This window comes from Bdellovibrio sp. GT3, assembly GCF_037996765.1.
In the GTDB taxonomy this organism is placed as follows: Bacteria; Bdellovibrionota; Bdellovibrionia; order Bdellovibrionales; family Bdellovibrionaceae; genus Bdellovibrio.
Genome location: NZ_JBBNAD010000004.1, coordinates 625,847 through 740,285 on the forward strand (window position 1 = coordinate 625,847; position 114,439 = coordinate 740,285).

A 114,439-nucleotide genomic window follows, 5' to 3' on the forward strand; every position below is an offset into this window, starting at 1 on the left:
GATAATATTCATGAAGCCATTGATCTTGGAAGAAAAGTTCTTTTGCTCCTCTGCCATAGAGCCGGAGTTGTCGACAACAAATAAGATGTCGATATCTGCATTGGATTTAACTTCCACGCTTTGGGAGAATGCCTGGTATTTGGGCCCTGTTACAGTGCCACCGCCACCACCGCTAATGGATGACAGATCCTGAGCCGTCATGAACTCCACATCCGGAGCACAAGCACTAAGAAGTAAGCCTGATGAAATAACTGAGATGACTCCAAAGAACTGATTTTTCATAACTTTTCCCCCACACCAGATTCTATATGCAAGGTGAGGGCCAGTCGGGAAGGGCCTAAATTCGTTCCCGGTGTAGAACAAGGAAACATTGTCTAGAATACTGATAGTGTTTTCACGTGGAATCTTGATAAGAGACGGTGAAGTCATCTAGAATTTCAAGTATGTGTGCAAGCTACGGAGCCGCGAGCGAGTTTAATCTGTTACATAAGACCTACAGGGTTGAGCTTCCTCCTGTGCTGTTTGTTCCAAAACAAGTCATTTACCCTCACACACCAGCCCCGGTCATAGTAAAAGGCGCTCAAAGCCGTGAAGTTCATGCGATGAACTACTCCCTGGTGCCTGAGTGGTCGCGTACAAAAAAACCTAAGTTCGCGACTTATAACGCCAGAATTGAAGAAGTTTTAAACAAGCCTTCTTGGAAGAAACCCTTCGAATCCAGGCATTGTCTCGTTCCGATACGAGAGTTTTATGAGGCAGCTTACACCGGGGATTTTGCCGGTCATTGGATTTCCATCAAGGGCGGCCATGACGAAGTACTGACGGCCGCGGGTATTTGGGATGTATGGCAGGATTCGGCGACTGGAGAGGTTGTGGATTCGTTTGCCATTATCACCACAGAGCCAACAGCTGAAATCATAAAAGCCGGACACGATCGTTCACCGTTGTTTTTAAATGCGGATGCTTTTGACGAGTGGCTTGAAGCCAAAAAATCAGGAAAAGAGTGGGTCCGATTTTTAAATGAGCATCGCGATTTTTCTGATTTGGATTTCGCTGCGGGCGAAAAATTAAAAGGTTATACAGGTCAAATGAGTCTTTTTGATGACGAGTAGTCGGCATTAAACATCTGAAATATTTTTTATATAATTTGTGTCTTTTTAAATAGTTCTTAAAACTGGGGCCGTAAGGAGAATCTATGGCCACAACGACAACAAATTCTCAGATGTCTGAAAAAAGCAAAATTTGGAAAGTCATCGGTGCATCCAGTGCCGGAACTTTGATCGAATGGTACGACTTCTATATTTTCGGAAGTTTGGCCACGATTATCTCCTCTCACTTCTTCCCCCACGGAAATGAAACTGTCGCTTTGCTAAGTACGCTGGCTACATTTGCCACGGGCTTCATTGTGCGCCCTTTCGGTGCCCTGGTGTTTGGGCGGATCGGTGACGTTGTAGGACGTAAATACGCCTTTATGGTGACCTTGCTGATCATGGGTTTATCAACCACCTTGATTGGTTTATTACCAACCTATGATCAAGTCGGAATGCTTGCGCCTATTTTGCTTTTGTTGATGCGCTTGTTGCAGGGTTTGGCCTTAGGGGGCGAGTACGGTGGAGCCGCCACCTATGTGGCAGAGCACAGTCCTGATGGTAAGCGGGGATATTATACGAGCTTTATCCAGACGACTGCAACCTTGGGACTATTTGTGTCGTTAGGGGTGATTCTGGCAACACGTTTGGGTTTGGGAGAAGATCAATTCAAAAGCTTCGGATGGCGTATTCCATTTCTTCTGTCTGTGGTGCTGGTGATCTTCTCGTACTTCATTCGTATGCGTATGCAGGAGTCGCCGGTCTTTATGCAAATGAAGGCAGAAGGTAAAGCATCAAAGAGTCCACTGCGTGACAGCTTTATGCATCCCGAGAACCGTCGCCTGGTAATTTTGTCATTGCTGGGTGCCACGATGGGGCAGGGGGTTGTCTGGTATACCGGACAATTCTATGCACTTTATTATTTGCAGACGGTTTTGAAGGTCGATTTCGTAATGGCCAATAAAATTATCGCGATTGCCTTGCTGCTGGGGACACCGTTCTTCATTGTCTTCGGTGGACTGTCAGATAAAATCGGTCGCAAAAAAATCATTATGGCCGGTTGTTTAATCGCAGCGGTTTCGTACATTCCGATTTATAAGGCGATGGAGTTTTATTCCGGATGGGATGCTGCAAATCCAACGGCCACGCCGTTGAATCCCAATGTGAATATGCTGATCTTGATGGTATGGATCCAAGTGATCTTCGTGACCATGGTTTACGGTCCGATCGCAGCCTTCCTGGTCGAATTGTTCCCGACGAACATTCGCTACACCTCCATGTCGCTTCCATATCATATCGGAAACGGGGTGTTCGGGGGATTGGTACCATTTATCGGGACCGCATTGGTGGCCAGCACTGGCAATCACTTTGCGGGGCTTATGTATCCGATCACGATAGCAGTCATTACCTTCATCATCGGTACGCTGTTTATTAAAGAGCGGACTAATGTAAAGTGGCATAGCTAAAAATAAAAAACCCAGGATTTTGTCCTGGGTTTTTTGTTTCTGATCCGGATTTTTTTACGGAGTGATCAAGATGTCCGGAGAGCTGGTCACTGCAGCGCCGCTTTGGTCCACAGAAACAGCGTTGATCACATAGTAGATTCCAGCTACCAGACCGTCGAGTTCAACAACGTGGTTTGTTACCAGATCGCTGCTGACTGCGGTATATATAACCTCGCCCGTGAAGAAGTTGGTGATTTTCACCTGACTGCTTGCTGGAATATTTGTTTTCCAAGTAATTGTGGCTTTCGGAGCCGTCGCGTAAGGAACAATCAAATCTGAAATTGCAAGTGGCTCCTGACTACATGGATTAACCTTTTTCTCAGGCATCTTGAAGTTGGCATTTGCAATTGTTTTCCAGCCTGATGCTGTCAACCAATTGGTGACATAAGTTGGCTTGCCAGTTCTGGAGCTATAGAATAGTTCGTTGCCTTTTTGACCACAAACCCAGTTGTCCAGAATGGACTTCTTATATGCTTTCACGTCTTTGTGGTGCTTCCACATTAAAACGTTGGCGATGTGATTGCGGGCCCCTTGGTAATATAAAACCTTGATAGGCACTTCTGTCCCAGGCTGCATATTGATGGTTCTATAAGCGCACCCGAAACGTGATGGATGATTACCATCATTATTGATCAGTTCTTTCCATTGGTCCGCTTCTTTAAAGAAGATACGAGCACCGTCATCAGAGATAACGCCCAGTTCGTATTCGCCAGACTTGTCTGAGTCAGACAATTTCAAAATGGAGTTGTATTCCAATGCGAAGTTTTCAATCAGAGTATTGCCATCGCCGTCAACCAATACGGAGCCACTTTCAGTGGTAAAGCCCTTGGTGAATTGACGGGTAGGTACGTTGATGGATGGGAAGTAGAGTTCTTGTTCAAGGCGAATACCCTGGTTGTAGTAGTCCATCACTCCAGTGACAGTACTCATCTCAGGACTTCGAACGATAAGTTTTGCCGCAAGACCATTTGAGCGTGATTCAGAAGGCGTCCCCGTAAGAGGGTCGCATACAGTCTGATCCGGATTTTCAGGAAATTCAAAAACGGCATTAGGGTCCACACCATAGTTGTTACCGCGATAAGAATAAGTAATTCGTTTCAGCAGTCCCAAAGTTTTACGAAGCTCTTCCAGCTTTTGTTTTTCAGTCTTTGCAGCGGAAGAACTGGATGACTTTGAACTGGCTGGAGCCCGAGATTCCTGCTTGGGAGGACTAAAGATAGATTTAAGAAAATCCCCCAGCGAGAAAGCGTGAGCCGGAGAACATGCCATAGACGCTACAACCAAAACGGCGATTTTTTTCATCTTAACGTACCTCTTACGTGAATAACGTCAGAATAACAACTTATGTCGTGGAACAAAAGATTTGGTTATTGGCTATATTATAGTGAGACAAACAATGTGAAATTTAGAAAGATTTCTGTAACGATAATCTTATAGACCCAGATGAGACTTTATCAAATTGAGATCTTTTTCAAGCTTCTCATTTTTCTTTTTAAGTTCTTCGTTTTCTTTTTTAAGTTTTTCAAGCTCTGCTTGCGTGCTGCTTTGCACATCTTCAACAGAGGCTAAGCGGCGATCCTGAGAACTGACTTTCGCATCCGTCGCCGTGATCTTCGCATAGAGAGATTTCACTGCTTCGATAAGCGGTGCAACCAAGTGATCATAGGCAACCGCTTTTAAACCTGATTTTGGATCCGTATAAACAACTTCCGGGAAGACCTGTTCAACATCCTGAGCGATGACGCCCACTTGCTTTTGCTCAGTGAAACGATTTTTGTCGATATAGGTGTAAGACACACCATCGAGTTTCAGGATGTTATCCAATGAGTTCTGCAGGGGAGTGATATCTTCTTTAAGTCTTCTATCTGAAGAAGACAGACATCCCGCCGAAGTACAAATTGTTGTGCCGGCAATTCGGTAATTGGTGCTGGTGTTGATGTCGCCACCCACATCCAAGCGGTAGGCAGGTAAACCGACCCCAATACCCACGCTACCTGTATTTGTCATGACGAAGTTGATATTTAAAGTTGGAGAGTTGTCGGCCTTGGTCATGAACATGATTTTGCCGCCATAGCCAGCCGCTCCTCCGGACCCGTCAGTAAAGGCTTGAATGGATGCCAGAGTTTTGTTGCCACTGTTGTTGGAGGCAATGAAGTTCATTTTTCCGGCAGTTGTTCCCGCACTTACTGTGGCAAGAGGGTTATTCATTTCCAATATGCCGGAATCAGCTGTAGTGGCGCCGGGACCGTTGAGGGTAAGAACACCGGGACCATTGGCGCCTGCAATATTCGTGATGGGACCGCCGAATGCCGCAGCACCACTCGCATCAATCACGAAGCGTGTTTTCGCCGCGATATCATCATTGATTGCGAAAGCTCCTGAACCGTATGCCGAACCGGTGCCTCCCGTATTCAATGTGAAACTCTTATTGGAATTGAAATTTGTGATATTCAGTGCGGTGCCTGTTGCTGCCGTGCCACCCACGGAAAGAGGGTAGGCCGAGTTACTTACACCAATACCCACGTTGCCCGCGGGGTTGATGTTGATGCGTGTGGCGCCAGCAGTTTTAATATTTAAGTTATATGAATCATTTAAACCAATATTGGCATCAGCACCGAAGGAGTTTCCGCCATTTACAAAGAAATTGGGAACAACCCATTTCAAACCGTTTGCTTCCGCGGAATCAGAGACCAAGAATTGGCCATTTGTGCCCGCTGGCAAACGAGTGTTGGCTGTGCCGCTAGAAACTACCAAATCACCTTTGGTGGTCAAAGGCGAAAGATTGTTGAATGCGACAGCCTTCGTTGAGCCACCAGTTCCACCTTGTGTGATCGGCAGGATAACGGAAAGACCGCCGGCAACCACGTTCGTCAGTTGTGAACCATCAACAGCAGGGAGTCGGGCGGAGGAATCCAGCGCTACTACTTTGTTCGCTGTGGTGCCCGTATCCACTTGCAGAGAACCGGTATTTAAAAACAACCCTGAACTGATGTTCAGTCCGATGCTTGAGCCGGTCACATTCAGTGGAGCAAGTGTTCCAAGGGCTGCATAGGTGCCAGGGCCGGTTCTTTGAACAAGGCCGGTGCCGGTTATCGTGCTTAAATCAGGTGCGGAACTGACACTGATAATACCTGATGCTGCAGACAGACCGGAACCTGCTTGCATCACACCCATAGTGGATGAAGAGGCGCTCGATACACTAATCAGTGGTGTCGTGGATCCGTTTGTCACACTGATTGGAGAAGTTCCCGAAACACTTGTCACACCAGAACCCGCCACACCCAATGTTTGAGTCGTAGATCCATCCCAAAATTTGATTTGGTTGGACGTGGAGTTAAACCAGACTTTTCCTTTATCAGCAGTGGACAAGGACGGGTCAGTTATATTGTTTGAAAGATGCAGGGATTTATTCGCTGACATCGTCACGAAGCCGACGTTGGTAAGATTATTGCCACCCATGTCGATGGCACCAGACATCGAGCCGCCAGCCAAAGGAAGTTTGGTGGCATCCGTGCTGGATGGAGTGATCCATTGCAAGGCGGAGCCAGAGTACGAAAGGACCTGTCCCGCTGTGGCTCCGGTTGGAATTTCTTTTGGTGTGTTGGTCAGGGCAGAGCCATCGACCGCTGGAAGTTTGCCAGTTGCATCGAGTTTGACGATTTGGCCGGCGCTGGTTCCAGTGTTCACTCGCGCGACGCCGGAAGTGACTTGTATCCCTGATGTTGCCAGGTCTGTGTCGAATTGGACAAGGCCCTTCACAGAATAAGATGAATCCCCTGGAGTTGAGCCGGAAAGATCATCTGCCACCGAGAATGCGGTGCCGTTGTATTTAAGAATTTTTCCGGCAGCCAGTCCGGTCATATCAAGATTAACACCTTTGATACGATTAACCACGGTTGCGCCTTGAGTGCCACCGACATCACCGGCCAGGGAGCCCGTGAAATTCGTCGCTGTTTGCGCGGTCAATGTTCCGCCGGTATAAGCTGAAAGCAAAGAATCCAAAGTCGTGTAGCGGGCTAAAACACTTTCCAGATTGGCCTGAGTCGTGCCCAGCGCTGCATTCACCTGCAAGAAGTCCGAAGCCCCTTTGTCAGCAAGTTTTTGCGAGTTGATGGACGTGGGAATATTTCCGACGGTCACATCAGGAGTCAAATCTGTGCCAGCAACATTGATGCGTAGGGCGCGCGTGGTGAAACCCGCCATCGACACGGCCGAAGCACCTTGGCAGTTTACAGAACCCGCAGATGCAAAAATGCGATCCGCAGTGTTGTTGGTGGTATCCGTGCGTGTGCCGGTGCCGACGATGACAGAAAATTCTCCCACCGAACCCGGAGTGATGTTTTGAGTTTCAGAATAAAGAACACAAGAACCGTACAGAACCGAGAAAGTCACAGTTTGCGGCGCAGTGATGGGAGTGCCACCAGAGTCGGTCAACACGCCCTCATAAGTCAGCAAAGAGCCCGGAGACACTGCCAGGGCCGCTTTGGCAAAGAATACGAAGAAGAGTGAAATCATGAAGCGTGTTTTCATTGAGACACCCTTCCCTGAATCACGAAGCTGCCACCGGAGGCTGTTCTTTGTTGATGAGAAACGATGCGGCCTTTAAGAACCATGCCGGAGCCCGTTTGAATTTGGGCTCCCGCCAAGACGCCTTGTTTGATTTGTGCCGGTGGCACAAAGCGGACAGTGGCGTCGCGTTCAACGTATTGGCCGGAAGCGCGGGACCATGCACGGAAGTTCACTGTGAAAGTGTCACCGTTGTTGATCGTCATCGAGTTCATCGGTGCTTTCGTATTGGACAGATCAATTTGAAATTTGCCATCGGTGGAACACATCACAGTGTCTGAATCATAAGTGGTGGAGGAGATCCAGGTGGAGCCTCCATCAAATGATAGATCTACAGAAGTTATAAAACGCGAGCACTCCGCATTCAGCGAGATAGACGATAAAGTGGAAGTGACATGGTCTTTGCTGGGTTTGAACTCGAAGTTATCGATGGGACGCAAAAATGAGACCTTCGGATCTGCATCCGAACATCCCAAAATAAAAAGTACAGAGAATACAGCCACTAAGGACTGAACAAATTCTTTTTGCATCTACAGAAATATCGGAATAATCCAATACTTACTGTAGTACTACTAAGCAATGAATCTCTTACTGAGACGGTGAAAGCGATATGTTAGTAGGATTGAGGCAAAAATGAGTCCTATCAAAAGTCCTATCCATATTCCGACCGGTCCGACCCCCAGGTGAAAGGCCAGCAAGTAACCGCCCGGCAAGCCCATAATCCAGTAAGCAAAAAACGCAATCACACTCGGCCATTGAGTATCACTCATGCCACGAAGTGCACCGATGGCAACAGCCTGAACGCCGTCGAAAACTTCAAACAACGCGACGACCACGAAAAACTGCGCGGCCCATGCAATAACATCTGGATCAGAAACATAAAGAGTCGGGAACCAGTGGCGCAGGATCAGGAATCCCAATCCGCACAAACTCATGTAGGCGCCCCCCAGCATGATGGATGTCAGGCCCGCGTGACGAGCCATTTTGTAATCGCCGCGGCCCAATTCAAAGCCCACGCGAATACTTGAGGCGATGCCGATTCCCAGTGTCACCATGAAACTTGTTGAGGCAAGGCTGATGGCGATTTGATGAGCTGCCAATGGCACCGCTCCAAACCAACCCATCATCACCGCGCAGGATGCAAAGGCGCCCACTTCAAAAAAGAAAGTGAAGCCATTTGGAATCCCTAAGCGAATCATGTTTTTCAAAGTCTGTTGATCAAAGGAATGTATCCACGGATTTTTTAGATAGCGTTTAAATTCCGGATGCAGATGCACGTAGGCGATCATCGCCAGCATCATGATCGTGCGGGCCCAGAAGCTTGCCCATGCGGCTCCGTCCAGACCCATTTTCGGGAAACCCCAGTGGCCATGAATCAAAACCCAGTTGCCGACCACGTTGAAAAGGACGCCAACAATCATCACGTACATGGCGACTTTGGTGCGACCAATCCCGTCAGTGAATTGTTTGTAGGCCTGGTAAATTAAGGCCGGCAGAATCGACATCGCGATGATTTTATAAAAACTGGTTCCGGCTTTTAGTATTTCCGGCGTTTGACCAAAAATGTGCAGATAGGGAAGCAAGCCCATCAGAATTGCGGTGATGACCGCTCCAATCCCGACGGCAATAATCAGACTGTGCCCCAAGAGCACTCCACCGCGTGGGTGGTCATCCTGTCCTTGAGCGTGAGCAAACATCGCCGTCATCGGAGCGAGCATGCCCAAACCAAAAATCAAAAAGACGATATAGACACTTCCCGCAAATGCAGAAGCACCCAAGGCCACCGGCCCCAGAGCGCCCACCATCAAAGTGTCAGCCAGTTGGATCAGGTTCTGACCCAATTGTCCGACAATGATAGGACCGGCAAGTTTTAAAAGTAATTTAGACTCGTGAATGGTCTCAGATCGCAAGAACTTCATGAATTTCCGGGAACAATTCTTTCATACGAACTTCGATACCGTCTTTCAAAGTCGCCTGAGAAGAAGGGCAGCCCGCGCAGGCGCCACGCATATGGATGTAAAGCTTGCCGTCTTCGAATTTATTGAAAACGATATCGCCGCCGTCCAACGCCACCACTGGGCGGATTTCGCGATTCAAAACGGATTTGATGTTTCTCACCATGGGGGAGTCGTTGGGATCATCAACATCAGTGTGCTGAACGATTTTAACAACCACAGGCTCTTTGCTGTCCATGTGTTCCTGAATAAGGCCACTCAATGGCTGAGCCAAGAGTTCCCAGTCGACCCAGTCTTGCTTGGTCACAGTGATGAAATCAGAACCCACGTAAACGGAGCTGGTCCAAGGAAAGCCGAAGATTTTAGTCGCCAGCGGAGAGCGCTCTGCTTCTTGCGCAGAGGGACAATCAAAGCCCTCGTCTGCCACTTTGGTGTGCAAAAGGAACTTCATGGTCGCTGGATTTGGTGTGGCTTCGAAGGAAACTCTGTTTGTGCTCATCGTGGTACCTCTGGGAAAATCGATGCCCACATTATACCACGGCTTCCCTAATGAAAAGGACCAGTACTGCGGGGTGTGTTATTTTCAGTCAGAATGTTGATTATCCCTAGAAAGTTCACTACCTTTGAGCCCGCTAATTGACTGAGCATTCACATTTTTTACCATTTCTGGAGAATACATGACACCAAGAGTTAGAGAGATTTTGAGCTGGTACGGATCCGACAACCCAGGCGTTTTGACGAACCTGGCTCGTATTATGAACCACGGTAAATTGGCGGGAACTGGTAAGATGGTTATTCTTCCGGTGGATCAAGGTTTCGAACACGGTCCGGCTCGTTCATTTGCAAAAAATCCAGATGGTTATGATCCTAACTATCATATCGAGTTGGCGATCGAATCTGGTTGCAACGCTTATGCAGCACCACTTGGTTTCATTGAAGCTGTGTCTCGTGACTACGCTGGCGAAATTCCATTGATCTTGAAAATCAACAACTCTGAAACTCTTTACGGCAACAAAGCGCCAATCTCTGCAGTGACGTCTTACATCGACGATGCTTTGAGACTGGGTTGCGTGGGTATCGGTTTCACAATCTACCCGGGCTCTGCAGAACGCAAAACCATGTACGAAGAGATCGCTGAAGCATCTCGCTTGGCAAAACAAGCGGGTCTGGTTGTGGTTATCTGGTCTTACGCTCGTGGTGAGCAGATCTCTAAAGATGGTGAAACAGCTATCGACGTGATCGCATACTCTGCACACATCGCAGCTCAATTGGGCGCACACATCATCAAAGTAAAACCACCAACAGCACACATTGAGCAAGCAGCGGCTGCAAAAGTCTACGCTGAACAAGGTATCAAAGTTTCCACTCTGACTGATCGTATCCGTCACGTGGTTCAATCCTGCTTCAACGGCAAACGCATCGTGATCTTCTCCGGTGGTGAGGCTAAAGGCACTGAAGAGCTTCTGAAAGAAGTTCAGGAGATGGCACAAGGTGGAGGCTTCGGTTCCATCATGGGCCGTAATGCATTCCAACGTCCTAAGAAGGAAGCAATCGCTCTTCTTCAAGGTGTGATGGAAGCTTTTGCCGGTAAAAAACTTAACTAAGCCTTTTTAGGTATTTGGAAACTATGTCGATTCAAGAAAACGCGCTTCGCGCGGAGAAACGTAAAAAATTACACGCCCTTCGCGAGAAGGGCATTAATCCGTATCCATACACGTTTGAAAATAAAACGGCGATCGCTGAGATCGTGGAAAAACACGCAGCTGGTTTGCAAGCAGGCGAAAAGAAGCCTGAATCTGTATACCGTATTGCGGGTCGTTTGATGACTTTGCGTGCGATGGGTAAGGCTTGCTTCTTTAACGTTCAGGACCAAACAGGGACTGTTCAAGTTTACGTAAAAACTGAAGAGTTGGCAGAGAAAGAAAAAGCCGCATTTGATCTTGTGGACCTTGGCGACATCGTGGGTGTTGAAGGTTACGTTTTCAAATCACAAAAGGGTGAATTCTCCATTTACCTAAAGCACTTCGAAATTTTGACAAAAACGATCGAACCATTGCCAGAGAAATTCCACGGCGTGCAAGACGTAGAGATCAAGTACCGTCACAGACATTTGGATTTGATGACGGATGCGGATTCTCGCAAGGTTTTCGTAACTCGTTCTAAAATCATCTCTGAAATCCGCAGATTCCTGGATTCTCGCGGTTTCATGGAAGTTGAAACTCCAACACTTCAGCCAATCTATGGTGGTGCAGCGGCGACTCCGTTCACAACTCATCACAAAGCATTGGATATGAAATTGTACATGAGAATTTCGCCAGAGCTTTACCTGAAACGTCTTTTGGTGGGCGGCTTCGAGAAAGTTTACGAAATTTCCAAAAACTTCCGTAACGAAGGTATCGACAGAACTCACAATCCGGAGTTCTCGCTGCTTGAGTTCTACGAAGCTTACACAGACTACAATTATCAAATGGATCAATTCGAGGAACTTGTTTCTCAATTGGCTTTGAAAATCACGGGCAGCATGAAGGTTTCTTACCAAGGTAAGGAAATCGATTTCACGCCGCCATGGAGACGTTTGACGGTTCACGACGGTGTTCGTGAATACGCGAAGATTGATCCGGATAAGGCAACTGATCAGGAGCTTTTCGAAGCGGTAAACAAAATGGGCGGCGACCTGGATGCTCCAGGAAAACGCGGCGAAATGATCATGGAGTTGTTCGAGCTGACAGCGGAACAACATTTGTGGCAGCCAACATTTGTTATGGATCATCCGAAAGAAATCTCTCCATTGACGAAAATTCACCGCGGTGATGATCGCCTGGTAGAGCGTTTTGAGCCATTCGCAGCTTGCATGGAAATCGGCAACTCATACTCAGAGTTGAATGATCCGGAAGACCAATTGGCACGTTTGAAAGAACAAGAAGCATCTCGTGGTACGGACGAAGAAGCTCATCCGATGGATGAAGATTTCTTGTTGGCCATCGATGCAGGTATGCCTCCAACAGGGGGTGTAGGCTTGGGTATTGAACGTATCGTAATGATTCTGACAGACAGACCGTCTATCCGAGACATTATTTTCTTCCCTACCATGAGGATAACTAAGTAGGATAGTGGAAGCGGCCCTCAAGGCACCAGCTGACGGCGTTGCTCGTCGTCGGCGTACGAGGAGTACGCCTTCCTCTTCGCGCCTTGCATCTGGTACCTTGATGACCACTTGTTGTGGGCCTTTTGGGGGATATATGCGTATTTTTATTTTGATCCTATCGTTGTTTTTAGCGGTTGTTTCCTGCCAAACAAAACCCACGATTGTCACATCTGAAACGGGTGTGGTTGGGGCTCCGGAAAGACTGATGGAGGGGAGTCCGGTTATTTTGGATGTTCGTCCTCCGTTTGAATTCAACCTTTCTCATGTTCCGGGTGCGATCAATGTTCGTTGGGAGGACTTTTCCTCCCAGGATCCTAACTCCCGTGGCGTCCTTCAGGATGATTTGTTTGCAATTGCCCGTCGTTTGTCTTTGATTGGAATTGATCCGGATTCAAAAGTCGTGATTCTGGGTAAAGGATCATTGGGAGCTGGTGAGGAAGGGCGTATCGCTTGGACTTTGGAAGTCTTGGGTGTAAAGAACGTTCACACGGCACTGTACACGGTGGCGCGATCCATGAATCCAAAAGGCGACGAGCCCTTGGTTAAAAACAAACCAATGTGGAAGCCCGTGGTGGATGAGTCTTTGTTCATTGATTCAAAAAACTTCAAAGCCTATGCGACTCACAAGCTTTCGCCGCTGAAAATGACCGGTAAAAAGAAAAGCAAAAAAGCCATGGATCTGCCGGTAAGTTCTTTGTTTGGAATGAACTTCAACGAAGCCAAGTCCAAAGTTGTGATTCTGGATGTGCGCTCTTCTGCAGAGTACGGCATCAATAACCTGTCCAAATATAAGAATGTAAAGACACCCGTCGTGCAACTTGAGTGGAAAGAGTTCTTTACCGAATCCAACGCAGTTTCCAAAGACCTTGCTAAAAAGCTGGAATCCAAAGGGATCACCCAGGATAAAATCATTATGGTGATCAGCAATCACGGCGTGCGCTCCGGAGCTGTGACCTTTGCATTGCGTGAAATGGGCTACCGTCAAAGTGTGAATTTTGCCGGGGGCTATGAGCAATGGAAATAGACGCTCAGGATTTTATTCAAGTACTGTCTGACAAAATCAAACTTTATGAACACCTGGGAATCACAGTCGCAGAACTGAATTCCCATCGAGTTGTCTTCAATGTGTCGCTGGAAAAAAACTTAAATCACAAAGGCACGGCCTTCGGTGGAAGCCTTTATGCGACTGGAGTTCTTAGCGCCTATGCCCTGGTTTTGGCCGGGCTGAAAGCTTATCATATCGACACGGAAAACATCGTCATCGCCAAAGGCGTGATTGAATACCATCGTCCGATTGATTCTGATTTTACCATCGTCTGTGAATTTCTTGATTTGCAAACAGAGCAGGCTTTTTATCAGGAACTGCAAGATCAGCACAGAGTGCGTGCTGACCTGAATGTTCAGATATTTAAAGAGGGCGGCTCCGGTGGTCGCTCCTTAGGGGCTTCTCTGGTTGGAAGCTTCGTGGTCAGGATGTGAGTCAAAGTATCCAAAACTTCCGCTTTCTTAACCGGTTTCACCATATACATGTCGCAACCAGCGACCAGGGTTCGTTGTAAGTCCTCAAGGACTGCGGTGGCCGTCAGGGCGATGATCGGTGTGTGGCCCAGTCGATTCTCTTTTTCATAGTGACGGATCAACTCTGTGGCTTTGTATCCAGACATAATGGGCATCTGCATATCCATGAAAATGAAATCGAATTTTCCTTCTTTGAATTTATCAACGGCTTCTTTGCCATTCACGGCTTCGGTAAATGTGAACGGTTGATTTTTTAAGTAGTGAGTTAACAGCAGGCGGTTGTCCTGGGAATCATCAACCAGCAGCAAGGAAAACACTCTGCCTTTGAATTGTTCGGCCCAATTGGGTGCCGTGGTGGGTTTGACTTCGGTGGCCGCCACAGTTTCGGGACGATGTGGAAGCAGTATTCTGAAAGTGGTGCCGCGCCCTGAGAGGCTGCGAAGTTCCAGCTTTCCTCCCATAATCTCCACCAGATTTTTGGAGATGACCAGCCCCAGTCCGGTGCCGCCGTAACGTCGTGTGGTGGTGTCTTCCGCCTGGAAGAACGGAGAAAAAAGACTGCTTTGTTTGTCGCGGGGAATACCGATGCCGGTATCACGGATTTCCAATAACAGTTGTGCTTCCGCGGAGTCTGGATTTTCCACGCCCACATAAATTTCAACTTCACCTTCTTCGGTGAATTTCAGGGCATTTCCAATCAGGTTAAATAGAACCTGACGTAAACGGGTGGGATCACCGCGCTGATACAGTGGGACCTGGGGATCTATTTGCAATTGAAAGTTAAGACCTTTTTCCTCGGCTTTGATTTGCAGAATTTCAAAAACAGAGCGCACGGTGCTGTGTAAGTTATAAGTCGTGCTTTCGATGGACAAGGCCTTGGCTTCAATTTTTGAAAAATCCAGCAGGTCATTGATTAAAGCTTTCAGGTTTTCTCCGGCATGACTGAACAAAGTCAGATATCGTTCCTGATCCTTGCTGAGGTTGGTTTCCTTTAATAGCTCCAGCATGCCCAGAACCGAATTCAGTGGTGTGCGAATTTCATGACTCATTCGGGCCAGGAAGTCTGATTTTGCGCGGGAGGCTTCTTCGGCTGTTTCCTTGGCGGTTTTTAGTTCTTGTTCAGTAAAGCGCAATCGGTCGATCTTGTCAGTCAATCCAGAGACTGCTGCACCAGCCATCAAAGCTGAAAAGCACAAAGTCACGAGTGTCGCTGGAGTTTGAATCGCAGAGAAGTCCTGGGGCCAGGGATTTCCCATCGCCACTGGTAAGGCTAAAGCTAAAAATGCCACCCAGGTGTTGACCAGAATCGCGGTCTTTAAGCCGTACCAACTTGCACAAAATAGAACGATGATTCCATAGGCATACCAGGATTGAGTCAGGGGTATTTTCAAGCTCAGCGCCAAACTGATGGCCAGCAAAGAGAACATAACGATTTTTTCGCGTTGGGACAGATGGTGAAACCAGCGCATCTCGATGTCTTCTGCCGGGAACAGGGAGAGTCTTTTTTTCTCTAGCCAAGGGGTCAGCAGAATCAAAATAGGAAGTGAAATTACCACGCCACTCATGAAGTTACCGATGACATTCAAAACGCTGGTCCACAGAAACTGATCACGGGTGATGACACCGGCACCCAATAAAATTCCCTGAACTCCCAGAGTCAGCAGTATGGACGGAATAATGATTCCATACACAGTATAAAGACTGATGCCTTTAGGTGTGGGGCTCCACACATCATGTCGGAATCTTTCTTTGACCAGAATCCAGGCTAAAAAGACGTGCAGTGTTTCGGGGAGAGCATGGACGGGAAAAAACAGAGGGTTGGTGGCTCCCCATAAGGGAGCACTGACGGTGGCATTCAGAAATAATGGCACCAGCACACCGGGGCCCCACCACAAAGTCATGGGAATTGCGAATGCCACGGGAAAGTTAAAAAACGATGTTCCGGTTGTCGCTATATAGAGGATGTTTAGCTGTGTGTTGATATGGAAAATGGCAAAGCACACAATCCATATCCACCAAGGTAAGCGCTTTTTATTCATGACTTCATTTTAGAAGCTATTCCAAAAGCCGCACTTCAACTTTGCATTAACTGTGAAGGAACAATGACCGCGCCAGACTTTACTCTGGCATTCCAGCGTCGATCCAGCGTTTTAGATAATCCGCTTCGGCCGGTGTCAGTTGCATCTTCGTTCGTGCCGGGGGCATGATGCTGTCGGTAAGACCGGGCACTGTGATTTTATATAGCAGACTTTCGGATCCTTTATAAGGAACAGCGATCGGAAGATTCGCATAATCTTTCGCAAGCAGGATGTTCGCGATGGAATCCAGCATCGGATCCTTCGGGCGAGCCGCAGAACTGCTGTGGCAGTTCAAGCATTTGGCATCGTAGAAGGCCATGCGCAGATTTTTATAGCTTAATTCCAATTGTCCCAGATCCGGTTGTGGATTGGGGACGGGTGCTTCTGGCGGAGCCGGTGTTGGCTCACCTGGCGCCGGAGGCGGACCTGGTGGCGTCGGCGGTCCCGGTGGCCCGGGAGGAGCCGGTGGAGCAGGCGGAACAGGAGGCATCGGAGGTGCAGGAGGAATTGGCGATGCCGTTGGAGACGGCGTTGCAGTCGGCGCAGGTGCTGGGATGTCAGCGCAAGCAGACAATTCCTTCACACGCTGAGGGGGGCGCTGGTTGGTTTTGTTATCGAAATAAGAGCGCAGAATCTGCAACTCACACTCCGTCAGTGGCTTATAACCTTTGCGTTGTGGAGGCATGTCGCCAGTCTCAACAGTGGCCATGATGTCTTCGCGATACTCATAGACTTTTGCTTCGCTATCCAGAATTGGTGCTTTGCTGGAGTGGCAGTCAAGGCAGGTTTTAAGTGCGGTGTTGCTAACAACGTAGTAGTCGATCAGAGATTCGGAAAACTCATTCACCTTGGGAGTTTTTAAAATAATCTCTCCGGCCTTGAACAAACCCATCTCTTCCAGAGCATAGCCGCACCCGGAAAGCGCAAATGTCACAACGATGGTTTGTAAAAAAAGACCCCAAGTTTTCATCACCTAGGGTTTTATCAAAGAATTCAATCTCTTGGGAGTAGCTCTCGAGGGAAGGGAAAAACTTCCTCAAGGTGTCACAATTTTTGACACTTTCGGAGGGCTATTTGCCTTTTTTGACTTTAAGGGATTGATAATTTGCGTTTTGCGATGCCGGTTTACGATCGGAACGGGCCGAATCCATGCAGCTGAGACGTTGGGCATCTGTCATTTCGGTTTCTTCGCCACATTTATCCAGGGAGCCTGGGTTGAAGGCCTGATTCTGAATGGAGTCAAAGCACTTCCAGAACTGTTGATCGTCTTTTTGCAGATTGCAAACTGTAACGGCGTACCAGTCGACGTTTTGATTGTTTTGCATTTTTTCCTGGCAGGCTTTGGCTTCGGATTCACCAATGAAGCGATCACAAACCCCTGGAGGATTTGTTGGTTCAATAGCCAAAGCGATCAGTGGAATTGATGCGATCAAAACGAGTGAATACCAAATGTGTTTCATGTGTCCTACGCTGCTTTAATTTTAAAAAGTACTGAATACAGTGCCTTCAGCATGTCGGGATCATAACGACCCGCCAGCTTTTCTTTCATCATGGTCACAGCATCTATCGGCGTAAGTGGGACATTATATGAGCGTTGAGTTGTCATTGCATCGTATGTATCGGTAATAGCCACGATACGGGCGAACGGGTGGATCTCGTCACCTATCAATTGTTGGGGGTAACCATTCCCAGACCAGGACTCATGGTGCTCAAAGCAGGCCGCTTTAATGGCATCTGAGATGTTCGGGTGGTTGTTCAGGATAACTAGACCATATTGGGGATGCATTTTCATCTGCTCCCACTCAGCATCCGTCAAGCCGCCCTTTTTGCAAAGGATGTCCAGGCTGACGTTGCGTTTACCGATGTCGTGGAAAAGAGCGCCTACGCCCAGTTCTTCAAGTTGTTTCGGAGAATAACCCAGGGCTTTTCCCAAACCCAAAGAGTAGATGCTGACATCCAGTGAGTGGTTGTAGGTATAGAAATCATGGCCTGACAAAGAGATCATGAAACCCATCGCCTCTGGAGCGTTTTCCATAAGGTCAATAAAGTCCGTGATGATCGGGCGGGACTCATCCAGTGCTTTGTTTACATCCGGATTTTCAAAAAGATCTTCCATCAATGCGACAGAGGACTCGCGCAGGATTTTTGCTTTCTCAAAAGAATCCAGCTTGTCGGAATTCATTTCTTCTTTCACCCAGTCGCGGTAGTTCTGTTTGTCCTCCATGCGAACAAAGAAGGAATCACCGGTGTCACGGGCATGCAGACGGGAAATCTTTCCATCAGACAGTTTATCGCCAGCACGAAGATACAAAATATACTTGCCATCGACCTGCACAAAAATATCAAAACTTGTAACTTTGTCAGGGCGGATCGTGCTTAAACGTATGCGGAAATACTGAGTGTCTGTCATAGGGAAATTCTGCCAGCAAATTACTGCCTTAGGAATAAAATCCGCTGCGCATTTTAACTATGGCCCTTGGTCCAGCTCAAGGCCCCCGAAGGCTCCTCACAAAGTACCAAACTGAGTCGAATGGTTACAACGATGGTAACAATAAGTTTTATCTATTGAAGCAACGTTAGCATGCCGAACAGTTCACTATGAGAGTCGAATTCACTTCTGTCCTTTGGCTATTTTTGTCGTTTTTGATGCCGTCAATTGTACAGGCGCAAATGTCCTGTGAAACATTCTCCGCTAAAAGTTGTGTGGGACCGCGGGAGCATCTGAAAGCCACCATCCAGTCCTGTGAGCTTGAAATGAAAGCCGCAAAGTGTGACGAATGGTTTAAGGATCGTCCCGATGCGAAGAAATCAAAACGCATTTGCGATCCCGCAGAAGTTTGCCCGGTGCCGGTTAAAATAGCCTCACTTGCAGAATCCTGCGCTGATGGTGCGTGGAATAGTTCTGTCGATTTGGTGAAGGGGGCGATTGATTTCGTCGTGGGAAGTTCCAAAATTTCGCCGGAAGTTAAAGCCCGCGAAGACTTTTTCAAAAAATGTGTCAGTCCCGAATGTAAAATCGAAATGCTGGGGCCTTATGCGGATCTATTTACCCCTGAAGAAATCCTAGGAACCCGGGATCCAAAATTGCGCCCGGATGATGTGCAAAATCAGGTATATCTAAATGGTTACAGTGCCAAAACATTGTATCGCAAGCTTCAGGAGAAACTTCGTAAGCGCGCGAAAAATGGAAACACCACAGATACTTGGATAGAGCCGTGGTCGGGGAATCCAGCTGCTCCCACAAGATCCGTTGATGATTTGGTTGAGGACGTGATTACGGCTGCGGGGATGGGGAATACAGCCTGCTATAGACCGGAAAAAGTGTGGGAAGCCAGATGTTATGCTTTAGCCTCTGTTTTAGATCCTTTGGCGGCGGGGCTTGCGATTTTAAAAATTAAAAAAATAGCCGGATTGTTGCACGCTTCAGACAGTAAACGTATTGCGAAAGCGGCCAAGCGTGATGATCACATTGCTAAGAATGTCATGAGTGGATCCACGATTGATGTGGAGAAATTCAAAAGTAGTACGGCCGGTATTTGGGCTGACAAAAATCTGACGGACCAGCAAAAGGCGCAGGCGGTTTTTGAAAAATACTACGAGATGAGAACAGCCAACCTGGATTCATATCTTAAGAATCATGCAGATAACGTCATGGGTGATGTTCAATATACAAAAGGCTCCAAGGGGCAGTACAATATTCTAACTCAGAAAATATTGATCGGCAGTGACTATGTCGAAGTTCCCGTAAACCACTATCTGACCTTGGCGCATGAGTTTGAGCATGTCGTTCAATATCCGGAACGCACCTCTTTCATAACACGCCATCTGGCAAGTAAATTGGAACAGAAAATAGAAAAACTGGAGCGGCCAAGAGGAGTGAACTCACGACTGCAGGCGGAATTTGAAGCGATGAGCAGTCAATGGGATTTCTTGCAGGCAGTTCCCCAGGAAGTGCGGGATCGATCCATTGCTATGATTCAGGCAAACCCCAAGATTCCCAAAAGGGTCAAGGACGCTTCCATCGCGGACATTCAAAATGCAAACTTAAACAGGTCAGATTATTTAAAAACTGTTGCTGGCAAGCATGGTTACACAAGCTTTCAAATGTCGGAGGCGAAAAAATCGGCCATCGGCTCCGCGATCATGATGCAGTTTGTTGCTGATGGTGCGACGGATTTGAAGCAGAAACTCTATGAACGGGAACAGGAAGCAAATAAAAAGGCTGTCTATGAAATGATGAGGATGGATCAGCCTGTCGTCACTGAGTCGACAAGTCCTTAATCCATTGACTTAAAGTCAAAACCCGCAATACTCAGAAGTGCCATGGCACTTCGTCTCGACACGCAAATCATGTATCTCAAAGGAGTGGGTCCCAAACTGGGGGACTTGTTCGCACGTAAAGGTTTAAAAACCTTGCGGGATCTATTTGAGTTCTATCCTCGAGCTTTCGAGGATCAGCGTGCCGCGCGCAATATCGCAAGTCTTAGACCTAATGACATTGTCAGCATCAAAGCGACGGTAGTTTCTGTTCATGGCGTGAACATGGGGCGCTCTTCCAGAAAGATGTACGATGTGGTGGTGCGCGATGCCTCGGGGCAGATTCACTGCAAATACTTCCGTGTTCCTTACAAAGGTTACTTCGAACGCTTTAAACCGTTTTCCGAAGTGCGTGTGGTGGGGAAAGTCACCGAGTATCGCGGCCGTATCGAATTTCATCATCCCGATATTCGTGACATCGATCCTGAAGAGGAAAATCAGGACGCTTTGATTCCGCTGTACACAGAAATCGAAGGCTTGGCGACAGCGAAAATCATGAAACTGGTTCGCACCGGCATGGCACAAATCGAAGAATGGCCGGAAGAGACTTTACCCAAGTGGATGCGTGAAAAATACGATCTGAAGGCGCGCAAAGATGCGCTGATTGAAATTCATAATCCCAATCCTTCCAAAGCGCAGGAATACACGGAATTCAAAAGTGCGGCCCAACGTCGCTTGATTTTCGAGGAATTCTTTTGGTTGGAGCTATTTCTTGCAGCCAAAAAAACCGGCTTCCAAAAAGAAGCCGCGCCATTGATCCAAAACGAGGGCAAAAAACTTTCGGCCTTGGAAAAATCACTGCCATTTCCTTTAACGGGTGCGCAGAAACGGGTTTTTGCAGAAATCAAAAATGATCTTGAAAAAGGCCATCCGATGCATCGTCTGGTTCAAGGTGACGTGGGCAGTGGTAAAACTCTGGTCAGTTTCATGGCGGCCGTTTACGCCGCTGAAAGCGGTTTTCAATCCTGCCTGATGGCGCCAACCGAAATCCTAGCGGAACAGCACTATAAGAACGCACAAAAAGTTTTGGCACCTTTGGGGATCACCGTGTCTTTGCTGGTTGGTAAAACCAAAACAGCAGAGCGCAAGCAGGTTCTTTTAGATCTGGCCAGCGGCGAGACCGATTTGATTATCGGCACGCATGCATTGATTGAAGAAGAAGTGCGCTTTGAAAACCTGGGCCTGGCGATTATCGACGAACAACATCGCTTTGGTGTTGAACAACGGGGCATCCTGAAAAACAAAGGCAATTCGCCGCATTTCCTGATTATGACGGCAACTCCGATTCCTAGAACATTGGCTATGACCGTGTATGGTGATCTGGATGTTTCAATTATCGATGAAATGCCTCCGGGACGCAGTCCGATTCAAACCCGCGCGATTTTTGAAAACAAAAGGGCGCAGGCCTTGCAGTTTATGCTGGAGCAATTGCAAAAAGGCCGACAGGCCTACTTCGTCTATCCGCTGGTGGAAGAGTCTGAAAAGATCGATCTGAAAAACGCGGTGGAAGAGTACGAAAAGCTTAAAGTTCAATTTCCTAAAGTCACCTTTGGTCTGCTTCATGGAAAAATGAAGCCCGACGAAAAAGATGCGGTGATGAACCAATTCCGTCGTCAGGAGATTCAAGTTCTGGTTTCCACCACAGTGATCGAAGTCGGTGTCGACGTTCCCAATGCCAATATCATGATCATCGAACATGCCGAACGTTTTGGTTTGTCGCAGCTTCATCAATTGCGCGGTCGTGTCGGTCGGGGGGAGCACAAGTCCTTTTGTATTTTGATCATGGGCTATGCGGTTTCTGAAGAAGGCAAACAGCGCACAGAATTCATGGAAAAAACCACCGACGGATTCAAGATTTCCGAATTCGATTTGGAAATGCGCGGCCCGGGTGAATTCATGGGGACCCGCCAATCCGGTCTTGCTGGATTTAAAATGGCCAATCTGGTTCGTGATATGGAGCTTTTGCAGATGGCGCGTGAAGCGGCTTTTGAAGTGCTTAAAAAAGATCCATCTCTGGTGTGGCCGGATAATCGCCCGATGAAGCAGGAGTTATTGCGCGAACACGGTCCGGCGGCTTTGGCCTCCATTGCCTAATCGAAAAGCAAATACGAGTTTTTTATTCCGCGAAGTTTAGAGGCGTGATAGTGAATCACCCCTTATGCATCATGATTTACACAACGTTGACGACGGATTAAGCAATCCGCATGTGCCGCTATTTCCCTCGGTGGCAGATGATCAAAAAATACGCAAAGACTTGTTTTCTGCTTCATCAGAGCTGATCAGGAAAATTCGCAGACTTGAAAAAGATCATGCTGATTTTTTGCTTTGTGATCAAACCATGTATCAGGACTGGCATGCACTGACTTTCCGTGAAGAGCTTCAAGAGTTGGAAATGCTGGAAAAGCGTCATCGTATTTTGACGACTTTTGAAGTTCATTTGAATCATGTGGCTGCAACCTCCAAGGTTTCCCGGCACCAGGCCTATAATATGCTGAAAGAGGAAGAGGGGCAGTACCAAGCCGGCGATGATGTCTGGAAGTTTGTCATCGACAACCTTCGCAAGAGTCGTTTCCATGCGGCAACTCTGGATTCAGGATTGTCCTCTGAAAGTCGGAAACCGCTTGAAAGTGCTGCGGTGGATTTTGCAGAAGTCTTTTTCAAGGACGACTCTTTACTGAGCGGGCTTAAGCGCCGGGCTCGGTCGGTGTATCACTATCTGAATGATATCGATGATGGAAAGATGGTTCAGCATATGGAGGTGCCTCTGGCTGGATACCGTCTTTTCAGGGAGAGTCTGCAGATTGCCATGAAGTGTGGTGATTGGCGTCTTTTGGGGCGCGTCTGGAAAACCGCCAACCCAGCCTATCAACAAAGATATCTCCGTAACATGCCTCTGCATCTGAAAAAGTTCATGCAAAGAATCATCGCAGAAAACGAACGCGAAGAGGCCCTTGAAGACCAGCAGACTCAAGGTTCAGGGGAGCTGCGTGATACGTATCAGAAGTTAATGCGCATCTTGCATCCAGATAAACAGACGGGTGAAACTTTTGAGCGTCAGCAATGGGCTTCAGTTAAATGGCAGCGGGTTCAAGATGTGTTTGCTGAACAAAATCTGGAATCGCTGAAGCGGATCGAGTTGGTCTGTCGGGCGGAGTTGGGGCAGTTGAATGACCTGACCGTGGATGAGATTCATCAAAGTACGGCTTTACTGGAAGAGGAGTTTGAAGATCTTAAGAAAAGCTTCAGCGCCTGTCGTCAGCACCCGGCCTGGAAGTTTTCAAGCCGTCGCGGTTATGAAAATCTGAAAGAGCAGGCGCTGGCTGATTTGGAAAAGCGTCTTGAGCCGTTGCGGGAGGAGGTTTTGAAACTTGAGGAGGCTCTGCAAAGTTTTGCCGCAGCGAAATAGCGCTGTGTTAAAATATAATTTTTGCCGCTTGCCTTGGGAAACATATTTACCCTATCCTTTTGTTAGAGCTGTTTGGATTTCGGCTTCTAGTACACAAGGACGTGTTCAAAATGAATAAGTGTTTCATCAGCATGATGGCTGCTTCTATTCTTATATCTTCGGCGGCATTAGCTGCTGTTCCTCAATATAAAGTTAACATGCGCGTGGGTCTTAAAGGATCTTCTCCTATTTCAATCAACACAGTGACCAAGTCCGGAAAAAAAGCTTACATCAGCGAGTTTTCTGACGACGGACAAAGCGAAACGATCGTCGAAGTGATGGCTCGCAAGTCCAAGCAAAACAGCAAGGCTGGTTTGTATATGGATGTGACTGTGACGAAGCGCGTTCGTGGGCAGAAAAAGATCTCTGAGCGCACACAGGTTTTCGCTCCTGATAATCAAGAAGCTGAGTTCGGAATGAACTCAAAAGGTCGGATGACAGGGAATCTTTCTCTAGCCGTCATGGCGCATCAACTTTAATAAATACAGTTAAGTTCTTTACACCTGAGAGTTCATCATGATGGAATTTTTCCGCAGAGGGGGAATTTATGCAAAGATGGACTCATCTTATGGTTACGTCAGCACTTGTGGCTTCGGTTGCAAGTCCAGTCTACGCAGGGAGCTTGTTGCGTTTTAATTCAGGAACAGTAAATCCTGGAATGGAAGCTCAAGCAGTGGCATTGGTTCAAGACCAATCGGTCAGCGACTATATCGTTCAGTTTTCAAATAAAATTACTGCCAAGGATCGCGCAGCCCTAAAAGCTCGCTTTGAAGTGTTCGGCTATTTCCCGGATGATGCTTTGGTTGTGCGCGGATCGTTTGCGGATTTGAATTCTTTCCGTCAAACTCACCCGGGTGTTTATGCGGTCATCAAGTATCACGCTCAATATAAAATCAGCAGTGATATCATGCCTGTAAGCGTATTTAATAAAGATCAATCTCAAAGTGTTTTGATTCAGCTTTTCAAAGCAGCAGACGCCAAGTCCGTTGTTTCAGCGCTGAAAAAAATGAAAGCAGAACTTCAAGTTGTTAACGGTAAGTCTATCGTTGCCTTGGTTTCTCGCGCACAAATCTACAACATCGCAAATTTGACGGGTGTTGAGCACGTGCAAAGCACGCCAGTGATCACGACAATGGATTTCCCATTGGATCAACAAATGAATATGGCGACAAAAGGTGCTGGTGATTATTCAGACATCACTGGTAACGAAACTGGAACTCAAGTTATGAAATTCGATTCTGCATGGAACTTGGGTTTGACCGGTCGTGGTCAAACTGTCTCCATGGCGGATACGGGTTTGGATTCTGGTGACATCAACCAAATCGCTTCTGACTTTTCCGGTGCGGTAAAATCAGGTTATGCCTTCGGTTTGTGGTCCAGAACTTGGGAAGATCCAATGGGTCACGGAACTCACGTTGCGGGTTCTATCATGTCTCGCGGGACAGCTTCAGGCGGTCGCCTTAAAGGTGGCGCATACGATGCAATGATGGTTGCAGAGGGTATGTGGTCCAAGATGCTTAATGGTTTAGGTGTTCCTTCCAAGCTTGCGGATTTGTTTGATAAAGCAAACAACGATGGTGCTCGTGTTCACTCCAACTCATGGGGTGCAGTGAAGAACTTCGGTGCTTACGACGGTATGGCCGTGCAAGTGGATGAGTGGATGTCCAACAATCCAGACATGCTTGTGATCTTCGCGGCTGGTAACAGCGGTGTGGATATGAACAAAGACGGTCGTATCGACGGTGGTTCTATCGGAACTCCAGGCACAGCGAAAAACGTTTTGACTGTGGGCGCTTCCAAAAACAGAACTAAAACCGGTGGTATCCAGGTTCCAGTCAGCAAGCTTCGTGCAGCGGCTGAAGTTTGGTCTGCAGAGCCGATTTTCTCTTCCATGATGTCGGACCGTGAAGACGGTATCGCGATGTTCTCTTCCCGTGGTCCAACTTTGGATGGCCGTGTGAAGCCTGAAATCGTGGCTCCAGGCACAAACATTCTTTCCAACCGTTCTCACATCAAAGACGCATCTCCTCTATGGGGCGCTTACAATGATGATTACGCTTGGTCTGGTGGTACATCCATGGCGACTCCGCTGACAGCGGGTGCAGTGGCGATCGCTCGTCAAATGTTGGTTGAAAAATGGGGCGTGCAAAATCCATCAGCAGCTGTGATGAAAGCAATGATCATGCACTCTGCGGATGATATGTACCCAGGTCAGTTCGGTGAGGTGGGCGCAGCTCGTGGTCAGGAAATCCTGACTCGCAGACCAAACTCTGATGAGGGTTACGGTCGTGTGAACATGGATAACATGGTTCAAATGATGAAAAACACTTTCGTTGTGGATGACCGTGATGGTTTGGCGACAAATCAATCCGAAGACTACACTTTCAAACTTTCTGGTTCCGGCAAATTATATGCGAACTTGGTTTGGACTGATGCAGCTGGTTCCGCCAATGCTTCCAAAGCATTGGTAAATGACTTGGACTTGGTTTTGACGGGTCCAAATGGAGCAGTTTCCATGAACGATCACATCAACAATGCTGAGATGATTGAAATGACTTTACCGGCCGGCGACTACAAGCTGACGGTTAAGGGTGCGAACGTTCCTGCCGGTAAAAACGGTGGTCGTCAGCCTTACGCTCTTGTTTTTAGCGTGAAGTAGATCTGTTTATAGTTTGAACGATATTTGATTAAGTATTTGAAATCATTTATCAAAAGCCCCGTTTTTGACGGGGCTTTTTTCGTTTAAAAAGCACTGAAATCTTTTCCAATGCGCTGCTCAGATTTGATAACTCGTGTCAAATTTGATAGAACTACCACGGTTATAAGTGGCTATAAGTGGAGGTTTCCTGATGCTCACGTTCAATATCGGCGATAATGCAGTTTATCCTGGCTACGGCGTAGTTAAAGTGGTCGCGATCGAGACGAAAGAGATGCTTGGAACTAAAATCTCGTTCTACAACATGCAGTTGGTAGATACGGGCCTAAAAATCATGATCCCAACTACAAACGTTAAATCAGCGGGTCTTCGTCCCATCATCTCCAAAGATGAAGCTGCTCGTGTTGTAGGCATTTTGAAAGAAAAAGACGTTAAAATCGACAATCAAACATGGAATCGCCGTTACCGCGAATACATGGAAAAGATCAAAACGGGTTCTGTGTTCGAAATCGCTGAAGTTTTGCGCGACTTGTTCCTTTTGAAAGCAGATAAAGAGCTTTCTTTCGGTGAACGCAAGATGCTTGATGCTGCACGTTCTTTGCTTTTGAAAGAGCTTACATTGGCGACATCTGAAGCTGAGCTTTTCAACGAAGAAGAAGTGAAAGCGATCTTCGGTATCACTGGTTAATTCTGGACGATTCTAAAAATTCATATTAGGTTTAAGGCTCGGAATTTCCGGGCCTTTTTTCATTTTTGGAGCCGATTCATGTCCTCACAGATTTCCAATCCTGTTCGCGTTCGTTTTGCACCTTCTCCGACGGGTTACTTGCACGTTGGTGGCGCGAGAACTGCCTTGTACAATTATCTATTCGCCAAGAAAAACGGCGGTGAATTCATTCTGCGTATTGAAGACACGGATGAGGCTCGTTCCACTCAGGAATCTTTGCGTGGCGTGGTCGACGATTTGGTCTGGTTGAATCTTTTGTGGGCAGAGGGCGTAGATCCTGTGACTTTGAAAGATCAAGGTCCCAATGGTCCTTATAAGCAAAGCGAACGCATGCACATTTACAAGCAAATCGCTGAACAACTTCTGGCCGAGGGCAAAGCTTATTACTGCTTCCTGACGGATGCGGAAATTGAAGTGCAACGTGAAGCTCAAATGAAAGCAGGCGGGCAGCCACACATTCAGTCTCCTTACGCTGATTGGACTTTGGATCAAGCTAAAGCCAAAATGGCAGAGGGCGGAACTCCACCGGTGGTGCGTTTTAAAACCAAACATCTTAAAAAAGACTACATCTTTAACGACATCGTTCGCGGTGAAGTGAAGTTCCCATCTGACATGGTGGGTGACTTCGTTCTTCTGCGTGGCGGTGGTATGCCGGTTTATAACTTCTGCTGTGTGGTGGATGATCATTTGATGAAAATGTCCCACGTCTTCCGTGCGGAAGAACATCTGCCAAACACTCTTCGTCAGTTGATGATTTACGAAGCGATGGGATGGAAGGCGCCTCAATTTGGCCATATGGCTTTGATCTTGGATGAAGACCGTCAAAAGCTTTCCAAACGTAAAGGTGCTGTGGCTTGCGGTCAGCTAAAAGACGAAGGCTACCTGGCTTCTGCAGTGTTGAACTTTATCGCACTTCTTGGTTGGTCACATCCTGAAGGTAAGGAGATCATGTCGGTCGACGATATGGTTGCTGCATTTGATATCTCTCGTTTAAATCAATCGGGCGCGATCTTTGACCGCGTGAAATTCAAGTGGATGAATGCGCAGCACTTGCGTGCTTTGCCAAATGCAGAGTTGTGGAAAGCGATTCAGCCGTTCCTGGCTCGCGAAAATATGCAATTGCCTTCGGATCCGGTATGGCAGGACAAGTCTTTGAATTTGTTTAAGCCTTATATGGAAGTATTGGCCGATGCGATCACTTTGTATCGTCCGTTGAACGACAACTCGTACGTGATTCAGCCAGACGCTGAAGAAGTGATGAAGCTTGAAACGACGAAAGCCGTGCTGACTGCATGGAAAGAATTGGTTCAAGCCCACGGCTCTGAATACATGAGCGAAGAAGAGTTCCTGAAAATCCAGGACGAAGTAAAAAATAAAACCGGCGCTAAAGGTAAAAACCTGTTCCAACCCATCCGCGTGGCGGTCATCGGACAACCACACGGTGCTGAACTAAAAATCCTGGTGCCACTGATGAAAAAGCAATCCCTAGTAGCCCGCGCCGAAAAAGCCCTGGCAACTTTGGCGTAAAGGTCGAAAGCAATGTCTTTGAAGATTTACAACTCTCAGTCACGACAATCCGAAGAGTTTGTTCCCTATGATCCGAAGCACGTAAAGATGTATGTGTGCGGACCGACGGTCTACAATTTTCTGCATGTGGGTAACTTCCGTGGGCCGGTTGTGTTTAATATGGTTCGTAATTGGTTGGAGTACTTGGGTTACAAAGTAACCTATGCGCTGAACTTCACAGACGTAGATGATAAAATCATCAATAAAGCCAATGAACTGGGCATGAAACCAGTTGAAGTTTCTGAGAAGTATATCGCTGAATACAAGAAAGACTTCGCAAGCTTGGGGCTGCGTGCGCATGATATGAACCCTAAGGTGACAGAGCACATGGAAGACATCCTTTCCATGGTCGGCACACTGATCGACAAAAAAGTGGCCTACGAAGCGCAAGGCGACGTGCTTTACTCGATCGAAACCTTCAAAGACTATGGCAAACTTTCTGGTCGTCATACAGATGAGCTTCTGGCGGGAGCCCGCGTGGAAGTGGACGAGAAAAAACGTTCACCGATGGACTTCGCTTTATGGAAGTCTGCAAAACCAGGCGAGATTTCCTGGCCGTCTCCGTGGGGGCCGGGACGCCCTGGCTGGCATATTGAGTGCTCAGCGATGATCAAGAACATCTTCGGTGATCAGATCGACATTCATGGCGGCGGTATGGATTTGATTTTCCCGCATCATGAAAATGAGATCGCGCAATCTGAAGGCTGCACTGGCAAACACTTCGTAAAATACTGGATGCACAATAACATGCTGAACTTTGGTGGTCAGAAGATGTCAAAATCTTTGGGCAACATAGTTTCTTTGCGTGATTTCGTGGCGATGTATAATGCTGAGATCTACAAGTGGATGATTCAATCCGTGCACTATCGCACGATGAGTGAGTTCGGTGATGCGGCGGTGGAGCGTGCTATTTCTGGCTTGGCCCGTGTGTATTCGGCAATGGCCATGGCAGAAAGCTATCTGACGCCCGAAGTGACAGCAGTGGATGCGGGCTTTGCTAAAATCACGGACGAAGCTTGGAAAAAAGTAGAGTCGGCGATGAATGATGACTTTGGAACGCCTGAAGTATTTGCGTCGATGTTCGAAGTGGTTCGCCAGTTCAACAGCCAAGTTCGTCGCGGCATGAAGGCCAATCCTGCGATCCAAGGCAAGGCCTTGGTGTTCAGTCAGTTTATCAAAAAAATGGGCTCGATGCTGGCGATGTTCCAAGAGCCGGCTCATGATTTCCTGATTAAGCTGGATGACATGTTATTGGATAAAGCCGGTATCAAACGCGCTGATGTCGATGCGGTTGTTGCTGAGCGCGGGCAAGCTCGAGTGAATAAAGACTTTGCTAAGTCAGATGAACTTCGTAACAAGCTTGTGGCGATGAACATTTCTGTGAGCGATACGCCAGAAGGTTCCTTCTGGGAAGTCACAAAATAGAAAATCGAAAACTGGCCCCCGAGAGTGTGGCGGCCAGTATCCCAAACTTTCATAAACCCAAAGGACTTCAATTATTTACGACACGGCCATCCGGGCCTCACTGCGCGAACTTACCGCTTCGTGCGGGCGCAGAGGTCGTAAATAATTGAAGTCCTTTGGGTTTAAGAAAGAAGTAGAATTAGTTCGCCACACTCTCGGGGCCAGTTTCTAAACATTACATAACTTAATGCAGAACCGATGTCGGTTCCGCACGGCAGCAAGGGTGGTTAAGAGCTTTTGCTTTCGATTGCAGTCGGAGTTTCAAATATTCTTACGACTGCCTTTATACGTTCGATGATGAAGACGATGCCGAGGCTGCTCCACATCAGAATGACTCCGTCAAAAGGAGCGCGGAAACGATTTTCTGATTTAAAAATGTAAACGGTGAAAAAGATCGTCAGCATAAGTAAGGCGCTGACCTCGGCGTAGTTATTGCGACGGCGGGCAAAGGCCAGGGCGCCCAGCAATGCCAATGGCAACAATCCCCATTCAAATACCGGTGCCCAAATGTCGTACATGAATCCAACCTTGGATCCCGAGATGGGCCAAGTGCTGTTGCCATAGAATAAGTAGTTAATAAAACGCAGACTCTCGACCATCACCCAAGGATTTTCACGAACACATTCGGCGCCAGCCTTCCAAAAGTAGGCTTGATCGGTGAAGGGGCGATCCCATTTTTTGAAAGCAGTTTCATTTAAAGTGACGAAGAGAGGTGACATCCACGAAGAGCCCGAGGAGTCGGCGTTGTTCTTCCAAGGGCATTTTCCCTCGACAAAATTCAATGCGCCGGCAGTGGGGCCCCATTGCATTTGGTTGTAGGCGATTTTGGTAAATGCCAGATGGGGAGTCATGACCAAAAGGCAGCCCAATGCCATCATCGAGACTTTCAAAACGGCGTTTTTAAATTGAGCACGTTCACGATACAACAGCCATAAGCTGAATGCCGGAATGAAGAACGCATGGTTGCCCTTGAAATAGAACGACACCATCATCAAAATTCCCACGATGAAGTAGTCGCGCATACGCGAAGACTCCAAGGCCTTCATAATCCACCACAGTGTGGCCATTATTAAAAAGCTATAAGGGGATTCTGCCATATAGCGCGCGGTGAATCCGATTTGCGGGACGTCCAGTGCGACAAACAGCAAGGTCAGAAATGCGGCAGCTTTACCAAAGTTTTTCAGCACCAATAGATAAGCCAGCAGCACTGTGCCCATGGAAACAAAGATGCTGACCCATTTGTGCAATTCCCAATCTCCTGCAAGTCTTAATAGCAGACCGTAGACAGTGTATCCGATAGGTTGAAATGTCTGGCCTGCATCGAAGGATCCACGAAGCATTTGTATCCCGCGATGAAAGTAGGCCGCCATGTCCGAGAATAGAAACATCTCTGGTGGCATGGCGATTTGTGTGGTCCAAAAGCGCAGGAGAAAGGCCAGGATAAAAATGCTGATCACCGGGATCTTCCAGCGATCACTATCAACGGGAAGCTTTGCCCACAACATTCCGGCCAAGGCGAGACAAAGGATGATCATACCGAAAACTAAAGGGGGCGCACTCCAGTCTTTATCCAGATAAAAACCAAAGCTTCCGCCAAAGGAGTCACCGGTCAAATTCCAGGTTGTGGTTTTGCCAAGGACATTCGTGCTTGAATAAAGCGGCAGGCCGCGTTCGTTATTACAGCGGATATCGGGTGAAGTGGGGAGTTTCCAACTAACGCTGTCAGTGGAGAGGCTGTTAATGCAGCTCAAAGTTCTAAGTCGAAGGTGTTTTAAGTTTAAAAAATCCGGCAAGTAAGAGGCACTGGTTTTAAACTTTATCCAGAAAAGTCCCCCCTCGTCGGGATTGTAGTCTTTCATAATCAATGAAGTCGGAGCGTTGTACTCGGTCACCAGATTGGGACGGACAACTTCAATGTTTTCCATTTTCGGTGTCAGCAATTGAAACCAGTTCAGGCACAAAACTCCAATAAATAGACTGAACCAAAACAGACGCGTTCTTGCAATTTCCATGTCCCTGCATTTATTCAATGTCATGAATGGCTGCAAGTTACTAACCAGTCATTTTTGACTGGGTTCAAAATGTTGGGATCAGTCCTCAAACACGGACCATACTGCGAAGGCCTTGCGAACTCTCGGGGGGCAGCATTGGCTTAAGCTGGTAATGGTCCGTTCTTTTAATTGGTCACGGGGTTGGTAGCTAGTTATAGTTGCGTTTCAAACCAAACTTGTAACTGAACGTTAGGTTGAACTGTTTGCCACCGAAAGCCATCGTGGTCGCTTTTGTACCTGACTTATATTTCGGTGTGACCTCGCCATACTCAACACCGACAGTCAGATTTTTTACACCCAACAGATTCCTGCATGCAGAGCCCAGCGTCCAACCTTTTAGGCCTCTCACGTTGCCAGAAGTGAACTCGCCGTCGTTCGACTCTGAATCAAAAACGTGTTGGTTGTAGTAGAAGTCCCAAGTGCATGTGTCAGTTTCCAAACCTCGGTAGGCGATTTCCGCACCCGTCGCATTTGAGTTCACAAGTTTGGTATGAGTACCATCACCGTTACCTTCTGGGTTTCGTACGAATTGTGATCTAAATACGCGAACCTCCGCCTGGCCCTTGCTGGATGTGAACATGTAACCCAGGTAAGTTGTCAGATCATCTTGCACGCGCTTTTGATTAGGATAGCTGCCGGTGTCGCCACGAGCGCCTGTCACACCAATATAAAGGTCATGATTTTTCAAGTAGGGAGAGCTTTTAGCATAAACTTTGCGAAGTGCATTTGTGATTCGCATTTCCATCGTACCAGCTGCTGATGGATATGAGTTTGCACGGGAGTCAAATGGAGTGACATTAGATTCACCTTTGATACCGTCGCCATCAATCACCGAGAAGGACGCAAGGAGTACCCGGTCTAACTCTTCCTTCAGTTCATAATTAACCTGAATACCTTGATCGTAGCGGACCTGAATTCCGTAAGGTGCCGTCATATAATAGCGACTTGGTTTTCCTTCCAAGGGTGATAGTCCACTGGCTGCAAAGCTTCCAGCTAGGATTGTTACATCCTGGGATTTGCTAATATCGATATTTGCACCAATTGCACCCAAGAACCAAGGGCGATCAACATAGCCGTCAGCGCGCATGCGATTGGCATTGTGAAAGTTCCGGCGATCCTTCTCGTTATAGTCAAGTACTTGATTTTTAGGGATTGCACTGACTGTGATAAAGATCTGTTTGATTCGCGAGTTGGCAAAGTTCTTGGAAACCTTTGCATCACCTTGAATGACGGTATCTCCAACTGACGTTTCATTGCCGCCGTGTTTGCGAAGATCATTATTTAGTACTGCTGCAACCTGTCCGGTAACTGTTGCGGCAACGCAAACGCCTTTCGCTAAAACCCCACCTGCAAGATAGCATTCCAAGTCTTCGTTGGTGCTGTGGGGAGCTTGATTATAATATGATGAACTCTGTGCTTGGCCCACCGAGCCTGCAAGCAGCAACGTACCCATCATTATTGTTCTTAAGTGATTACCTTTTGTGTTCGTCATGTTTTCTCCTTGTTTACATGACGAACTTTGGTTTCAAGTTGTGTACCAAATGCACCCAAAGCAAATTATCAACAGCATGAACAGCAAGAAGGGTGTTTTTGAATTCATTGTTGAAAAATGTAGGTTCAATTGATGAATATGAATTCGACAAATTTTGCAAAGAGCGCCTGAATTACGATGGAACGTTTGGGCTTGTTCGGTGAAAAAAGAGTCATCGACTCGGAAAAGAAAAAATCATCCTCCTGGTTTTCCACCATATCGTCCAGTGCTTTCCCATGCTGGGAGATTCTATCCGTTAGCGGAGTGATGTAGTTGCATTGGGTAGAAAATAGAAAAGGGAGCCGCTTGGCTCCCTTTTCTTTCGCGGCACATCCCAAAAAGGGAACCCTGTTACCTAGATCAAGCTAACAACAATCGCCTTGCCCGCGGCACTCGATTTCCTGACCAGTTCGTTCGTCTACCAAGAAGATTCGGTAGTTATCAACCGTATTACGTAAATCCAAATGCAGTTTGCCTGGGACTGAATAGTAGCCAAAACCTTTTGCTTTACCAAGGCCACCCCAGTTGCGTTCAGCTTCCTGAGTTTTAACCATAATGGCAGAACTGTTTCCTTGAACAACAGTCACTTCGCCAAGCTCCATGGAGGCATTAACTATTTGGCCTTGTCTGTAGGAGGAGTGATACTTAAACACCTCATTTTGAGTGTAGATAGCGATGTCTTTGCCGCAAACCAATGATGGTGAAGTTCCAGCCAGGGCATTTGCGGCAATCAGGGAAAAAACAGCCGTTTTAAGAAAGAGAACTTTCATGGAATTTTCCTTTGTTTAATTTGTTCGTTCTTCTATTTTACTATTTGCACGTGTATCTAGCCCAAACGCCCGTAGTATAGGTTTGGTCCAACGCCACAGTTGAATTTGGGTGAATGTCCGCGAAACCTTGATTGGTGGAGAACCACTGAACATTGTTAAATGCTTGGCATCCTTGGTTGGCTTTGCTGTACGTGAAATCTGCACCGTAGTGACCATCACTGCCCATCCACTTCACTGCACCAATACATGTGCCAGTTGCGCCGGCACCCTTGATGGCGATCTGGTTGCCGTTGAATTGAACCAGGATCTCGGAATCCGCTTGTACCGCGTTTCCAGCGTTTTTCAGGCTGCAGACATAATATGGTTTTGCCGCGAAGGCTGTAGAACTAAGACCCAACATTAAAAGTGCACAGAATACTTGTTTCATCGAAGACTCCTATGTGTTTTAGGTTCATTTGCTATTAATAACTTCAAATGCAATATACCCTCGGAAATTGACCAAAAAAAGATAGATGTTCTTAATTAGTATACGGTTTGTTCATAATAGGTGTACGAATGTCTGATTTTTATACGGCAGCCGTAGTCAGCTATAGGCGATTTGCCCGGTCATGACGTAAGCATCAATAGGAGTGAATGGGCGGATGGAGCGAATTCCCAGAATCGCAAGATCGTACGGGATTGGGCGGGTTTTACTAGCTCCCGGTTAGCCCCAGTCGGGGCGGGGAGTGCAACATAATGACTTATTATCGGTGTTCTTTTTAAGGAAAGCCCACTGTTAGCTCTGTTGGTTGCTTAGAAATTTGCGTTTGTATGTCTTGGACCTATTATTCCAAAATCAATTCGTGGGATTTATCCTTTTCGATTTCGGCTGAGTCCATGAGTTGTGGGCGGTGTTTTCCGGTTACGAACATTTCAATTTGATTGGCGTAAAAGGGCGAAAGCATGTGGCCCGAAATTCCGATGGGGTTGATGCCCCAGCTGTGCTTTGCGTTTGCGAAATCAATCACTCGGCGAGTAGAGGCTCCGGCTGTAACCTTGAAGTCACCACCCAGGGCGCGCGCTTTGTTGTTGGTGATTTCGTTATAAGCTCCGCCCATGGGGAAGGGGCCTAAGTTGAAGATAGCACTTAAGGGTTTCTCGCGACCCAAGGGGTGGATGTATTCAATCGTATGGATTTTGCCCCACATCGGTGGCTCTGACCACTTCGCGAATGTATTGCGAAGTCCTTGCGTGAAGACCTGTTCTGGTTTCACCAGCTCCCACCAAGGAGAATTCGGGTTTTGAGTCACACGCTCAAAAAACATCCAGGAGTGGGGCGTGCCAAGATAAGCTTCGCGCTGGTCTTCCAGTGGAGCCAGCATTAGTAGCAAACTCTCATTCACCCACGTATAATAAAGACTGGCTTCCTGCGAGTTGGCGTCTGAATTCAAATTCCAGTTTTTTAGCTTTTCAATCCAAGGAGCAAACTTGTTTTGCTCTTCGGCCGTCAATTTAAGGAAGCCTGTCATTTTTTCGATCAAATTTCTATTGGCCAGATTCAGGTTCTTCACCTGCAATGCGCGCATTTCTTCGCTGTTCCATTTTTCCTTTTTGGCAAGTTCCGTGAGCAGAGTGTTTTGACGGTCCGCACTTTGCCAGTCGCCGCGAATTTCAGAATCAATATTTGCCGGGCGAGTGTTGGCGGTGACGATCACGCCCGATGCTGGATTCACGGAATGAGGTTTTTCCTCCCACGAAAGTACGCGCTTGTATTCATCGTTAAGGCTGGTTCCATCCAAAATCAATTCTGAATTGGGATTTCCCTTCACGGCGACTTCACCGAACATCCACCACGCAATGTTTTCGGCGTCCGCGTACATGACATTTAAACCGGGAGCTGTTCCGGGTTTTAGCGCGTTTTCAAACGTCTTCATGTCCTTGGCTTCGCCCATGATATAAAGAGCCTGCAAAGGGTCGTTGTCCACGTTGTGAAAAGCCCACTTCAAAGAAATATCTGATTCAATCACATGATTCATCAATGGACCGTGAGGGGTCTCGATGATCTCAATCGTCAGGGGATCTTGCTTTTTAATTTTGATGACTTCAGTGCGTGTCGCATATTCCTGCGGCTTATGGTTATAAAGTAAAGTCTTGTTGGTGCGATCAATGCTTTCGCGGTACAGATCCATGTCATCCGTTTGCGACATGGTGAATCCCCAGGCGTGTTGAGGTGTGTGTCCTAAAATCGCGAATGGCACTAGCGGCAGATAGTGTCCGTAGATTTCAAAATCCGGGGTGTGAATGTGGGCTTCGAACCAAACCGATGGATGAGAAAAGGCGATGTGTGGATCGTTGGCAAAAATACTTTTGCCGCTGGCTGAACGTTGCGGGGCCAAGAGCCACGCATTACTGCTGTCAAAAAGAGTGGCGAAGGACGCGTTGTCGGCCACTTCCCAAAGGGGGCTCAAGTCGACATCGCCGGCAAGTCTTAGCGGAGTTTTAAGCTGATCATTGCGAAGTTCCTGAAACTGTTTATGCGGAAGTTTTTTAGCGAGTGCCGTCATCATGGGATCGGTTTTAAGTGCGATACCAAAGCTATAGGCGATTTGACCGGTCATAACGTAAGCATCAATCGGCGTGAAGGGGCGGATCGTGCGAATTCCCAGGATGGCCAGATCATAAGGGATCGGGCGGGTGGAGGCGTACTGGTTCGCGCCGTCACAGAAGGCTTCCATCAGTTTCCACATTTCCGGATCCAGGGTGCCGTCCTTGCGTTTTTTCTCGATCACGCTGGCAGCAGTTTGTTTAAGTCCCAGGCTGCGATATAGCAGGTCGGATTTTAGGGTTTTTTCGCCGACCACTTCGGAAAGTTCACCTTGGGTTTGTCTGCGTCCCATTTCCATTTGAAACAGACGCTCGCTGGCCATCACATATCCCAAAGCTTTAAAGGCATCAGTTTTGTTTTGGGCGTAAATATGAGGGATGCCAAAGGAATCGCGCTGAATTTTTACGGGAGCCGAGAGATTTTCAAGATCGATTTTTCCATCCAATGGTGCCAGTGACTGACGCATGTAAATGTAAGTGCCAGATAGAATTAAAAGCAGAACTAGAACCAGATAACGCAGGGATTTTTTCAGCAGTTTCATAGGTTCCCACTGTCACAAAGACCAGAAGCTGAGGCAAGTCACAAGATGTCACTATGCAATGCGATTTCGTGGAAGCGGACTAGGAAATCGTGCACGGCTTGTGCTACGATCAGAGGGATGGCCAAAACCTATAAAAAGAACTTTCAACTGGTGTCTGAGTTTAAACCTTCTGGGGATCAACCCAAAGCTATTCAACAGATGGTGGAAAACATCGGCGCGGGACTAAAACAGCAAACCTTACTGGGAGTGACCGGCTCGGGCAAAACCTTCAGTATGGCGCACACTATTGCGCAAATGAATCAGCCGGCCTTGGTGCTGGCGCCAAATAAAACCCTGGCGGCGCAATTATACTCTGAATTCAAAGAGTTGTTTCCCAATAATGCAGTAGAGTACTTCGTCAGTTATTACGATTACTATCAACCCGAAGCCTACATCCCTTCGACGGACACGTATATTGAGAAGGACTCGGCAATCAATGAGCAAATTGATCGCATGCGCCACTCGGCGACACGTTCTTTATTTGATCGTCGCGATGTGATCATCGTGAGTTCTGTTTCCTGTATTTATGGTTTGGGTTCGCCGGAAGCCTACGAAGGCATGATGATTCAGATTGTCTCGAACACCGAGATGAAACGCGATCATCTTTTACGTGAACTAATACGTGTACAATATCAACGCAACAACGTGGATTTTTCCCGGGGAACGGTGCGCGTTCGTGGCGACAATGTCGAGATTTTCCCGCCCTACGAGGAAGACCGCGCGATTCGTGTCGAATTTTTCGGGGACTTCGTCGAGCGCTTGTCATGGATTGATCCTTTGACAGGACAGGTTCTGGAAGAGATCGACCAAATCGGTATCTATCCGGGTAGTCACTATGCCACGGGTGATGACAACTTAAAGCGGGCAATCAAAACCATTCAGGATGAACTGCGTGATCAGTTGCAGAATCTGAATCAGAATATGAAATTCCTCGAGGCGCAGCGACTGGAACAAAGAACCTATTACGACATCGAGATGATGGAACAAATGGGTTTTTGTCAGGGCATCGAGAACTACTCCCGCCACTTGACGGGGCGTGGTCCGGGCGAGCCACCTCCGACACTGCTGGAGTACTTTCCAAAGGACTTTATCACTTTCATCGACGAGTCCCACGTCACAGTACCGCAAATTGGTGGTATGTACCGCGGGGACCGCGCGCGTAAATCCACATTGGTGGAGCACGGCTTCCGTATGCCTTCGGCGTTGGATAACCGTCCGCTGAATTTCCAGGAATTTGAAAAGATGATGGACAAAGTCGTCTACGTTTCGGCAACTCCGGGAAATTATGAACTGGAAAAATCAGAAGGAATTATCGTCGAGCAGATCATTCGCCCTACAGGGTTGATTGATCCTGTGGTTGAGGTGCGCCCGGTAAAACACCAGGTTGATGATCTGTTAAAAGAAATTCGCGAGCGTATTAAAGTTAAGGAACGCGTGCTTATCACAACTTTGACCAAGCGTTCAGCCGAGGATTTGACCGAGTACTACGAAAATCTGGGAATCAAAATCAAATACCTGCACAGTGATATCGACACCATTGAACGTTCGGAAATCCTGCGCGATTTGCGTCTGGGTGTGTTCGATGTCCTGGTCGGGATCAATTTGTTAAGAGAAGGTTTGGATATTCCTGAAGTGAGTCTGGTGGGGATCACCGATGCCGACAAAGAGGGGTTCCTGCGTTCCGAGCGTTCGTTGATTCAAACTATCGGCCGTGCTGCTCGTAACCTCAATGGCCGGGTGATCTTGTACGGGGATACTATCACTGAGAGTATGCGCAAAGCCATTGGCGAGACCGACCGTCGTCGTCGCATTCAGCAGGAACACAATGAAGCCAACGGCATCACTCCGCAAAGCATCCGTAAGAAAATCCGCGATGGCCTTGGAGAAGCATTCGATGGTTCTGTGGGTGGATCTCCGCTGAAGGGCGAGGACCGTCAACAGGCGATCATGAACAAGTTTGCTCATGAGCCGAATAAGCTGACAGAGGAAATCGATAAGCTGCGCGAAAAGATGCGGGCTCTTTCCAAAAAGCTGGAGTTTGAAGAGGCGGCCAAGGTTCGCGATGAAATCAAACGTCTGCAGATTTTGGAACTGAACTTGCGCAGTGGGGAAGTGGAATCCGAAAGTGCCGAGGTGAATAAGAATGGCCTCAAGTAAGTTCGAGGAGATCCGCGAACGGGTGCGCGAATTCCCCACGCAAAGTGGCGTGTACCTGATGAAGGGACCCGGCGATAAGATCATTTATATCGGTAAAGCCAAAAGTCTGCGCAATCGTGTGCGCAGTTATTTTACGGATAGTAAGGATCACACGCCGAAAACTCGTCTGCTGGTTTCGAATATTCTGGAAGTAGAATACATTCTAACCAAGACCGAGGTTGAAGCGTTTCTACTGGAAGCTTCGTTAATTAAAAAACATCGTCCCAAATACAATATTCGTCTGCGGGATGATAAGGCCTATCCTTACATTCGCTTCAGTTGGTCCGAGGAATTTCCTAGATTGTATTTGGCTCGCAAAGTTAAAAAAGACGGCTCCCTGTATTTCGGTCCGTACACTTCGGGCCTGGCAGTCCAGGGAACCATTCGCTTTTTGAATCGCACTTTTAAAATTCGTGACTGTAACGATGCGATGTTTGCCACCCGCAAACGTCCTTGCATGACCTATCAGATCGGTCGTTGCACAGCGCCCTGTGTGGATTATATCTCTCAGGAAGAATATAAAAGTGAGGTTGAGGGTGCGAAACTTTTCCTTAAAGGCCAGAATAAGAAAGTCATCAAAACTCTGAAAGAGAAAATGATGGGTGCCGCCGAAGAGGAAAAATTCGAAGTGGCAGCGCGCTTGCGAGATTCCATTGATGCGATCAAAGCCATTTTGGAAAAACAGTCTGTCATTAATGACACTTCTGAAAAAGATCAGGATGCCGTGGGGTATTTTGGTGACGAACGCGGTTGTCTGATTGAAACCGTGCACGTTCGTGCCGGTCGGGTGATTGGCACACGCCCGCACTTCCTGCCGCATTTTGATCCGAACGATGCCGTCGAGGATCCACGTGAATGGATGGTGGATTTCCTGAATCAATATTACGAAGACAACTTTATCCCGGATGATGTTCTGTTGCCGTTGGATATCGGCAGTGATTTGAACAAGCTGATGGAAGATGTTTTGATGGAGCGATCGGGGTCTAAATCCTCAGTCCGTTTTGCGACCGATGAGCGCGGCCGGAATTTGGTCGATATGGCCAACGAAAATGCCAAGGCGCATTTCCTAAAGTACGTTTCCAAATCCGAAGAAAAGCTCCGTGGGCTTCAGGAAATCAAAGAGAAATTCAACCTTCCGGAAATGCCAAGACGTATCGAGTGTTATGATATTTCGACCTTCCAGGGGGCGGAAACAGTGGCCTCGCAGGTGGTGTTCGAAGAGGGCGTTCCGGCCAAGGATCATTATCGCCGATACAAAATCAGAACAGTTCAAGGGATCAATGACTTTGCCTCCATGTACGAGGTTCTAAGCCGTCGCTTTAAGCATACTGAATATGAAGACCCGCAATTGATCGTCATCGATGGCGGTAAAGGACAGCTCTCCCAGGCTATTAAGATTTTAACTGAAATCGGGCGTAATGATATACCTGTGGTGGGGCTTGCGAAGGCCCGCACCGAAAGTGATTTCCAAAAAGCAGAAGTTGAATCCACGGATGAGCGGTTCTTTTTGCCGGGGCGTCAAAACCCGGTGATTTTCAAAACCAATTCAGAGGCGCAGCACATTTTGGTGGGAATTCGTGATGAGGCCCATCGTTTTGCCATCACTTATCACCGTAAGCTCCGTGAAGGCACCTCCCTGGAGAGTGAACTTGATTACGTCGTGGGTCTTGGCGAAAAAAGAAAGAAAACTCTTTTGACTCAGTTTAACTCTATTGATGAAATCAGAATGGCTGACCCGAGTGAGATTGCCAAACTTAAAGGTTTCAACCGCGTACTGGCGGAGCGAATCGTTTTGCAATTGAATGAATCGGAAGAAGAAGAAGTCGAAGCTGAGTAATTTCGTCATCGAATAGAGAGCACATGAAGAATCACGCCATTTTAGTGGGAATTGGTATTTTTTTAAGCCGCATCGCAGGTTTGGTGCGGGAACGTGTTTTTGCCCACTATTTCGGAAATTCCGCAGCCGGGGATGCATTTAAGGCGGCCCTGAAAATTCCTAATTTCCTGCAAAATCTATTCGGTGAAGGCGTGCTGTCAGCAAGCTTTATTCCCGTTTATGCGCAACTCCTGGCAAAAAAGCATGATGAGGAAGCCGCGAAGGTCGCATCTGTCATTGGCAGCTTAATGTTCTTAATGACCTCCGTACTCGTTATCGCAGGGGTCTTTGCAACTCCGATGCTGATTGATCTGATTGCCCCGGGCTTTGAAGGTGAAAAACGGGAGCTGACCATTCAGATTGTGCAGATTCTTTTTCCGGGCACAGGCTTTCTGGTTATGTCTGCTTGGTGTCTGGGGATTTTGAATTCTCATAAAAAGTTTTTTCTTTCCTATGTGGCGCCGGTTATTTGGAATTTGACGATCATTGCGACACTGGTGATGTGGGGCTCGCAGCAGACGCAATTTGATTTGGCAGTCACTGTGGCCTGGGGCTTGGTTGCAGGTAGTTTCTTGCAGTTCTTCGTGCAGCTGCCTTCGGCATTGCGTTTGGGTAAAAAGATTTGGCCGTCGGTGGATATGAAAGTATCCAGTGTCAAAACAGTGCTTAAAAACTTTGTTCCGGTTGTAGTGTCTCGTGGGGTGGTGCAAGTCAGTGCCTATATCGACAGTATGTTGGCCAGCTTGTTGCCGACAGGGGCCGTGTCTTCACTGGCCTATGCGCAAACTCTGTACCTGCTGCCGGTCAGTTTGTTTGGAATGAGTGTTTCAGCGGCGGAACTCCCTTCAATGTCCCAGGCGGTGGGCAGTGACGAGGAAATTCGCAGGTATCTTCAAGGCCGTTTGAATCGGGGCTTGCAGCAAATTGCTTTCTTCGTGATTCCCAGTGTGGTGGCGTTTTTGTTATTGGGCGATCTGATTGTGGGGGCCGTATTCCAAACAGGGCAGTTTGATGCCAAGAATACTCACACGGTGTGGATGGTTTTGATTGGTGCGACCGTGGGTCTTTTGGCTTCAACTTTGGGTCGACTTTATTCTTCGGCGTTTTATTCTCTGAAAGACACACGCACACCACTGAAGTTTGCGATTTTGCGAGTGATTGCAACCACCGGGCTTGGGGTGTTGTTTGCGTTTTATCTGCCTAAATGGGTGGGTTTGACTGAAGAGTGGGGAACACCCGGCTTGACCGCTTCGGCCGGAATCGCTGGCTGGATCGAGTTTTATTTATTGCGCAGATCCTTGAATAAAAAAGTCGGCAGCACCGGCTTACCGGTTTTATTTCAATTCAAAGTCTGGGCGATTGCTCTGGTAAGTGCCGGTTTTGCGGCCGCAGTAGTGCGCTTGGCTGTGATGCCGGAAATTCATGTCATCATTCGTGCGGTGATCGCCGTCGCAATCTACGGCCTGCTGTATTTTGGATTGGGTTTTGCCTTCCAAGTCGAGCAGGCCCGTGGGTTTATTGATAAAGTACTGCGAAGATTGAAGCGCTAGTAGTAAGTGCCCCAGCCATAAAGATCCAGGTAAATGGTGCCAGAGCTTAGATAAAATCTAACCTGGCCGTTGTGATATCCCTCCCACATGGGACGGAATCCCACTTGCGTGAAGCAACTTTGACCAGGTCTAAGTTTGCCATAGCAGTTGGTGTTGTAGGTAAACGACTGACCCCATAACTGGACGTTGTTCACGCGAACATCGCAGTCGGCATTGTTGGTCAGCCGGAAGGTTGAGTACCGTGTGTAGTAGGTCGGCGTATTCGGGAAGGTGTAGCTGTAGTATTGGGACGATCCGCGATCGTTATCAATCACCAGTTCTGCTGTGACTGTGGGTTTTTCGACACTCGCGTAAGTTGAAACGGGAGCCGCGAGGAGTACAAGGGCACTTAAGGTCATAAGACATAATGCTTTCATGGGTCCTCCTTACGAATAGTTTTGTTGAAGAAGAAATTGGTCGCAAAGGATATTCGTAGTATGCTTTTTTCGTCATGAATGATTCATCACTGTGGTCGCCACTAAAAATTTCGGTTTATCGTAACTTTTGGATCTGTGCTTTTTTGTCAAATCTTGGAACTTGGATTCAGGATGTGGCAGCAAGCTGGGTGATGACACATCTATCGACTTCGCCCCTTATCATTTCACTTTTATCTTTCACCAGTAATTTACCAGTCGTGTTCTTAAGTATCGCCGCGGGATATTTTGCGGACCTGGGATTTCGTCGTCGGATTTTATTGATTTCTGAAAGCATGATGTTCGTCGCGGCGGCAGTGCTGGCGTACTTGGTCTGGTCTGAAAACATCACAGAGGGACTGTTGTTATTGTTGTCACTGGTCATGGGGATTGGGTTTGCTCTTTCAAATCCACCGTTTCAAAGTGTTCTGACTGATTTGGTACCCAGTGAAAAACAGGCGCAGGCCGTCTTGGTTTATTATATCGGTATCAACGTCACGCGGGTTCTGGGACCGACAATCGGTGGAGTTATTCTGGGTGGTGCCGGCCCGGCGATTGCGTTCCTGTTGAATAGTTTATCTTTTCTGGGGCTGATTTTATTTTTCTGGAAGTGGCCAGTGAAAGAGGCAGCCGTTCCCAAGGACGAGAAAAAAGAAGTTAAATTCAGCCAGGATGAATTCAATTTTCTGTTCTCGTTTCACAACATGAAGTTGTGGGTGGAAATTTTCATCGTTACATTTTTCGCCTCGAGTTTGTGGGCACTGTATCCGACCCGCGGGCGCGTGGAGTTGGGGTTGAACAGCTGGCAGTACGGTTCATTGCTAGGATTTTTAGGTCTAGGAGCTTGTTTTAGTTCAATTTACTCCAGCAAGATCATGCAGCCAGAGCGAACATCCCTGTCACTGGCGGGAGCTTACTTTGTCTATGCCGTCGGCTTGTTTTTCATTGGTGTGGCCCCTAGTTATATTTTCATGTGCCAAGGGATGTTCTTTGCGGGGATTGGCTGGCTGATTTTGGCGACATTGATGAACATGAGTTCCCGACAGTTGACGGGCAAATCTCATTTGAAAGCCACCATGCTGGGTGTGTTTCTGGCTGTGTTCTATGCGGGTATGGCACTGGGATCTGTCAGTTGGGGTGCGTTTGCGCGCATGGGAACTTCGACAGCTGCAATGACAACATCAGCGGCTGGACTTACGGTCATTGCTTTGTATAAGTTTTTAAGCTCCAAGAAAATCGTCGAGTCATAGCCTGCCAACTTGTAAGGTGTGAGCAGGTTGGTGTCGGGATAATATTTATTCAGTCTTCCTTATCCCGGAGGCACACGATGAAAATATTATTTTTCTTTTTTCTTCTTACTTCCATGGCCCATGCTGAAACAACGGAGCTGGGTCCCCCCGAGAATATTGGTTTGGGGCAGGCATCAAGTTTCGTAAAGAAAGATGATGCCCAAAACATAACCTCCTTGGGAATTGTCTTTTCTGGCAAAGTTTTGGAAGGACTTCCGGCAGATGTGAGCGGGCATGAGTATGAATACATTCTAAAGCTTCCCGCAGGAGTTACGATCCCTCCGTTCAATCACCTCACAATGAATTGGAATCCGCACGGTCACGACCCTGATGTTATTTATGGAGTTCCCCATTTTGATTTTCATTTTTACTTTATAAGCGAACATCAGCGTCACCAGATCAAGTGTGATGGATCAGACGATGCCGTCTGTATGAAGCAACCCATCGCTGAATATAAACCTGCCTACTACATTGCGGGACCCGGTGGCGTGCCGATGATGGGGTGGCATTGGGTGGATCTGCGCTCGCCGGAATTTAATGGTAAGCCTTTTACGGCGACCTATATTTATGGGTTTTATAATGGTGAGATGATTTTCCTGGAGCCGATGATCGCGCTATCGTATTTACAGACGAAACCGCAATTCGCGGCAGACATTCCACTTCCTCAGAAAGTGGCTTTTCCAGGAAAGTATCCGAACCGTTATTCTTTAAGTTATGATTCTGTTCAAGACACCTATTGGTTGTCTCTCGAAAACCTGACAGATATCACGGGGCTGAATTAACTTATAATCCTTTGGTGGTTGCGACTCTTAAGGCCGCTTCGCTGTTGGTGATTGTAGCCGGCACGCGGGTCTCTTTGCTCACAATACCAAAAGGAATATCACCCCACCAGTTTTCGATGATGGTGCCATCTTCATTGGTCGTGCTCAGTTTGCAGGTCTCGTATTTTCCCGGAGTCGTTTGCAAAGTCTCAATGGTGCCGCCGTTTTTTTGGCAGTTGGCCAGGGTCTCTTTATATTTTTCGGGTGTAAATAAATCTGCGGATTCGATGGTTTCTGAAAGTGACTCTGAGCCCAGCTTGGTGTGAACTTTAACTTTCCAAAGCTTGCTGCTGGAGTTGAAGCCAATGACCTCTTTGGTGATCTGAACTTCGGAGGTGTTTCCGGTGGCTGTTTTGATATTTCCTGACCACGTCACTTTGTCGCCGATGTTGGGGTAGGCCTGAACGATGGCGGAATAAAAAATCACAAATGTAAAAAGATATGCGGTACGTGTTGTCATAGGGACCTCCAAAGTGCCTTATTGGCAGGCTTTAATGAGGATGGCATAGGGACTTCGTCTTGGGGGACGAATTTCTTCCATGGGATGTTAGGAATCAAGGTGAACAAAGCAGTGCATTAAATCCGGTTTTAATGGTCTAGGAATTTCCCTCGAGGTAAGCTTCCGGCCATGAAGGACTATCTGAAATATTTAGACGAAGTTTTGGGCCTGCAAAAGGTCATGTTGGGCGACATGCCATCTGCTGCGGTCGTGAATGCCACAGAGACTAGAACACAATTCTTCACGCAAAAAGGTCCTTACTCCACTTCCGAGATGGTTCACCGGGAGTTGGTGTTTTTAAATATTCTGACTCAATCCAAAGAAAGTTTCTTCCTGAAAGAAACCCGCGATCTTTTTGATAAAATGAAAGTCGCGATGAAACTTAAAAATATTCAGGTGCTGGAGCTCGATTGCACGGTCGAGGATCGTTCGTTGTTGCCCTCAGAGCTTGCCAAGTTTTGCGAAAGCAAAGTGGTGGTCGTGTTCAGTTCCTTTCCTAAGGATCTGGGCGAGATGATCTACAAAGGCCCTGGTAAATGGATTGAAACCTACAGTCCGGCGTATTTGCTGGAGGACGCGGCGGCAAAAAAAGTCGTCTGGAATGATCTACAAAAAGTCATGAAGGAGTTAAGTCTGTGAACTCGCTCTTTGTCTCTGTACTTCTGTTAATGATGTTGGGGACAAGCGTGTCCCAGGCTGCGACCTGCACACTGGCTGTGACCGTTAATGATGCTATCACAGCATCAACCACTGATTATCTGGAAAGAGCTGAAAAGCGCGCCGTCGAAAATGGCTGCGAATCCATATTCGTCAGAGTGAATACGCCGGGTGGAAGTCTGCAAAGCACGCGAAGAATCGTGGAGCGCATGCTGGCCTCAAAAATTCCTTACCTGTGCCTGATCACTCCGCAAGGAGGACACGCCGGCAGTGCGGGCGCGATCATTCTGCAAGCCTGTCATGTCAATGGGGGAGTGAAGGCCACCAATGTCGGGGCGGCGACGCCGATTCTGGGTACTGGCGAAAAAATGCCGGACGATCTTCGTAACAAGATGATCAATGATACCGTCAGCTGGCTGGAAGGCGTTACCAAGCTTCGCTGTCGTGATTTAAAGTTTTCCAAAGAAATTGTCACAGATGCCAAGTCATACAGCTCCACTGAAGCGGTTGAAATGAAAGCCCTGGATATTTTGGGTGAGGATGAATCAGACTTTCTGCAAAAGTCCGAAGGACGAAAAGTCCTGATCGCGGGCAATGAAACTATCGCAGTCAAAGTTGGCGATCTGCGCGAGTTCTCTCCGGATACGCGCTATCGTATTTTAAGCTTCATCGCAGATCCGGAGTTTGCCTATTTGCTTTTCATGGGAAGTTTGGGGCTGTTGTATGTGGAACTGACACATCCGGGGCTGGTGGCACCAGGTGTGATCGGTGGCATTGGTCTGGTGTTTTCCCTGATCGCATTTCACAAATTGGAAGTCGTATGGGGCGGTCTTGCCTTGATCCTTCTGGGAATTGCCTTTTTGATCGCAGAAATATTCATTCCAAGCTTTGGGATATTGGGTATCGGTGGTCTAGTATCGCTGTTCGTTGGAAGTGTATTCCTGTTTGATAAAGCCACTGGATATTCATTGCCATACACAGTGATCCTGCCAGTGGTGCTGGCCATTGGGGCTGTGTTCTTTGGTATTGGATATTTGGCTTTAAAAACTTTGCGTCTGAAGTCCAAGGACTCGGATGCAGATTTGAAAGATTCTGTAGGCAAGGTGACCACGGTCGACGAGACAGGACACAAAGGACAGATCAGTATCATGGGGGAAACCTGGAATTTTGTTTCCGAGGATTCCCTGAAAGCTGGTGAGCGGGTCACGGTGACGGCTCGTCAGGGTTTAACTTTAAATGTAAAAAGATATAACAAGGAGCAAGTGTAAATGGAATTTATGATAATTATACTGGTGTTCGCAGGTATCATCCTGAGCGCCATGGTTAAAATTTTGAATGAGTGGGATCGTGGTGTGGTTCTGCGTCTGGGTAAAGCTGTCGGAGTGCGCGGACCTGGTTTGATTATTTTGATTCCCTTCATCGAGAAAATGATCAAAGTCGATACTCGTACAATTGCCATGGACGTAAAACCTCAAGACGTGATCACGAAAGACAACGTCTCCATGCAGGTGAACGCTGTGGTTTATTTCAAAGTGATCTCGCCAATGGAAGCGATCACTAAAATTGAAGACTTCTATTTTGCTACAAGTCAGTTGGCGCAAACCACTTTGCGTTCTGTGATGGGCCAATACCCATTGGATGACGTGCTTGAACACCGTGATAAGATCAACGGCGCACTTCAAGGCATTCTTGATAAGCATACTGAGTCGTGGGGAATCAAAGTAACGATGGTTGAAGTGAAGCAAATCGACCTTCCCAAAGAAATGCAACGTGCGATGGCGCGTGAGGCAGAGGCTGAGCGTGAACGCCGTGCGAAGGTTATTAGCGCCGACGGGGAGGTTCAGCGTTCTGAAAAGCTTGCGGCCGCTTCCCAAATGCTGGCAAGTTCCCCATCTGCTCTGCAGTTGGCGTATTTGCAGACTTTGACAGAGATTGCTGGCGATAAGACCAACACAATCATCTTCCCATTGCCGCTGGATATGGTTAGACCGTTCCTGAACGCCGCAAACGAAAACTAGACTTTCATCCTTCGGGGTTTGTTTGGTTTAATAGAAGAACTGCTGAAAGAGGCCCAAGGATTGGGGCCTCTTTTTTTTAATCTCTAGGACGGAGACAAGTTTTGAGAATTTTCTGGGCAATCACCTGCTTCATAGTTGCACTCACCTTGGCGATTTCCGATGTGCAGGCACAGACTCCCGCTAAAACAGCTCCGCAATTTGACAAAGAACTGGTTCGAGTTCGCATTTTAACAAACTCCAAAAAAGTTCAAGTCGCTGGTCAAAGTCTGCGTTTTCAGATTCTGTCACAACCGTATCGTCCTGTGGCGATCCCACAAAGTGGTGCAGCTGAAGTGCGCGTGATGCGAAAAAATGGCAAACACGTCTGGGCGTTGCGCCTGAACAATCGCGATAATGAGCATCTGTTTAAGGAAAAGTATCTGATGATCCAAGGCGAGAACCTGCGCGTCGGTGGTCAAAGCCTTCCATCCCGTGTGATGCTGGCTAAGGGTGCCGGCGATCAAGTGGATGTGGTAGGTGTGTTGCCATTGGATGAATATATCGCAGGTGTCCTGGCTTCAGAAATGCCGATCAGCTGGCCGTTGGAAACGTTGAAGGCTCAGGCCGTGGCCGCAAGATCATATGCACTGGCAGTGATGGCAGAGCGTGAAGACAAAGCCTATCACTTGGAAAGCTCCGTGTTGGATCAGGTGTTTCGTCATATTGCTGGGGACGATTCCGATCCCAAGCTAAAGAAAGCCCTTCAGGCTGTGCATGAAACTGCGGGAATCAAACTTATCGATCGCAGTCATAAAGTTTTAAAAGCCTACTATCACGCCGACTGCGGGGGACACACGACTCACGCAAAAAATGTGTGGAGTGGGGGCGTTAACAGCGGTGTTGCCGTTGATAATTCCTGCCCGACAAATCCCAAAGCCAACTGGACGGTGAAATTCACCCGTTCAGAGATTGCCGATAAATTGAAACTTCCATCCATTCAGGAAATCACGTTGGATCGCATGACTGGCGACACCCGTATTCGTGGCGTGCAGGTCGCAGTCAATGAAACAGATAGCAAATATATCTCAGCGAATGAATTTCGTCAGGCCCTGGGATTTACAGAGTTGCGAAGCACATTGTTTGACCTGAAAAAGAATCAGGATGAATTTGTGTTTACGGGGCGTGGGTTTGGTCATGGTGTCGGACTTTGTCAGTGGGGCAGCAGAGCCTTGGGACTTAAAGGGAAAAACTTTAATCAGATTTTAAAGCACTACTATCCAGCTGCGCAAATAGCTCAGAACTAATAATAGAAATCAAACGGAGGCAGTGAAGGCACTGCCTCGAATGCTTGTACCTTCGGTGTGAAAGAGAAAATCTGCACACGCTTTTGACCTTTGACGCCAACCCAGTTTTCCAGGATGTCGTTGTAGCCCCCAGAAGCCTTTAGCATGCCCAAACCCAATTCAAACTTTTTAACCAGTTCCTTGGTGTCCTTGTGGGACTTGGAAAAGTGAACATAAATGGGTTCTTCAGACATCTCCATGACGATTTGAAACTGGTTTTTGAATTCGGGAGTCGTCCTTAAATAGTAGTAGTAGACAAACTCATCCACCGCCGCGAACGAGACACGATTGGATTTAAGCATCATCAACGAGGTCTGATCACTGGAAGTGAAGACTTTATTGATATTCATGTTGTCGTCGAACTCTTTACCAAAAGGAAACTCCGCCGGCAGAGCCACGGATTGCCCTTCCAGATCTTTGATCTTTGAGGGTTTCTTTTTGGCGGTGATGGCGTTGGCGATGATCAGGCCTTTGCTTTTAAAGAGAGGCTCTTTGGGAAAAACAACGGAAAGATCCAGCTCCTTGGAGCGGGCGGAATTAAAACAGGCGACATATTTGCCGGTTTGAGTTTGCGCAATACAACGAGTGTAGGGGACTTGGACGAGTTCGACCTCTTCGCCAGCATTTTTAAATGCTTTCAGGACGATATCAACGGACATCCCTACGGGGCGATTGTCTTTTTTAAATGCAAATGGAGGCCAGGAGTCTTCGACAAGGATTTTAATCGGTTTAGATAGGGCCACAGTCGGCAGCACAAGGAGGAACGCGAGAGCGAATATATAGAAACAAACCGATTTCATGGCTGTGGTTTAACAGGCAGAGTATCGGCATACAGCTTACTTATCTGTAATTGAACTAAAAACCCATGAATACTCGGGCAGCAAACATAAATACAGCACCGAGAATTAAAACATTTGTTGCAGAGACAGTCATTTCGCGTCCTTTTTGAATTGTGATACATCCCATTTCGGTAATGTTAGGAAAAATCTTAAATGTTATTTTTGCGTCTAACTAATGTGCATGTCTTATTTTTAGAAAAGGTGCCCTTTTTGCGCTCGCCCCTTGGTGGTTAGTCACTGGAAGGGTGTTTGTTTCAGATTGAGAAACCGCATAAATCCCAAGTTAAATTAGATAATTACAAGGCCTTCAGGATCTTGGCACAGGCATAGCAATACCCAACCTCGAGGGCTCACCTTTGAAAACGAGCCCTTGAAAGAGGATGGTATGAACAACAAATTTAACGCTCCAATGATGATCTTGGTTACTGCAGTGGCACTGATGGGTGTCGGGTGCGGAAACAATAAGATGGTCGTCGCAGGTTCAAATCAGTCTGTGAATACATCCGGCAACGAAACAGGATATATTCCAACTTCACCAGATGGCAGCACGGGTACTGACACAGGTACAGGCTCTACTGCTTATTCAAATGAGGCGACATTCACTCCAGTGAATATGAATGAGTTGAATGCTTATGTTGGAACTCGTCCATTGAATGATCCGCAAAATATCAAAATCAAGATTCAACTATCTCAAGTTGAAAGCACAGGCCGCTTCGCTGGCTCAGTTTCTTTGTCTTATACAGATACTGGCATGGTTTACACTGGAACTTTCTCTGCGGGTTCTGGCAGAAATGCTGAATACAAGGGTTTGAAAGACAACAATTCCCTGGAAGCGACTTATAATACTTGGTTCAAAATCAATGGCAGCTCTGTGTTCACGGGTTTCTTCCAGGATCAATGGGGCGGTGTTGTGTTGGTTATCGATAAATTGACCACTCAAGGTGATATCTCTGGCGGTGGCGGTATGGTTGCTTCCGGTTCTTTGTACTACAAGAACTTTGCTCAATCCTACGCAACTCAGTCTCCGTACAGATTCTGCTGGTTCATCTATGACGGTCCTTACAACTGCCGCGCGGATTCAGTGATCAACAAATCATCTCTGACTCCAGGTAACGGTTATAAGAAGCTTGGTACTTTCACTGGAATCTCTTACACGGCGGCTTTCCAGTAATTGAGTGAATTGAAATAGAATTGAATTTTAGAAGTTAAATAAATCGAGGAGTAACTATGGAAAATTATGAATATAGAAAGCTGAGCTTTCCGGGAATGATCCTGCGTTTGGCAGGTGCATTGGCGGTGACAGCTTTGATGACAGCTTGCCCAGGTAAAAATGATGGTCCAAACGGTAACAGTTGGGTCACAGCAGCCAACTTCGTAAGTCCCACTCAAATGGGATCTGTACAAGGTGTGAACCCGATGAACTCGGTTTCATTGGCCTTGAATGTGATCGTTGAGAGCGGTGCTGCAACTTACAATGGCACTTATCAAAATGGATATTACCCGGCGAACTATAACACTGGTTATTATCCAAACGGCACTGTTCCTGGTTACTCCAATATTGGTACGAATCTGAACCTTTACACAGGCCCCGTGGCTTTCCAAGGGACAATGACGGTTGGTACTAACTGGTATGATCTTTATGGTTCCGGTTGTCAGGTTGCACCGGGCACTTACACGGTAGAGACTGCAACTCGCGGTAACATGGCGAATGCGGGAATGATGTCGACAGTGGTGCTTGTGGCAAATCCAGGTAACATCGTGATGGAAATCAACGGCGGAATGATCAATGGCAACCGTTTGGTGGCCCTTCCTCCAGGTGGTATCCACGTAGCTCAAGTAAACGGCGCTGTTTGCAGCCCGGTGTTTGGCGGATCTTTTAACTAAGACGCTTCTTCAGATGGCTTAAAATTGAAAACCGTCCGGTGCTGACCTCGCAGCAACGGGCGGTTTTTTATTTTGTTTTAGTGACATAATATTTCTTGCGCTCCGTCTAAAGTCTGGTTCTAATATTCTTATGGAACTACCTCTTTGGATCGACTTCTTTGATGAACTGCAAAACGTACGTGGACGTTCCCAAAATACGGTGATGGCGTATCGCCGTGACCTGGAACTCTATATCGAATATCGCAAAACCCATAATAACGTGACTGGCTTCTACGAATTTATGAAGAAGCAAAAGCTTTCCACGCGCTCTCAAGCCCGTGTGATCTCTTCCTTGCGCACGTACTTTAAGTTTTGTGAGACCCGTGGCCACAACAGCCCGGAGCTGCGTGAGCTAAGACCACCAAAGGTGAAGGTCGGCTTACCGAAGGTTTTGACTCCCCAGGAGTTCCAGCAGCTGTTTGATGCGGCTGAGGTGAATGATCCGGTGAAAACCGCGCGCAATCAGCTGACGCTGTTATTCCTTTATGGTTTGGGCTGTCGTGTTTCCGAATTGATTTCTCTTAATGTGACGGATTTTAATCAAACAGATCGTTGGATCAAAGTTCTTGGCAAGGGCAGCAAGGAACGTTTGGTTCCTTTGACTGAAAAACTGGCGGAAACATTGACTCAGTATCTGCGCGAGCACCGCTCAGTTCTGACGAAAGACAACACTCCATCAATCCTGATCAATGACCGCGGTCATCGTCCTTCCCGTGTTGACGTGTGGAGATGGCTTGCCAGCTGGTCGACGCGTGCAGGGTTTGCTGAACCGGTAAATCCACATCGCTTCCGTCATGGCTGTGCCACGGCTTTGTTGGAAAGTGGCGCGGACCTGCGTTCGATCCAAATGTTGTTGGGACATGCAAGTATTCAGACGACCCAGATTTATACGAATGTGACGACGAACACGATGACTCGCACTATTGAGGAACATCATCCACTGTCGCAAATGGCGGAAGTGGAAAAATAGTCCGGACCTCGGTTTGAAATTTTCTAATTTCTAAAAAAGCCCACACTGGTTGTGGGCTTTTTCTTTGCTGGCAGTGTCTGCCATGAAATTAAAATCACTTATTCGCGAAAATGATGTCCTCGTTCCGGTCGAGGTGGAAATCAACTTTACTCCGGGCCTGCCGCAAATCCAGTTTCTGGGTTTGCCTGACCAGGGAATTCGGGAAAGTATTCACCGAATCAAAAGCGCCATTCGTGCGCAAGGTTTTGAATTCCCCAAATCACAACAAGTTTTGGTTAATCTGCGCCCTAATCACTTGAAAAAATCCTCCCGCGGCCTGGAGCTTGCCGTGGCCATGGGGATTTTGTGGGAGTCAGAACAAATCCCGAAGCCTGATGACACTGTGATGGTGTACGGGGAGCTGGGACTTTTAGGAGAAGTTTACGAGCCCGGGGATCTGACCACGGATTTTGAGCCTGACGGAAAAGTCTTAGTATGGACAGGGCAGACACAAAATACTTCGGCGGTTTTTGATCGCTACGAGCTTGGTTGTTTGCAGGATATTCGAGAGCCGGTGGAGATCGCAGCGGTTCCGCGCGAATACGAGGTGCGAAGACCCGAGGCAGATTTGCAGCTTCGCTTTCCGGAACGGCAGGCAAGGCTTTTGGAAGTGATTGCGCTGGGCGAACACTCGGTGCTTTTGGCGGGGCCTGCGGGTTCTGGCAAAAGCACCATCGCACGCACGCTTTCGGCTTTGCTCGCGGCGCCCACCCAGGAAGACATGCACACAATTTCAAAAAATAATCGGGGCGGCAGCGAGGCCCCTCTTCGCTGGCGTCCCGTGGTTCATCCCCATCATTCGACCACCGCTCTTGGGTTGATTGGTGGGGGTGTGCCCCCTTTCAAGGGCGAGATCACCCGGGCCCACAAGGGCATCATGATTCTGGATGAGCTGCTCGAGTTCAACGTGCGCGCGCAGGAGGCTTTGCGCGAGCCCATGGAGGAATCCATGATCCGCATTCGCCGCAGTCGCTACGTTGAGGAGTTCCCGGCAGAGTCATTGATGATTGCGACGACCAACTTATGCCCGTGCGGTGATTGGGTGCCGAAATCGAAAGTCGTCTGCGGCAGATCACTTAAAAAATGTCAGTCCTATATGGAGCGCCTCTCGGGTCCGTTGGTGGATCGGTTTCATATTACGTTTTTCACCAAAAAACGTGAGGACGGGGACTCGGTATCTGGCGAGGAAATCCTGGAAAAGTTGGAGGCCAGTCGCCGCTTTCGCGCGAAGCTTTCGATTCAAGATGCGCGCTTTAAGAAGCTCGCCAGTCGGTGGAGTTTTGAAGAATTGGTTTTGGATCTGCCCAGCTTTTACATGAAAGAACTCTTCCCTAAAGAGATCTCCAGCCGCCGTCGCGAGCTCGCGACGCTGCGAGTCGCCAGAACTCTGGCCGACCTCGAGCAAGTCGAAAAGCTTCAGCCTCAGCATGTTGAGAAGGCCCTCAAGATGACCTTTGAACCCGTCGAAGCGTTAAAACGTCTTGGATGTTGAAATATGCATAAAATATGTATAATATATTCGGAGGTGCTTAATGCCGAGAATTAGGTACCTTCAGTCTATTTTGTTCGGGATGTCCGTGTGGATTTACTATAGTGATCATGGTTTTCCCCATGTCGAAATTTACCAGGGCAAGCCGGAAAATTTTGAAGCCCATTTAAAGCTGAATATTCTGAATTTTGAACCTCTCGAAGTGAATGGCTTTTCCGAGCGCTCGGTTCGACTGATTATTAAAAAGCTCCAGCCGTACCGGGAAGCGTTGTTAAAGGATTGGTATGAAATCGTCAAAGAGTAAGTTAAATTACGGCAACATCGAAGTGGATGAGCGAATCTTTGATCCCGAAAGTACGAAAGTACGCATTTCAACTATGATTGATGCGGACGTCGTTTTCGCATTAAGGGAGCGGGCGAAAAATGAGAAAACAAAGTATCAGACTCTCATAAATAAGATTTTGCGCCAGGCGGTTATGGGGGGAGACCCTCTTCATATTGATGAGATCGAGGCAGCATTGCTAAAGCGAGGCTTCGTTAAGAAAGCTCGTGGATAGGCTTAAGCTCACTTTTAAAGCATTTTAAAGCGTTTTGAAGATCACATAATGTTTAAAGTTGACTTAAAACACTGATTTCAATAGATTGGGTCTTCGCGTTTACTCAGAGGTGGGTTGGCCGAGAAGCTAGGCACGGCTCTGCAAAAGCCGCTAGAGCGGGGCGGTACCGCTATCCACCTCCAATTTTAAAAACCGCCTTTCCAGGCGGTTTTTTTATTTCTGCTTACAGTCTATTGATGTTCTTTGATCGATCCGTCGGAATCCTTCATATCACGGGTTCCTTGCGGTGCTTTGAGTGACTCGTCAATACGAGGATCTGAAGTGGCACGACGGTCTCGATTGATTTCCTGAGAGCTGGATGAGCGGGTGGGTTTCGTGCCGAATTGATCATCGTGCTCGTAAGTTGGATCGCCGGGTTTCACTTCCGTCGAAGTCCGTGGTGCTGCAAAAGTCGTGATTGAGCCCAAAATAAACAAGCTGGCAAGTATAAGTGTTTTCATAAGATCTCCTTCACAAAGACATCGTAGCAATCTTTGAAAGGAGAGGACATTGGACGTTGTTGGAATACATGGATCAGACCGAGGGCAGGCCCTATCGGGTGTGGATCAGGCTGTACTCTTCGTTGACCTTCAGGCAGTTCATGTCCGCAGAGTGAGCTGCTTGAATTCCCAAGACAGCGTCTTCAAAAACCAGACAGTCCGACGGCGTGATTTTCATCTGATGGGCGGCCATTAGGAAACAATCCGGTGCCGGCTTTCCTTGCGTATAGTCTTCGGCACAAACCAAGAGTTCAAAATAAGGCTGAAGCTTCAGTTGATTCATGGTCAGTTCAACGATCTTTCGGCGGCTGCCAGTCACGATCGCCATCGGCAATTTACCGTGATAGTGCTCGATCACATTCATCACTGATTTGATGGTGCTGACTTCGTGCAGACCTTCCAGGTAATGCACTTCTTTTTCTTTCAGGAATTGCTCAGGATTGATGGAAGACTTATGCAATTCATTCATCATCTCCACGATGCGATGAGTGGGGCGGCCCGCCCAGGACATGTGCTGTTCGCGGCTCATGGAAAGGTCGTATTTCGCGAGCGCCTTGTTCCAGGCGCTTAAGTGCGCTGGCATCGTGTCTGCCACCGTGCCGTCAAAATCAAACAACAGAGCCTTAAATTCTTGCGCGGGAAAAAACTGCTTCAACATGACTGCAGTCTAGCACACTATTCGCGAGGGCGCGACTCTAATAGTTCCACCTCGAAGGTCAGATCCGAGTGAGGTGGAATCTTGCCCATGGTCCGCTCGCCATAGGCCAAGACTGCGGGGATGTGAATTTTCCGTTTGCCGCCGACCTTCATTCCCAAGACTCCCAGGCTCATGCCTTGGATGACTTTTTTGGAGCCCACCACAAATTCAAAAGGACGTCCGTGATTTAAGGAAGAGTCAAATACGGAGCCGTCGCTCAGGGTGCCGGTGTAGTGAATGAAGACCAGGGCGCCCTTGCTGGCGATTTCGCCATGGCCAAGGTTGTGATCGGTGATTTGAACTTGCGCATCCATTTAGAACCTCAAATACAAGTGAAAGTTGACGCCGGGATTGCGGGTGAAAGTGTGTTCCTGTGCGAAATCAATATTGGGCTGAACTTGATAATCCAATATGTTTTCGTAGAGCACCTGCACGAAGGCCACCGACAGGTTGTAAGAGTACAGTTGGTAGTTCGGGCGATTTTTTGAAGTAAAGAAGATATTGTACGAGATACTTTCCGATTTGGTGAACCATTGTCCCAGAGCCACACCGTTGGTGACGGTATAAAGATGATCGCGATCGATATAATCTCCTTCATTGATGAAGGTCAGATTGAAATGCCGGCTCAGGTAAAAGTTGAAATTGATTGCCTGAAAAGTCCCTGTGCCTTTTTCTGCATCGGCATAAAACTGCAATTTGGGATTGATGTGATAGTCGCTGGTTCTTTCAGCGATACTTTCAAACGTCAGTGTGTGTGAAAAGCTGGGTGTCGCAGTAAAGTTGATGCGCGGTTGAAACGATGTCCTTACGTTTCCCAATTGTCGAAAAAAACCAAAAGTCGCGCCGGGGTTTCTTTCTCTGGGAGCATTACGCACGTAGTTCTGCGCAACACCCCTTTCGGAGGTTTCGTCATAAGATGTGAATGTCACTTGCCAGTATTCTTCCAGGTTTGGAAGTCGAAAATTGAAATCCAGATTGAGGTCATTTCTTAAACTGTCGTAGGAGTTGATATACGCGCCAACTTCGATGACAGCCGTAGTTTTATTGGCGTCCCCCGAATATTTCTGCCCTGCCAGAAACAAATCCAAACCAGTGGCGAAACTATCCAGCCAGCTTGAGATATTAATATTTCCCTGGATCAGGTCCGCTTCCAAATCGGAATCCGCGGGAGGCTTCGTTGCCGCTGTGCTGATGGATGCAAATAACATTACAAGCAGAGCCAAAAGGCAACGCTGTGTTTTGTTAGTGTATAAAGATAATGATTTTTCAAGCATCAACCATTAGGCTCCAAGTATGGCTTATATTAATCGCACACTTTCCCTTCTGTCTCTGAGTATCTTGCTCGTTTGTGCAGAATTTGCTTTTGCTTACGTGCCTCAGCGCGGGAATGTGATGATGTATTTGGGGCCATATACTTACAAGACAGAGTATAACGGCACGTTGTCTGATTTAAAGCAGGACACCGGTGGCGTATCCTTGATAGCTTCCGGGGATGTCAGCGATCATGGTGCCCTGGAGATGGCCGCGATCTACATGCATAAATATTATTTCCGTGATGAGTCCAACGGGCGAAGTCTTGTGCAACGAACTCAGACGATGCATATCACAGTTGCGTATCGGCGCTACTGGGCGCCTTCATTTGCAACCTCACTGGGAATTTATACGAACTACCCGATGGGTAATATCAACACCGTTCACAACGATTTTGCCGATTCGGAAAACATAAAAACGTCGGCCTCAAAACCGTCGGAAACGGGCATCGATTTGGCATTGCAGGGGGAGTTGTGGCAATCGGGATTGTGGGCTGTGATGGCGGAGGCCCGATATTCCTATGCTTTGACCTATGAGCCGAACGAGTATTCAAATCAATATGGATTGTTTCTGGGAGTGCGCTATTTTATTCAAAGTCGGGTTGAGAAACCAAAGACTCTGATTGAGGCGGAAAATGAAAAGCCGCCAGAAATTAAAACTCCGCAGGAGCGGAATAAGGAAAAGGCTGCTCCCGTAAAATCGAGCAGCCCTTAAACAAAATTACGCTTTTTTAGCGTCCAGGTATTTTCTTTCGAACCAGAATGTTCCAAATGGCAGAACCGCCGCAAAGAAAGCCTGAATGCGCATTTTCCAAGTCCAATTCAACTCACTCGCCAAAAAATTAGCGAACAACACGTAACCGATGAACAGGAAACCATGGATCGGACCCATGGCTTTCACCACTGCGGGATTGCCTGCCATGTATTTAATCGGCATTGCGATGAAAAGAAGAGTCAGGAAAGATAGACCTTCGAGCCAACCTAAAACTTTAAAAGCTTGAACCATAATTCACCTCGTTTCTAAGTAGATGGATAGCGTGAACCAGGGGTTCGCGCACTGAAAATCTTTGCGTTAATTATGCAACAAATTACTGCGCTTCGGGGAACTTTGTGGAAAGCTTTGGAGTATGTATCGCATCTGGCAGTTCTTACGACGTATTTTTTCTGGAAATGTTTTTGAAATCTACACGGACGGCAGCTTTAAGCATGGCAAAGGTGCCTGGGCTTATGTGGTGTCGCGCAAGGGTGTTATCGTTTGTGAAGGCTTTGCCGCACAAAAGAAAACCTCCAGCAACCGAATGGAGTTTCAAGCCGCCATTGAAGCCATAAAATCCCTGCCCGCAAACAGTCGCGGTGTCCTTTACACCGATTCACGAGTGATGCTGGAGGCGGTTGAAAAAAGTGAGCGCTGGGCCAGCAATGGCTGGGTGAAAAATCAAGGGCAGCCTATTCCGGAAGTGGACCTGATTCAGGAGCTTCATACTCTGGGACGGGCGCATCAGATTGAGTGGCGCTGGATTAAGGCGCACTCTGGCATCGAGTTTAACGAAAGATGTGACGAGCTTTGTATTCGTGCTAGAACCAAGTCCGGAGATCTTAAAGATGGATATTGATTACGATCAGCAAAACGAAGAAGTAAAGCCACCCGTGGCAATTCCCGTGGAGCAGCTCAGCGCCGAGATCCTGGATGCCGTGATTGAGTCTTTTATATTGCGTGAAGGTACTGATTACGGAGTCGTGGAAATTTCACTCGAGAAAAAGAAAGAGCAGATCCATCGTCAGCTTAAGAAAAACGAAATTCGTATCGTTTATGATTTCAATACTGAATCGGTGACAATGATGGCCGATCGCGATTGGAAAAAGCTGCCGAAGTCCTAAACTTCGGCAGAGTTTTTTTGCACTATTGGCAGTTTACGTTCATCCAGGCGTTCACGAAAAAGAACGGAGGATTCGCATAAACAAAAGCCGTGCGGTATTGAAACGGTCCCACCCAGTCAGCAAACCAGGAATTAACAATCATACCATTTTGCAACTGACCCACAGCCTGACCTTGGCAGTAAACTGTGAAACCTGTTGGATTGTACATTGTGATTGCAGCTTGATAACCATTCAGCTGGTAGTTGAATGCTGGAACCCAAGCTTGAGCGGAAGCGGAAATAAACAAAGAGGCCATAGCAGCCATCAAGAAACGCATAACGATCCCTTCAATGAAAAGTTATAATTAAGAAGGGGTAAATCGCGAAAAGACTCTTCAATCAATAAAATTGCACGATTCCTTGGCAATTGAACTCTAAACGTGATTTATTTGTAAACGGACCACCAAATGGCGCAGCGCGCACCTGTAAATTAGAAAAGGTCCTTCAGGAGCATCGGCCCGTACGTTAACCAAATGTAAAAACCAAAGCAGTTAAATACGAATGCCATCACCAGTCTCGTTCGCGTTAGTTGCGATAGGGGCATCTCCTTACCCAATACTCGAAATCCCAGAAGCATTGAATAGAGATTGCACACCACTGGAATCAGCACGCATCCCAGGACGGCATTGATGAGGCATCTTTTTGCCATATCCTGGCTCTCTTGCAGGTTCTGGTTTTTCAGCAGCAAGGTCTCGTCTTGCTCTGCGATTTTCTCGGCCTGGGAATCCTCCAGTTGCTCCAAGGATGAGGAGGCCGCCAAAAATTCATTTTCGGGAATTTCAATGATTAATTTTCCTAAAAATGTTTCCAGGTGAGGTGCCACTGAGCGGGTCATCTCATCGCGCAGACGGGGATGGAATCCCTGAGCGACTAAAAAGGATTTAACCACCTGGGCTTCAGAGAAATTGGCCACTTCAGTTAGAAAAACGTGTGTACTCATGGGGATATGCTAACCATAGAAGCGGGAACTGTCTAATTTATTAACAGTTTTGATGAGTAGATTGCTGGCATGATAGGGGCAAAAAGTACCAATTTACGGCACGGCATTTCCAATGTTTGCAGAGTAAAAAAAGTCGTCGCGATACTGAATATAGTCTGTTAGGTTGGGCCTCGGTTTTCTTCTGGAGGGTGCATGCAAACTAAGCGTTTTTTCACATTCACAATCGTTTTGGCGACGATGGCTCTTACAGCCTGTGGCAACGCTGATCAATTTGCAGCTTATAACTCCCTGGATTCTGATAATGGCCATGTGACTCTTCAAGATCAACGTGTGCATGATATCGATTCCGATGAATGGCAGACCACGTTGCCGGTACAGCCTGCAACAGTTGGCAATCCTGAAGATTTCCCTGCACCAGCTTCAGTTCCCGAGTCCGAAGAGGATGGGGCTTTGCCAGTTCAGCCAGCAACTGTTGATCCCAAAGCCGTTCCTTCTCACGGGACCGTGAGTGCTGAACAAATCGAAAAAGATCGTCCCGCAGGCAAAGACATCGTGGGCACTTCGAAACTTAAACCGACAGTTTATTATTTCCCGATTTTTGACACTGAGAAAACAACCTGTCCGGACAGTCAAAAGGTCACGCTTTACGGTCAAGGCGGTAAAACCTTGATTCGTGTTTGTAAAAAGATTTCTGATGCCTGCGGATTGCAGGGGTCTTGTTCTATCAAGAAAAATGGCAAAATCCGTTTGCTGAATATTTTGGCTCGTATCAAAGGTCAGAATCGTTATTTTGAAATCGATCGTGAAGAGTGCAAGTATGGATACGGCGTTCGCACCGTGTGTCTGGATCCTTTCCACACCTTGGCAGCCGACCTGTCCATCTATAAATTGGGCGAGGTGATTTACGTTCCTTCCGTCATCGGTTTGATTTTGCCTGACGGTACTTTGCATGATGGTTACTTCATCATTCGCGACAAGGGAGCCGGTATCATGGGTCGTGGTCGTTTTGATTTTTACTCAGGCTTTATGCCTTGGTATGACAAAACGAACCCATTCAACAAAATTGGTCTGGCTGATAAAAACACCGAAGTTCCATATATTCGTGTGACAGGGTCCAAGGCCAAGGAAATCCAGGTTCGTCGCAACTATCCAAGCATCCCTAAAGACAGCATGCCCGTGCAGTAGGGCTGTCCTATCCCGGAATGCCCACTTGAACTAAAGTGGGCGAAAGAATTCGCAGGACTTCCTTGGGGGACATCCCCACCAAAAATCCACGTTTCCCCCCATTGATATAGATTTTATCCAATTGCAGAATCGTTTCTTCCAGGTAAACGGGCATCTTCTTTTTTGTTCCAAACGGAGAAGTGCCGCCCACCTGGTAACCGGAATGACGATCGGCCACTTCTGGTTTGCAGGGATTGATACTTTTAACTCCCAACGTGCGCGCCAAATTCTTGGTGGAGACTTGCATATCTCCATGCATAAGTACAACCAGTGGTTCTTTGTTTTCGTTTTCCATGATCAAAGTTTTAATGACGGCGTGTTCAGGCACGCCCATCTCTTTGGAAGAATGGGCTGTGCCGCCTTTTTCAAGATAAGTAAACAGGTGGTAAGTCAGTTCGACCCCGTGTTTTTCAAGCTCGCGCAAGGCCAGTGTCATGGGCGGTTTGGTGTCTTGACTCATAATTTGGGTTCCTGGGATTTATCGGTATCGGAAGAATCAATATAGGTTTGTCTTTGATCCTCACGCAGCACCTCTGCCAATTGCTGCATACCCTGGCGGGAAATATCCAAAAACTGTTTTTGATCATTTCGATATTTATATTGATTGGCCAGCATCAGTTCATCATGGGTGTGGAAGCGCTCGATGATGGAGCGCGCACGATCCGCCGGATAACCCAGATCGACCAGCAGTTCGCGACTTAGCAGCAGGCTGGATTCAAAAGTTTCGCGGCGAATGTGTTTCAGATCAACCCCGAGGTCCATCAGGTCAAAGACATGGGCACGGTTGCGGGCACGGGCATAGACTTTCAAGTGAGGGTGATGTTCACGCGCGAGCTCCACAATGTGCTTGGATGTTTCCACGTCGTCGACAGCCACGATCAGATATTTCGCGGCTTTTGCACCGGCAGCATCCAGGATTTCCTGACGGGAAGCATCGCCATAGTAAACTTTATGACTGAACCTTCTTAGCAGATCAATTTGATCGGGATCATGATCGATCGCCGTAAAGCCGATGTCCTGGGCTCTTAAGATACGGCCAAAGATTTGACCGACGCGACCGAAGCCCGCGATGATGATTTCATTTTCAACGCCCTCAAAGCTGTCCCAGGCTTTGGCCGGTTTGCGCGTGGCCAGCCATGACTCGATTTTGGAATTCACAACGATCATAAAAGGACTCAGGATCATTGAAAGGGTGACGATCACCGTTAACAATTCGGAAATTTCACCGCTGATCACCTGCGAAGTTTGTCCCACACCGAAGATCACGAAGGCGAACTCACCCCCTTGAGCCAGATAGGCGGCCATGTTGCGGGAGCTGGCACTGTTAAGTTTAAGGGCTCGGCCCACGCCGTAAAGCAGGCCTGCTTTAACTGCCATATATACGAAGGTGGCAGCGATAATAAAAATCGGATTCTTTAGAATAAGATGAATATTGACGGACATACCCACAGAGATAAAGAACAGACCCATCAACAAACCTTTGAAAGGTTCAAGGTCCGCCTCAAGTTCGTGGCGATACTCAGATTCAGACAACAGAACACCTGCCAGAAAGGCCCCCAGGGCCATGGAAATTCCCATGTGCTCCATGAGGTAAGCGACACCCACGACGATGGTTAAAGTCACGCCTGTGAAAAGTTCACGGCTGCGCAAAGCGGCCACCTGTCGCAGAAATCGTCCCATTAAGGTGTAGTTGAAGATCAAAAGACCTAAAAATATTCCCGTGACACCCAGCCAGTTGACCTCCGTAGGAGTGGCTGCCTGCACCAGGCCCAGCGTTGGAATGATGGCCAATGCCGGAATGGCAGTCACGTCTTGCATCAAAAGTATCGCAAACGAAGAGCGGCCGAATTCGGTGTTAAGAACTTTCTTTTCAGCCATTGCCTGAATAGCAAAGGCCGTGGAGGAAAGACTCAGGGCGAAGCCCGCGACCCAGGCACTGTTCCAGGAAGCCCCTTGTGTTTTTACCAGCACGCCCAGAGCCAGGGTGCAGGTCAGGATTTGCAATCCACCGAAGCTGAGCAAAGTCTTCTTCATCGCCAGGAGTTTCTTGGGTTGCAGTTCCAGGCCGATCAGAAAAAGAAGAAAGACCACGCCGAATTCAGAGAGGTGTTTCACGGATTCAACATCAGTGATCAGCCCCGCTGTTTGGGGCCCAATAAGAATGCCGGCGGCAAGATAACCCAGAATGCTTCCCAGGCCCAATTTTTGGAAAATGGGTACAAGAAGTACTGATGAACAAAGGAAAGCAAGAACTTGAAGCAAATAAGAGTGTTCGACCATTTAAAAATCGTAACAAGGGGTGCTTCAGACGCCAAGGTAAATAATTTACGGTGCCCTTTGTGATTTATTTGCAGGGCGCTGTCCCGATTTAAAGACTGTCCCGATTAGGAAAATTTCATTTTGGCTTTTATCAAGAGCGGTGTAGAACCCACCCCGAGTTCAATATTATTTAAGGGAGTTTTCCAAATGAAATCTGTTAATTTACTTATCAAAGGTCTTCTTGTTGCAGCAGCACTTACTGCCTGCGCACCAGCAAATAAAAACGGGACAGTTGCTGCGGACGGCAGCTCACAAGTCATCGGTGGGGACGTGGTTAAGCCGGGTTCTCGTGTTATCCGTTCGACGGTGGGTCTTTATGATGCAAAGGCCGGTGCATTGTGCTCTGGTACTTTGATCGCTGAAAATATCGTATTGACGGCAGCACATTGCGTGGTTGGTGATCCAAAAGCATTGCAAGTTCACTTCAATAACGAAATGAAAAAATCCACGCCAGAACAAATCCGCAAAGTGGATGCTGGTTTCGTGAATACAGATTACGATCCACAACGTAAAGAAAACACCGCAGACATTGCTCTTCTTCGCTTTAAAGGCGGTTTGCCTTTGGGTTACGGCCCGGCAAAAAGATTGAAAAATTCCGGAGCCTTGGTTGAAGGCATCACTGTGCGTATCGCAGGTTATGGCTTGAACCGTTCATGGGTTATTAAATCCGGCGCAGGCACTTTAAGAACAACAGAGCTTGTGGTTGCTGACCCTCATTTCTCTGCAACAGAAGCCATGTTGAAACAATCCTTAAAGCGTGGTGCTTGCTCGGGTGATTCCGGTGGTCCGGCCTACTTGGATATTGGTGGTGAGTTGCACCTATGGGGTGTCTTGAGTCGTGGGGATGCTTTGCCAACCCGTTTGACTCCTGATTGCTTTATGTTGTCAGTTTACACTCGCGCTGACGTTTATGCGAAATGGATTGATGACGGTATGGCGCTACTAAGAGCTCAATAAGGACTCTTTAGTAAATGAATACTTAAATCTGAAGGGGAGGTCCAATGGATCTCCCTTTTTGTTTGTTAAAACACCGGATGTCCCCTCATCCAAGATTCTATAGAATCGAGGGGAGGTCTGTATGCGCATTTCTGACGTATCCATTCGCAATGCTGTTTTCTCCTGGATGCTGTTTGCGGCATTTATCATTTTTGGTTTTATTTCCTTCATGCGACTGGGGGTCAGTCAATTGCCCGATGTGGACTTTCCGGTCGTGAATGTTTCTTTGACTCTTTTGGGAGCAGCTCCTGAAATCATGGAAACTTCAGTCGTGGATCCGGTCGAAGACGCCCTGTCTTCGGTGGAGGGTGTGACTCGCATCAGTTCAGTCAGTAAAACCGGGATCGCCAATATCACCATTGAATTCGAATTGGACCGAAATATTGATGTGGCCCTGCAGGAAGTGCAAACCAAGGTGGCCCAGGCGCAACGACTCATGCCTGAAAATGTTGATCCTCCGATTATCACCAAAACCAACCCCGATGATCAGCCGATTTTATGGCTGGCTTTAATGTACGACAAAAATGATCCATATTTTTTGATGACCTACGCCAAAGACTATCTGAAGGATCGCTTTACGATGGTTTCCGGTGTGGGGGATATTATTCTGGGTGGTTATACAGATCCCGCCATGCGTGTCTGGGTGAATGCAGATAAGCTTAAGAAAAATGTGATCTCAGTGGGCGACGTGATGGAGTCTATCTATGCCCAGCATACGGAAGTGCCCGGTGGTTTTATCCAAAATCCCAAAAATGCCTTCAATGTCAGAACACTGGGGGAGTTTAAGGACGCCAAGGGTTTTGATGACATGATCATAAACCGCCGCGCAGGCATGGTGATTCAGGATCCGTACAACACAATTCGTTTAAAGGATGTCGGTCATGCCGAGGAGTCCCTGGCAGAAGTGTATCGCATCTCGCGTTTTGATGGGGTGATGGCTTTGGGGCTGGGAATAAAAAAGCAAATCGGCTCCAATGCGGTGGCCGTGGCCAACGCAGTAAAGCAACAGATGGTGGATATTCAAAAAACACTGCCTGAAGGCATGAAGCTCGGAGTGAATTTTGATTCCTCCCGCTATATTGAACAAAGTATCCAGGAGATGATCAAGCATCTGGTGCTGGCAGTGATCCTGACCTCTTTGGTGTGCTGGATTTTTCTGGGAAGCTTTACCGCGACGTTGAACGTATTGTTGGCAATTCCCACCTCCATCATGGGGGCCTTCATTGGTTTGTATTTTTTTGGATTCACTCTGAATACTTTCACTTTGCTGGGATTAACTCTGGCGATCGGGATCGTGGTGGATGATGCCATCATGGTGCTTGAGAATATATTCAGGTACAACGAACGGGGATTGCGCCCCATAGAGTCCGCCATCATCGGCGCTCGGGAAATCACCTTTGCGGCTTTGGCGGCAAGTATTGCGATCATCGCGATCTTTTTGCCGGTGGCCTTTATGAAAGGTGTTATTGGGAAATTCTTTTTACAGTACGGTATTACAATATCTCTGGCTGTGTTGCTGTCGCTGCTGGAATCTTTGACGATTACACCCATGCGCTGTTCGTCATTCGTGCATACCGGTCATCGTTCCACGCGAATTGGAAAAGCATTTGATATCTTTATGGATAAGTGGCGTGAATTTTACGCCAAATCATTGAATTGGGTTTTGTCTTTTCGTTGGACGGTGTTGTTCGCATCCGTGGCTTTTGTTGGGGTCTCATTTGTCACTGTCATGGGACTGAACCGGGAAATGACACCGATCCAGGATCAGAGTTTGTTCATCATGCGCCTGTTCTTGCCCATTGGAACATCTTTGGCGACCTCCGATCAAAAAGCGCGGGAAATCGAGAAATGGATGCGCTCACAAAGTGAAGTCAAACATCTCTATGCCAGTGTGGGTGGATTGGGATCAGGTGGCGGGAGTGATGCCAACACCGGGATGATGTTTGTGACTTTGAAAGACAAGGGTGAGCGGGGTGTGAATAAAGAACTGGGGCGCGAGTTGTCGCAGCAGGAGTTCATGAATTTTGCCCGCAAAGAACTGACTCAGGCTGTGCAAGGTGTTCAGGTGTTCATGATGGACCCATCAAGCCGGGGATTTTCAACCGGCAAAGGATATCCGATTGAATTTATTTTGCAGGGACCTGACTGGGCGAAACTTGAGGAGATCAATAACAAATTCAAAGAAGATATGAAGCAATCAGGAATGATGGTGGATGTCGATTCAGACTATCTTGCCGGGATGCCTGAAATTCAAGTGACCCCGGCGCGGGATAAAGCGGCTCTTCGCGGAGTCAGCGCGGAAGATATTGGTGTGACAGTGCAGGCGATGATTGGTGGCGTTAAAAATGGTCAATACACCAAAGGCGGACACCGTTATGATGTCTACGTTCAATTGGAAAAGGCCAAGGACCCGCGAACTGAATTTAATAAACTTCTGATTGCCAATGATCGCAACAACCTGGTTCCGCTTTCACAAGTTGCACAGATTGAACAAAAAGCCAGTCTGCAACAAGTAACCCGGGTGAATCGTCAGCGCGCTATCACGATTTATGCAAATCTGGCGTCAGGGGCTTCCCAGCAAAAAGCCTTGGATTTTATTTTTAACAAAGCCAAGGATCTCCCCGAGGGATACTTCATCGATCAATCGGGGGCCGCTAAAACCTTTCGCGAATCATTTGATAGTTTAATATTCGCTCTCGCCCTGGGCGTTTTAGTGGCCTACATGGTGCTGGCGAGTCAGTTTAATTCCTTCATGGATCCCGTGACAATTCTGATGGCATTGCCCTTCAGTATCTCCGGGGCTTTCTTTGCACTGTATCTGACGGGACAATCCATCAATATGTATTCCATGATCGGTATTCTGCTGCTGATGGGGATTGTGAAGAAGAACTCAATTTTGTTAATTGATTTTACCAACGCTGTTCGTTCACGAAAAGAAAATACGACGGCGGATTCAGCTCTGAAAGAAGCCTGTCCAATTCGTCTGCGCCCGATCATTATGACCAGTGCCGCGACGATCACCGCGGCCTTGCCGTCAGCATTGGCGACCGGGGCCGGTTCAGAAACGTTTAAACCCATGGCGATCACCCTGATTGGCGGGGTGATGGTTTCAACGCTTTTAACATTGTATGTGGTGCCTGTGGTGTACTCGTTGTTAGATCGCTTTCGCAAACGGGACACAAGGCAAAAAGATGTTCGCCTGGCATTTCAAAATGTCGGAGCCGCGGTTTCAATCAACGAAAACGGCCAGCCAGTGATGAGCGACGGAGAAGGTCTGCAGGATGATGCGGGCATCAAAACTGAAATTACCAATGAAACTGAGGAGCAAGGATTAAGGCACTGGGAGGAGGAGGAAGAGATGGAGAAGGAACATCGGGAAAAAAGAAGTTTTTTTGGATTCTTAAGAAGAAAGTATAAAAAACCGACGGGACCCAAGCCGATTTTTAGCTCGCCGTCGCCGGGCGTTCGCCGTTCCATGGGGGAAGACACAGAGAAGGCTGCGGAGCAGAGAATTGCCGAAGAAACCACCCGGATGGAAAGCCGCCATCTGCGATCCGAGGATATTGAACCTGATTTTGATCGCAATATGCCGCATGTGCAGGATGAACTGGGTGAGCAGGCCGAGAAAAATCTGGTGCGCGACGAACGCGAACGCCATCGCGAAGAAGAACGTGTGCAAAGAATGCGAGAGCATGATCGGCGCATGCGTGGTCTTGATCGCGATCACTGAGGTACGGACTTACCTCTGCCAGCGAGTCTGATAACTGATGGTGATGGTTTTTGAAAGACTCGTGTTTTCAGGTGAGCCAAATAATGTTTGATCTGCATAGGACAATGTCCAGGCACTTTCCATGCTTAGCATGTAATTGGCCATCGTAGTCCATGTGATATTTTTTTGTGAAGATCCCTTGGAGGATTGGGCGCCGGAAATTTCAATGGCGTCCTCATACATGCCCGTAAAACCAGATCCCACTCGCCAGTCACCTTTGTTCCAGCCGCCACCAATGCTCCAGCTGTGCCCGATATTCGGTGTTGCCGTGATGGTGCCGCCATTAGCGGGACTGGAAAATTCCCGGGCAAATGATTTGTGAATCTCAACGCCAGCGTTGGCATCCCAACGACCGAAAACTTTAACTAAAGCGGCGCCACCACCCACGTTGAAGAAACCTCTGCCTCGGGAGTCTGAGGCCAGGGAGTTAGTGGCATCATAAATGGAGGGCGACGTGGGAACCGCAAGTTGCAAAAAGGTCAGGCCTTTTGGTTTCCAGCGGGAATAAGACTTTTCAGGAAATGTTTCGTGGCCCAGGGTTAAAGAAATATCGCCAAGTCCAGTGCTGGTTTCATTTGTGATGGAGCGGGAAATCACGGGCACGGAAAACCCAGTTTGCCAGGTGTCTGAAATCAGAGTGGCTGCTTCGATTTTAAATGTCTGACTGTGGTTTTCGTCCGCGCGTTTGATCCATTTCTGATTGGGCAGAACATCGTCGGTAACCCGACCGTAACTGAGTGAACTGGTCAGTTGTGTTTTCTCATCACCCATGATCAGTGCGGGAAACGCGAATCCACCGCCACAACAGCTCGCGGCCAGGCTCTGTGTGCCGGCTCCCAGAAGCAAGAGTGCAAGAAAGAATGACTTCATAACAGTAAACTCACCGTGGCTTGATCGATCACTGTAGTGCCGTTTTTCAAATAAATGCGAACTTCCCAGTCACCCGGCATAATGAAATAAACTCGGCGAATACGGTAAACACCCGTTTCAATTTTCTCGATAGTGACCGGAGAGGATCCGTGTCCCATGGAGGGCATCCACAGAATAGCACTTAAAGTATTTTCAGGATCCACCAGGGTACCGGCGCTCACAGAATCAGTTTTACTCCAGAACTTCAGGATAAATTCAGACTCAGCAGGTGACTGAGGTCCCAGGGTCCATTCAAGTTTCGCGCAAAGATTTGCATGCGCCAATTGCAAGAGGCACTCATCGCCGGAATTAGTTTGTGTGCTTTCATTGAGCTTTGGATCAATATAATCCGGTCGTGCACAAGCGGAAAAAGCCAGAAATAACAGAATCAGGAATTTCATTTACGCGTCCTCGCGCGAAATGTAGCAACCCACGGCGCGGCCTTCTTTTAAGCGAACCTCTTTGCCGGATTCAATGTCTTCGAGGGCGTCTTTTAGAAAATGTTTTTTTGCTGAAGGTCCCACGTTGCTGTCAGTGACGCCACCTTGATACAAAACTTCGCCGTCAGGGGAGAGCAGGTAGGCGTGCGGAGTTTTCAAAGCACCAAAATCATTGGCAAGACGGGATTTTGAATCCTGGATAACTGGAAACGGCAAAGCCGCTGTAGTGAAGTGGCTTTTTGTCATTTCAGCGTTTTCATCCGTGTTGGAATGAACCCCCACAAAGTTAAAGTCCTTGTACCGTGTGGCTAATTCCTTCAGCAAAGCCTCGTGACTTGCAGAACAAGGGCATTTTGCAGAAAGAAAAACGACGACTGTGCCTTTATTGGCAGATTTTGTTTCCAGATGCAGAAACTTGCTGGACAGCACATCGGTTCCATCAACAGAATTAAACTGCTTTGCGGCCCAGAGATTCAATGAGGTCGTCAATATAAACAGGCTGATTAATAGTTTCATAGGACGCTTCTAACACACGGAGTCTGCCGCGACCAGACGACAAATTGTTGCACCCATATTTTTGACGCACATTGCTTGCAGGAACTCATACTGTCGGGCAAAATTTCGATATGTTTTCGCAGCTTAAGAAGTATTTTCATCGATTTAAATTGTATAGACGCCGTGCCGACGTGCATGCCGACCTGGATGCCTTGCTGGGCTTTGCCTCCGATCAAAAAGAGCTTGAAGATCAGCTTCATTGGCTGGTCAGTCTTTTAAGATGGATTCGCTACGAGGGGCTGCTTTCTGACGGCTTTGAACATGATGCAGGCCATGTCGCTATTGCACGACTGCGCTATGTATTGATGGTTTTGGATCGCAATCCGGAATGGAAGCGGGACGTTGCCGTCATTCTGCGTTCTGTGATTAAAAATGTCAGCGGTTTGGAACTTTATACTGAGACAGGCCTTCCTCATGAAGTAGGTGTGATCGGGGAGTTCATGGATCGCATGATGATGAAGATCCTGCCAAGTCCCCCTTTGGATCACGAGCTGGGTTATCTGTTCTGGGAGCTGTTCCCAAGTGCGAAGGATCCGATTTGGATCGCCTCTATTGATCACGAGCTTTTTGCGAAACTAATTAATTTATTCAATTTCCATGTCTCACCCGTGGAGTCCGATTGGAACCGCCTGGACCGTGATATGGAAGATGCCCTGATTTATCTGGGAATCCAGGTGCGTGCGATTGGTTTGTCGCCAGCCATTCGCCATCGTATGGATCGTCCTAATTTCCGGGATTCAGCGTTCTTTGGAATCGTTTCGGTTCTGGAAGAGTTCATCGAAGCCAATCAGTCAGGACGCCCGGAAGTCTTTTTTGAAAAAGCCTCTCGCCTGCGCTTGATGGTGTGGGAGTGTCGCCGTGAACTGACTCAGGTGGATAAACACCTGGATGAGTTCGGTGTGAGTGTGAATCTGGTTTTCCAGATGACTCGCTTAAGAATTTATTTGCAACGTATCGACAGCCTTGTCGACATTCTGATCACTGACGTGCCGGATGCGCGCAAGGTGACAAGTTTCCTGGCAAGTCTGATTGAGGAAAATCATGACTTGCAAAGTGTCGGTGCGCTGCTGTCACAGAATATTAATTTGCTGGCGCAAAAAGTGGTCGAACGTGCCGCCGAAACGGGTGAGCACTATATCACGCGCACCAAGGAAGAATACCGCAGCATGGTTCAGGCCGCCGCTGGCGGTGGTTTCGTCACTGCGTTCACGGTTTATGTAAAAGCCGGAATTCTGGCGACGGGATTTTCTGAATTCATGATTGGTGTTTTGGCTTCGGCCAACTATGCGATCAGTTTCGTGGTCATTCATCTTGCCGGATTCACTCTTGGTACCAAACAGCCCGCAATGACAGGCCCGGCGTTGGCCGAGCAAATGCGGGATGTGGAAACTGAAGAGGGGATGGAGAGACTGGTTGATGAGATTGCCCATCTGATTCGCTCGCAAGTGGCGGCGGTCGGCGGGAATATTCTATTGGTGGTGCCGACCACGATGTTGATGGACTCGATTGTGTTCCTGGCTTCCGGAAAACATATCATGGCGGAAGCCACTGCTTTGAAAGCGTTTACGTCAGTCGATATTTTTGGACCGGCGATCTTTTACGCAGCCTTCACGGGGATCTTGCTATGGGGTTCCAGCTTGTTTGCAGGGTGGGGAGACAACTGGTTTGCCTTGAACTCTTTGCGCACAACACTGGCGCGCAGCCCGACATTGATGACGATTTTTGGAAAAGTCGGTTCCCGTCGTATTGCGATGTTCTTTGAGAAAAATATTTCCGGCCTTCTGGGGAACATTTCGTTGGGTGTGTTGCTGGGACTGACTCCAGAGATTATGAAGTTCCTGGGGATCCCCTTGGATGTGCGTCACGTGACGTTGTCCTCAGGTGGGATGGGTGCTGCGATTCCAGTTCTGGGCGTGGACTTCCTGAAAACCTGGTTGTTCTGGAGAGCAGTCATTGGCGTCCTTATAATAGGTTTCTTTAACGTTTCAGTGAGTTTTGCCATGGCATTCCTGGTTGCGATTAAAGCACGTGGAGTGACTCCACCGACTCGTCGAGCGATTCGCAAGGCTGTTTTCCGCAGAGTCTTGCATCACCCGTTGAGTTTCCTTTTACCGGTAGGAAAAACGGTCCCGGAATCCTCTTCTGGCGGTCATTCGCACTGATTTTCGTGCTGGTTTTTTGCTCATGAACAAACCAAAAACACCGCGGCGCATCAGTTGCGGTGTTTTAATTTTAAGCAGATATTCATACAAAAAATCATGGAATGTATAAGCAGTTCTAATACTTTCGTGCCGAGATGTTCTATTTTTGAACTGGGGTGCCATTTTGGAACTGTCGCTGTGAGCTTAATATTTGACAGATAATTTCACTTTTTCTTCGGCAAAAAAAATTTTTAGGTGGTTCCAAAAGAGTACTTGATAAAATGTACAGCATGAAATGAACTCCCTCTCCATAAGGACTTAAAAAACTGAGTCCATGGAAAATACGGGGGGGGACCCACACATGAAACTTAATTTGTTTTCATTAATATTGTCTCTGTTGGTAGCGACTTCTGCTCAAGCTGAGCGCGTGATCGTTATCATGAAAGACTCGCAATCTTTTCAAGCTGCTAACATGGCTTATAAAGTAAAAGGTTCTGGCGCTCTTAAAACTGGTCACGCTGTAGCGACGCCGGTAAACGCTGAAATCGAGCAAAGTCTTGAAAATCTGAATACATTGATCGTGAACGCGAAAGATGATTCCGAGATCGTAAAACTTCAGAACGATCCATCTGTAGCTTATGTTGAGAAGGAAGTTTTCCATCCAGCACCAGCTCCAGTTTCCGGTTGGTTGTCCACTCCAGTAAGAAACACTCCGACAGTTCCAGGTGCTAAAACTCCATGGGGTATCATGGCAGTTAAAGCTCCTCAAGCCTGGGCTAAAAACAATCAAGGTCAAGGCGCACGCGTTTTGGTTCTTGATACTGGTATTGATGCAAATCATCCATCTATCAAAGCTAACTTCGAAAGAGGTCAGGACTTCACAGGTGAATCTGATGGTTCTGATTTCACTGATACAATCGGTCACGGCACTCACTGTGCTGGAACTGTTGCCGGTGTATTGGATAACAACGGTTTCACAGGCGTAGCGCCGGGTGCAAAACTTTTGGCAGGCCGTGTTTGCTCTAAAGATGGTTGTTCCAACGCAGCTATCGCCGCTGGTATCAACTGGGGTATCTCTCAAAAAGTTGATGTTATCTCCATGTCTTTGGGTGGCGCATGGTCCACTCCGGGCGAAAGAGACGCTATTGCAAAAGCAGCTAAAGCAGGTCTTACTGTTGTAGCGGCTTCTGGTAATGACGGTAAAGGTCGTGTTTCTTACCCTGCAGCTCTTCCGACTGTTATCGCAGTTGGTGCTGTTGACAGCGATTTGAAGCGTGCTGAGTTCTCTCAATATGGTCCTGAGCTGGCAATCGTGGCTCCGGGCGTAGGTGTGGTTTCTTCTGTTCCTCAAGGTACAGGTCGTGAGTCTTCTGTGAAAATCTCAGTTGATGGTAAAACGGCTCAAGTTAATTCCACAACTTTCCAAGGTGCACGTGAAGTATTGAAAGCTGAAACAAATGTTTTGGTTGAAGCGGGTCTTGGTAAAGCAGCTGATTTCCAAGGTAAAGACTTCAAAGGTAAGTACGCTTTGATCGGCCGTGGCGAAATCAACTTCGCTGAAAAAATCCAAAACGCTATCAAAGCGGGTGCAACTGGCGCAGTTATCTACAATAACGCTCCAGGTTTGATCCAAGGTGCTTTGACTGATGATGAAACTGTCCTTCCAGTGGCTGTGTTCATGATCGAGCAAACTGTTGGTCAAAAAATCGTAGCTTCTTTGAAAGCCGGTACAGAAGTTAAAGCAACTCTACACACTGTTGCGACTGACTACGCTGATTTCCAAGGTACTTCCATGGCGACTCCACACGTTGCAGGTGTTGCGGCTCTAGTAAAAGCTGCAAACAAAAACCTAAACGGTGCACAAGTGAAACAAATCTTGCAAAGCACTGCAACTGCATTGGGTCCTAACTCCAACAACGAATACGGTGCGGGTGTTGTAAATGCTGAAGCCGCTGTAGCAGCTGCTCTTCAAGCAAAGTAATTAAATTTTTAAATTCAGTTACCTCAAAGGGCTCGCTTAATCAGCGGGCCCTTTTTTTTCCGGGTTGCTTACCCAAACGGTACGGCGTACCATTTTAGGGTATGCATAATCTTCCGGCTCTGATCAGTGATTTGGCTCTTATTCTTGGTACTGCGGGTATCGTTACACTTCTCTTTAAAAGATTGAATCAGCCGGTGGTGCTTGGATATCTGGTTGCAGGTTTTCTGATTGGCCCCAAGGTAGGGTTGGTGGGGACTGTGACCAGCACCGAAGGTGTGCAACTGTGGGCCGATATCGGTGTGATTTTTCTGTTGTTCGCTCTGGGGCTTGAGTTCAGCTTTAAAAAGTTATTCCGGGTGGGCGGATCTGCCAGTTTCACCGCACTCTTTGAAATCGGTGTCATGACCTTGATCGGATTCACCACGGGTAAACTGTTGGGCTGGGATCTGATGGACTGCCTTTTCCTGGGCGGCATTCTGGCAATTTCTTCCACTTCCATTTCCATGCGCACCATTGAAGAGATGGGTTTCAAAAATATGAAATTCGTCAGTATCGTCATGGGCGTGCTGGTCATCGAGGATCTGGTTGCAGTATTGCTATTGGTATTCCTGACATCTATTGCTTTAACCCGTGAGTTTGCAGGAACCGACATGCTGTTGTCTTTCCTGAAACTGGCTTTCTATCTTTCACTGTGGTTTGTGGTGGGGATTTTCTGGCTGCCGACGGCCTTGAAGCGTTCGCAGAAGTTTTTGAACGAAGAGACCACGTTGGTGGTGGCAGTCGGGTTGTGTTTTGCGATGGTAGTCTTTGCCGTGAAGGTGGGATTCTCGGCAGCCCTGGGGGCCTTTATCACAGGATCAATCCTTGCTGAAACCATCGAAGGCGAGCGTATTCATCACCTCGTCAACCCCATTAAAAACCTGTTCTCCGCCGTGTTCTTTATTTCCGTGGGGATGCTGATTGATCCGGATGTTATTTCTTCTCACTGGCAGGTGATATTGCTGTTGTCCGTCCTTGTGATCCTGGGAAAAACCCTGGGAGTCACAGTGGGTGCATTGTTATCGGGTCAAACTTTGCGTTCCTCCTTGCAGACGGGGATGAGTCTGTCGCAAATCGGAGAGTTTTCGTTCATCATTGCGACCGTCGGTGTCGGTTTCAAAGTCGTGCGCCCGGAATTATACCCGTTGGCGGTGTCTGTGAGTGTGGTCACGGCTTTCACGACACCTTTCATGATTCGTCTGGCTGACACTGTTTATCAGGTTCTGGAAAAGAAAATGCCCGCTTCCATGATTGCATCACTGGACAGTTATAGCATGTTTTCCTCGGCCGTTGGCGCCCACAAAGAGAGCCGCGATCAGGTGCGTGCTTATATCTTTAAAATTTTTTTGAATGCCGTGATTGTGATCGGGGTGTTCCTGCTGATGGCGCGCGTGACCTTGCCTTATATGTTGAATCATCAGGTCGAGGAAGGTTCTGCGAAGTTCCTGACTTTGACTGCGACGTTGATTTTAAGTTCACCGTTTTTGTGGGCCTTGGCATTCGGTCGCACCAAGCAATTTGATAACCTGTTGGCCGAAGAACACCGTAAGACGTCGGATTATGTGTTCCTGATTTCCAGAATCACGGTGGCGGTGGGATTGGTGCTGGCGATGGTGGCGCAATTCGTACCATTGGGCTGGGCGCTGGGAATTACGGCGTGGATGGCGATTGTTGTCGGCTATGTGCTGTCGACAAAGCTGCGTACAGTTTATATGTGGTTTGAAAATCGTTTTCTATCCAATCTGGCAGAAGACGCACATAAACCTGCCAGCAAAATGCAGCGGCAGGAACTCGCTCCATGGGATGCCCATTTGACCGAATTCAAAGTGCCCGCAGAGGCTACTTATGTGGGTATACCCTTGGCGTCGCTATCCATTCGCGAGCGTTTTGGTGTGACAGTGGCCTTGATTGAGCGGGGACGCTTGAAGATCATGGCTCCAGGGCGTGATGTCCTTTTGATGCCTTTTGATACGCTGTTTGTGATCGGAAATGATGATCAATTGGCGAAGTTCAAGGATTTCATTGAGCAAGTAAGCGACACTACGACAGCGGAGTCTGAACTGGAAGAGTACACCCTGGATAAGTATCTGGTCGACGATCAGTCTGAGTTTCTTAATAAGTCGATCCGTGAAAGCGGATTGCGCGAAAAAACTCACGGACTGGTGGTGGGTATCGAGCGCGAAGGTAAACGCATCCTCAACCCGGACTCTGCTGAAGTGATCAAACCCGGCGACCTTTTGTGGATCGTCGGCGACCGCCGATTAAGGTAGCTTTAGGAGATTCTTTACCAGCTTTAATTTTCCCTCGTTGTAGGGTGGGTAAAGAAGTTTGATCGCTTTACCGCCCCAGCCTTGCTTGAAGATGGCTTTCTTGTGCGAGAAGGCCTCCATCCCGAATTCCCCGTGATAGGAACCCAGGCCGCTGGCACCCACGCCACCAAAGGGCAGGTGGGGATTCATTAATGAAATCAGAGAGTCGTTGATTGAAAGGGAGCCTGAGCTGGTTTCCTTGGTGATCTTTTTGATGTTGAAGCTGGAATTCGAATAAAGGTAAATCATCAACGGCTTCGGGTGATAATTGACGTAGGTGACGACTTCCTGCAGATCTTTAAAAGTCAGGATTGGCAATACCGGTCCGAAAATCTCCTGACTCATGATTTCGCTTCCAGGCTCGACCTTATCCAAAAGTGTGGGTGCCACATAGCGGCTCTCCACATCCACTTCACCGCCACACAGAAGGCTTGAATTGTTGGCCAGAGCATTTTCCAAAAGCCCCTTCAGGCGCACCGTGTGTTTGGTGTTGATGATTCTTGCAAAGCTGTTTGAGGTTTTCTGTGCTTCTTTATCTTTGCCGAAACTGTTTTCGATTTCCTTTTCAAGCAGTCTGACAAAGTGATTGTGGACATCGGCTTGAACGAATAGATAGTCCGGGGCGATGCACGTTTGCCCGGCGTTAAAGAATTTGGCCCAGACGATTTTCTTAGCGGCTTCCTGCAGGTTCGCGCTGTTGTCGACAATCGTCGGTGACTTACCACCCAGCTCCAGTGTCACCCGTGCCAGATGTTCTGAGGCTCCGCGCATAATGATTTTTCCAACGGCGGTGCTGCCCGTGAAAAACACATGGTCGAAGGGGTGTTTTAAAAGTTCCGTGGTGGTTTCCGGACCACCTTCGATCACAGAAACCTGGTTGGTCTTAAAAGTTTTAGCCAGGAGCGAGTGCAGAATGCGACTGCATTTCGGAGCAAACTCCGAGGGTTTGATGGTGATACCATTCCCTGCCGCCAGGGCTGAAACCAAAGGCGAGAGGGTCAGATAAATAGGGTAATTCCAAGGAGAAATAATCAGGCAGGCACCCAGCGGTTCCAGGCGAGTGTAGCTGGATGAAGTCAGCAGAAGTGCGGGAGTTTTAACCCGGCGTTGTTTCATCCATTTTTTGATATTCTTTTTGGCGAAGCGAACTTCTTTCAACAAGGGAAGGATCTCGGACAGCATCGCTTCCACTTCGGGCTTTTTGAAATCCTCATAGAGTGCCTGACAGAGCTCTGATTGATGATCCAAAATCGCCTGTTCAAGTTTTTCAATGTGTTCCAGGCGAGTGAGGGGATTGTCGTTGCGGGAGTGAGTGGCGAAGTCTTTTTGGTGCATCACGAGTTGTTCAATCATGCTTTAAGCTTAGGGAAAGGATCTCAGTTCGTAAAGCAATGGATGTATGAAAACAAAAAAAGGGGGAGCACCTGCTCCCCCTGGATCTTGAAGGGAACCACCAAACCTTCATGATCCTCAAAAAAATTTTAAATTACTTTCTAGACCTCACTCGCTCTGGCCGGCGGGCCATCGTGAGCCACAGGGTGTATAAGACAACTCCTGAGTAAAAGAGGCAGAAAACTGCGACTTCTTTCAATTCCATTTTTCGTACCTCCTTCATGAGATCCTTGTTTTGTGAGGGTATCAGCTGGCCTTCCTTGGCCTTCATCCCCCTCTAGAGCATCCATGCTCTGTTGTAAGTAAGACGATCTGCTCCCTGACAGGGGTTAATCGGAAAATAAAAAATTTTAAAAGTGGTTTGAGAATGCTGGTTAAGCGATTGTTTTGACTGGCAAAACCTGACTAAATATTTTTATTTGGAGGGCGTCGCGTGAATGGCAACTGAGAATTATAAGTCCCCCGAATGCAATACTGCGTGGCGGAATTTCGGCCTATTGGAATAGATTCTATTTGAGACTGGTTATTAGGGAGGTTTAGTTTATTCTCCCGTAAGCATCATCTATTTCGATGGACAGGGTCTTTAATTTTTAATAGCAAACATGACTCTAACAGAGGTGATTGCGTGTTTGTTCAGTTATTGAAGTCGGCGGTTATATGTATTGCACTGGTTTTTTCGGAATCTGTTCTAGCCCAGACTTCTTCAGTCAAAATAAATACTAACACTTCAGTGTTAAAGGTCGACTCCGAGTCTCCAAATCAAAAAAAGGAAAAGTCCGCTGATATTGATAACAAAATCACGGATGCGCGTATGCGTGCGGAATTGGGTTCCAAATCCAAATGGTCACTTAAAAGCCGTTTGAATTATTCCGGCGGCACCGTTGCGGAACCTTTCAGCAAGATGACCACGAACCTGCGTCGCACCGGCCAGTTGGAATCCATGTCCTCCATTTCAGGTGATTTGGGTGTGAACTATCGACTTTCGCCAAGTGACAGTCTGGGGTTTGGCACAGGGCTGACGATGGTGGCACCTTTGCAAGGGCTTTCTGATTCCGTGGAAGATCATCGTCATGGACGTGATGGCAATCAGGCACGCTACCAGTTGACGTCACCCTATGTGGATTGGAAAAAAGGCTATCGTGTTTTGGACACCATGATGATGACTTCGGTTCGCTATGTGCACGCCACGGAAAGAGACTCTGTGGATTTGATGAAAGTGTTTGGTCGCGCGATGGTGCATCAGCAGATTATGCAAAACTTTGGGGCTTCAAAGTGGACCGTCGGCGTTGGTGGTTTTATGGCCAAGATGTTTTACTCTGCAGAGATCGACGATCCCAAGCTGACGCGCGCAAAGCAAATGGGCAAGTTGCAACGCACGGACTATGTTTTGGGGGCAATGCCATTCGTGCAGTACACCTTTAATGATCGCTACTCCACCAGAACTGAATTTGGATATTTCAGCTTTACCAAAGTGGAAGGTTCTGAGGCCTTTGAGCACGAGGATCCGTTTCAGTCCATCGGTGTGGGTATTTCGATTACCCGGGATATTTACCTTTTCCCTAATGTGCAATTTGCAGTTAAAGAATTGCGCGCTGATCGCACCAATGTCGGTATGAACGCAAATATAAATTTGTTCTAAAATTAAAGTTTGACCGTCTTAAGCTCACTGGCCAGAGTCACATCACCAATGGTCAAATCCATCTGACCCTGTTGCACCAGCAGGGACCAGCGATTGTTTTTCTCAATCAAGTCGCCGGCAGCATCCAGGAATTTGGGATCAAAAGAATAGATCTTCAGATCCTGAGCCCGGTGTACGTCGCCATTACGAATTTCCGTAAGCAGCACTTCAGGATTTTTGTAGGTAAAGATCAGGACTTCCTTGGCTGACTTTGTCGCCTTGTGAAGCTTTCGGGCTGAGGGGTTGCCGATTTCAATACAAAGTTCCAACGAATTTTGCAGCCCCATTTTTCTTAGAGCGGGGGCTTCCGGATCTGCAAGTCCTCCCGGAGTGAATTCCAGTCCCTCTTGATAGGCAAGGGAGTAAGCAAGCACCCGGCTTAGCATATACGGGTATGTTTCCGAGGGATGTTGGGCTACGCGAAAATCAAGGGACTCGTAAACACCGCGATCAATGTCAGAAAGTTCGATTTGAAAGCGATATAGCATTTTCCGGGCCCCCGATGAGTTTAATGGTTCGTCGTGATTTTCAAAGTCTGATTGTTATGAACTTCAAAACGCACCACAGTTGCACCGGCCTGAACAGCCTCGGAAACTGTATTAAGAGTTTGTGCGCAGGACTCCATGCTGTCAACTGAGCCTGTCAGCTGCGAGGACAGAAGGTTCCCCTTGAAGAACACCATCAGCGTCGTTTTGCTAAATCCAACGTGGCATTTTAAATGAAGCCCCTGAGCTCCTGTAGGATCAAGTCGAAGATGAATGCCACCCGCAAGTTTAGAATACTCTGTTAATTCGACTTTACCGGCATGAACGGGGATTTCCAGTACGCCTTCGATACCGTCAGTACCAGGGGCCGCCTGGGCTGAAAAAGCGAAGCAGGCTGCCAAAGAAAGAATCAGAAGTTTACTCATTAGTTTCATGGGGTCTCCGGAGTTTAGTAGTTCGACTCCGGACTTGCAGGGGGTATACCAGTTTTAGGGGAATATATTGCATTTGATTGGTGGAGGGACAATTTCCGCTGGCGCAAATAGGGAGGCCGTCAACTCAGTGGTCAGTTCAATTTATTAAGGCTTCCAGAATGGATTTGGCTTTTTCAGGGCTGATTCCCGCAGGCACGAAGGTGTTTTTTGAAATGTCCATGCCCAGGGCATCTCTGGTCAAAATCAGCGCGGAGATATATCCACCTAATAGCGTCGCGTGACTCCAGTCCGCCCGGTAAAGTTCACTCTCACTTACGATCCCATTTTCCTGAAGCTTCAGCCACGCACGGCCCACCAATGCGAGCTTGGCATTGTGATTTTGAGTATGGAAGCGGTAGCTTTCATCGATTTGATTTTGCAGAGTATCTTTGTCGCCGCCGAACCATGTTTGGCCTTCTTTGTCGCTGCCCTCGGGGAAGCGCAAACCGGGATGGTCATCCGTGAGCATTTCATGTTGAAGACCCCAGCCCCAATTCACATACAGGGTCACATCGGAGTTGTTTTGAAAAACGATATCCAAAATCTTGGGCAGATAAGTCGAAAAACTTTTCACTCCTCTGTTGCCAGACCTCTCCCACCAAGGGGTTAACTCCAGGGCTTCAATGCTGTGACCTTGCAGGATCACATGGTCGTAGGATTTCGTGATTAGAACTTTGGTCTGATCATTGTAGTAATGGCGTTCAAAACTGTATCCACCGGGAACGTTGAATTCATAGTTAATATGCAGATCCGGTTCGATGGATTTTGCGATCTCCTGGATCATACGCGGCAACGCAGGGTCCTCCGCGGTGCCGTAGCCCGGAAGATGGGTATAGCTGTTGCCCAGGAATAGAACGGAAAGCTCGCGGCTCCAGGCTGGAGACGTGAATACAGACACTAAAGCCCATGTGAATAGTATTGTGATTCTGTTCATGGGGGGATATTCGCTGAAAGTGATATCTGACACAAATTCTTAGTTTTAAAGTGGCATTTCTACAGGGAAAATACCTATTGGTAAGCCTCTGCTGAATTTTAAACGCAATAATACACTTTGAACCTCTTTCAGGGGCTCTTCACAATGAAATGTAAGGAGACTTAAATGGAAAACCTAGAGACCTCTGATATACCCCCGGATGCACTGAGTTCAGTGCAGAGTTTCTTATCATTTGTAAGCATCGATCAGACGATTCTGGTGATCGGGGCGGGCATTAATGATCTGCCGGAGAAATTCAATAAACGGGGACTCAGGATCGTAGTCGTTGAAAATCATCCGGATAGAATTGAAAAATGGAGAAGCGCTGGATATCAGGTGATTGAGGGGGCTCCTGAGGAACTGGGTGTGTTGAAGCTGCCAAAGGAAATTGGCGGCATTTGGGCCGGATCCGCTTTTGAGCATAAATCTGATGCCGATTTGGAACACACGCTGGAGGTTTTGCATCTGATTCTGCCCAATAAGGGGGCGCTGTTTTTGTCGGTACCGAAAGGGGAGGGAGAGCAGCGCACTGGAAATCAGGTGACTCACTTCTATTCTGAAAAAGAGATTCGTACAGTCCTTGAAGAAAAGGCGTTTAACATTGTTCTACTGAATGCCCAGGCTCCCAGCTACATCACTATCGTGGTGACACGTTAGATTATGGGAAAGTTTTTGGTCATATTCTTATCTCTTCTGTCTTGTGTGGGGTATGCCAAAGTGACTTTCGTTACCTTTCCCATTCCCTTAATGGTGGAAAGTGCAGAAGTGGGATTGTTTATTGATTTGACCAAAGAAATTTCCAAGCGCACCAAAACAGACATTCTGATTCAGGTCATGCCCACGGGAAGGGCAATTCTAAGCTTCAGTAAAGGGCAAGCCAACGCCTTCTTTCCGGCACTGGATGTTTACACTCCAACGAATGCGATCAAAACCGTTCCGTTTTATGAAAAGATCGACTACGTTTTCTATCGGAAAGAGAAACCTTTAAAAACCATCAAGGATCTTGAAGGCAAAAAGGTCGGCTTAACCTTTCGCTATCCCTATGCTGTCAAACTGACTGCAAATAAGAAAATTAAATTCGTCTTTTCCGAGGATGACGTTTCGAACATGAAAAAGCTGTCTGATGGAAATATTGATGCCTTTGTGGTCGAAGAGCGCTCAGGGTTACGGGCTTTGGAACTCAGTCGTGTGAATGGGATCACCTTTGACCGCCAGACACCACTCTCCAAGCAGGATGTTTACTACGCGTTCGAAGATACCGAAGAAGGGCGTCGTTTGGCCAAAGAGTTTAGTGCAGTCATAATGGCGATGAAGGCCAATGGCAGTCTGGATGAGGCTATATTACGCTCTAAAAAATAAGAGCCATCGTTTAATTCACTCAGGTTAAATCCGAATACTCTCACCTTAAAATCTGAAACTTCACTGTTATTAAAGTCCTTTTCAAGTTTGACCCAGAGGATGGTCCGAAATTTTTCATTTCTTCCATGATAATTGCCGCTTTGTAAGAACTCTTCGTTAGGATTTGTCGAAGAACACAAAGTCAAAATCATGGAGGATGAATGACTAAAAGAACCCTACTGAACACTCTTGCTGTAACCGCTTTCCTTACTCTTGCAGCTTGTGGTCAAGGTGGCACATCAGGTGCTGCTTCCGAAACTCTGAATGACGACCAAACAACCCAAACAACGGCAGACGATACGACCGACGAACAAGCGTTCAATGCTGCTGATCAAAGCGAAAACGATGCTCCAGAAAGCATGATCGACGACACTGTTGAACAAGAAGCAGATCTATCTGTATCCAGCCGTGCTTCCATTCTTGCGAAATATAGCTACGTGGATCCAAACCGTGTTGTACCAACAACGGCTCTTGGAAATGCCTTGGTATATTTCGAGAACAATAAATCAAAGATCAAAAACAAAAAGTATGTTTCCGTGATCGACTACTCACAAAGTTCCAGAAAAGCACGTTTCCATATCATCGATATGGCGACGGGTAAAGTTTGGAGCATCCGCGTGGCCCATGGTAAAGGTTCTGACTCGAATCATGATGGTTATGCAGAGAAGTTCAGTAACGTGTCCGGTTCCAAAGCGACTTCGGTTGGCTACTTCCTGACAGGAAGCACTTATAATGGTTCCAACGGTCTTTCCCTAAGACTTGATGGTATGTCATCCACGAATTCAAATGCTCGTGGTCGTGCGATCGTTATTCACGGAGCTTCTTACGTTAAAGAAAGCAGCGTGATCCAAGGTCGCAGCTGGGGTTGCCCGGCGGTAGCGTCTTCTTTGAAAACGAAAGTTATCACAATGCTTAAAGGCGGAAGCTTGATCTATTCCGTAAAATAGATTCTTTCTGCTGTTCAGTATGTTTCAAAACACCAAGCCACCGCTGTTCCTTAGCGGTGGCTTTTTATTTTCCTGCGATTGCGGATGTGCTTGTTCTCTATACATTTTCTGATCTTTTCCGAGGAAAATACGTCGAATTGTTTTGCGATGTTCTGTTAATTAAAAAAATCAGAATCCGTCCGAAAAAATCCTTAAGGATACTTCAAAAAGTGTGCTTGGGTATTTTTTCCCTTCATGTGGCGCGTAGTTATGTGACTGTGTCGTCCTGACAGAGGTGCTTTTTCCAAGTGAAAACTCATTCTGAAACACAAAATACCTGTAATGAGTCCTGATGTTGGTGCCGAATAGTTATATCAAGATGAACACGCCAAAGAAAATCGGACCCTATCAAATTATTAAACGTATCGCCGAAGGCGGTATGGCCGAAGTCTATTTAGGAAAAACGGAGTCCCGATTTGGAGTCAGTAAGCTGGCTGCCGTTAAGACGTCGTTGCAGGACGGGGATCGTGAAAAACTAAAGGAAATGTTTTTTAATGAGATTCGCATCAGTGCGAATTTAAGCCATCAGAATATCGTCAAGATCTACGACTTTGGCGAGTTTGAAAATCGCGGCTACATGGCGATGGAATACATCAATGGTGTGACTTTACGCGAATTGATGTCCTATCTCCAGGAGCGAAATGAAAAGCTAAGTTCCTCTTTTGTGTTGTACATCATTCATCAGGTGTCGTTGGCGCTGGCCTATGCCTATCAATCCGTCGACCCGCAGACGGGGCGTCAGCTAAAATTAATTCATCGGGACATCAGTCCGCACAATATTCTTTTGTCCTTTGAGGGCGAAGTGAAGGTGATTGATTTTGGCATCGCCAAAAAGCAAAAGGACAATGCTCTTGAAACGGCCGGGCAGATCAAAGGTAAAGTTGCCTACATGAGTCCGGAGCAGGTGCAGGGGCAAGAGCTGGACAGTGGCTCTGATATCTTTTCATTGGGCGTGGTGTATTGGGAGCTAATCACGAACGAGCGCTTCTTTCCAGGTACGACCACGAATGATGTTAAGCAGTCGATCCTGGCCTATGCTGTCAGTGGCTTAGAGAAGGCGAAGTTTCAGAACCGCGCCGACGAGTTATGGGATGTTCTGCCCATCATGCTTCATCAGGAACCCGAAAAGCGCGCAAGTGATGCGAATGAGCTGGCAAGACTGCTGGGAACTTTGTTGTCAGCCTTGCACCCGGATTTTTCGGCGTTGGCTTTCGCGGATTATCTAAAAGATATTTTCTCAACGACTTACAATAGCAACCTTGAGCATATCAGACAATTTGTGGATTATGCGGATCGCACCGTTGCGACAGAGGTAGATGCGGAAGGATTCTCCGAAGATGTGGGGGAGCTTGACGAATTCGACACCAAGATTTTGGAAGGGTCCTTCAGTACTGGTGTGATTTTGGAGAAGCTGGCTAGCCAGCTTGTGCCGCCGAAACCTCCGGAGCTTCCTGCGCAAAGCATTTTAACTAAGATGTTGTCAGCCTCACCAGTGCCGCCGCGACCGGTGCTAAAGGTGGATCTCCTGGCGGGATCGGTGCCTACGATCCCTTTTTATCGTCATCCTAAAAGGCCTCCTCCCAAGTCAGGGAACTTTGGCTTTTTCACACTGTGTTCGATTGCGGTGACGGCAATACTCTTTAGTGGCTTGACCGTTGGAAAGAGCGCGATCCCTTTGAAGAACACCGAGCCTGTCACGGCAGTTGTTGCAGCTACCACTCCTACTGCATTTCAAAAAGTTTCTGCGCCGGTGGTGGTTGAGGTGAAGCCTGCAACTCCAGTCGTCATGAAGAAGGCGCCGGTGCTCGGGAAAGGTAAACGATCCACGAAGGCTCGCATGGTTGCAAAAGCCCCCAAGCCTGCTAAGAGAGCGCCCGCTGGAAGGACATCCCAAGTCAAAGCGAAAGCTTTTGATATGGGGAATATTCGCAACGGTATGGCTTATCCGTCGGGAACCAAGTGTGTGAACTGTTGGACCAACGTGGGGGAGTAGATGTATATTTTATATATGCATTGGCTGTCTTGTTAATTAATAATTCATAAAGTATATTCTAACCCATGAAAGCCCTAACAGACTTTACTGACTACCGTGAATTCCTTAATTACTACGTCTCTCATCCCAGCGCCCAGCGTGGTTTGCGTGCTGAAATGGCGAAAGCTATGCAGTGCCAGGCCGCTTACTTGTCGCAAGTCTTAAATGGCAACGCCGAGTTGACAGAAGACCATGCTTTCCGCTTGGTAAATCATCTGCAATTCAATAAAGCCGACAAAGACTACTTCATGCTTCTGGTTAGAATCAGCCGGGCATCAAGTCATGAATTGAAATCTCATTTAAAAGATCAGGCAAAAGCGATCGCCAAAGCAGTCAGCAAAATTGATGATCGAGTGACTGCAAAAAAGCTCAGTGAAGACGATGCCTTCACGAAGTTCTATTTTGGCTCGTGGATTCCCAACGCCATTCACGTGGCGCTGAGCTCACCTCACTACCAAACTCCTGCGTCCTTGGCGAAACGCCTGGGGCTGCCAGAGAAAAAAGTCTTAGAGGTCTTGCAGGCTCTCGAAGAAAATCACCTGGCTGTGCGCAAGGGGAAAGGTGAGTGGAGTTACCAGGGGGCGAACTTCCATCTGCCCAAAGCTTCGCCGCTGGAAATCAATTATCAAATCCACAACCGTCTGCAAGCAATCAAAGCGTTGCAAGCCTCCAACGAACAGGATCTTCATGTATCCGCGGTTTTCACCGTGGGGGAAGAGGACTATAAAGCCTTAAGAAAAATGTTTTTGGATGCCGTCGAAAAGGCCCACAAGAAAATTGCTGCCGGTGAAAGTGAAGAGCTTTACGGGATGAGTTTGGATCTTTTTAGAGTCGTTTAAATAAAAAAAATCCCCGAAGTGAGTTTCGGGGATTTTTTTAAGTCTTATTTAGTTTTACTGCGCTTGTAAAAGAAGCTGGATCAGCAGCTCATTTCCCCGCTCTTGGGTGCCGCCATTAAGCGTGGTCACTGCGATGACGGATGAATCTGAGAATTCGCAAAGCTGAAGGGAATAACCCTGCTCAGACTCTTTAGCCTTGGTGATTGCTCCACCTGAAGACTTACAATCAGACGAGTTTAACAAAGCATCAATGGCTTGCTGAGGAGTTTTATTTTTAAGTGCCCAGAACAAAGTCCACTGTTCAACCAAGGCGCCATCAATTGCGCACAGAGTGGTTTGACTGGATGCCGTTGATACAGAGATCAATGTGCCGCCCAATTTATCACACAGTTTGGCTGCTGGGTTGCCCGTGCCAGCGATGACGATCGGACCGACGCCAAAGGCCTGGCTGTGAAGTGCGAGGGACGTGACGATAAGTAAGAATGCTTTTTTCATAAGTACCTTGTTTAGCATGTTATAAGCAAAGGAGGGTGCCCTGTTGAGGCACCCTGGATTTCTTTTAGGACTGTCTTAGGATTAGGCAGTTATTATTGCTCAACGATTTGAACACGCGCCGTACGCTTTGGTCCTAGTTGAACCCATTTGTCACACGTCGTAACCGTCGCTCCGCCGAAGTTAGTCTTACGGCACGGAATCACTTGGATCTCGTTCACGTCAGTGTCTGAGTTTTGAAAGGCAATTTCAGAAGGGAAGGTTTGAGCTTCAGAGCCAGCAACTGTTCCAGCCAAGGCAACTTCGATACGGAAGTAATCATCACTTCTTGCACCACATTTATCAATAGTCTCAGGGACCACGACAACACTGCTGCCGTTATGTTCTTGGACTTTGGGAGACATGCTAAAAGTCTTAGGTTTTCTCATGCTATCTTCCATCGAGTAGTAGGTGCATGCGAACGAATCGCTCGTCGACACATAAGTTGCCATTGGCACCACGCGAGCGCCTGACGGCAGAAAAACCTGAACAGCAGCAACATAGCCATAAGAGGTGGAAGCAACGAGTGAAAGTAGTACAGATGCGATAAGCGTTTTCATATTGGATTCTCCTTGAGTGAATGTGTTCTTCGAGGAGGGTTATATGCCTCTTTGATGCACTATGATATATGTTTGTTATTTAAAAAATATGCTTAATATATATGTTTTATAAATATCAACCCTAGCACCACTCAAAAACGTCGAAGTTTAACTGATACACATTTTCGGTCTTGGCCTCGATGACCAACGGTTCAATCTCCGATAGAAAGGTCGAAAACCTGCGACGTATCTCTGCAATTGCTTTGGCATCGGCACCGAAAGTCACCATGAAGGACCGTTTAGCGCTCTCATCTATTTTCATCAGTTGAGCTGAGCACAACGTTCGCATTAACTGTTGATGAGCGCGCATCAAGGGGTGATCCACTGAATAGTGAATATGGGGTACCTGTAGATTGGTGACAGTGAAGCTTTCGGCATCAAAATCAATATAGCCTTGAAGTTTAAGTTTATTGATCACTTCCTTCAACTTCACCTGGGAAAACCCCAACAAATTGCAAAGCAGTTTGGGTTTTTGTGCAAACTCCGGCACCGAGAAAGCTGCCAGTGTGACAACGGAAAAAGGATCCAGTAGGTGGTGCATGTCACTACTGATCGAATCGACACGAGAGCCCGTTTGTTTTGCAGTAATTTTATAGTCTTGCCGAATCGTTTCGATCTTCTTTTTTAAGTGATCTTTACGAAGTTTCGATGTCGAAACCTCAAAGGCTCGTAAGAAAATCAAAAACTCGATTTCCTCTTTGCTAAGTTCCAATAGGTGACCCAATTCAAAAAGATGGTCCTCGCTGAAGTGAACGCCGTCATTGTTAAAGACACGAGAAATGTAGGTATGTTGAATTCCCACTTTCTCGGCCATTCCCCGCACTGTCAGTTTACGGCTGGAGCGCGTGGAATTGAGAAAATGCAGTTTTTCCTTCAGTGCTTTCTTATAATCGGTGGCTTCAAAGATATTCATGGTCACTTTTAGTACAATAATACCTTATTATTTGCACCATTATATTGCATCAAAATGCACCATTGCCTCCTATATTTCATTTCAAGCGGATGGCCACAAGGGGCCGTCCCCAATTCAAAAAGGAGTTTTTTATGAATCGCTTCCTATCTATGACACTGTTAGCTTCTCTTATATCTTTTCAAGCTCACGCCGCGTGCACTGACTTCGCCGGAACTTGGAAAGGCACTTGCCAAAATAACAGCGGCGTTGTCAGACACAACACAGTGACGATCATGCAAAATCGATGCGATACGATCGTTATGGAAAACCGCATTTTCCCCATTGGCCAAATCATTGAAACTCGCGTTCCTTCTAATCCAGGCGAAAGCAATGTGGCTTACGAAGTGATGAATTTCGTCAATAATTGCGCTGACCTTAAATATCTTTACACTTCTATTGCCTCTAAGCCGGGTCAACCACCAGTTCGTATTGACCTTGCAACCACTTACAAACGCAACGGCAACTTCATGACTTCGGAGCTTGTGCAATCCCAGAACAATTACCGCGAAACGTGCCAATACTTTTTGCAATAGCTTTAAAATAGCGCTAACAAAGGCTTTCGAAGACATTCGAAGGCCTTTATTACCTTGGATGGAAAGGAATTTGAGATCATGAGTAAAGCTGTTTCTCTCCTCGCTCTTTTTACAAATTTACTGATCTCTGTAGCCGCCTTTGGCGGGCCTTGGATTTCTTCTGGTGGAGACCTGGTCGGTGACACCCGCAACCCGTGGTTTGTTATTAACTCGCCGGTTGTTAAATATTGTATCAAAATCGACGCAACAACTTTTTCAGCTTCATCAGCTTCTGTTAAAGCAGCTTTGGAAAAATCCTTGGGTTTTTGGCGCAATGAATTTCAAGAAAATGAAAACTATGCCAAGGGGAGCCTGAACCATCTGCCTCTTTCTATTCCGCAATTTTTAGAAACTCCCTGCGACGCTCAAGTTGATTTGAAACTCGTTTTGGGTGAAGGCGCACTCAGCCCCCAAGAAGCACTTTATGTGCGATCGCGTGGTACCGAAGTTGTCGCACTGACGGTTCGCACGGACTATAATTTGGTCACTCTTAAAGGTCGCGGGTTTTTATATATCGCCGGTGACTTGAATAAACCAGAGTGGCTGGAGCAAGTTTGGAAAAACGAATCGCGCCTGACGACAGTTATCGCCCACGAAGTGGGACATATTTTGGGTATTCCCCACCTTGGCGGTGACTTTGCGACGATGACAGGAATTCCTGAAAGTCCCGCTGCCCTGAATCTGATGGCAGAGTCCCTTCCGCAGGCCGCCGTTCTTAAAAATAAAATCGGCTATGGTTTTGTCCAGGGTATTGCACCGATCCTCAGCAACCTGAAAAGACATGAATCGTGCGAGATTTCAGCATCGACTCGTCATTGGTTGAAAATCTCTGAAACAGTTCACTGCTTGCGTGTAGAACTAAGCCCGCTCAATACCGAACAGGATATCGTCGCCAGCCTCTATGCAGTTGAAGCAGACGGCAGTACTCACTTGCTGGGGCATTTTACCGTCGACATGCTTTCACGAACACTTTTGAATTATAAGTTTGATGTCATCACTCAGCTTGTTCTGAACAAAGAACAAAAGGTATTCGCTTTCGCTCCATCGAACTCCGTGGACTTTTTGGCGGGTGGAGTTCAACTTTTTGCTAGCATGAACTTGAAACTGACTTCAATCGACCCAGCGGCTCCCGCGCGCTCGGTCATTTTAACGGTCAGCCCTTTGCAAATGGTGATTCTAGGAGGCACGGAATACGGGTTTACCACTTTGTTTTCGTCCAATCGCATCCGCCCTTTGTTCTAGATATTCAGGCGAATGGTGTAATGCCATCTTCCAACATTTGGATGATTTTCAGCTTCAATTTTTCCCGTGTTTCCGCCTTCTTTGCATTATGGAGTCGGAAAGCAATAGAGAAAAGATTCGCCTTTTTCAGGGTTTTATAGAAGGCCTTGGCCTTCTTGTTTTTGTTTAAGGCTTTTAGAAAATCATCCGGGACTTCCATCGACTTTGGCGAGTTATAGGCCTTCTTCCATCGGCCATCAGCTTTCGCATCCGCAACAGCTTTTAAGCCTGCCGGCATCATCAGTCCCGCCTTGGTGAGGCGTTGCACGTGCTGGGTATTGATCTTTGACCAGACACTTTTGGGGCGGCGGGGAGTAAAGCGATTGCAATAAGAAATCTCGTCAACGGACTTTCTGATTCCATCAATCCAACCGAAACATAAGACTTCGTCCAGGGCTTCAGCGGGTGTAATTCCGGATTTCCCAGAAGTTTTCTTATAAAACCCAATCCATAGCTCAGTCACTGAATCGTGATTTTTCGTAAGCCAGCGTCTTAGGTCAGATTGGGTTTTAAAGTAATGAATCTTCATTTTAACAGTGTACAAAGTTTTGAAACAAAAAAGCCACTGGTAATAGTTCTTAAGCCGTCTGACATTTAGACACTCGCCCCGGGCCTGGTAAGTCTGATTTGCTTCTGATCCTGGAATGGAATTCGCAGTATGCCGGAATGACATACAGAGGGCGGCACTCATGAAATATGTGACATTTATTTTTTCAATGATGGTGGGCACACAGGTGTTTGCGGCACAGAAATCCTGCATGGCGGTCTATGCGGCTGGCTTAAGTTACTTCTTGAATGAAAGCAGTGTGCAGTTGGGTGATAAGTCCGAAATCACCTTGGGTCAAAGCACTGAAGATGAGCGCTATAAGGTGACCTTAAGCAATGAAGGCACGCTGGCTCTTATCCATGTTAAAGGAAATTTCGAACTTCCTTTGTATCAGGTCTTTAATGATGGATCGGTGACAATCTATCAAAGCGAAGATCAGTCTTTATACCCCGAGAATGTTCCCGGTGCGAGGATTGGCAATAGTCTTATCTTCATAGGGTGTGCTCAAGACTAATAGGCTTTTTCAAAAAGAGTAAATGTGGGACGGCCTTGAATGCGTGATGGAAATTTATTTCCCGTATTGATGTAACCACATTTTAAATAAAAACCTTCGGCCGGTGGGTCGGGGAAAACTTGAATTTTTGACCAGCCATTTTCGTTGGCAAGTTGATCGATAAACTTGCTGGTGGCAGCGCCAATTCCTTGCTTTAGAGTCGATTTTTTAATCCATAGATTTTCCAGAAAAACTTCATCTTCTCTTTTCTCAAATGAAAGAAAGCCCACCAGTTCGGGATTTCTGATCTCATAGCAAATTTCAGAGTTTAGTGTTTTCTCGTCCATCGTAATTAAATGCAAAGATGCTTTGGCGTATTCTTCCGGGTAATTCCAAACAGAGCGTGATCCCTCGATCAAAGCATTTATATCTGACAAGTTGGTGAGCTGAGCTTTTTTAAATTCGATCATGCTGTTTTTAATGACTTTAAAAGCAGTGCCTTTCAATCAAAACCGTTCGGTTCTGCGGTGCGGCCCAGAAAGGGAACTGTTACCTGTAAGTTCTTGTGATTCGTTCGATCAGCTTTTTATTGGCGTCGCGAACGGATGTGGGCTTCTGGTGCCAGCTGGCCAGAATGTCTTCACGCAACAGATTGTAGACTTTTATCAGATAGTCGCGCTTCTCCTGGGCATCGTATCCCTTGATCCAGTGATGCGTATAAAGCTCGCTGCGAACCGGAGAAAACATGTAATGCGGAGTCGAGTCATTCCAATGGTCATGTGCGTGGTGGGTCGTGAAATCGCGGGCAGCGGCCTTGTAGGCTTCTTTGTCGGAGCTGCAGGGGAACTCTACGGCTTTACGCATAGCTTGTGGATCTTCGGCAAAAAGCACGGCCACCACATCGGCAAAGAGTTCGTGGTAAGGGGCGAGTAAATTCAGGATGCGATTTTGTTCGGCGGAAAACTCGCCCGTTTCAAAATAGGCCTGGGCCAGCTGCCGTTCTATTTCCTGCTTCTTTTCCAAAAGATGCTTTAGGTGGGACGGGGTGGGGGCTGCGATAATGCGCTTTTCAATCAAAGCGCGTTGATTCGCCAGGAAGTAGACCTTTTGGTTTGCGATCATAGGTGAGGCGATGCCCTCACGGATGGATTTGAATTCGGGAATATCACGGGTCAGCCAGTCGGTAAAAATCACGTGACCATATTCGTGGGCAAAGGTCGTTAGATTGCCAGCTTCACTGCGCAGATGTTTTTCCTTACCATCGGAGTCTTCAATATACAGGAATTCTGCAGCCGAAAGCACAGCTACACCATCATAAGAGGCGCCACTGGCGGAATGCTTTAATGACAATACGACTTTCTCAGAGACGGGGGCCCATACGGAAATCGACTCGACAACGGCGGCCAGCTTCTGCGCAAACTTGCAGGAAGAAACAGTCAGGTCATTGCTGTCTTGCCATAAATTCACAGAGGAAAAGGAAGGAACCTCGGGGCATTGATTCGCCATAAAGTCCGATTCAATACTTTGCGTCCAAGCCTGTGCTGACACTAAGAAGGCTAAGAATGGGATAAGGAATTTAAGGGTGGATGAACGCACAAGTGACCTCGATAGGGGACAATGTAGCAGTTGTTAAAATTTGGTTTGTTTTAAACTGTTAATATTGAAAGAAAGTCACGGCTGTCTATGGGGTCGACATAGGTGTCAGGTCCTATTTAAGGGGGAGGATGGATCACATTTTTGATGACCACACATATTGAGTTCGCTACCTGTTTGTCCAAATCCTAGCTTCTTCGTATCAACTTGAGATATGATCCAGATTACAATTGTATAAGGTTCTTGGGATCGATCATTATGGTCAGCTGGGAATCGGTCGTCTAATGCTCTGGCCGTCTCCCGTGGCGTTTGACTGATTAAAACAACCAGGAACCCATGGGACAACAAAAACAAGTGGACGATCAATGCTTCGTTCAGTACTCGCACGAAGCTGGCAAATGAAATCAACACTATAAGAAATGCAAAACCTCTAATTTTCTTAAAAGTCTCCTACGTAAAGCTGGTCGTCCCAGAGAGAACGACCAGCTTTTAAACTCTATTCGCTAATAACTGTAGAGCTATTTAAACGAACCGTACATGAGGCATCGTGAATAACTGCAGGTTCACCATGAGGTGTTAAATATTCTGCGAAACATTTTACATTATCTTTCGCTTTTATTAGTCTTCTGCCATCCACATATTCAATATCGCTATTCAACGCATTGAAAAGATCAATGGCAGATTTTCCTTCAATAACGACCAATTTAGCCTCAACGATATATTTAGAAGTGCCTTCCACTTGTGTGGTAGCGAAACTGACACTTGAAAACATAGTGACTAGAGATAGCGATAAAATAGTTCTGATCATATAAATTACTCCTTTGTTTTTAATATAAAAATTTAAAAAAATCGGACCACGACTACTGGCAAGCGGCGATGTTTTCGACCTTGTAGCCGACGATCACATCGTTGGAAAGCACGTACGTCAAGCCCACGATTGTTTGGCAGCTGTCTGATGTGATTTGAACGTCAAGATTGTCGTCGCCACCAACTTCCACCTTTTTAACAGCCTCTCCATTGATAGCAGAAATGACGCTCGCGTCAGTAAGTGCCGCATGGATCTTTCTTAGAGAGTCATTATAGCTAGAAAGACGAGAACCTGCAAAAGCGGAAGAAGCTGCCAGAGTTGTGAATAAAGAAGCTAAAATCATTTTTTTCATAAAAATTCCTTTGTTTAAATAATTCGTTTTTCTATTCTACTATTTGCACGTGTATCTAGCCCAAACGCCCGGAGCATAGGTTTGGTCCAATGCCACAGTTGAATTTGGGTGAATGTCCGCGAAACCTTGGTTGGTGGAGAACCACTGAACATTGTTATATGCCTGGCATCCTTGGTTGGCTTTGCTGTACGTGAAATCTGCACCGTAGTGACCATCACTGCCCATCCACTTCACTGCACCAATACATGTGCCAGTTGCGCCGGCACCCTTGATGGCGATCTGGTTGCCGTTGAATTGAACCAGGATTTCTGCATCCGCTTGGACCGCATCACCAACATTTTTCAGGTTGCAGATATAATATGGTTTTGCCGCGAAGGCTGTAGAACTAAGACCCAACATTAAAAGTGCACAGAATACTTGTTTCATCGAATACTCCTATTTTTTGGTTACTTTTGTTATTGCTAACTTCAAATGCAATATACCCTCGGAAATTGACCAAAAAAAGATAGATGTTCTTAATTAGTATACGGTTTGTTCATATTTAGTGTACAACTGTCTGATCTTTGTACGGCCGCCGCCGCGATATGAATATACTTGATGGGGCCCGTGTCGGGGCATCCAAAGGTGCAAGGCAAAAAAAAAGGCAGGAAACTATCCTGCCTCATTTTTAAATGCATCAGATTTTTATCTTTTGATTTCGAAAGTTGCTCTGCAACCTTTATCTACCCAAATTACGCTTCCTTTGAATCCGAAGCTTTTGTTTGCAACACATTCAGAGCGAGAGTTTTTACTGTATAGTCTAATAGATCGTACTCCGCGGCCATTAACCCAACACTCATTATATTTGTTATCTTCTGAATCGCAGTCCATGTACTCCACTTCAGGCTCATCGATTTGGTCATCACAGCCGCGACGATCCATACCTGCGGGTCGGTAGTCTTCGTTATAATAACCAGCTTGTGCCTGAGCAATTTGTGTAAACGCCATAACAGATACCAGTGCGATTAAAATTCTATTCATTGTTTTCCCCCGTGGTTTAAAATTGCCACCAATTAAGCGGCAATAGGAGGTATTGCAGACGTCATGCCACGCAACCAGACGACAATTTGGCACCACAGTGCGGCCCGTGCGAGCATAATGACAGGGCATAAAAAAAGCCGACTCGAAAGTCAGCTTTTTAAATTGGTGCGCGGAGAGGGACTTGAACCCTCACGCTTGCGCATACGCCCCTCAAACGTACGTGTCTACCAATTCCACCATCCGCGCGCACCGAGGATCAAGTTAACCTTGGGCTGTTGAGTCCGTCAATGATGCGCGATGCGCAAAAGATAGGTCGATAGCGCAGGTCTTTTTATTTCACCGAATAAACTACATCCACACAGGTGTCGCCGCGCTGATTGATTTGCTTGATCTTAAACGCAGTCTCCGTTCGGCGGGAGAAGAGCTTTTTGCCCTCGTTTAAGAACACTGCCACCGTTTGAATCTGCATCTCATCTACCAGGCCCTGGTCATGGAACAGTCCCACCAGTTCGCCACCGCCAACCAGCCATACGTTTTTACCATTGGCCAGTCGGACTAACTCCTTGTGGAGAGGTCCCACATCACCCTGAACGAAGCGAATGTCTGCTCCTTCAACGGGGTTCAGTTTTCGATGAGTAAAAACCAGGCAGGGGATTTGGTACGGCCAAGGCTCATTATTTTTACTATTATAGTTCAGGAGCCACTCATAGGTTGCAGCCCCCATTGCCAGAGCACCAATGCCGTCCATGAAGCTTTTGATGAAACTTAAATCAGAAGGGCCGTTTTTAAACAGCCACTCCAGGGAATCATTTTTATCGGCAATGTATCCATCCAGGCTCGCGGCAGCAAAATAGATTGTTTTCATTTATCTAGGATGGAATTGAATCGGACTTCAGTCAATTAAGGTCGTTTGCCTTTGCTGGCTGCCGGGACTCTTTCGGCCAGGCCTTCCAGTTTCTTTCGTTGCTCCGGGCTCCAGGTTTTTAAAAAGCCTTCCGGATCTTTTTGCGCTTGTTTAATGACTTGCTCCAGTTGCTCTGAAGTCAGTCCCTTCATATTGCCTAAAACATCCGCTGCAAGATTGTAAAGTTCTTGCTCGTTGGCAGAGTTTCCAGTGATGGATTTAACATGCTCAGAAACCTTGCTGGCTTCTTTGGAGCTGTTGACCATGCTTTGGCGGCTTTGTGCATTTCTTAGATCCTGCTGCGTTTTTTCAATCGCACTGATCGTATCCTCTTCGTCGCTTGCAAAAGCGTAAGCACTGCAAAACAAGGATGCTATAACGATGACCACAGCGATTGATTTACTGATAATCCCCAACATACTGAAACTTTCTCCTGGATTTGCAATAGGATAAAGGGGCGCGGGTTGGGGGAAAAGTTAAATGTAAGACACGTCTCAAGATGAGATCGCGAATTTATTTTGCTTGGCGACCTAGTTTGATGGCTTGCACTTGTTTTAGACGCTCCAGGTATTGCTCGACATTGTAACTAGGCATGCCTGTTTGCGTTTGCAAGGCCTGTTGAAGGGCTTGGGTGAAGGACTCATCCAAGAGTTCAAGGTCTCTCAACGCGGAGCTGTTGGTGTAGTCATGGGTGACCGCTTGAATAGCCTGCTTTTGGATTTTCAGCTGCACCATTTCGGGATGGGAGGAGATTAAACTCTGTGTATCGTAATAATCGGAGTTGATGGAGTATCCCTCGTTACGATAAGCGCAGGATAGCAACTTGGCGAAACGGGTGTCCTGAGGATTTAGGAAAAAGTTTTTGCGCAAAGTCTGCATGTCGTCTTTAGCAAGCTTCAGGGAGCTGTCTGTGCACACCTGCAATGTCAGTGGGCTCATTGCGACTTCCGCAAATCTGTAATTCAGCTTGTTATCGATTTCCTTGCGAACACATTCCGCATCGCTGTGACACGCAAGACGAATGCGCATCGCAACCTGCACGGCCTTGTAGGAATTTAGCAGGCCCGTTTTATTGGTCTTTGAGTAAAGCTGGTGAAACGAGCGCAGCGCCGTTCTTTTAAGGAGCAGTTCTGCTTGTTGGCGATTCAAAGTGGGAAGCAGGGCTTTAAGATTGGCAATTGTGCCCGCAACCATTGGTGTGGCACCACTGGTTGCACCAAATAGTCCTTGCTCACCACGCCCATTGATTGAGGCCTGGTAGTCATCAGCAGGTGCCAGGATATCCAGTTCAATGGATTCCTGAGAGTAAACAGTTTGAAGGCCACGCGGGGAGTAAGAGCCCACGGATATCACCGCAGACGTTCGTTCAAAGTCGTCGATCGCTTCGGGGTGATCGTTGCCAGCGGCAAACACCCAGATGATGCCCTTGGCATCCATCTCTTTCGCCATTTCCGTGATGCGCCCGTCGGGCCAGCCCATGGAGTTTGAGATCACTTGTGGTGGTGTTGGCAGAGTGCTGATTTCATTGATGGCGTTGATGTAGAAGGCACCGGGATAAACTTTGCGAAGCTGAACATAGTCCACCAGCTCCGACATGGAAATCATGCCTGGGCCATTGATGATGTTGGCAACGTTGGTACCATGATTGGCAGTTAGCTTGCGGCCACGATCGGCTTCAATATCGAAAGAGATTTCGCGAGTCAGGTTGATGTGCTGTTTTTCAAAGCCATTATCCAGAATTGAAAACGGCACTGCTTGCAGGCCGGGAATTTTTCGAAGATCTTCCTTCACCAGGTCAGCGCCGACATATTCCTGCGCCCAGAAAGGGGAAAGGATGCCGCCTTCAACTTCCAAAGGTTGGCGTGCCTCCAGCTCCACAAAGGCATGGGCCCAAGTGGTGGTGAATACAGTCAAAGTCAGTAGAAGTTTGCGAAGGTTTCTCATTAGGTTATAGCTATGCGATTCCCGGGCCATGAGAGTGGGCTTTCAGATCTGGTATAAGCGAGTTGGAGCTTTGGATGTATACCAAAAGCTCCAGAACGCCATCGCTGTTCAATTTCTTTACAAGTGTTCCAGGCGGTTATTTTTTGAAAACCAGAAATCCATCGTCGACAGGAACGGTGGTTCCGTTGATGGCCTGGGCGGCGTCGGTAAACAAGAAGGCCACAACGCTGGCTACCTTTTCAGGTTCAATCAGGCGATTGTGCATGTGCTGTTTTGCCAAAGAGTCTTTCACTTCTTTGTTGTCACCCAGTATCGGGGTATTGATAAATCCCGGGGCCACGCCCACCACACGAATGCCATGGCTGGCAAGTTCAAGGGCGGCCGTTTTACTCATCATCACGACGGCGGCTTTCGCAGCATTGTAGTTAAAGCTTCCCTCTGAAGCCATGGTCCCATAAATGGAGGCGGTGTTGACAAAGGTTCCTTTGCTTCCAAGTTGAACCATTTTTTTTGCAGCGTAGTACATGCCGTAGTAGACACTGTGTTGATCGACTTCGATCACTTTCAAATACGAAGCTGGATCCATTTCCAGAAAAGGTTTCACCAGGCCAATGCCCGCATTATTGAAAATTCCATTTAAGGTGCCGAATTTCTCAACGGCAAAATCAACCATGGCCTTCACCTGGTCAGCTTTGGAAACATCCACTTTGAATGAATGAGAGAGGACACCGATTTCACGCAGTTCTTCGGCGGTTTTTTCCGCCCCCTGGTCGTTAAAGTCGGCGCATAAAATCTTTGCGCCCTTCTTGGCAAGCACAACTGCGGCCTCCCGGCCAATGCCACTTGCGGCGCCGGTCACGATGATGACATGATCCTTTAATTCCACGGGGACCTCCCTCGGTAATATCATTGTAAAAGTGAGCGGGGGAAGTCACCGAAGAGTCGTGGAAATATGGCGAATAACAGAGTGGGACTGTGTTGGATTAGAGGAGGGGAATTGTAGAAAATATCTGACAAGTTTTGGACAGTTGTGAATTATTTGTCCCGATTTGAGAACGTGATTTCGGGGGCATTTGAACCTCGCTATACTGAGAGGCATGAAAACACCGAAAGTCATTAGTCTGAGTCTTCTGGTAATTATGGTACTTGGCGGTTATGCGCTCATCTCGGTTTCCGCTGAATACAGAGCTCAACAAGATTCCAAATCAATTGTTGTTCAAGTGAGCTCCAGCTCGTCAACACTGGTATCTGTCGAATAACCGATCAGGCAAATTGCGCCTGATCATTGGCAATCGTCTCTCCATTTACTTGCACAGAATAGAATATCGGCACCGCTTTGGACAGCATTGCGGCCGTCCCACTGTATTGGTGGGTGGATCTTTTTGCCGCTTCAACCACCTGGGCGCCATCCACATTTGGGCCTTTGACGGAATAAGTTAAATCAATGCGCGTAAAGATTTTGGGATGCTTATCGGTGAGTCCCGCACGTGCTTCCAAATCAAAACTTTCATACTGAACCTGAAACTTTGCCATCAAGTCCACAACATCGGTTCCTGTGCAGCCGCACAGTGCTGCCAGAACCAGCTCTTTAGGGCTGGGACCTTCAGACTTTGCATCAGACAGAGCGACGTCCAGATCTCCTTGCATGCCGCGAACCTCAAATTTAAAATGGTGACCGTCTATTCTGTGAACTTTTGCTCTCATAGGTGTCCTTTTTGTATTTCAAAATCCTATCCAAGATTTTCTGTCATTTCAAACATATGATTGTCAGGCTGAGATCATTTGGAGAGGAAATCAAATGGCACAGGTACTACCAGCTTTCCCAGGCATTCCCGAAATCAATGGTCGCATTCTGATCAACGGCGAATTACGAAGTCAGGGATTTGAGACCATTCCCGTCCACTCGACCTGCACCACTGAGCCCGAGCTTAAGAAGATCGGCACGACACCTCACGTGAGTGTAGAAATTCTAAGAGAGGCCGTGCAGGCCGCCTCTGCAGCATGGGGCAAGGGACTGGGGGAGTGGGCCACGGCGAAAATGGAGGAACGAATAAATGCTGTTATGAAGTTTCGCAACGGCATGGTTCAGCAACGCGAACTTATCTGTCGCTTGCTAATGTGGGAGATTGGAAAAACCTGGATTGATTCTCAAGCGGAGTTTGATCGCACCATTCAATACATCGATGACACGGTTGATGAAGTTAAAAACATGGAACGTGAAGCCGGTCGCTTTCATTTTTCCGGTGGTGTCATGGCGCAAATTCGCCGGGCCCCCTTGGGTGTGACACTTTGTATGGGGCCTTTTAATTATCCTTTGAATGAAACTTTCACGACGTTGATTCCGGCTTTGATTATGGGGAATACCGCCATCGTTAAGGTCGCTCGCTATGGGCAATTGCTGTGGGATCCGTTGCTGGAGGTCTTTCGGGACGCTTTTCCAAAGGGTGTGGTGAATGTTATCAATGGATTGGGGCGCGAAATCGTCAATCCCGTCGTCCGTGATGGCAAAATTGATGTCCTGGCTTTCATTGGCACCAGCAAGGTCGCCAGTCAGATCAAGATTGCGCATCCTCAGCCCTTTCGTTTTCGCAGTATTCTAAGTCTGGAAGCAAAGAACCCTGCGATCATCATGGAAGATGCGGACCTGGATAATGCGGTCAGTGAGTGCGCGAAAGGAGCTCTTTCGTTTAATGGACAAAGGTGTACGGCATTGAAAATGATTTTTGTGCATAAAAAAGTGGCCAGTGAGTTTACCAAGCGCCTGGTGCAAAAAATCGATTCCATGAAACCCGGTATGCCTTGGGATGAAGGAGTGGCGATCACTCCGCTTCCGGACCCCAAAAAATCCGAGTACCTGAATAGTCTGATCAATGATGCTGTTGCGAAAGGCGCTGAACTGGCCAATAAAGAAAAAGGTGGAAAAATTCACGACGGTATTTACTTTCCTGCGGTGCTGGCTCGGGTCCCGTTGAATTCAAGAATCGCGATTGAGGAACAATTCGGACCCGTGGTTCCGATTGCAGAGTTTGAAGACTATAAGGAGATTGAAGATTATATTTTAAATTCTCCCTATGGAAATCAAGCCAGTGTGTTTGGTCAGGATGCACAAATGTTAGGAGTTATGATTGATCGACTGAGCAACCAAGTGTGTCGTATCAATATCAACAGTCAGTGCCAGCGCGGACCCGATGTGTATCCGTTCACAGGAAGAAAGAATTCAGCAGAAGGTACATTGAGTGTCTATGATGCACTTCGATCATTCAGTATCCGCTGTATGGTGGCAGCTAAGCAGGATCAGGCTTCTCGTCAGGTGATACAGGGCGTGCTTCATCAGGACAGTTCCAATTTTCTTTCCATGAACGTGGTGTTGTAGTGAAGTAATTCTTGACAGATAGAACTGCTTTCTTGGAAATACAAAAATGAATTTCACGGCAGGAGAACAGTTATGATGAATCGTTCTAATTTACGTTTGCTGACATCATGGACAACTGTTCTTGTGTATTTTCTGGCTTTGTCGACTTGGATGGCCACGGTGACCTCTCCAATTATGTTGGGGGTTCTGTTCGTCGCATTTTTTGCGGTGGTTTTGTGGGCGGCTTTTGGAGTTGTTCATGAGGCCGAAGTATTGGCGGAAGTTTTAGGGGAGCCCTATGGCACACTGATCCTCACGTTGTCGATCGTGATCATCGAGGTGGCTCTGGTGGGTGCTGTGATGCTGGGATCGGGAGCTGCTCCAACCATGGGACGCGATACGATGTTCGCGGTACTCATGATCGTGATGAATGGTGTCGTGGGCTTGGGACTTTTTATCGGAGGTCTAAAGCATCGCGAACAGTCCTACAATCTTCAAGGTGCAGCGTCTTATCTTTCTGTTTTGATTCCCCTGACCTGTATTGCTCTGATACTTCCAAACTTCACGACGTCAACGGCAGAAGGCACTTTGTCGTTTTGGCAGTCCACGTATTTTTCTGTTTTCTCCATTGCATTGTATGGGGTCTTTCTGATCACACAGACGGGACGTCACCGGGCATTTTATGTGCATCAAATTGAGGGCAAGGTTGACGAGGATGTCGATGCTCCTCGTGCACCTATTAACTGGAAGGAGATGCGCAAGCACGTGTTTTTGCTTTTGGCGAATATTCTGCCAATCGTGCTTTTATCCAAGGGTCTCGCAAAAATTCTGGATGCGGAAATCAAAGCTCTGGATTTGCCGCTGGCTCTGGGTGGTGTTGTTGTTGCGGCCGTGGTTTTTGCTCCAGAGGGGATCAGTGCATTGCGTGCGGTTGCGCGCAATGATCTGCAAAGAACAATCAATCTATGTCTGGGGGCCGCAACCTCCACGGTGGGTTTGACCGTTCCGGTAATTTTGGCAATTGGTACGATCACAGGCCAAACAGTTATTTTAGGGCTCGCGCCTCGCGAAGTGACTCTACTGGGAATGACCTTGATCCTAAGCACTTTGACGTTCTCAAATAGACGAACCACAATGCTCGAGGGAACTGTGCATTTGATTTTGTTCCTCGTGTATCTGGTTTTGGTATTCAATCCGTAATACAGTTATTAGTTGCTGGGTCACAGCAATGTCATCAAACCATTGACCCCTAGTTCGGATGGGTGAAACTGGGACGGATGGTTGAATTCATCCGTTTTTTTAAGAAAATATTGAAGGCATTTGCATCATTGCGATTGGCGGTGATGTTGCTTTTGATTCTTTCTATTCTGATCTGTATCGGCACGATTGTGGAAAGTCGTCTTGATGCCCAGGCTGCCAAAGTTTTTGTTTACGGATCAGTTTGGATGCAACTGACCATGGGGCTTCTTGTAATCAGTCTTATTGCGGTGATTGCAGATCGTTGGCCCTGGCAAAGAAAGCACGCCGCATTCATATTGGCTCATATCGGCGTAATTATGATTGTGGTGGGATCCATCATCACTCAGCAAAAAGGTATTGATGGGACAATCCGTCTGGTGCCCGGGGAGAAAAGCGCTGCCGTAACGGTGCCTGAGACAGAGTTGATTTTGTACCGCTCCAAAGACGGAGCCAGTTACGATATAGTTTATTCAGAACCCGTTCAATTTTTAAAGCATCCCATACTTCCAGAAAAACCCTTTCTGATTAAAACCAAAGAATCGGAAATTGAAATTGTAGAGTCTGTTCCTTACGGAGTTCCCAAGCGCAATGTGCAAAACTCATTGATCGCGCAAAGCGGGGCGGGGCTTCGATTCCAGATGATGAATGACCGAATCCAGACATTAGAGTGGCTGGTGCAAAGAAATGTTTTTGAAAAAATCAATTTCGATATGGGACCGGTGCTGGTTTCAATGGGTGGATTGTGGCAAAGAAATCTGGAACGACATGAGATTCGTCTGGTGCCGCAGCCGACAGGAGCCCAATATAGTTTTTATCAGAAAAACCAAGCAGATCCCACTGCCAAGGGGGAGCTTGTTGAGGGCGACAAGGTCCATACTCCGTGGATGGGGCTGGAGTTCCGCATGCTCCGTTACTTTCCAAAGGCCGAACTAAAATGGGATCTGCAAAAATTAGATCATCCGACCCCGCAAAGCACGGCAGCACTTTTAGTTCGTCAGGGCGGACATGAGAACTGGCTGTTTTTGAATGACTATCTTAAGATTTTTACGGAATCCCACGTTTACTTATTGAGCTACCGAAACCGTCAGGTGGATTTGGGGTTTCCGTTGGAACTTAAGGAATTCAGAAAGACCAAGTATCCCGGCAGCAGCAAAGCCATGGCTTATGAAAGCACCGTTGGTTATGCTGATGGAAAAGATGTCGTGATCTCCATGAACGAGCCGTTGCAATACGAAGGCTTCAGTATTTATCAGGCGGGGTTTGATCCGCTACCGAACTCCTCGCAGTTTGCCAGTATCTTGTCAGTCAATCGCGACCCGGGAAGACCTTTGAAATACCTGGGGTCGCTTATTATGACTCTGGGGATTTTGCTTTTGTTTTACTTTAGAAAACAATATCGCCAAAAACCCTAGCCGCGGGTCTGTCCGCTGCCATCAACCAGCCATCGCGCATTGGTCAGTTCGCGCAGGCCCACCGGACCACGCACATGAAGCTTTTGCGTGCTGATGCCCAGCTCGCCCCCCAGACCAAATTCAAAACCGTCGGTGAATCGGGTGGAGGCATTCCAATACACAGCTGCCGCATCGATGTCCTGTTGAAATATGCGTGCTTTTTCCTCGGACTTGGTCACGATGGCTTCGGAATGTTTACTGCCATGTTTTTCAATATGATTAATGGCTTCGTCCAGATCATTCACGATCCGGCAATTCATGATCAAATCCAGATACTCAGTGTCCCAGTCCTGCGGATTCGCTAGGGTCACGCGCTCGTGATTTTTAAGAATGTCCAGCGAACCTGAATCAACATGCCATTGCAGTTTTTTGGTTTCAGTTTCTTTGTAAAGCAAAGGCAGGAACTGATTGGCAACTTTCGCGTTTACCAGAACTGTTTCCAGGGCATTGCAAACCCCGGGGCGCTGGGTTTTGGCATTGGCCACTATTTTTGCGGCCATGACCAGGTCAGCGTCTTCAGCAACATAAGTGTGGCACATGCCGCGATCATTTTTAATGATCGGCATCAGGGCTGTGCGCTGAACGAAGTCAATCAGCTTATCACCGCCTCTTGGGACGACGATGTCGATCACATCTTTTCGTTTTAGAAGTTGTTCGACCAAGGAGCGGTCGTAATTTTCAACTCCCAAAAAAGGCAGCTGAGCAAAGCCGCACTCCTGCAGACTTTCGCGCATCAGACGGTAGATAATGGCGCTGCTGTGTTTGGATTCTGATCCCCCACGCAACAAGATGACGTTGCCGGATTTAAAGGCCAACGAGAAAGCCTCCAGAATCACATTCGGGCGGGATTCGAAAATCATAAAGATCACACCCAAAGGGGCGCGGATTTTTTTTAACAGCAAGCCATTTTTCAAAGTGGATTGCTCGATCACTTCGCCCACAGGGTCCGGAAGACCTGCCACCTGTTTCAGACTTTCGATCATGCCGTCGATGCGTTCTGCATTTAAAGTCAAACGATCACGAAATGCGCTGGCTGTGTCGGCGGGGAGGGCGGCAAGATCTTTTTTATTCTCTTCAATGATTTCGTTGGAAGCGGTCGCAAGTCGGCCGGCAATGGCCAACAACGCCTGATTTTTGTTTCCCGTTGAAAGTTTGCGTTGAATGCGGGCTGCAGCACGCAGATCCTGCAAGGCCTGTTCATTAAGCGAGTTCATGGCGTCCCCCGAACTGTGTTCCGATGCTTTCCCCTTTGGCGATATGCAAAAGGTTATTGGGGATATCGCCGCGAACAAGATGGGTGATGATCTTGTTTTTACCGGCTGTTTCCGCCGCCAGAAGTTTTGAGTACATGCCTCCGGTACCGACTTTGGAGACGGCTTTGCGGTCGGCTAGATTGAATTCCGCTTTTGTGACTTTCGGTCGATAGCGGACTAAAGTGGCGTCGGGATTTTTGTTCGGATCAGAATCAAACAAACCATCCACGTCAGTCATCAGAATAACTCGTTCGGCTTTCATCATGACTGCGACTTTCGCTGCCAGGGAGTCGTTGTCGCCGAACTTGATTTCCTCGGTCGCCACGGCGTCATTTTCGTTTAAGATCGGAAGGACTTTCCACTTCAGAAGTTCAGTCAAAGTGTTCTGCAGGTTCTTGCGACGAGCAGGGTCTTTCATGTCCCCGGCGGTCAGGAGCACCTGGGATCCCAATAGATTTGCAGATTGTAAAGCCAGATTGTATTGATCCATCACCAACGGTTGACCAATGGCGCTTAGGGCTTGCTTTTGTGGAAGAGTTCTTTTGGCAGATTTAAAGTTGGTGCGGGCAACTGCCCAGGCGATGGCTCCGGAGGTCACCCAGATGATTTCGATGCCGTGTTTCTTTTTTAGCTGTGCCACTTGCAGCATCCACGCACGCATTAATAATGGACCGCCGTCGCAAACCATTTTGCTGCCAGCTTTTATCACCCAACGTCTGTTTTTCGCCATGACTCTTCCCTTTGATTTTACAAAAACCCCTTTAAGTCTAGGGGCAGGGAAGAGTCCTCAGCAATCTATTTTTTCAATGAATCCTTGTAGCGATTGACCGCCATGATGCCTTTGCGCGAGTTATCGATGGAATCCCCGAAGATGCGCGCACTCTCCTGAGGGGCATGGAAGCCCGTGGAGTTTTCAGCTTCCACAAAGTCAAACATGAACTGCGCATGGCGCTGGAAGTTTCGGGCCGCTTCCAGGTCCTTGTTCGGATTTTTTACCAGGTCGACATCTTTATACGGTTTCAAGGCATTGATAAGATCAATTAAGGCATCGAAGGCGGTGTCACGCAATTTGTGATGACGATCCTGAATAGTTGTTGCGCGATCGAAGAGTTCTTTTTCAGAAACATTGTGGCACGTCTGGCAGGCGCGGTTGATATTCAAGAGGGGGCTGCGCACCCAGTGGTCGGTGACTTTCATGGCTCCGACTCTTTGGTACGGCATGTGGCAATCGGTACATGCCACACCAGCGCGGGCATGGGTTCCCTGCGAGAACAGTTCAAATTCGGGATGCTGCGCTTTCAGGACATTGGCGCCCGTGTCCTTATGAATCCAGTCCTTGAATTTGATTTCGTCATAATAGGCCAGCATGTTTTCAACTTTGATGCCCTTGGCCCATGGGTAAGTCAGCGTCTTGCCGTCACCTTTGAAGTAGTACTCCACGTGACATTGGGCGCAGACGTAAGTGCGCATTTCCTGGCGCGATGCCATTTTGTTCACATCATACTCGGTGATGCCCTGAGTGGCCTTGAAGGCTTTGATCCCTTCGATAAATGCCGGGCGTGTGACTCGCAGGGACATATCTTTGGCATCATGACAGTCGATGCAGGAGACTGGATGCTTGGCCATTTGGACGACTTCTTTATAGGGGATTTTGTTCATTTCATGGAACCCCTTGGTTAGATCACCGTCGCCCAATTTTTTGTAAAGCAAATAAGTGGAGGCATGGCAATTCAGGCAAGCGCCGGGTTGTTTCACCACTTCCTGGCGTTCAGTCAACTCTTGATCCAGTAACATATATGCGTGCCCGCGCTCTTCGCGGAAGTCTTTTGAAAAGGCATATCCATTCCACATGATGCGAAGTCTTGGATCTTGATCCAACTTTTGTACCGAGGTGACTGTGCGCGGATCTTTGCTGGTTGGTACGTGGGGGAAGGCTTCCGAGCCGCCATACTTGGTGCGGGTCATATCGGAGGATTTTAAATACGACTCGTATTGATAGGGAAAGTTTTTTCCCCAGATCGCGGGATCTTCAATTTCATCCGTGATTTCGACAACACGGTAGAAGGCTTGTTTTCCCTCTTGTTTGCGTTCGAAGATATTGACCAGAAGTGCCGCCGCAGCAACAGTCAGGACAATGGCTCCAGCCAGGATAATAAGATTTCGTTTCATGGGCGTCATGGATGTCTCCTATTGTCCGTGACCCACACCGCGGTGGCAGTGCAGGCAATTCTTAACGTCGTCTTCAGTGCCCTTGTGCGCACCAATGTCCATGGCTTGAACCATGGGTTGGTGGCAGTTCAGGCAACTCTGTAGCGCAACCTTGCGATTAAGATCCTTGATTTGAATCGGCTCGTGAAAGTTCTGAAAAGTAAATGCCCAACCGTGATTAAAACCGTTCAATGCTTTAACCGCGTATTTAGCTGCGATGTTCCCGTGGGGTAAGTGGCAGTCATTACATTTTGCCACGTACTGATGGCCTGATTTGCTCCAGGAATCGTAGTTCGCCTGCATGATATGGCAGTTGATACAGGCCTTGGGATCGTCAGAGAGGTAGGAGTAACCCTTGGCGTAAATAAAGGAATAAGCACCCAGTCCAATCAGTATACCGATTAGAATGATGACAACTATTCCGGGCGCATTTTTCAGGTTCATGGGTAAACTGTAAATGAAAGTCTATTGATATGGCAAACAGTCGATCTACAGCTAAGGTGCGTCCTTTTTCATAAGGTCGAATATAGCAATTTTTAATTCGAATAGGTTCGTTAATAGCAGGGCTATAGGGAAACACGCTCTAAGAAACTCTATTTTAGTCTCAGTTTGAAAGATTGCGTCTCCAGTACTTTACCTACCAAACGACAATTTGTTAAATTGAATGTCAGACACCTAAAGGGGAATCCATTGAAAAAGCACGTTGTTGTACTATTGGCCCTTGTTGCTGTGGGCTGCGCGCAAAAGCCCGTTGTCAAAGAACCTGAAATCGTTGCCAGCTGTTTTGCCGATGGCGAAAAGCAGGAAATGTGCAAAGCCGAGCGCACCAATGACGATGGAAAAATCGTGATCACTCGTTGCATTGGCACGACCAATCGCAATGCCCTGGCAAGTCTGCGTGGAAAATGCGTGGAAAGAATCTGCATCAAAGGTTCCAACAATGATTGTCAGATTCGCGGAGAGATTGGTGTTTTGGATCAGTACTCAGAGTTAGTTCGTCATAAGTTCTTTGCGGAAGACGAAGAAGAGACAGCAGTAGCTCCTAAAAAAATCTCTAAAATAAAAAGGAAAAAAGGCAAAGGGACGGTGAAGGCGGTCGAGCAGGAGTTGGATGTCGATCCAATGGCTGAGCTGCCAAAGATGCCGGAAAAGCCAGAGCCCGTGGTTAAGAAAGCGGCGCCAAAGCCAGTGTCTCAGGAACCGGCAGAGCCTGCAGCTATCAACGTTACTTTAAAGGCCGATTCATCGTCTTATAAAGTTAGCACTTCCAAACCTCGTAAGCCGGCGTCTTCTGTTGCTACAAACGAAGGATTTAAAAAAGTTTGTGTCGCTAAAACAGATGCAAATGCTCCGGAAGTGTTGCGTGGCAAATGCGCCACTCGCAACTGCAATGATGGCAAGTGCACCTATGGTGGCCGCAAAGAGATGTTTGATTATGTCACTCGTTCGGGGACGTAGTCTTCAGGTGGGGCCCTATTGAATCTGACGCAACGCTAAGCGTTAGTTGCGAGCCCCAAATTGTACATTCGCTTCTTAGGGATTAAGCATGTCCCATGACTCAAGAATCACTTCTGACTAAAAAAGAAATCCTAAAAATGATGGTGGGATTCCGCCGGTTTCGTGAGCGCTTTTTTAAGGGCGAGCATTCCGTTTACGAGGATCTTTCCACTGGCCAAAGCCCTAAAACTTTGATGATTGCCTGCAGTGATTCCCGCGTGGATCCGGCAATTTTGTTTTCTTCATCTCCAGGTGAAATCTTTGTGGTTCGAAACGTGGCAAATCTGGTGCCTCCATTTGAATCCAACATGGGTTTTCACGGGGTGTCTGCGGCAATTGAATTTGCCGTGGTGAACTTGGAAGTCGAGAACATTGTGATTCTTGGGCACCGTCAATGTGGCGGTATTCGCTCCTTGTTTCAGCCGGAAGCCATTAAAAAAGGTGGGTTCGTGCAGCAATGGATGAGTATCGCTGAGGAAGCAAAAAACAAAGTTTTGCAGGCGCATCCCCACAGTGATCTGGATCAAAAATGTCGCGAGTGTGAGAAAACTTCTATCGTGACCTCGCTTGAGAATCTTAGAACATTCCCGTTTATTGACTCTGCTGTGAAAGATCGCGGCTTGCAGCTATTGGGCGTTTACTTCGATCTTGAGAATGGCCACCTGTCCTTCTTTGACGATGTGACACAAAACTTTAGAGAGCTGGAAATCTCGAAAGTTCACAACACTTAGTAATGATTTTTGGACGCCTTGGAGAACGTGAGGAACGGTGATTCCAAGGCAGATAAGTACCCATCAAGATATTGACATCAAGCTCCAACCTCTAGATATTCCACCACATTCCATGAGTGCTTATACGAGAACGCTTTTTAATTTGCGACTCCATTGGAGTCAGAGCACCACGGCAAGGGCATTGCGCCGATTACTTTTGTGAAATAGTTTTTCCGCCATGGGGAATACGTCTATGAAAAAAACATCCGAGTTATCGAATTTTTTTAATGAGATTTTTTTGGCGCGCCGTCGGAAAAATCCCAAGTACTCAATGCGTGCGTTCGCACGTGATCTTTCACTGACTCAAGGTCGTTTGTGGGAATTGATTCATGGTCGCTATATTCCAGGATCAAAAGTAACTGAGCGTATTGCGGAGTTACTGAAGTTGGCGCCGGAAGACAAAGAGCGCATGCAGTCTTTGATTGCCATTGCCAAAGCACAACCGGTCTCCACGCTGCGTTCGATTTCCAAAGATGAATTCGCGATTATCTCTGATTGGGAGCACATGGCGATCTTCAATTTGATTTCGACCAAAGGTTTCGATCACACGATCAACAGCATCGTGAGTCGTCTGGAGATCTCCATGTTGCAGGCTGAGGGGGCTTTAAGTCGTCTGGTTGAAGCCGGCCTGGTTGTTGATGATGGCGGCAAATTCCTCCCGGCATTCACCAATGTCAGTGCGCCCACAGAGGTGCCTTCAGAAGTGATGCGTGAGTTTCATCGCCAGATGATTGGTCGCTCGGTAACATCCCTGCATCGCGATCCGGTTGAATCTCGCAGTATTACCAGTATGGTTTTTCCTGCGAACGTTAAGAATCTGGCGAAGGCCAAAAAAATCATTCTCGATTTCAATGTTCGTATGGCAGAGCTTATGGATAAAGGTGACACAACGGAAGTGTACAGCCTGGCAGTTCAATTGGTGCCAGTCACAGTAGCAGGAAGGTAGGAAGAGATGAATAACTTAATGAAGAGTATTTTGCTTGCGGGTTTGTTGGTATTTCCAGCGATGGGTCATGCTTGGACATTTGTGGGTAACGCCGGGAACGTGGTTATTTGCAAAGGTCAGGTGGTTGGTTTCTATGATCGCTTTGAATTGGATTTGCGTTACAACTGGACGTGGGATCTGGCACAAATTGAATTTCCAAACACGACAGGCACTCCGGATGAAGTCATTTTGGCTCAAGCCTATTTGCAAAGAATTGAAAAGCTTCACCCGATGTTGTTTGCAACATTGAAAGGCTACGTGGATTCCTTCTATAGCGAAGTGAATTTCGTAAAAGGCTATCTGCCAAATGTTCTGGACGATGCTGGTGTGGTGGTTTTGCCGGGCAAGCATTGCAATCTGGAGCTTTTGGTTGTGCAGAAGCCGATTCAGTATCCTAAAAAGTCCCTGTACACGGTGAATCAGTTCTATTGGAAGTCATTGAACTCCCAGGACCGTGCCGTGGCAATCCTGCATGAAGTGATCTACCGTGTGGCTTTGACTCGTGGTAAGGCGCCTCGCTCGTCTGAAGGCATTCGTCTTTTGAACGAAGTGATTCTGTCCAACGAAGTGAAGAGCATGTCAGTGGTGGAGTTTGCTAATCTGACCCGATTGGTGTTTACACCCCAATCCAGTGATCAAAAGTAAATAATGAAAAAAGGCCCCGATGGGGCCTTTTTTATTTTCTTCTAAAACCGGTGATCCACTCGGTTAAAAAATAAACCAGTGCGACGGCCGGAAACAAGGCGCCGATTTTTGTCGTCAGATCCCAGCCGCCATGAGAGTAAGCCCACGCTCCCGCATAGGAGCCAATCGAACCACCGACGAAGATAATCGCGACATAAAGACCATTCAAGCGTCCGCGATATTCCGGTTTTAAGGAAAAGATCGCCCTTTGTCCTAAAACCAAAGTGGCGGTGATTCCCGCATCCAGTAGAATCGCTGAAAAAACCAGAACACCCAAGGCTGTCAAAGATCCCGGTTCCAGCAAATGAGTCACACCAAATGAAGCGATCGCTGAGAGCATGGCGATGATCGTCGCAGGTGTCGTCAGTCCTCGATCCGCAAGCTTTCCAGCATAGGGGGCGGAGATCGCTCCGGCCACACCGGCAAAAGCAAACAACGCAATCGCGGATTGGGATAGGTGATAGGTGGGGCTTAGCAGATACAAGGGCACTGCGGTCCAAAACAAACTGAAGGCGCCAAACATACAGGCCTGATAAACACCGCGACGGCGCAGTACCGGGGTGGAAATCAAAAGTTTTCCCATGGATGCCAGAAGTCTGCCGTAGTGCAGGTTTTGTGATTCGGGCTTGCGCGGGGGAAGAAATTTAAAAAGAACGAAGGCCATGACCAGCATCAGGGACGCTGACAGGAAAAACACCGCATGCCATGAAAACATGTCGGTCAGTAAGCTCGAGATCGGGCGGCTTAGCATAATCCCCAACATCAAACCACTCATCAGTCCGCCGACCACGCGGCCCCTGTGTGATTCAGCAGTCATGTGGGCAGCATAGGGGACGACAATTTGTACAGCCGAGGTTCCAACTCCCAAAAGTAGGGCGGCTGCAAAATAAGGGACGACGAGTGTTGCCACTCCCAAACCCAACAGGGCTAGAATCGTGAGGCCCATCAATGCGAGAATTAGTTTTTTGTTTTCCACCAAGTCACCCAGCGGAACCAGGAACAAGACTCCCAGGCCATAACC

At 47.4% G+C, this 114,439-nt stretch carries 108 protein-coding genes and 1 tRNA gene (2 of these 109 cut by a window edge); 54 read left to right on the top strand and 55 right to left on the bottom strand.

Annotated features, from left to right (window positions below):
- Positions 1–282 carry the 5' end (the start) of a hypothetical protein gene (locus AAAA73_RS04610; protein WP_340597004.1) on the bottom strand. Its footprint begins 801 nt before the window's first position, so only the first 282 of its 1,083 coding nucleotides appear in the window; its start codon is at positions 280–282; its stop codon lies off the left edge, out of view.
- A gap of 137 nt (positions 283–419) precedes the next feature.
- Between AAAA73_RS04610 and AAAA73_RS04615 the strand changes: the two genes are divergently transcribed.
- Together AAAA73_RS04615 and AAAA73_RS04620 are read left to right on the top strand one after the other, a co-directional pair.
- Positions 420–1,112 carry an SOS response-associated peptidase gene (locus AAAA73_RS04615; protein ID WP_340597005.1) on the top strand — a complete coding sequence of 231 codons (693 nt, stop codon included), beginning with the start codon at positions 420–422 and terminating at the stop codon, positions 1,110–1,112.
- Between the two features lie 83 nt (positions 1,113–1,195).
- Positions 1,196–2,554: an MFS transporter gene (locus AAAA73_RS04620; protein WP_340597006.1), complete on the top strand. Its 1,359-nt coding sequence runs from the start codon at positions 1,196–1,198 to the stop codon at positions 2,552–2,554.
- A gap of 54 nt (positions 2,555–2,608) precedes the next feature.
- Here the strand turns inward: AAAA73_RS04620 and AAAA73_RS04625 are convergent, their stop codons facing one another.
- The 5 genes from AAAA73_RS04625 to AAAA73_RS04645 form a co-directional block, all read right to left on the bottom strand.
- Entirely contained in the window at positions 2,609–3,895 is a 1,287-nt protein-coding gene (locus AAAA73_RS04625) for a PA14 domain-containing protein (protein ID WP_340597007.1), read from the bottom strand.
- 129 nt (positions 3,896–4,024) lie between these two features.
- The gene (locus AAAA73_RS04630) at positions 4,025–7,123 is read right to left on the bottom strand and encodes a tail fiber domain-containing protein (RefSeq protein WP_340597008.1); all 3,099 of its coding nucleotides are present in this window, start codon (positions 7,121–7,123) and stop codon (positions 4,025–4,027) included.
- The gene (locus AAAA73_RS04635) at positions 7,120–7,689 is read right to left on the bottom strand and encodes a hypothetical protein (RefSeq protein ID WP_340597009.1); all 570 of its coding nucleotides are present in this window, start codon (positions 7,687–7,689) and stop codon (positions 7,120–7,122) included. The genes AAAA73_RS04630 and AAAA73_RS04635 overlap by 4 nt, the downstream gene beginning before the upstream one ends.
- Before the next feature lie 42 nt (positions 7,690–7,731).
- Positions 7,732–9,078 (bottom strand): MATE family efflux transporter, encoded by a 1,347-nt coding sequence (locus tag AAAA73_RS04640; protein ID WP_340597010.1) that lies wholly within the window; start codon positions 9,076–9,078, stop codon positions 7,732–7,734.
- Positions 9,059–9,613, bottom strand: coding sequence for a NifU family protein (locus tag AAAA73_RS04645; protein ID WP_340597011.1), 555 nt, complete (start codon positions 9,611–9,613; stop codon positions 9,059–9,061). The genes AAAA73_RS04640 and AAAA73_RS04645 overlap by 20 nt, the downstream gene beginning before the upstream one ends.
- 178 nt (positions 9,614–9,791) lie before the next feature.
- On the opposite strand from AAAA73_RS04645, the gene AAAA73_RS04650 reads away from it, so the two are divergent.
- The 4 genes from AAAA73_RS04650 (at position 9,792) to AAAA73_RS04665 (ending at position 13,738) form a co-directional block, all read left to right on the top strand.
- Complete coding sequence (locus AAAA73_RS04650) at positions 9,792–10,718, top strand: class I fructose-bisphosphate aldolase (protein ID WP_340597012.1); 927 nt, start codon at positions 9,792–9,794, stop codon at positions 10,716–10,718.
- 23 nt (positions 10,719–10,741) lie between these two features.
- The gene (gene lysS, locus AAAA73_RS04655) at positions 10,742–12,220 is read left to right on the top strand and encodes a lysine--tRNA ligase (protein ID WP_340597013.1); all 1,479 of its coding nucleotides are present in this window, start codon (positions 10,742–10,744) and stop codon (positions 12,218–12,220) included.
- A 133-nt stretch (positions 12,221–12,353) separates the two neighbouring features.
- Entirely contained in the window at positions 12,354–13,283 is a 930-nt protein-coding gene (locus AAAA73_RS04660; RefSeq protein ID WP_340597014.1) for a sulfurtransferase, read from the top strand.
- On the top strand, positions 13,274–13,738 hold the full coding sequence (locus AAAA73_RS04665) for a YiiD C-terminal domain-containing protein (RefSeq protein ID WP_340597015.1): 465 nt from the start codon (positions 13,274–13,276) through the stop codon (positions 13,736–13,738). The genes AAAA73_RS04660 and AAAA73_RS04665 overlap by 10 nt, the downstream gene beginning before the upstream one ends.
- Here the strand turns inward: AAAA73_RS04665 and AAAA73_RS04670 are convergent.
- The 4 genes from AAAA73_RS04670 to AAAA73_RS04685 all read right to left on the bottom strand — a co-directional run bounded on the left by AAAA73_RS04670 (position 13,660) and on the right by AAAA73_RS04685 (position 18,265).
- Positions 13,660–15,816, bottom strand: coding sequence for an ATP-binding protein (locus tag AAAA73_RS04670; protein ID WP_340597016.1), 2,157 nt, complete (start codon positions 15,814–15,816; stop codon positions 13,660–13,662). The genes AAAA73_RS04665 and AAAA73_RS04670 overlap by 79 nt on opposite strands.
- A gap of 79 nt (positions 15,817–15,895) precedes the next feature.
- On the bottom strand, positions 15,896–16,825 hold the full coding sequence (locus tag AAAA73_RS04675; protein WP_340597017.1) for a hypothetical protein: 930 nt from the start codon (positions 16,823–16,825) through the stop codon (positions 15,896–15,898).
- 100 nt (positions 16,826–16,925) lie between these two features.
- Positions 16,926–17,315 carry a hypothetical protein gene (locus AAAA73_RS04680; protein ID WP_340597018.1) on the bottom strand — a complete coding sequence of 130 codons (390 nt, stop codon included), beginning with the start codon at positions 17,313–17,315 and terminating at the stop codon, positions 16,926–16,928.
- Positions 17,316–17,320: 5 nt separating this feature from the next.
- On the bottom strand, positions 17,321–18,265 hold the full coding sequence (locus AAAA73_RS04685; RefSeq protein ID WP_340597019.1) for an HD-GYP domain-containing protein: 945 nt from the start codon (positions 18,263–18,265) through the stop codon (positions 17,321–17,323).
- Positions 18,266–18,609: 344 nt separating this feature from the next.
- Between AAAA73_RS04685 and AAAA73_RS04690 the strand changes: the two genes are divergently transcribed.
- From AAAA73_RS04690 to cysS, 8 genes are all read left to right on the top strand, one after another.
- Complete coding sequence (locus AAAA73_RS04690) at positions 18,610–20,136, top strand: hypothetical protein (protein WP_340597020.1); 1,527 nt, start codon at positions 18,610–18,612, stop codon at positions 20,134–20,136.
- 42 nt (positions 20,137–20,178) lie between these two features.
- Positions 20,179–22,266 (top strand): ATP-dependent DNA helicase RecG, encoded by a 2,088-nt coding sequence (recG, locus tag AAAA73_RS04695; RefSeq protein WP_340597021.1) that lies wholly within the window; start codon positions 20,179–20,181, stop codon positions 22,264–22,266.
- Positions 22,267–22,330: 64 nt separating this feature from the next.
- Positions 22,331–23,578 carry a hypothetical protein gene (locus AAAA73_RS04700; protein ID WP_340597022.1) on the top strand — a complete coding sequence of 416 codons (1,248 nt, stop codon included), beginning with the start codon at positions 22,331–22,333 and terminating at the stop codon, positions 23,576–23,578.
- Positions 23,579–23,688: 110 nt separating this feature from the next.
- Positions 23,689–24,096 (top strand): hypothetical protein, encoded by a 408-nt coding sequence (locus AAAA73_RS04705; protein ID WP_340597023.1) that lies wholly within the window; start codon positions 23,689–23,691, stop codon positions 24,094–24,096.
- Between the two features lie 68 nt (positions 24,097–24,164).
- Complete coding sequence (locus AAAA73_RS04710; protein ID WP_340597024.1) at positions 24,165–26,276, top strand: S8 family serine peptidase; 2,112 nt, start codon at positions 24,165–24,167, stop codon at positions 26,274–26,276.
- Positions 26,277–26,466: 190 nt separating this feature from the next.
- Positions 26,467–26,961 (top strand): CarD family transcriptional regulator, encoded by a 495-nt coding sequence (locus AAAA73_RS04715; RefSeq protein WP_340597025.1) that lies wholly within the window; start codon positions 26,467–26,469, stop codon positions 26,959–26,961.
- A gap of 78 nt (positions 26,962–27,039) precedes the next feature.
- Positions 27,040–28,527: a glutamate--tRNA ligase gene (gene gltX, locus AAAA73_RS04720; protein ID WP_340597026.1), complete on the top strand. Its 1,488-nt coding sequence runs from the start codon at positions 27,040–27,042 to the stop codon at positions 28,525–28,527.
- 12 nt (positions 28,528–28,539) lie between these two features.
- The gene (gene cysS, locus AAAA73_RS04725) at positions 28,540–29,991 is read left to right on the top strand and encodes a cysteine--tRNA ligase (RefSeq protein ID WP_340597027.1); all 1,452 of its coding nucleotides are present in this window, start codon (positions 28,540–28,542) and stop codon (positions 29,989–29,991) included.
- Positions 29,992–30,257: 266 nt separating this feature from the next.
- Here cysS and AAAA73_RS04730 read toward each other — a convergent pair whose 3' ends face one another.
- From AAAA73_RS04730 to AAAA73_RS04750, 5 genes are all read right to left on the bottom strand, one after another.
- The gene (locus AAAA73_RS04730) at positions 30,258–32,042 is read right to left on the bottom strand and encodes an ArnT family glycosyltransferase (protein ID WP_340597028.1); all 1,785 of its coding nucleotides are present in this window, start codon (positions 32,040–32,042) and stop codon (positions 30,258–30,260) included.
- Between the two features lie 187 nt (positions 32,043–32,229).
- Positions 32,230–33,573: a hypothetical protein gene (locus AAAA73_RS04735; protein ID WP_340597029.1), complete on the bottom strand. Its 1,344-nt coding sequence runs from the start codon at positions 33,571–33,573 to the stop codon at positions 32,230–32,232.
- Between the two features lie 404 nt (positions 33,574–33,977).
- Entirely contained in the window at positions 33,978–34,382 is a 405-nt protein-coding gene (locus AAAA73_RS04740; protein ID WP_340597030.1) for a hypothetical protein, read from the bottom strand.
- Between the two features lie 40 nt (positions 34,383–34,422).
- Complete coding sequence (locus AAAA73_RS04745; RefSeq protein ID WP_340597031.1) at positions 34,423–34,809, bottom strand: hypothetical protein; 387 nt, start codon at positions 34,807–34,809, stop codon at positions 34,423–34,425.
- Positions 34,810–35,206: 397 nt separating this feature from the next.
- Positions 35,207–37,507, bottom strand: coding sequence for a penicillin acylase family protein (locus tag AAAA73_RS04750; protein WP_340597032.1), 2,301 nt, complete (start codon positions 37,505–37,507; stop codon positions 35,207–35,209).
- A gap of 117 nt (positions 37,508–37,624) precedes the next feature.
- On the opposite strand from AAAA73_RS04750, the gene uvrB reads away from it, so the two are divergent.
- Genes uvrB through murJ form a run of 3 tightly spaced genes read left to right on the top strand, consistent with a single transcriptional unit; the run spans position 37,625 to position 43,168 of the window.
- Entirely contained in the window at positions 37,625–39,703 is a 2,079-nt protein-coding gene (gene uvrB / locus AAAA73_RS04755; RefSeq protein ID WP_340597033.1) for an excinuclease ABC subunit UvrB, read from the top strand.
- Positions 39,690–41,579, top strand: coding sequence for an excinuclease ABC subunit UvrC (gene uvrC, locus AAAA73_RS04760; RefSeq protein WP_340597034.1), 1,890 nt, complete (start codon positions 39,690–39,692; stop codon positions 41,577–41,579). The genes uvrB and uvrC overlap by 14 nt, the downstream gene beginning before the upstream one ends.
- Positions 41,580–41,602: 23 nt before the next feature.
- Complete coding sequence (gene murJ, locus AAAA73_RS04765; RefSeq protein ID WP_340597035.1) at positions 41,603–43,168, top strand: murein biosynthesis integral membrane protein MurJ; 1,566 nt, start codon at positions 41,603–41,605, stop codon at positions 43,166–43,168.
- Here the strand turns inward: murJ and AAAA73_RS04770 are convergent.
- Positions 43,165–43,584: a hypothetical protein gene (locus tag AAAA73_RS04770; protein WP_340597036.1), complete on the bottom strand. Its 420-nt coding sequence runs from the start codon at positions 43,582–43,584 to the stop codon at positions 43,165–43,167. The two genes, murJ and AAAA73_RS04770, sit on opposite strands and share 4 nt — an antisense overlap.
- A gap of 74 nt (positions 43,585–43,658) precedes the next feature.
- On the opposite strand from AAAA73_RS04770, the gene AAAA73_RS04775 reads away from it, so the two are divergent.
- Together AAAA73_RS04775 and AAAA73_RS04780 are read left to right on the top strand one after the other, a co-directional pair.
- The gene (locus tag AAAA73_RS04775; RefSeq protein WP_340597037.1) at positions 43,659–44,870 is read left to right on the top strand and encodes an MFS transporter; all 1,212 of its coding nucleotides are present in this window, start codon (positions 43,659–43,661) and stop codon (positions 44,868–44,870) included.
- 77 nt (positions 44,871–44,947) lie between these two features.
- Positions 44,948–45,691, top strand: coding sequence for a DUF5602 domain-containing protein (locus AAAA73_RS04780; protein WP_340597038.1), 744 nt, complete (start codon positions 44,948–44,950; stop codon positions 45,689–45,691).
- 1 nt (position 45,692) lies between these two features.
- Here the strand turns inward: AAAA73_RS04780 and AAAA73_RS04785 are convergent, their stop codons facing one another.
- A complete protein-coding gene (locus AAAA73_RS04785; RefSeq protein WP_340597039.1) occupies positions 45,693–46,190 on the bottom strand; it encodes a hypothetical protein in 498 nt (165 codons plus the stop codon).
- Positions 46,191–46,358: 168 nt separating this feature from the next.
- Here AAAA73_RS04785 and AAAA73_RS04790 point away from each other — a divergent pair, with 168 nt between their 5' ends.
- From AAAA73_RS04790 to AAAA73_RS04805, 4 genes are all read left to right on the top strand, one after another.
- Positions 46,359–46,868 (top strand): hypothetical protein, encoded by a 510-nt coding sequence (locus AAAA73_RS04790; protein ID WP_340597040.1) that lies wholly within the window; start codon positions 46,359–46,361, stop codon positions 46,866–46,868.
- Positions 46,865–48,154, top strand: a complete 1,290-nt coding sequence (locus AAAA73_RS04795; RefSeq protein ID WP_340597041.1) for an NfeD family protein — start codon at positions 46,865–46,867, stop codon at positions 48,152–48,154. Before AAAA73_RS04790 ends, AAAA73_RS04795 begins: the two co-directional genes overlap by 4 nt.
- On the top strand, positions 48,155–48,904 hold the full coding sequence (locus AAAA73_RS04800; protein ID WP_340597042.1) for a slipin family protein: 750 nt from the start codon (positions 48,155–48,157) through the stop codon (positions 48,902–48,904). It begins immediately after the preceding gene.
- Between the two features lie 101 nt (positions 48,905–49,005).
- A complete protein-coding gene (locus tag AAAA73_RS04805) occupies positions 49,006–50,187 on the top strand; it encodes a SpoIID/LytB domain-containing protein (protein WP_340597043.1) in 1,182 nt (393 codons plus the stop codon).
- Here the strand turns inward: AAAA73_RS04805 and AAAA73_RS04810 are convergent.
- A complete protein-coding gene (locus AAAA73_RS04810) occupies positions 50,184–50,969 on the bottom strand; it encodes a substrate-binding periplasmic protein (protein WP_340597044.1) in 786 nt (261 codons plus the stop codon). The two genes, AAAA73_RS04805 and AAAA73_RS04810, sit on opposite strands and share 4 nt — an antisense overlap.
- Before the next feature lie 481 nt (positions 50,970–51,450).
- On the opposite strand from AAAA73_RS04810, the gene AAAA73_RS04815 reads away from it, so the two are divergent.
- From AAAA73_RS04815 to AAAA73_RS04840, 6 genes are all read left to right on the top strand, one after another.
- Complete coding sequence (locus AAAA73_RS04815; protein ID WP_340597045.1) at positions 51,451–52,236, top strand: hypothetical protein; 786 nt, start codon at positions 51,451–51,453, stop codon at positions 52,234–52,236.
- 56 nt (positions 52,237–52,292) lie between these two features.
- Positions 52,293–52,949 carry a hypothetical protein gene (locus AAAA73_RS04820; protein WP_340597046.1) on the top strand — a complete coding sequence of 219 codons (657 nt, stop codon included), beginning with the start codon at positions 52,293–52,295 and terminating at the stop codon, positions 52,947–52,949.
- 130 nt (positions 52,950–53,079) lie between these two features.
- Positions 53,080–53,958, top strand: coding sequence for a site-specific tyrosine recombinase (locus tag AAAA73_RS04825; protein WP_340597048.1), 879 nt, complete (start codon positions 53,080–53,082; stop codon positions 53,956–53,958).
- Between the two features lie 82 nt (positions 53,959–54,040).
- Positions 54,041–55,489 (top strand): ATP-binding protein, encoded by a 1,449-nt coding sequence (locus AAAA73_RS04830; protein ID WP_340597049.1) that lies wholly within the window; start codon positions 54,041–54,043, stop codon positions 55,487–55,489.
- Positions 55,490–55,568: 79 nt separating this feature from the next.
- Positions 55,569–55,790 (top strand): hypothetical protein, encoded by a 222-nt coding sequence (locus AAAA73_RS04835; protein WP_340597050.1) that lies wholly within the window; start codon positions 55,569–55,571, stop codon positions 55,788–55,790.
- Positions 55,771–56,043: a BrnA antitoxin family protein gene (locus AAAA73_RS04840; protein WP_340597051.1), complete on the top strand. Its 273-nt coding sequence runs from the start codon at positions 55,771–55,773 to the stop codon at positions 56,041–56,043. The genes AAAA73_RS04835 and AAAA73_RS04840 overlap by 20 nt, the downstream gene beginning before the upstream one ends.
- Before the next feature lie 230 nt (positions 56,044–56,273).
- Here AAAA73_RS04840 and AAAA73_RS04845 read toward each other — a convergent pair whose 3' ends face one another.
- From AAAA73_RS04845 to AAAA73_RS04860, 4 genes are all read right to left on the bottom strand, one after another.
- Positions 56,274–56,543, bottom strand: a complete 270-nt coding sequence (locus AAAA73_RS04845; RefSeq protein ID WP_340597052.1) for a hypothetical protein — start codon at positions 56,541–56,543, stop codon at positions 56,274–56,276.
- Between the two features lie 91 nt (positions 56,544–56,634).
- Complete coding sequence (locus AAAA73_RS04850; RefSeq protein ID WP_340597053.1) at positions 56,635–57,240, bottom strand: HAD family hydrolase; 606 nt, start codon at positions 57,238–57,240, stop codon at positions 56,635–56,637.
- Positions 57,241–57,257: 17 nt separating this feature from the next.
- The gene (locus AAAA73_RS04855; protein WP_340597054.1) at positions 57,258–57,593 is read right to left on the bottom strand and encodes an FKBP-type peptidyl-prolyl cis-trans isomerase; all 336 of its coding nucleotides are present in this window, start codon (positions 57,591–57,593) and stop codon (positions 57,258–57,260) included.
- On the bottom strand, positions 57,594–58,502 hold the full coding sequence (locus tag AAAA73_RS04860; protein ID WP_340597055.1) for a hypothetical protein: 909 nt from the start codon (positions 58,500–58,502) through the stop codon (positions 57,594–57,596).
- A 70-nt stretch (positions 58,503–58,572) separates the two neighbouring features.
- Between AAAA73_RS04860 and AAAA73_RS04865 the strand changes: the two genes are divergently transcribed.
- Positions 58,573–59,304 (top strand): hypothetical protein, encoded by a 732-nt coding sequence (locus tag AAAA73_RS04865; protein ID WP_340597056.1) that lies wholly within the window; start codon positions 58,573–58,575, stop codon positions 59,302–59,304.
- A gap of 6 nt (positions 59,305–59,310) precedes the next feature.
- Here the strand turns inward: AAAA73_RS04865 and AAAA73_RS04870 are convergent, their stop codons facing one another.
- Entirely contained in the window at positions 59,311–59,595 is a 285-nt protein-coding gene (locus tag AAAA73_RS04870) for a DUF3817 domain-containing protein (protein WP_340597057.1), read from the bottom strand.
- Positions 59,596–59,716: 121 nt separating this feature from the next.
- On the opposite strand from AAAA73_RS04870, the gene AAAA73_RS04875 reads away from it, so the two are divergent.
- Positions 59,717–60,202 (top strand): ribonuclease H family protein, encoded by a 486-nt coding sequence (locus AAAA73_RS04875; protein WP_340597058.1) that lies wholly within the window; start codon positions 59,717–59,719, stop codon positions 60,200–60,202.
- Positions 60,192–60,467, top strand: a complete 276-nt coding sequence (locus AAAA73_RS04880) for a YheU family protein (protein WP_340597059.1) — start codon at positions 60,192–60,194, stop codon at positions 60,465–60,467. The genes AAAA73_RS04875 and AAAA73_RS04880 overlap by 11 nt, the downstream gene beginning before the upstream one ends.
- Positions 60,468–60,489: 22 nt before the next feature.
- On the opposite strand, the gene AAAA73_RS04885 is transcribed toward AAAA73_RS04880, so the two are convergent.
- Both AAAA73_RS04885 and AAAA73_RS04890 read right to left on the bottom strand, forming a co-directional pair.
- Entirely contained in the window at positions 60,490–60,783 is a 294-nt protein-coding gene (locus tag AAAA73_RS04885; protein ID WP_340597060.1) for a hypothetical protein, read from the bottom strand.
- A gap of 152 nt (positions 60,784–60,935) precedes the next feature.
- Positions 60,936–61,445 carry a hypothetical protein gene (locus AAAA73_RS04890; RefSeq protein WP_340597061.1) on the bottom strand — a complete coding sequence of 170 codons (510 nt, stop codon included), beginning with the start codon at positions 61,443–61,445 and terminating at the stop codon, positions 60,936–60,938.
- A gap of 192 nt (positions 61,446–61,637) precedes the next feature.
- Between AAAA73_RS04890 and AAAA73_RS04895 the strand changes: the two genes are divergently transcribed.
- Positions 61,638–62,630 (top strand): 3D domain-containing protein, encoded by a 993-nt coding sequence (locus tag AAAA73_RS04895; RefSeq protein WP_340597063.1) that lies wholly within the window; start codon positions 61,638–61,640, stop codon positions 62,628–62,630.
- A 7-nt stretch (positions 62,631–62,637) separates the two neighbouring features.
- Here the strand turns inward: AAAA73_RS04895 and ybaK are convergent, their stop codons facing one another.
- The gene (gene ybaK, locus AAAA73_RS04900) at positions 62,638–63,129 is read right to left on the bottom strand and encodes a Cys-tRNA(Pro) deacylase (protein WP_340597064.1); all 492 of its coding nucleotides are present in this window, start codon (positions 63,127–63,129) and stop codon (positions 62,638–62,640) included.
- Positions 63,126–64,949, bottom strand: coding sequence for a monovalent cation:proton antiporter-2 (CPA2) family protein (locus tag AAAA73_RS04905; protein ID WP_340597065.1), 1,824 nt, complete (start codon positions 64,947–64,949; stop codon positions 63,126–63,128). The genes ybaK and AAAA73_RS04905 overlap by 4 nt, the downstream gene beginning before the upstream one ends.
- 186 nt (positions 64,950–65,135) lie before the next feature.
- On the opposite strand from AAAA73_RS04905, the gene AAAA73_RS04910 reads away from it, so the two are divergent.
- Both AAAA73_RS04910 and AAAA73_RS04915 read left to right on the top strand, forming a co-directional pair.
- A complete protein-coding gene (locus AAAA73_RS04910) occupies positions 65,136–65,945 on the top strand; it encodes a S1 family peptidase (RefSeq protein ID WP_340597066.1) in 810 nt (269 codons plus the stop codon).
- A 121-nt stretch (positions 65,946–66,066) separates the two neighbouring features.
- A complete protein-coding gene (locus AAAA73_RS04915; RefSeq protein ID WP_340597067.1) occupies positions 66,067–69,714 on the top strand; it encodes an efflux RND transporter permease subunit in 3,648 nt (1,215 codons plus the stop codon).
- Positions 69,715–69,723: 9 nt separating this feature from the next.
- On the opposite strand, the gene AAAA73_RS04920 is transcribed toward AAAA73_RS04915, so the two are convergent.
- Genes AAAA73_RS04920 through AAAA73_RS04930 form a run of 3 tightly spaced genes read right to left on the bottom strand, consistent with a single transcriptional unit; the run spans position 69,724 to position 71,618 of the window.
- Positions 69,724–70,623 carry a serine protease spb1 gene (locus AAAA73_RS04920; RefSeq protein ID WP_340597068.1) on the bottom strand — a complete coding sequence of 300 codons (900 nt, stop codon included), beginning with the start codon at positions 70,621–70,623 and terminating at the stop codon, positions 69,724–69,726.
- Positions 70,620–71,063 (bottom strand): FixH family protein, encoded by a 444-nt coding sequence (locus AAAA73_RS04925; protein ID WP_340597069.1) that lies wholly within the window; start codon positions 71,061–71,063, stop codon positions 70,620–70,622. Before AAAA73_RS04925 ends, AAAA73_RS04920 begins: the two co-directional genes overlap by 4 nt.
- Positions 71,064–71,618 carry a DUF6436 domain-containing protein gene (locus AAAA73_RS04930; RefSeq protein ID WP_340597070.1) on the bottom strand — a complete coding sequence of 185 codons (555 nt, stop codon included), beginning with the start codon at positions 71,616–71,618 and terminating at the stop codon, positions 71,064–71,066.
- Between the two features lie 110 nt (positions 71,619–71,728).
- Between AAAA73_RS04930 and AAAA73_RS04935 the strand changes: the two genes are divergently transcribed.
- From AAAA73_RS04935 to AAAA73_RS04945, 3 genes are all read left to right on the top strand, one after another.
- On the top strand, positions 71,729–73,819 hold the full coding sequence (locus AAAA73_RS04935; protein ID WP_340597071.1) for a site-specific recombinase: 2,091 nt from the start codon (positions 71,729–71,731) through the stop codon (positions 73,817–73,819).
- Positions 73,820–74,159: 340 nt separating this feature from the next.
- Positions 74,160–75,779, top strand: a complete 1,620-nt coding sequence (locus AAAA73_RS04940; RefSeq protein ID WP_340597072.1) for a S8 family serine peptidase — start codon at positions 74,160–74,162, stop codon at positions 75,777–75,779.
- A gap of 101 nt (positions 75,780–75,880) precedes the next feature.
- Positions 75,881–78,088 carry a cation:proton antiporter gene (locus AAAA73_RS04945; RefSeq protein WP_340597073.1) on the top strand — a complete coding sequence of 736 codons (2,208 nt, stop codon included), beginning with the start codon at positions 75,881–75,883 and terminating at the stop codon, positions 78,086–78,088.
- Here AAAA73_RS04945 and AAAA73_RS04950 read toward each other — a convergent pair.
- Positions 78,080–79,480, bottom strand: coding sequence for an aldehyde dehydrogenase family protein (locus tag AAAA73_RS04950; protein WP_340597074.1), 1,401 nt, complete (start codon positions 79,478–79,480; stop codon positions 78,080–78,082). The genes AAAA73_RS04945 and AAAA73_RS04950 overlap by 9 nt on opposite strands.
- 769 nt (positions 79,481–80,249) lie before the next feature.
- Here AAAA73_RS04950 and AAAA73_RS04955 point away from each other — a divergent pair.
- On the top strand, positions 80,250–81,158 hold the full coding sequence (locus AAAA73_RS04955; RefSeq protein ID WP_340597075.1) for a hypothetical protein: 909 nt from the start codon (positions 80,250–80,252) through the stop codon (positions 81,156–81,158).
- Positions 81,159–81,160: 2 nt separating this feature from the next.
- Here AAAA73_RS04955 and AAAA73_RS04960 read toward each other — a convergent pair whose 3' ends face one another.
- From AAAA73_RS04960 to AAAA73_RS04970, 3 genes are all read right to left on the bottom strand, one after another.
- Positions 81,161–81,685 carry a YaeQ family protein gene (locus AAAA73_RS04960; RefSeq protein WP_340597076.1) on the bottom strand — a complete coding sequence of 175 codons (525 nt, stop codon included), beginning with the start codon at positions 81,683–81,685 and terminating at the stop codon, positions 81,161–81,163.
- Between the two features lie 20 nt (positions 81,686–81,705).
- Positions 81,706–82,116, bottom strand: coding sequence for a hypothetical protein (locus AAAA73_RS04965; RefSeq protein WP_340597077.1), 411 nt, complete (start codon positions 82,114–82,116; stop codon positions 81,706–81,708).
- A gap of 136 nt (positions 82,117–82,252) precedes the next feature.
- Positions 82,253–83,089, bottom strand: a complete 837-nt coding sequence (locus AAAA73_RS04970; protein ID WP_340597078.1) for a hypothetical protein — start codon at positions 83,087–83,089, stop codon at positions 82,253–82,255.
- A 165-nt stretch (positions 83,090–83,254) separates the two neighbouring features.
- Here AAAA73_RS04970 and AAAA73_RS04975 point away from each other — a divergent pair, with 165 nt between their 5' ends.
- The 5 genes from AAAA73_RS04975 to AAAA73_RS04995 all read left to right on the top strand — a co-directional run bounded on the left by AAAA73_RS04975 (position 83,255) and on the right by AAAA73_RS04995 (position 88,383).
- Positions 83,255–83,785: a hypothetical protein gene (locus AAAA73_RS04975; RefSeq protein WP_340597079.1), complete on the top strand. Its 531-nt coding sequence runs from the start codon at positions 83,255–83,257 to the stop codon at positions 83,783–83,785.
- Between the two features lie 3 nt (positions 83,786–83,788).
- Positions 83,789–84,487 carry a substrate-binding periplasmic protein gene (locus tag AAAA73_RS04980; RefSeq protein ID WP_340597080.1) on the top strand — a complete coding sequence of 233 codons (699 nt, stop codon included), beginning with the start codon at positions 83,789–83,791 and terminating at the stop codon, positions 84,485–84,487.
- 200 nt (positions 84,488–84,687) lie between these two features.
- On the top strand, positions 84,688–85,473 hold the full coding sequence (locus AAAA73_RS04985) for a murein L,D-transpeptidase catalytic domain family protein (RefSeq protein WP_340597081.1): 786 nt from the start codon (positions 84,688–84,690) through the stop codon (positions 85,471–85,473).
- Positions 85,474–85,831: 358 nt separating this feature from the next.
- Positions 85,832–87,505: a serine/threonine-protein kinase gene (locus AAAA73_RS04990; RefSeq protein WP_340597082.1), complete on the top strand. Its 1,674-nt coding sequence runs from the start codon at positions 85,832–85,834 to the stop codon at positions 87,503–87,505.
- A gap of 65 nt (positions 87,506–87,570) precedes the next feature.
- Positions 87,571–88,383 carry a TIGR02147 family protein gene (locus tag AAAA73_RS04995; protein ID WP_340597083.1) on the top strand — a complete coding sequence of 271 codons (813 nt, stop codon included), beginning with the start codon at positions 87,571–87,573 and terminating at the stop codon, positions 88,381–88,383.
- Positions 88,384–88,437: 54 nt separating this feature from the next.
- Here the strand turns inward: AAAA73_RS04995 and AAAA73_RS05000 are convergent, their stop codons facing one another.
- From AAAA73_RS05000 to AAAA73_RS05010, 3 genes are all read right to left on the bottom strand, one after another.
- Positions 88,438–88,878, bottom strand: coding sequence for a DUF333 domain-containing protein (locus tag AAAA73_RS05000; protein WP_340597084.1), 441 nt, complete (start codon positions 88,876–88,878; stop codon positions 88,438–88,440).
- Positions 88,879–88,970: 92 nt separating this feature from the next.
- The gene (locus AAAA73_RS05005) at positions 88,971–89,474 is read right to left on the bottom strand and encodes a hypothetical protein (RefSeq protein ID WP_340597085.1); all 504 of its coding nucleotides are present in this window, start codon (positions 89,472–89,474) and stop codon (positions 88,971–88,973) included.
- 121 nt (positions 89,475–89,595) lie between these two features.
- Complete coding sequence (locus tag AAAA73_RS05010) at positions 89,596–90,426, bottom strand: DUF4423 domain-containing protein (protein WP_340597086.1); 831 nt, start codon at positions 90,424–90,426, stop codon at positions 89,596–89,598.
- Between the two features lie 131 nt (positions 90,427–90,557).
- Here AAAA73_RS05010 and AAAA73_RS05015 point away from each other — a divergent pair, with 131 nt between their 5' ends.
- On the top strand, positions 90,558–90,998 hold the full coding sequence (locus AAAA73_RS05015; protein WP_340597087.1) for a hypothetical protein: 441 nt from the start codon (positions 90,558–90,560) through the stop codon (positions 90,996–90,998).
- 78 nt (positions 90,999–91,076) lie between these two features.
- Positions 91,077–92,279, top strand: a complete 1,203-nt coding sequence (locus AAAA73_RS05020) for a hypothetical protein (RefSeq protein ID WP_340597088.1) — start codon at positions 91,077–91,079, stop codon at positions 92,277–92,279.
- A gap of 4 nt (positions 92,280–92,283) precedes the next feature.
- Here the strand turns inward: AAAA73_RS05020 and AAAA73_RS05025 are convergent, their stop codons facing one another.
- Positions 92,284–92,847 carry a YdeI/OmpD-associated family protein gene (locus AAAA73_RS05025; RefSeq protein WP_340597089.1) on the bottom strand — a complete coding sequence of 188 codons (564 nt, stop codon included), beginning with the start codon at positions 92,845–92,847 and terminating at the stop codon, positions 92,284–92,286.
- Between the two features lie 160 nt (positions 92,848–93,007).
- Here AAAA73_RS05025 and AAAA73_RS05030 point away from each other — a divergent pair, with 160 nt between their 5' ends.
- Entirely contained in the window at positions 93,008–93,379 is a 372-nt protein-coding gene (locus AAAA73_RS05030) for a hypothetical protein (RefSeq protein WP_340597090.1), read from the top strand.
- Here AAAA73_RS05030 and AAAA73_RS05035 read toward each other — a convergent pair.
- The 12 genes from AAAA73_RS05035 to AAAA73_RS05090 form a co-directional block, all read right to left on the bottom strand.
- Positions 93,376–93,828 (bottom strand): GNAT family N-acetyltransferase, encoded by a 453-nt coding sequence (locus AAAA73_RS05035; RefSeq protein ID WP_340597091.1) that lies wholly within the window; start codon positions 93,826–93,828, stop codon positions 93,376–93,378. The genes AAAA73_RS05030 and AAAA73_RS05035 overlap by 4 nt on opposite strands.
- Positions 93,829–93,907: 79 nt before the next feature.
- The gene (locus tag AAAA73_RS05040) at positions 93,908–94,825 is read right to left on the bottom strand and encodes a hypothetical protein (protein WP_340597092.1); all 918 of its coding nucleotides are present in this window, start codon (positions 94,823–94,825) and stop codon (positions 93,908–93,910) included.
- A gap of 622 nt (positions 94,826–95,447) precedes the next feature.
- Complete coding sequence (locus AAAA73_RS05045) at positions 95,448–95,759, bottom strand: hypothetical protein (RefSeq protein WP_340597093.1); 312 nt, start codon at positions 95,757–95,759, stop codon at positions 95,448–95,450.
- Between the two features lie 52 nt (positions 95,760–95,811).
- Entirely contained in the window at positions 95,812–96,111 is a 300-nt protein-coding gene (locus tag AAAA73_RS05050) for a hypothetical protein (protein WP_340597094.1), read from the bottom strand.
- 39 nt (positions 96,112–96,150) lie between these two features.
- Positions 96,151–96,537, bottom strand: coding sequence for a hypothetical protein (locus tag AAAA73_RS05055; protein WP_340597095.1), 387 nt, complete (start codon positions 96,535–96,537; stop codon positions 96,151–96,153).
- 258 nt (positions 96,538–96,795) lie between these two features.
- The gene (locus AAAA73_RS05060) at positions 96,796–97,131 is read right to left on the bottom strand and encodes a DUF3011 domain-containing protein (protein ID WP_340597096.1); all 336 of its coding nucleotides are present in this window, start codon (positions 97,129–97,131) and stop codon (positions 96,796–96,798) included.
- Positions 97,132–97,294: 163 nt separating this feature from the next.
- A tRNA-Leu gene (locus AAAA73_RS05065) sits at positions 97,295–97,377 on the bottom strand.
- 85 nt (positions 97,378–97,462) lie between these two features.
- Positions 97,463–97,996, bottom strand: a complete 534-nt coding sequence (locus AAAA73_RS05070; protein ID WP_340597097.1) for a dihydrofolate reductase family protein — start codon at positions 97,994–97,996, stop codon at positions 97,463–97,465.
- A 35-nt stretch (positions 97,997–98,031) separates the two neighbouring features.
- Complete coding sequence (locus AAAA73_RS05075) at positions 98,032–98,454, bottom strand: hypothetical protein (RefSeq protein ID WP_340597098.1); 423 nt, start codon at positions 98,452–98,454, stop codon at positions 98,032–98,034.
- A gap of 94 nt (positions 98,455–98,548) precedes the next feature.
- Positions 98,549–99,979: a S8/S53 family peptidase gene (locus tag AAAA73_RS05080; RefSeq protein WP_340597099.1), complete on the bottom strand. Its 1,431-nt coding sequence runs from the start codon at positions 99,977–99,979 to the stop codon at positions 98,549–98,551.
- 136 nt (positions 99,980–100,115) lie between these two features.
- Entirely contained in the window at positions 100,116–100,865 is a 750-nt protein-coding gene (locus AAAA73_RS05085; RefSeq protein WP_340597100.1) for an SDR family NAD(P)-dependent oxidoreductase, read from the bottom strand.
- 377 nt (positions 100,866–101,242) lie between these two features.
- The gene (locus AAAA73_RS05090) at positions 101,243–101,683 is read right to left on the bottom strand and encodes an OsmC family protein (RefSeq protein ID WP_340597101.1); all 441 of its coding nucleotides are present in this window, start codon (positions 101,681–101,683) and stop codon (positions 101,243–101,245) included.
- 94 nt (positions 101,684–101,777) lie between these two features.
- On the opposite strand from AAAA73_RS05090, the gene AAAA73_RS05095 reads away from it, so the two are divergent.
- The 3 genes from AAAA73_RS05095 to AAAA73_RS05105 all read left to right on the top strand — a co-directional run bounded on the left by AAAA73_RS05095 (position 101,778) and on the right by AAAA73_RS05105 (position 105,982).
- On the top strand, positions 101,778–103,352 hold the full coding sequence (locus tag AAAA73_RS05095) for an aldehyde dehydrogenase family protein (RefSeq protein ID WP_340597102.1): 1,575 nt from the start codon (positions 101,778–101,780) through the stop codon (positions 103,350–103,352).
- A gap of 75 nt (positions 103,353–103,427) precedes the next feature.
- Entirely contained in the window at positions 103,428–104,531 is a 1,104-nt protein-coding gene (locus AAAA73_RS05100) for a calcium:proton antiporter (RefSeq protein ID WP_445292023.1), read from the top strand.
- 77 nt (positions 104,532–104,608) lie between these two features.
- A complete protein-coding gene (locus tag AAAA73_RS05105) occupies positions 104,609–105,982 on the top strand; it encodes a cytochrome c biogenesis protein ResB (protein ID WP_340597104.1) in 1,374 nt (457 codons plus the stop codon).
- On the opposite strand, the gene AAAA73_RS05110 is transcribed toward AAAA73_RS05105, so the two are convergent.
- The 4 genes from AAAA73_RS05110 to nrfH all read right to left on the bottom strand — a co-directional run bounded on the left by AAAA73_RS05110 (position 105,979) and on the right by nrfH (position 109,926).
- Positions 105,979–107,235, bottom strand: coding sequence for a glutamate-5-semialdehyde dehydrogenase (locus AAAA73_RS05110; RefSeq protein WP_340597105.1), 1,257 nt, complete (start codon positions 107,233–107,235; stop codon positions 105,979–105,981). The two genes, AAAA73_RS05105 and AAAA73_RS05110, sit on opposite strands and share 4 nt — an antisense overlap.
- Positions 107,222–108,004, bottom strand: coding sequence for a glutamate 5-kinase (gene proB / locus AAAA73_RS05115; RefSeq protein ID WP_340597106.1), 783 nt, complete (start codon positions 108,002–108,004; stop codon positions 107,222–107,224). Before proB ends, AAAA73_RS05110 begins: the two co-directional genes overlap by 14 nt.
- A 65-nt stretch (positions 108,005–108,069) precedes the next feature.
- Positions 108,070–109,443, bottom strand: a complete 1,374-nt coding sequence (locus tag AAAA73_RS05120; protein ID WP_340597107.1) for an ammonia-forming cytochrome c nitrite reductase subunit c552 — start codon at positions 109,441–109,443, stop codon at positions 108,070–108,072.
- A gap of 18 nt (positions 109,444–109,461) precedes the next feature.
- Positions 109,462–109,926, bottom strand: a complete 465-nt coding sequence (gene nrfH, locus AAAA73_RS05125; protein ID WP_340597108.1) for a cytochrome c nitrite reductase small subunit — start codon at positions 109,924–109,926, stop codon at positions 109,462–109,464.
- A gap of 246 nt (positions 109,927–110,172) precedes the next feature.
- Here nrfH and AAAA73_RS05130 point away from each other — a divergent pair, with 246 nt between their 5' ends.
- The 4 genes from AAAA73_RS05130 to AAAA73_RS05145 all read left to right on the top strand — a co-directional run bounded on the left by AAAA73_RS05130 (position 110,173) and on the right by AAAA73_RS05145 (position 113,379).
- Positions 110,173–110,940, top strand: a complete 768-nt coding sequence (locus AAAA73_RS05130) for a hypothetical protein (RefSeq protein ID WP_340597109.1) — start codon at positions 110,173–110,175, stop codon at positions 110,938–110,940.
- Positions 110,941–111,035: 95 nt separating this feature from the next.
- Positions 111,036–111,710, top strand: coding sequence for a carbonic anhydrase (locus AAAA73_RS05135; RefSeq protein ID WP_340597110.1), 675 nt, complete (start codon positions 111,036–111,038; stop codon positions 111,708–111,710).
- A gap of 232 nt (positions 111,711–111,942) precedes the next feature.
- Positions 111,943–112,695: a TIGR02147 family protein gene (locus AAAA73_RS05140; RefSeq protein WP_340597111.1), complete on the top strand. Its 753-nt coding sequence runs from the start codon at positions 111,943–111,945 to the stop codon at positions 112,693–112,695.
- A gap of 6 nt (positions 112,696–112,701) precedes the next feature.
- A complete protein-coding gene (locus AAAA73_RS05145) occupies positions 112,702–113,379 on the top strand; it encodes a hypothetical protein (protein ID WP_340597112.1) in 678 nt (225 codons plus the stop codon).
- Positions 113,380–113,410: 31 nt separating this feature from the next.
- Here AAAA73_RS05145 and AAAA73_RS05150 read toward each other — a convergent pair whose 3' ends face one another.
- Positions 113,411–114,439, bottom strand: partial view of an MFS transporter gene (locus AAAA73_RS05150; RefSeq protein ID WP_445292024.1) — the 3' portion only. The gene runs 183 nt beyond the window's last position; only the last 1,029 of its 1,212 coding nucleotides appear in the window; the start codon falls outside the window, past its right edge; the stop codon is at positions 113,411–113,413.

Excerpts from the sequence above, each read along its gene's own strand:
- AAAA73_RS04620 (WP_340597006.1), top strand. The coding sequence starts at position 1,196 with ATGGCCACAACGACAACAAATTCTCAGATGTCTGAAAAAAGCAAAATT.
- AAAA73_RS04625 (WP_340597007.1), bottom strand. The coding sequence starts at position 3,895 with ATGAAAAAAATCGCCGTTTTGGTTGTAGCGTCTATGGCATGTTCTCCG.
- AAAA73_RS04630 (WP_340597008.1), bottom strand. The coding sequence starts at position 7,123 with ATGAAAACACGCTTCATGATTTCACTCTTCTTCGTATTCTTTGCCAAA.
- AAAA73_RS04635 (WP_340597009.1), bottom strand. The coding sequence starts at position 7,689 with ATGCAAAAAGAATTTGTTCAGTCCTTAGTGGCTGTATTCTCTGTACTT.
- AAAA73_RS04640 (WP_340597010.1), bottom strand. The coding sequence starts at position 9,078 with ATGAAGTTCTTGCGATCTGAGACCATTCACGAGTCTAAATTACTTTTA.
- AAAA73_RS04645 (WP_340597011.1), bottom strand. The coding sequence starts at position 9,613 with ATGAGCACAAACAGAGTTTCCTTCGAAGCCACACCAAATCCAGCGACC.
- AAAA73_RS04650 (WP_340597012.1), top strand. The coding sequence starts at position 9,792 with ATGACACCAAGAGTTAGAGAGATTTTGAGCTGGTACGGATCCGACAAC.
- lysS (WP_340597013.1), top strand. The coding sequence starts at position 10,742 with ATGTCGATTCAAGAAAACGCGCTTCGCGCGGAGAAACGTAAAAAATTA.
- AAAA73_RS04660 (WP_340597014.1), top strand. The coding sequence starts at position 12,354 with ATGCGTATTTTTATTTTGATCCTATCGTTGTTTTTAGCGGTTGTTTCC.
- AAAA73_RS04665 (WP_340597015.1), top strand. The coding sequence starts at position 13,274 with ATGGAAATAGACGCTCAGGATTTTATTCAAGTACTGTCTGACAAAATC.
- AAAA73_RS04670 (WP_340597016.1), bottom strand. The coding sequence starts at position 15,816 with ATGAATAAAAAGCGCTTACCTTGGTGGATATGGATTGTGTGCTTTGCC.
- AAAA73_RS04675 (WP_340597017.1), bottom strand. The coding sequence starts at position 16,825 with ATGAAAACTTGGGGTCTTTTTTTACAAACCATCGTTGTGACATTTGCG.
- AAAA73_RS04680 (WP_340597018.1), bottom strand. The coding sequence starts at position 17,315 with ATGAAACACATTTGGTATTCACTCGTTTTGATCGCATCAATTCCACTG.
- AAAA73_RS04685 (WP_340597019.1), bottom strand. The coding sequence starts at position 18,265 with ATGACAGACACTCAGTATTTCCGCATACGTTTAAGCACGATCCGCCCT.
- AAAA73_RS04690 (WP_340597020.1), top strand. The coding sequence starts at position 18,610 with ATGAAAGCCGCAAAGTGTGACGAATGGTTTAAGGATCGTCCCGATGCG.
- recG (WP_340597021.1), top strand. The coding sequence starts at position 20,179 with ATGGCACTTCGTCTCGACACGCAAATCATGTATCTCAAAGGAGTGGGT.
- AAAA73_RS04700 (WP_340597022.1), top strand. The coding sequence starts at position 22,331 with ATGCATCATGATTTACACAACGTTGACGACGGATTAAGCAATCCGCAT.
- AAAA73_RS04705 (WP_340597023.1), top strand. The coding sequence starts at position 23,689 with ATGAATAAGTGTTTCATCAGCATGATGGCTGCTTCTATTCTTATATCT.
- AAAA73_RS04710 (WP_340597024.1), top strand. The coding sequence starts at position 24,165 with ATGCAAAGATGGACTCATCTTATGGTTACGTCAGCACTTGTGGCTTCG.
- AAAA73_RS04715 (WP_340597025.1), top strand. The coding sequence starts at position 26,467 with ATGCTCACGTTCAATATCGGCGATAATGCAGTTTATCCTGGCTACGGC.
- gltX (WP_340597026.1), top strand. The coding sequence starts at position 27,040 with ATGTCCTCACAGATTTCCAATCCTGTTCGCGTTCGTTTTGCACCTTCT.
- cysS (WP_340597027.1), top strand. The coding sequence starts at position 28,540 with ATGTCTTTGAAGATTTACAACTCTCAGTCACGACAATCCGAAGAGTTT.
- AAAA73_RS04730 (WP_340597028.1), bottom strand. The coding sequence starts at position 32,042 with ATGGAAATTGCAAGAACGCGTCTGTTTTGGTTCAGTCTATTTATTGGA.
- AAAA73_RS04735 (WP_340597029.1), bottom strand. The coding sequence starts at position 33,573 with ATGACGAACACAAAAGGTAATCACTTAAGAACAATAATGATGGGTACG.
- AAAA73_RS04740 (WP_340597030.1), bottom strand. The coding sequence starts at position 34,382 with ATGAAAGTTCTCTTTCTTAAAACGGCTGTTTTTTCCCTGATTGCCGCA.
- AAAA73_RS04745 (WP_340597031.1), bottom strand. The coding sequence starts at position 34,809 with ATGAAACAAGTATTCTGTGCACTTTTAATGTTGGGTCTTAGTTCTACA.
- AAAA73_RS04750 (WP_340597032.1), bottom strand. The coding sequence starts at position 37,507 with ATGAAACTGCTGAAAAAATCCCTGCGTTATCTGGTTCTAGTTCTGCTT.
- uvrB (WP_340597033.1), top strand. The coding sequence starts at position 37,625 with ATGGCCAAAACCTATAAAAAGAACTTTCAACTGGTGTCTGAGTTTAAA.
- uvrC (WP_340597034.1), top strand. The coding sequence starts at position 39,690 with ATGGCCTCAAGTAAGTTCGAGGAGATCCGCGAACGGGTGCGCGAATTC.
- murJ (WP_340597035.1), top strand. The coding sequence starts at position 41,603 with ATGAAGAATCACGCCATTTTAGTGGGAATTGGTATTTTTTTAAGCCGC.
- AAAA73_RS04770 (WP_340597036.1), bottom strand. The coding sequence starts at position 43,584 with ATGAAAGCATTATGTCTTATGACCTTAAGTGCCCTTGTACTCCTCGCG.
- AAAA73_RS04775 (WP_340597037.1), top strand. The coding sequence starts at position 43,659 with ATGAATGATTCATCACTGTGGTCGCCACTAAAAATTTCGGTTTATCGT.
- AAAA73_RS04780 (WP_340597038.1), top strand. The coding sequence starts at position 44,948 with ATGAAAATATTATTTTTCTTTTTTCTTCTTACTTCCATGGCCCATGCT.
- AAAA73_RS04785 (WP_340597039.1), bottom strand. The coding sequence starts at position 46,190 with ATGACAACACGTACCGCATATCTTTTTACATTTGTGATTTTTTATTCC.
- AAAA73_RS04790 (WP_340597040.1), top strand. The coding sequence starts at position 46,359 with ATGAAGGACTATCTGAAATATTTAGACGAAGTTTTGGGCCTGCAAAAG.
- AAAA73_RS04800 (WP_340597042.1), top strand. The coding sequence starts at position 48,155 with ATGGAATTTATGATAATTATACTGGTGTTCGCAGGTATCATCCTGAGC.
- AAAA73_RS04815 (WP_340597045.1), top strand. The coding sequence starts at position 51,451 with ATGAACAACAAATTTAACGCTCCAATGATGATCTTGGTTACTGCAGTG.
- AAAA73_RS04820 (WP_340597046.1), top strand. The coding sequence starts at position 52,293 with ATGGAAAATTATGAATATAGAAAGCTGAGCTTTCCGGGAATGATCCTG.
- AAAA73_RS04825 (WP_340597048.1), top strand. The coding sequence starts at position 53,080 with ATGGAACTACCTCTTTGGATCGACTTCTTTGATGAACTGCAAAACGTA.
- AAAA73_RS04830 (WP_340597049.1), top strand. The coding sequence starts at position 54,041 with ATGAAATTAAAATCACTTATTCGCGAAAATGATGTCCTCGTTCCGGTC.
- AAAA73_RS04835 (WP_340597050.1), top strand. The coding sequence starts at position 55,569 with ATGTCCGTGTGGATTTACTATAGTGATCATGGTTTTCCCCATGTCGAA.
- AAAA73_RS04840 (WP_340597051.1), top strand. The coding sequence starts at position 55,771 with ATGAAATCGTCAAAGAGTAAGTTAAATTACGGCAACATCGAAGTGGAT.
- AAAA73_RS04845 (WP_340597052.1), bottom strand. The coding sequence starts at position 56,543 with ATGAAAACACTTATACTTGCCAGCTTGTTTATTTTGGGCTCAATCACG.
- AAAA73_RS04850 (WP_340597053.1), bottom strand. The coding sequence starts at position 57,240 with ATGTTGAAGCAGTTTTTTCCCGCGCAAGAATTTAAGGCTCTGTTGTTT.
- AAAA73_RS04855 (WP_340597054.1), bottom strand. The coding sequence starts at position 57,593 with ATGGATGCGCAAGTTCAAATCACCGATCACAACCTTGGCCATGGCGAA.
- AAAA73_RS04865 (WP_340597056.1), top strand. The coding sequence starts at position 58,573 with ATGGCTTATATTAATCGCACACTTTCCCTTCTGTCTCTGAGTATCTTG.
- AAAA73_RS04870 (WP_340597057.1), bottom strand. The coding sequence starts at position 59,595 with ATGGTTCAAGCTTTTAAAGTTTTAGGTTGGCTCGAAGGTCTATCTTTC.
- AAAA73_RS04875 (WP_340597058.1), top strand. The coding sequence starts at position 59,717 with ATGTATCGCATCTGGCAGTTCTTACGACGTATTTTTTCTGGAAATGTT.
- AAAA73_RS04880 (WP_340597059.1), top strand. The coding sequence starts at position 60,192 with ATGGATATTGATTACGATCAGCAAAACGAAGAAGTAAAGCCACCCGTG.
- AAAA73_RS04885 (WP_340597060.1), bottom strand. The coding sequence starts at position 60,783 with ATGCGTTTCTTGATGGCTGCTATGGCCTCTTTGTTTATTTCCGCTTCC.
- AAAA73_RS04890 (WP_340597061.1), bottom strand. The coding sequence starts at position 61,445 with ATGAGTACACACGTTTTTCTAACTGAAGTGGCCAATTTCTCTGAAGCC.
- AAAA73_RS04895 (WP_340597063.1), top strand. The coding sequence starts at position 61,638 with ATGCAAACTAAGCGTTTTTTCACATTCACAATCGTTTTGGCGACGATG.
- ybaK (WP_340597064.1), bottom strand. The coding sequence starts at position 63,129 with ATGAGTCAAGACACCAAACCGCCCATGACACTGGCCTTGCGCGAGCTT.
- AAAA73_RS04905 (WP_340597065.1), bottom strand. The coding sequence starts at position 64,949 with ATGGTCGAACACTCTTATTTGCTTCAAGTTCTTGCTTTCCTTTGTTCA.
- AAAA73_RS04910 (WP_340597066.1), top strand. The coding sequence starts at position 65,136 with ATGAAATCTGTTAATTTACTTATCAAAGGTCTTCTTGTTGCAGCAGCA.
- AAAA73_RS04915 (WP_340597067.1), top strand. The coding sequence starts at position 66,067 with ATGCGCATTTCTGACGTATCCATTCGCAATGCTGTTTTCTCCTGGATG.
- AAAA73_RS04920 (WP_340597068.1), bottom strand. The coding sequence starts at position 70,623 with ATGAAGTCATTCTTTCTTGCACTCTTGCTTCTGGGAGCCGGCACACAG.
- AAAA73_RS04925 (WP_340597069.1), bottom strand. The coding sequence starts at position 71,063 with ATGAAATTCCTGATTCTGTTATTTCTGGCTTTTTCCGCTTGTGCACGA.
- AAAA73_RS04930 (WP_340597070.1), bottom strand. The coding sequence starts at position 71,618 with ATGAAACTATTAATCAGCCTGTTTATATTGACGACCTCATTGAATCTC.
- AAAA73_RS04935 (WP_340597071.1), top strand. The coding sequence starts at position 71,729 with ATGTTTTCGCAGCTTAAGAAGTATTTTCATCGATTTAAATTGTATAGA.
- AAAA73_RS04940 (WP_340597072.1), top strand. The coding sequence starts at position 74,160 with ATGAAACTTAATTTGTTTTCATTAATATTGTCTCTGTTGGTAGCGACT.
- AAAA73_RS04945 (WP_340597073.1), top strand. The coding sequence starts at position 75,881 with ATGCATAATCTTCCGGCTCTGATCAGTGATTTGGCTCTTATTCTTGGT.
- AAAA73_RS04950 (WP_340597074.1), bottom strand. The coding sequence starts at position 79,480 with ATGATTGAACAACTCGTGATGCACCAAAAAGACTTCGCCACTCACTCC.
- AAAA73_RS04960 (WP_340597076.1), bottom strand. The coding sequence starts at position 81,685 with ATGCTATATCGCTTTCAAATCGAACTTTCTGACATTGATCGCGGTGTT.
- AAAA73_RS04965 (WP_340597077.1), bottom strand. The coding sequence starts at position 82,116 with ATGAAACTAATGAGTAAACTTCTGATTCTTTCTTTGGCAGCCTGCTTC.
- AAAA73_RS04970 (WP_340597078.1), bottom strand. The coding sequence starts at position 83,089 with ATGAACAGAATCACAATACTATTCACATGGGCTTTAGTGTCTGTATTC.
- AAAA73_RS04975 (WP_340597079.1), top strand. The coding sequence starts at position 83,255 with ATGGAAAACCTAGAGACCTCTGATATACCCCCGGATGCACTGAGTTCA.
- AAAA73_RS04980 (WP_340597080.1), top strand. The coding sequence starts at position 83,789 with ATGGGAAAGTTTTTGGTCATATTCTTATCTCTTCTGTCTTGTGTGGGG.
- AAAA73_RS04985 (WP_340597081.1), top strand. The coding sequence starts at position 84,688 with ATGACTAAAAGAACCCTACTGAACACTCTTGCTGTAACCGCTTTCCTT.
- AAAA73_RS04990 (WP_340597082.1), top strand. The coding sequence starts at position 85,832 with ATGAACACGCCAAAGAAAATCGGACCCTATCAAATTATTAAACGTATC.
- AAAA73_RS04995 (WP_340597083.1), top strand. The coding sequence starts at position 87,571 with ATGAAAGCCCTAACAGACTTTACTGACTACCGTGAATTCCTTAATTAC.
- AAAA73_RS05000 (WP_340597084.1), bottom strand. The coding sequence starts at position 88,878 with ATGAAAAAAGCATTCTTACTTATCGTCACGTCCCTCGCACTTCACAGC.
- AAAA73_RS05005 (WP_340597085.1), bottom strand. The coding sequence starts at position 89,474 with ATGAAAACGCTTATCGCATCTGTACTACTTTCACTCGTTGCTTCCACC.
- AAAA73_RS05010 (WP_340597086.1), bottom strand. The coding sequence starts at position 90,426 with ATGAATATCTTTGAAGCCACCGATTATAAGAAAGCACTGAAGGAAAAA.
- AAAA73_RS05015 (WP_340597087.1), top strand. The coding sequence starts at position 90,558 with ATGAATCGCTTCCTATCTATGACACTGTTAGCTTCTCTTATATCTTTT.
- AAAA73_RS05020 (WP_340597088.1), top strand. The coding sequence starts at position 91,077 with ATGAGTAAAGCTGTTTCTCTCCTCGCTCTTTTTACAAATTTACTGATC.
- AAAA73_RS05025 (WP_340597089.1), bottom strand. The coding sequence starts at position 92,847 with ATGAAGATTCATTACTTTAAAACCCAATCTGACCTAAGACGCTGGCTT.
- AAAA73_RS05030 (WP_340597090.1), top strand. The coding sequence starts at position 93,008 with ATGAAATATGTGACATTTATTTTTTCAATGATGGTGGGCACACAGGTG.
- AAAA73_RS05035 (WP_340597091.1), bottom strand. The coding sequence starts at position 93,828 with ATGATCGAATTTAAAAAAGCTCAGCTCACCAACTTGTCAGATATAAAT.
- AAAA73_RS05045 (WP_340597093.1), bottom strand. The coding sequence starts at position 95,759 with ATGATCAGAACTATTTTATCGCTATCTCTAGTCACTATGTTTTCAAGT.
- AAAA73_RS05050 (WP_340597094.1), bottom strand. The coding sequence starts at position 96,111 with ATGAAAAAAATGATTTTAGCTTCTTTATTCACAACTCTGGCAGCTTCT.
- AAAA73_RS05055 (WP_340597095.1), bottom strand. The coding sequence starts at position 96,537 with ATGAAACAAGTATTCTGTGCACTTTTAATGTTGGGTCTTAGTTCTACA.
- AAAA73_RS05060 (WP_340597096.1), bottom strand. The coding sequence starts at position 97,131 with ATGAATAGAATTTTAATCGCACTGGTATCTGTTATGGCGTTTACACAA.
- AAAA73_RS05070 (WP_340597097.1), bottom strand. The coding sequence starts at position 97,996 with ATGAAAACAATCTATTTTGCTGCCGCGAGCCTGGATGGATACATTGCC.
- AAAA73_RS05075 (WP_340597098.1), bottom strand. The coding sequence starts at position 98,454 with ATGTTGGGGATTATCAGTAAATCAATCGCTGTGGTCATCGTTATAGCA.
- AAAA73_RS05080 (WP_340597099.1), bottom strand. The coding sequence starts at position 99,979 with ATGAGAAACCTTCGCAAACTTCTACTGACTTTGACTGTATTCACCACC.
- AAAA73_RS05090 (WP_340597101.1), bottom strand. The coding sequence starts at position 101,683 with ATGAGAGCAAAAGTTCACAGAATAGACGGTCACCATTTTAAATTTGAG.
- AAAA73_RS05095 (WP_340597102.1), top strand. The coding sequence starts at position 101,778 with ATGGCACAGGTACTACCAGCTTTCCCAGGCATTCCCGAAATCAATGGT.
- AAAA73_RS05100 (WP_445292023.1), top strand. The coding sequence starts at position 103,428 with ATGAATCGTTCTAATTTACGTTTGCTGACATCATGGACAACTGTTCTT.
- AAAA73_RS05105 (WP_340597104.1), top strand. The coding sequence starts at position 104,609 with ATGGTTGAATTCATCCGTTTTTTTAAGAAAATATTGAAGGCATTTGCA.
- AAAA73_RS05110 (WP_340597105.1), bottom strand. The coding sequence starts at position 107,235 with ATGAACTCGCTTAATGAACAGGCCTTGCAGGATCTGCGTGCTGCAGCC.
- proB (WP_340597106.1), bottom strand. The coding sequence starts at position 108,004 with ATGGCGAAAAACAGACGTTGGGTGATAAAAGCTGGCAGCAAAATGGTT.
- AAAA73_RS05120 (WP_340597107.1), bottom strand. The coding sequence starts at position 109,443 with ATGAAACGAAATCTTATTATCCTGGCTGGAGCCATTGTCCTGACTGTT.
- nrfH (WP_340597108.1), bottom strand. The coding sequence starts at position 109,926 with ATGAACCTGAAAAATGCGCCCGGAATAGTTGTCATCATTCTAATCGGT.
- AAAA73_RS05135 (WP_340597110.1), top strand. The coding sequence starts at position 111,036 with ATGACTCAAGAATCACTTCTGACTAAAAAAGAAATCCTAAAAATGATG.
- AAAA73_RS05140 (WP_340597111.1), top strand. The coding sequence starts at position 111,943 with ATGAAAAAAACATCCGAGTTATCGAATTTTTTTAATGAGATTTTTTTG.
- AAAA73_RS05145 (WP_340597112.1), top strand. The coding sequence starts at position 112,702 with ATGAATAACTTAATGAAGAGTATTTTGCTTGCGGGTTTGTTGGTATTT.